The following is a 112,693-nucleotide window of genomic DNA, read 5'->3' as shown; positions in this document are numbered from 1 at the left end:
TGCCGGGTGATCGGCATTGCCGGTGGCGCGGCCAAATGCGCGCGCCTGCTGGCGGATTTCGGCCTGGATGCAGCGATCGATTACAAGGGGGAGGATGTCGCCACGCGTCTGGCGCACCTCGCGCCGGAAGGGATTGACGTCTATTTCGATTGCGTCGGCGGGCCGATGCTCGATGCGGTCCTGCCCAATATGGCGCTCTATGGCCGCATCGCTATCTGCGGCCTGATCGCGACTTACGACCGGGAGGAGCGGATCGGGCCGAGCCAGTTCGACCTGATCCTGATGAAGCGCCTGACCGTCGCAGGTTTCTTCTCGCCGGACTTCTACGGACGCGGCGAGGCGATCAACCGGTTGACCCGGCCCTGGCTGGACAGTGGACGCGTCAGCATGGCCTTCGACGTCACCCATGGTGTCGAAAACACGCTGGTCGCCTATGCGAAAATGTTCACCGGGGCCAATTTCGGCAAGACGATGGTGAAGCTGGCGGAATAAAGCCCGTTCAATGATCTGACCGAGTATCTTATGCTACCGCGCGGTCATGCCGCCGTCGATCACCAGTTCCGATCCGGTCATGAAGCTCGCAGCGGGGGAGGCGAGATAGGCTATGCCGGTCGCGATTTCCTCCGGCGCGCCCATCCGCCCCATCGCATGACCGGCGGACACGGTGCTGCGCGCCGTCGCTTCGTCGGGGAACAGGCCGGCCTCGACATAGCGGGCGTAGATCGTGTCCATCATCCCGGTATCGATGCCGCCAGGGTGCACGCTGTTGACGCGGATCGGCAGGCCCAGCATCGCATATTCGGCCGCCGCGCTCTTCGTGAACAGCTTCACCGCCCCCTTGCTGGCGCAATAGGTTGCCATATAGGCCGCGCCTTTCAGCCCGCCGACTGACGACAGGTTGATGATCGATGCGCCGCCCGTGCGGGTCTTTCCGCTGGCGGCGAGCAAGGGCTGTGTCGCCTTCGTGCCCAGGAACACACCTTCGACATTGATCGCCATGCAGCGGCGAAACTCGGCGAGGCTGCTGTCGGCGATCGCATTGGTCACCGAAATGCCTGCATTGTTGACCAGAATGTCGAGCCGCCCATAAGTCCCGTCGATGAACCCGACGACCTCCGCCCACCCATCCTCGCTGGTTACGTCCAGCGGGCGATAGGCCGCGGCACCGGCAATATCCGCGGTCGCGGCAAGATCGGTCGCGATGACGGTGGCACCCGCCTCTGCCAGAGCGGCGCAGGTTGCCCGGCCGATACCGCCAGTGGCGCCCGTCACGAGGGCGAGCGTGCCTTCAAGGGAAAATGCGTTCATGGTCGTCGGCTTTCTGTTCGGGAAAAAGGGGGGGTCAGCGCGCGGTCCATCCGCCGTCTACCACGACTTCACTGCCCGTCATGTAGCTGGCGTCGTCACTGGCGAGGAAGGCGACGACCTTGCCGATCTCGACCGGCTGGGCCAGCCGCTTGACCGGCGTCGTCTGCGCCATGGCCGCGATGAGCTGCTGCGGCGTGAGCGTGCCGTCGCGTTCCGACCAGCGTTGCATGCCCTTGTGCAGCAGCGGCGTCTCGACAAAGCCGGGATGCACGCTGTTGACGCGGATCGGCACGCCCGCATCGGCAAACTCCAGCGCGTTGGACTTGGTGAACAGCCGCACCGCGCCTTTCGACGCGTTGTAGGCGGAAACCTCGCCCATGCCGACGATTCCCATGATCGAGCTGATGTTGACGATGCTGGAGCCGTAGGGCGTGCTGGCGCCGCCCTTTGCCAGCAATGGCTGGAACGTCTTGGTGCCCAGAAACACGCTGTCGACGTTGATCGCCATCAGCCGCCGCCAGTCCGCAAGGTCGAGATCCTGCACCTTGCCGGTAAGGTCCGCGCCGACATTGTTCACGAGAATATCGAGATGGCCATAGGCCGCCTCCACTTCCGCCCTTGCCGCCTGCCACTGCGCCTCGTCGGTGGCATCGAGCCGCAGGTAGCGGGCTTGCGCCATCGTCGCCATGGCGCTCGCCACATCCGCACTGTCCGCCGCATCAAGATCGGTCACGAACGTATGCGCGCCGTCCGCATCCAGGCATTGCGCGATCGCCAGGCCAATGCCCCGCAAGGCGCCGGATACCAGCGCAATCCTGCCATCCAGCCGTCCCGCCATGGTCGTCATCCTCCCGATCATCGTCGGCCGACCATGCACATGCGGGTGCCTCCACGGGAACCTGCCGATTGTGAGAGGGTGACTCCCGCGCGCGGGGAGCGCACCTGAAAGACCGGAGGGCTGCGGGAAGGCAGCCACCGCGCCACTGGGAGGATGCAATGGACAGTGCCCGTTACCGGCAGATAACCGAGATGGTAGACGCCCTGTACGCCGCCACGGCTGCGGGTGACTGGGCGACGGTCGATGCGCTGCTGACCGACGATTTCCGCATTCTGGAGGCGGACAACATGCCCTATCCCGGGGAATATAAGGGGAAGGGCGCATTGCAGGAACTCTACACGAAGGTGTTCGCCTTCTGGGAAGACCCGTCGCTGGAGCGGCACGACCTTGCCATTTCGGAAACGAACGCGATCGTGATGCTGACGATGCATGCGACCTCGCGCCACAATGGGGAACGGCTGGCGATGCCGATGTGCGAAGTGATGCATGTGCGGGGCGACAGGTTCAGCGGCATCACGCCTTATTATTTCGACACCGCCGCCATTGCCCGCGCGACGGGGACGCTGCGCCCATAAAGCTCCTCCCCTGCAAGGGGAGGGGGACCGCCGCGCAGCGGTGGTGGAGGGGTGTTACCCTAGCACGAGAGTGACACCCCTTCGTTAAGCTTCGCCTGCCACCTCCCCTTCCAGGGGAGGAACGGGATCCTTTAATTTGTTATGGCCAAACCCAGTCGGCACCCCAATTTCCAAAAGAGGCACGAACAATGGCAGATTTAAACGGCAAGGTGGCGCTGGTCACTGGCGGGACATCCGGGATTGGCCGCGCGACCGTCGAACGGCTGGCGCGCGATGGCGCGACGCTGCTGTTTACCGGATCGAACGCGGAGGCCGCCCGCAGCGTGACCGATGCAACCGGTGCCCGTTTCCTGAAAAGTCGGGTCGAGAACCCCGATGACTGGGCCGCGATCGAGGCGACCGTGCGCGCCGATTACGGTCGCCTCGACATCATGTTCGCCAATGCGGGGGTAGAGAGCGGCGACGGCAGTATCGAGTCGATCGATCTTGCCGCCTGGGACAAGATCCTATCGGTCAACCTGACCGGCGTTATGCTGACCGTGAAAAGCGCCGTCAGGCTGATGCGCGCCAACCCCGGCGGCCCGACGGGTTCGATTATCATCAACTCGTCGATGTCCGCGCATCGCGCCATGGGCAATTTCGTCGCCTATTCGACGACCAAGACGGCGGTGCTGGCGCTGTGCAAATCCGTGGCGCTGCATTGTGCGACGGAAGGGACGCAGATCCGCTGCAACGCGATCCTCCCCGGCGTCGTGGAAACCGACATGATCCGCGGTGTGATCGACCGGTCGCCCGATCCGGCAGCGGCGCGCGGCATGTTCGAAGGCATGGCGCCGATGAAGCGCATGGCGCAGGTCGGCGAAGTCGCCGCGCTCGTCGCTTTTCTCGCGTCCGAGGACGCAGCCTTCATATCGGGTTCGGAATATCTGATCGACGGCGCAACACTGGCCGGCGCGCAGGGCGTCTGACAGCCGCAAAAGATCCGCGACAAGATCGATTTCGCCGAGATGCGCGGCGGGGACTTGCATTCCCCCGCATGGCGCTCCGTCGATCGCAATAACCGACGTGCTACGGCCGCAAGGTTCACCGTTTCACGCGCATCTTGCAGACCATCGCACAGTCTGCGCTGTGATTTGTATGTGTTTTACTGTTTCGACACAACAAAGAACAAGCCGCACCGCGCCTACAGACACGCCTCCAGGAACGGCTGGTCGAAACCGAAGCCGCGGGCTTTTTCCAGCGTATAGGGACGCAGGCCCATCGAGCGATATTCGCCGATGATCTTTCCGTTCTCGTCCTCGGAGATATATTCGAACTTGAACAACTCCTGCGTGACGATGACATCGCCTTCCATGCCGATCACTTCGGTGACGTTGGTGACGCGCCGTGAACCGTCGCGCAGGCGCTTGACCTGAACGATCAGATCGACCGAGTCGGCGATCTGCTTTGAAATCGCTTCCTTGGGGATCTTGATGTCGCCCATTAGGATCATGTTTTCCATACGGCCCAGGCACTCGCGCGGGCTGTTGGAGTGGAGCGTACACATGGAGCCGTCATGGCCGGTGTTCATCGCCGCCAACAGATCGAAACATTCCGCCCCGCGGATTTCGCCCAGGATGATTCGGTCCGGCCGCATACGCAGGGCGTTCTTGACGAGATCGCCGATCGTGATCGCGCCTTGCCCTTCCAGGTTGGCGGGACGTGTTTCGAGCGGGAGCCAGTGCGGCTGTTGCAGCCGCAGTTCGGCCGCGTCCTCGATCGTCAGCACGCGCTCGCCCGGATCGATCATCTTCGAAAGGGCATTGAGCATCGTCGTCTTGCCTGAACCCGTGCCGCCCGAAATGACGATGTTGAAACGGCATGCGCCCGCGATCTTGAGCGCGGTGCACATCTTCTGGTCCATCGCGCCCCATTGGGCGAGATTGTCGAGCGTGATCGGCTTGGCGGAAAACTTGCGGATGGAGATCGCCGTGCCCTTGAGGCTCAGCGGTGGCACGATCACGTTAACGCGCGAGCCGTCCGGCAGGCGGGCGTCGGCCAGCGGCGTCGTCTGGTCGACACGGCGGCCGACCTTGTTCACGATCCGCTGCGCGATCTGGAACAGATGTTCCTCGTCACGGAACTGGATCGGCGCGATCTGCAGCTTGCCCTTCTTTTCGATATAGGTCTGGAGCGGGCCGTTGACCATGATGTCGGTGATGTCGGGATCGTTCAGCAGCTCTTCCAGCGGGCCAAGGCCGAGCAATTCGTCGACCAGCACCTTTTCCAGCGCGAACTGTTCGCGGCGGTTGAGTGTCAGCTTCAGCTCCGCCAGCACTTCCATGATGATCGGGCGAAACTCTTCGGCCAGCTCGTCCTTGGACAGCGTCGCCGCCGCTTCGGGGTCGACGCGTTCGAGCAGGCGCGGCAGCACCTGTTCCTTGATCTTGTGGACTGAAGCCTCGAACCCCTGTGGGCCTTCCGGCGCAATATGTTCGCTGTTCGACCGGTCCGACAGGCGCGACATGGCCTCGGCATGGCGCTGCTGGCTGGGCGATGCGGCGGACAGCGGATCGGCGCTGGGGGCGAGCGCGGCGGGTTCGACGGGGGGGAACTGCTCGCCGCCGCGCACATCCTTCTCGCGCGCCGGGCTGCTGCCCTGCTGCATCGGGCGGGCTACGCCAAAGCCGGGCTTGCCGCCGCCAGGTCCGCTTTTCCGTCCAAATGCGCTCATGATATTCCCGCAAGCAATGAGGTGCCGAATGTTCGTGCGGCCACCCCAACAAATGATGGCTGATCAAGGTGAATAGGCGGGAAACTTTGACAAAAACCTAATGTCTGGTCGCGCGGCCGCCTGATGCGGGGGAACGATCACGCAATCTGCGCCCGACGTTACCCTTCATTAACCAATTTTGCCCAAGGTGAATCCGCGCCCGTCCGCAGGGGAGGGGCACAAGACAATCAGGAAGCCGAATGGCGGATCGCATTGCCCTGTCGCTGGTCATTCCCGTGCTGAACGAGCAGGAATCGCTGTCGCTGTTCCTCAATCGCGCGCGGCCTGCCGTGCAGAGCGCGCTGGCGCTGATCGGCCCCGATGCACGGGCCGAATATCTGTTCGTCGATGATGGCAGCAGCGATCGGACGCGGGATATTCTGGCGATCCTCGCGCGGATGAATGCGGATGTCCGTTATGTCGCGCTCTCCCGCAATTTCGGCAAGGAAGCGGCGCTAGCCGCCGGCATCAGCCGTGCGCGTGGCGATGCGGTCATCCCCATCGACGTCGATTTGCAGGATCCGCCGGAAGTCATCGAAGCGATGGTACGGCTCTGGCTGGGCGGTGCGCAGGTCGTCAATGCCCGTCGCATCGACCGGTCCAGCGACAGCCGGTTCAAGCGGTGGAGCGCGCATGTCTTCTATCGCATCCTCAATCGCCTCGCCGATTATCCGATCCCGGAAAATGTCGGCGACTTCCGGCTGCTCGACCGACAGGCCGTCGATGCGGTCAAGCAACTGAGCGAACAGGCGCGGTTCAACAAGGGGCTTTTTTCCTGGGTCGGCTTTCGCGTCGCCACCGTCGACTATGAGCGCGAGGCGCGCGAGGCGGGGCAGACCAAATGGCGGCTGCGCAAGCTGTGGGGGCTGGCGCTCGATGGCGTCACATCCTCGACCACCATGCCGCTGCGCATCTGGTCCTATCTGGGCGGGCTGATCGCGATGCTCGCGTTCGGCTACGCCGTCGCGCTGGTCGTCAAGACGCTGGTCACAGGGGCCGACACGCCCGGCTATGCCTCCATCATGGTTGCAGTGCTGATGCTCGGCGGCCTCAATCTGATGAGCCTTGGCATCATTGGCGAATATCTGGGCCGGGTTGCGCAGGAAGTGCGCAACCGCCCGCTCTATGTAGTGGCGGAGGACGTGGGGGCGGACGAAAGCGCCGCCGTCGCGGTCCCCGCTACCGACACTGATCTTCCGGGGGACGACCAATGGATCGCGCAGCCTATTCGAGCATGAGCGCGCAGGAGGCGGACCACTGGTGGTTCGTCGCCCGCCGCGCCATCATTTCCCATCTGATCGAGCGGCATGTGCCGCTGGGTGACGATGCCCGCATATTGGAGGCGGGCTGCGGCACCGGCGGCAATCTCTCGCTGCTGGCGGGCTATGGCAGGCTCGATGCGTTCGAATATGATGCCGACGCCCGTGCGCTGGCCGCCGGGCACGGCATCGGCACCATCGCGGGCGGCGCGCTGCCGCATGACATCGGCTTTGGCGATACGGACTATGACATGATTGCCTTGCTCGACGTGCTGGAGCATATCGACGACGACCGCGCCTCGCTCGCTGCGCTCGGCGGCCGTCTGAAGACGGACGGGCGATTGCTGCTGACGGTGCCTGCGGTACCATGGCTCTGGTCGGATCATGATGCGTTGCATCACCACAAGCGGCGCTACACGCGCGAGAGCCTTCAGGTCGTGGCGCAGGACGCCGGGATGCAGGTGCAGGCAATCGGCTATTTCAACAGCCTGCTGTTCCCGCTCGCGGTGATGCAGCGGATCGCGCATCAGGTGACGCGCAGCAAGGCGGCGCTGGATGCGCGCCCGTCCGCGCCGGTCAATGCGATGCTGAAAGGGATATTCGCGGCGGAACGGCATCTGGTCGACCATATCCGCTTTCCGATCGGCCTTTCGCTTTACGCGGTGCTCAGCCGGTAGAGCGCCTGTACCAATCCCCTCGCCAGCACTGCTCCGGCTCCACCGCACTGGCACGGGCCGGAGCATGCGGTCGCACCCATGCAGGCATATCCGGCAAGGGCGCGAGATAGGAACCTTTGGGGAAAGCCGCGAAGCTCTGGTCCCAGGCCTTCCAGAAGGTGCAGCGCACTTCGGGCGCGGGCGGTTGCGTCAGCGCGCGGCGGATTTCATGCGCGCCGGTCACGCTGCCGATCACCAGCGCCAGCAGCAGCCACAAGCGGATCGGCGCGGGTGCACCCTGATCGCCCGGCGCCACGGCATCGGCAACCATCACCGCCAGAATGGTAAGCGCCGGGACGGACGCGCGCATCATGAAGTCGATCGACCAGCCGATCTGGACGAACGGCATCAGCAGCAGGCAGGCGATGATGACGAGAAATGTCGGCAGGCCGAAGCGTCCGGTGCGGGCGACAAGGGCAAGCGGCACCAGATAGGGCGCAGTCTCGAACAGCTGGAAGACGATGTAGCGCAGCCCCCCCGGCGCGAACAGGCGAATGCCTACATCGTCACCCGCTGCACCCAGATAGAGCAGGCCCGGCACGCATAGCAGGCTGGAGAGCGCGGGCAGGGCGATGTCGCTGAGGCGCAGGCGACGGCGGATCAGCGTCTCGATCCCCGCCAGCGCAACAAAGGGCAGGGTGCCCAGCAGGCCGAAGGGCGACCAGAGCAGGGTGAGCGGCAGGATCGCGAGAAAGACGCTGAGCGGGATGCGCCCCGTGCGCCAGAGCAGAAACAGCAGCGCGCCGATCCACGCCGTCATCGCATGATGTGGCACCCAGAAGGCCAGGGTGAGCGTGGAGGAATATTGGATCTGCGCCCAGTTCTCCAGATGATCGGCAAGGCCGCCATGAACGAACAATGCGCCTGCTGCGTCGAGACCGCTGAACGCGAGGAACACGCCCAGCGCCCATAGCCGTGCGCGGGTGCCGGCAAACAGACGGGATGCCATCGCCAGCAGCATCCCCAGCAAGGCGCTGTTTTGGAACAGCAGGGCGATGTCGCCCGCGCGTGACCCCCACGCCTTGAAGGCAAGGGCGGGCAGGAAGAACATGCCGATCGGCGCGCGCAGCACATCGGGCATAGGGCGCGATGTGTAGACGAACGGCCACGGGTTGATCCCCATGTCGCGCAGCACGGCATAGCGCACCTGCCAGTCGATATTGGCATAGAGGAACCGGCCCTGCCCGCCGAGCAGCATCAGCACGAAGGCAACGACAAAGCCGACGACCAATATGCGGATGGAGACGCCGCTGTCCAGGGCGGCAGGCACCAGCCGCACGATCCCGACGCATAGCGCCACCACGCCGCTCACCCCCAGCGCATAGGCCCACCAAGGCGCGATATCGAGGAACCGCCACAGCAAAAGCTGCGTGCCGCCGAGCCAGACGGCAAGCGCGGCGAGGAGCCAGCCTAGCGGAATGGCGCGGGGGCTGTCGGCGGTGATGCGTGGTGACGGCGTGATGACGTGGTTCCCCCTGCCAAGCGGTCATAAGGCGTGATTGCGGAGGCGTCGAGTTACGATAGCCCCCACGTTCCCCGGCTTTCGCCGGGGAACGGCTGGGGCGCGGTATGAAAGCTGAAAACCGTTCGCCCTGAGCTTGTCGAAGGGTTCTCCTGAACGAAGTGAAGGGACTTCGCCTTTGGCTCAGTCTTGCCCCCCTTCGACTGCCCGCCTGCGGCAGGCGCTCAGGACAGACTTCGACAGGCTCAGGGCGAACGGAGGGGGATATCTCCGGTGTAACGGTAAACATACAAAGGGCCGCCTTCCGGTATCGAAAGGCGGCCCTTTATGGTCGTCGGCTTATGTGTCGGGGAATATTATCCCGCGCGTTCGGCGAGGACCGTGAGGCCCTGTTCGGTCACTTCGGCAAAGCCGCCGACGACGTCGATCGTTTCGGGCGCAGCACCAGCGCTGGCGAACACCTGCAACGCGCCGTCGCGGACGGTGGACATGAACGGCGCATGGCCCTCCAGCACACCGAAATCGCCTTCGCTGCCGGGCACGACAACCATGTAGACGTCCTCCGAACGAACGAGCTTTTCCGGTGTCACGAGTTCAAAATGTAGGGGCATTTCATGCTTCTCCCCCCTCCCCTTTAGGGGAGGGGCCGGGGGTGGGGGCAGTCAGGATGGTTGCGCTTAGCCCCCACCCCAACCCCTCCCCTGAAGGGGAGGGGCTATTCAAGCCTTACGCCGCTTCCGCTGCCAGCTTCTTGCCCTTTTCGATGGCTTCGTCGATGCCGCCGACCATGTAGAAGGCCGCTTCGGGCAGGTGGTCATACTCGCCGTCCACGACCGCCTTGAACGACTTCACGGTGTCCTCGATCTGCACGAACTTGCCGGGGATGCCGGTGAATACTTCGGCGACGTGGAAGGGCTGGCTGAGGAAACGCTGGATCTTGCGGGCGCGGGCGACCGTGATCTTGTCCTCTTCCGACAGCTCGTCCATGCCCAGAATGGCGATGATGTCCTGAAGCGACTTGTACTTCTGGAGCGTCTCCTGAACACGGCGGGCGGTTTCGTAATGCTCCTGGCCGACGACGGCGGGCGACAGCACGCGGCTGGTGGAGTCGAGCGGATCGACTGCCGGATAGATGCCCAGTTCCGAAATTGCGCGGTTGAGAACGGTCGTCGCGTCAAGATGCGCGAAGGACGTCGCCGGGGCCGGATCGGTCAAATCGTCGGCAGGCACGTAGATCGCCTGCACCGAAGTGATCGACCCCTTGTTGGTGGAGGTAATGCGCTCCTGCAATGCGCCCATGTCGGTGGACAGGGTCGGCTGATAGCCCACCGCCGAAGGAATACGGCCGAGCAGCGCCGACACTTCCGAACCCGCTTGCGTGAAGCGGAAGATGTTGTCGACGAAGAACAGCACGTCCTGCCCTTCCTGATCACGGAAATATTCCGCGATGGTGAGGCCGGAGAGGGCGACGCGCGCACGGGCGCCCGGCGGCTCGTTCATCTGGCCGAACACCAGTGCCACCTTTGAGCCTTCGGGTGTCGGATTGCCGTCGGCATCCTTGGCGATGACGCCAGCGTCCAGGAACTCGTGATAGAGATCATTGCCTTCGCGGGTCCGCTCACCCACGCCTGCGAACACGGAGGTGCCGCCATGGCCCTTCGCGATGTTGTTGATGAGTTCCTGAATGAGAACCGTCTTGCCGACGCCCGCGCCGCCGAACAGGCCGATCTTGCCGCCCTTCGCATAAGGCGCGAGCAAGTCGATCACCTTGATGCCGGTCGCCAGGATCGCGGTTTCGGTGGACTGGTCCACGAACTCGGGGGCCTTGGCATGGATCGGCGCGCGGCTGGCGGCGTTCACCGGGCCACGATCGTCGATCGGATCGCCCACGACGTTCAGGATGCGGCCCAGCGTCTGCGGGCCGACCGGCACCGAAATCTGCGCGCCGGTGTCCGTCACTTCCTGACCGCGCGTCAGCCCTTCCGTAGCGTCCATCGCGATCGTGCGGACGGTGTTCTCGCCCAGATGCTGCGCGACTTCCAGAACAAGGCGCTGGCCGTTGTTGCTGGTTTCCAGCGCGTTCAGAATGGCGGGCAGCGCATCGGGAAAGGTCACGTCGACGACAGCGCCGATGACCTGCGAAATGCGGCCTACATTATTGGTGGTTGCCATGGTTCGTTTCCTTGCCTTCGGGTCTTTTTAGAGCGCCTCTGCGCCCGCGATGATTTCGATCAGTTCCGTCGTGATCGCGGCCTGGCGGCTGCGGTTGTACTGGATGGTCAGGTTGTTGATGAGGTCGCCGGCGTTGCGCGTGGCGTTATCCATCGCGGTCATCGACGCGCCCTGTTCCGACGCCATGTTTTCCAGCAGCGCCTTGAACAGCTGGATCGTCATGTTGCGGGGGAGCAGATCCTCAAGGATCGTCGCTTCATCCGGCTCATATTCGACCGCTGCGTTGCTGGCGGCGGGGGCGTCGGCGGGGATTGCGACGGGGATCAGTTGCTGCTCGGTCGGGATCTGCGCGAGCGCGGACTTGAACGTCGAGTAGAACAGATGCGCCACGTCGAACTTGCCCGCGAAGAACATGGCACTGATGTCCTGCGCGATCGCCTGCGCCTGTTCGTAGCCGGGGGCCTTCGCGCCGGTCGTGTCATACTGACCCACGATCATGCCGGGGAAGGTGCGGTTGATGACCGGGCGACCCTTGCGCCCGATCAGATAGAATTGCACCGTCTTGCCCTCGGCGATCAGGAAGCGGGCCTTCAGCACCGCTGCTTTCACGATATTGGCATTGAACGCACCGGCCAGACCGCGGTCGGAATTGGCGACGACCAGCAGATGCACGTCGTCCTTGCCCGTCCCGGCCAGCAGCTTGGGCGCGCTTTCGCTGGCCGATACCTTGGACGCCAGCGTGGCGACGATGCGTTCCAGACGCACGTTATAGGGGCGCGCGGCTTCGGCGGCGGCCTGCGCCTTGCGCAGCTTCGCCGCGGCGACCATCTGCTTGGCCTTGGTGATCTTCTGGGTCGATTTGACCGAGGCGATCCGCCCTTTGAGTTCTTTCAGACTTGCCATGACGAACCTTGTGGTTCGTCACCCCGACGCAAGCCGGGATGACGGATTACTTTTACGCGAACGATTTGCCGAAGCTGTCGAGCGCAGCCTTCAGCTTGCCCTTGCTGTCGTCCGACAGGTCCTTGCTGCTGCGGATTTCGCCAAGCAGGTCGGCATGATCATGCCGCAGGAACGACAGCATCGCTTCCTCGTAACGGTTGACGTCGGACACGGCGATGCCATCCAGATAGCCGTTGGTGCCCGCGAAGATCGACGCGGTCTGCTCTTCGAACGGCAGGGGCGAGAACTGGGGCTGCTTGAGCAGCTCGGTCAGGCGCGCGCCACGGTTCAGCAGCTTCTGCGTCGAGGCGTCGAGGTCCGAGCCGAACTGCGCGAAGGCGGCCATTTCGCGATATTGCGCCAGCTCCAGCTTGATCGAGCCGGACACCTTCTTCATCGCCTTGGTCTGCGCGGCGGAACCAACGCGCGAGACCGAAAGGCCGACGTTGATCGCCGGGCGGATGCCCTGATAGAAGAGGTTGGTTTCGAGGAAGATCTGGCCATCGGTGATCGAAATCACGTTGGTCGGAATGTAGGCGGACACGTCACCGGCCTGCGTCTCGATGATCGGCAGGGCGGTCAGCGAACCGGAGCCGTTGTCGCTGTTCATCTTCGCCGCGCGCTCCAGCAGGCGGCTGTGGAGATAGAAGACGTCGCCCGGATAGGCTTCGCGGCCCGGAGGACGACGTAGCAGCAGCGACATCTGGCGATAGGCCACGGCCTGCTTGGACAGATCGTCGTACACGATCAGTGCGTGCATGCCGTTGTCGCGGAAATATTCGCCCATGGTCACACCGGTATAGGGCGCGAGATACTGGAGCGGTGCGGGTTCCGAAGCGGTCGCGGCGATGACGATGGAATATTCCATCGCGCCGTTTTCTTCGAGCTGGCGCACGATCTGCGCGACGGTGGACCGCTTCTGGCCGACCGCGACATAGATGCAATAGAGCTTCTTGCTTTCATCGTCGCCTGCGTTGACGCCCTTCTGATTGATGAAGGTGTCGATCGCCACGGCGGTCTTGCCGGTCTGGCGGTCGCCGATGATGAGTTCGCGCTGGCCACGGCCGACGGGAACGAGCGTGTCGATCGCCTTCAGGCCGGTCTGCACCGGTTCATGCACGGATGTGCGCGGGATGATGCCCGGCGCTTTCTTTTCCACGCGCATGCGCTGATCGGAAACGATCGGTCCCTTGCCGTCGATCGGGTTGCCAAGGCCATCGACCACGCGGCCGAGCAGACCCTTGCCCACGGGCACGTCCACGATCGTGCCGGTGCGCTTGACGACGTCGCCTTCCTTGATCTCGCTGTCCGACCCGAAGATCACGACGCCGACATTGTCCGCTTCCAGGTTCAGGGCCATGCCCTGCACGCCGTTGGCGAAGGCGACCATTTCACCGGCCTGCACATTGTCGAGGCCGTGAATGCGGGCGATGCCGTCCCCCACGCTCAGCACGGTGCCCACTTCGGACACCTGGGCTTGCGTGCCGAAGCTGGCGATCTGGTCCTTGATGACCTTGGAGATTTCTGCGGCGTTGATATCCATGACTTAACCTTTCATCGGACCCTTGCGGGTCTTTAGCCCTTCATTGCGTGGGCGAGACTATTCAAACGGGTACGGATGGAACTGTCGATCATCTGGCTGCCGATCTTCACGACCAGTCCGCCCAGGATCGCGGGATCGACCCTTGCATCAACCGCGACATCGCGACCAACGCGGGCCTTGAGGCTCTGCTTGAGCGCGCTCATCTGCGTATCGTCGAGCGCATAGGCCGAAACGACTTCGGCGCGCGCTTCGCCCCGGTGATTCGACAGCAGCGTTTCATAAGCGCGGATGACGGCGGGCAACTGACCGAGGCGACGGTTCTGCGCCAGCACGCCCAGGAAATTGGCGGTCAGCGGATCGAGACCCATCGACTGCGCCACGGCAGCGACGGCCTTCGTCGCGGCGTCGCGACCCACCAGCGGGCTGACGATCAATGCCTTGAACTCGCCCGATTCGGCGACAGCCTTTTTCAACGCCGCCAGGCTTTCGCCTACCGCATCCAGCGCCTTGCCGTCGCGCGCCAGTTCGAACAGGGCCACGGCATAGCGTCCGCTGAGGCTCGCCTGAATGCTGCCACTCGTCTCCACGCTGTGAAAGTCCTCCGCTGTGCAATGGCGCTCATGCCAAGAAGGGGAGGTGGTTGCCCCACCCCCCTGATGTGCGCGCCGGTTAGCAGGAGGGGTGTAAGGATGCAAGACGCCACGGGCGATTAGGTGGCAACGGGTCGCGCCGCCAATATCGCGGCCAATGATGGGCTTGTCCGCCACGGGCACCTGCATGATCGCTGCGGCATTTCGCAGGCGCGCAGTCGGCAAAGGTTAACGTCTTCATGACAGTAATATGACGGTTTTGTGTCACTTATTGCTGCACTGGCGGCGCGCGATCGCCGCCCGCGTTAACCATTTTTTATGGCGCGATGGCGCATAGGCCGTGCAACAAAAAATCATTGCGGTCGAGTGTTCCTGTATGACGTCCTGGCTTCAGCATGCGCATCGTTTCCTTCGCGGTGAAGGCCGGTCGCTTGGCAATCATGTGCGGATCGTGGTGGCGATCCTGGTGGCGCTGCTCCTGTTCCTCACGCTCTCGGTCTTCGGGGCCTCGATCGTCAACCAGAACGGGCTGTCGCGGCTCGTCGAAAACCGCCTCGTGCCGATCAGCACTCTGCAACATGCGATGAACGGCTATGGTCAGGCGCTGGTGATCGCGAACAAAGTGCAAAGCGGCAACATGACGCCGCAGGGCGGCGCGAGCGCCGTCGATTCGCTCCAGGGTGAAATCGCCGCAGACTGGGTCAGCCTTGCCGAAGCGGCACCGGAAAAGGCCGGCGGCATCGCCTGGACCGACATGGCGGACGAACGCGCGCGCGCCGACGCTGCGCTGGTACAGCTTGCGCGCCTTTTGCAGGCAGGGGATGCCGATGCACTCGATTTCTTCCTGTCCGGCACTTTCTACACGCAGGTCGGGCCGCTGCTGATGAATGCGGAACTGTATATCCGCGGCCTGCGCGATCTTGCCAATGCGGAACGGGACGGGCTGCGCATCGGCGGGGTGCTGACCCAGGGGGCGATGGCCATGATCATGATCTTCGGTCTGATCGGCGGCTATGCCACGTTGCGGATCGCCAATCGGCGGATCGTGGAGCCGCTGGGCCAGATTGCCGCCTATACCGCCAGCACCGCGATGGATGAGGAAGCCGACGTGCCCGGCGCGGATCGCAGCGACGAAATCGGTGACATTGCCCGCGCGATCGGGATTGCCGCCACACGGGCGCGGGAAGCGCGGCAGGCGGCGATCGCGCGCCATGCCGCCGAAGCCAATCTGCGCCACATGGAACATGCCGCGTCCGAAGCGGCGATTGCCCGCGCCAGTCTGCTGGACGGCCTGTTCGCACGCTTCGGTGCGGAACTGTCGCATCTGGTCGACGGGCTGGCGGCAGCGGCAGCCTCCATGCGGGCCATGGCCGAACAGATGACGCAGACGTCCGCCTCGTCCGAAATCATGGCGTCGCGCGCGGCGCAGGATGTCGAGGCGATCGCGCAGACCATGGGACAGATGGAAGCCGCCACCGGCACCTTGCGCGCCATTATCCGCGACGTCGACGCCAGCGTCGATTCGGCGCGCGTGCAGGCGAGCAGCGTTCATGCGCAGAGCCAGCACAACCGCACCTACGCGCATGATCTGCGCACCCTTGTGCAGGACATCGGCGGCGCGCTCGACCAGATTACGGGCATCGCGCAGCAGACCAACATGCTGGCGCTCAATGCCGGAATAGAGGCGAGCCGGGCTGGTGACGCCGGACGCGGCTTTGCCGTGGTGGCGCAGGAAGTGAAGGCACTCGCCCGACAGACGCAGGCCGTCGCCGGTGAAATCGGCCAGCAACTGCATCGGATCGCCGCGACCAGCGACGAGGTGCTCGAGAGTGTGTCGCTCGTCGAGCGGATGGCCGCCGGGCTGGATGGTAACGCTGACCGGATCAGCGAAGCCGTCGCCACGCAAAGTGCCTCCAGCCGGGAAATCGTGGCCGCGATGGACGATGTGCGGCGCGGATCACGCGACGCGGCGGGCGGCATGGCCGACTTGCAGAATCAGGCGAGCGACGTCCGCGCGGCCGCACACAGCCTGCTCGCCACGGCCGACGATATCGCCCGCAAGGCCCATCGGCTGCGCGACGAGTTCACGGCCTTGTCAGGCGAAGTGCGCGCGGCCGCCTAAGGCGCGGCAATGCCTTTCCCGCATTGATAAACGAGCCGCTCATTGGGTTGCAGGGGCAGGAGTGCGCGCAGATCGTTCTGCATGCGCGCCAGCCCGGCCAAGGCTGATGCATCGCTCGTGCAGGCCCCTGCGTCGGTGCGGGCGCGAATGGCGCGGGCGCGCTCGAGCGTGTCGGCATCGACCAGATAGCGTTCGCTGCGCAGCGCCCCGGTAGCGGGATCGAACCGTGTGACGGTAATCGCGGCATCGTCGGGCGCGCTGGCTACCTCGATCCACTCTTCGCCTTCCCGTCGATATTGCCGTTTGCCGTTTGCGCAGCCCGTCGCCGTCCAGTTGAGCGGCACGTCGGTCGTTGGTGACACGGTAATGCGGCTGCGTCCTTCATCGATGCGGCACAGATTGTCGCCGGTCGCGTCATAGCCGATCGTCTGGATCGTGGTGACCGCGCCGCTTTCCACGCCGGTCCGCGCGACGCGATCCTCGATGCCGGAAAAGCTGGGGCGGAGCAGGAAAATCGCCAGCGCGCCAACCAGCAGCGCACCACCGCCGATGCCGAACCACAATGTCGGCTTTTGCTTGCCCTGCGTGTAATTGAGACCCGCGGCCCCGGCTGCCAGCACCGCCAGCGCCAGCAGGACGGCGGCCAGCGCCATCATGTTTTCCCGCGCGGCAATAATGTCCTGTTCGGCCGCTTCGCGCGCCTTCGCCAGCGCCGCCGCCTGCGCCTCGCTGCTCGCGCGCGTGGCGGCATCCTGTTTCGCGGCGAGCGCCGCCACGCGCTGCGCCTCGGCCTCGTCGATATCGGCGAGCGAGCGACAGGGCGCCGACGTGCGCAGGAACGTGACCCCCGCCTGCCGCAGGAAAGAGGCGATCTCACGGTTGGAGACGGCAAAGCCGAACTCCGCATCATTGCCGTCCGAAATCGAACCGAAGCTGTTGAGGCCAAGCACCCGGCCGCAATCGTCGACGAGTGGCCCGCCGCTGTTGCCCGACGCCAGGGGGGCCGTGTGCAGCAGCGTATCGAAGGCCTTGCCCGACCGGCCTGAGGAAATGTTGCCGCCGGTCTTCACCGCGATCATCGGCTCCACCATGTCCTTCAGGCCCAGACCCTGCGCGCGATCGACCGTGCCGGGATAGCCAATCGCCGTCACATGCTGTCCATCGGCGATCGCTCCGGCGTAAAAGCTGCCCGGCGGCAAGCGCCCGTCCTCCATCTGGATCAACGCCAGGTCATTGCCCGGCGAGTAAGCGATGATCCGCCCGCCATAGCTTTTCTTGCCTTCGGACGGCACGATGCCGATCACGATGTCCTTTTCGTCGCGCGCCAGCTCTACGACATGGGCGTTGGTCAACACTTTGTCGGGTGCGACGACAAGCCCGCTGCCATGGCCCACGAAATAGGCCTGTGCGCCGTTGCTGGCGACGAGTGCGACGCGCACCACGCTGCGTGCCGCGGCGGTCAGGTCCATCTGGTCCGCGCGCGCGGTGGCGGCAAAGCCGGTCAGGATAAGGATGGCGGCAATGCGGCGCAGCAGGGATGTCATAGGCCGCGATACATATGGCCAATAGCTGCAAAGGGAAATGGGAAAGCACGGCCGGAATATCGTCGCAAGTATCGGGAAGATAGCATTTGGCGCAGCATTTATGCCCAGGGCTCAACGTTACAGAGCAGGAATGGCATAATGACATACCGTATCACAGGTTTGCACCCTTCCATCGTACTGCCTTACCGCGGGTTGGACGATTTGGCGCTTCGGACGTTCGGTGCTTGCAGGATAATCGCTGATAATACGCCGGGCTATCCATGCCGTATCACTCTTGAAGATGCGCAGCCCGGCGAACCGCTGATATTGTTTCACCATCTCAGCCATGATGTTTCTACGCCGTTCCGCAACAGTTTCGCCATTTTCGCGCGCGAACATGCGGACCGGGCAGCCGAATGGCACGATGCCATACCGCCTGTTATGCAGATCAGGACATTGGGACTGAAAGGCTATGACGCGCAGGGCATGATGATAGACGCGCGGCTCTCATCAGCTGGGGAAGCGGATAGCTCCATCCGTGTGCTTTTCGCCAATCCTGCCATTGCCTATATTCATGCCCATAATGCTGCGCCGGGATGTTTCGCTGCGGCTATATTGCGTGATGAGCCCGCCATCAGACCGATTTCTTCACCCTCTTCATGATTGCCAGCCGCTCCTGATCGGTCATGATACTCCATCGTCCGATCTCGTCGAGCGTCCGCCCGCAGCCCAGGCATATATGTCCCCGCGCATCAAGCGTGCAGACTTTCGTGCAGGGGGAAGGGATCGTCATCGGGGTGCGATAGCGGCTTGCACAATGCTGTCAATCCGGGCCTTTCGGACATATTTTCAGCATTTATCTGGCGTCGCAGATCGGGCAATAAGGCGGAAGCAGCGGGGAGTGGGCGCAATGAAGATGCGGCAGGTCGGGGCTATGCTGGCAGTCGTGATCGCAATGTGGCTGTGCGGCGCACCGGCGCATGCCGCTTGGAACGAGGCGCGTTCCCGGCATTTCATCGTCTACAGCGACGGATCGGCGAAGCAGTTGCAGACCTTCACCGCACGGCTGGAGAAGTTCGATTTTCTGCTGCGCAAGCTCACCGACACGCTGGACGATGAGCCGGGTGCCCCGGTCGTCGTCTACACTTTGCCCAATGCCGGGTCCGTCGCGCGGCTGACGGGGCGCGACAATCTTGCGGGCTATTACCGGCAGACCCAGCGCAACGGCTATGCCGTGGTCGGGCGGGAGCGCAAGGACGGGCAGTTCGATCTGGGCGCGGAGGAAATCTTCTTCCACGAATATGCCCATCATTTCATGCTGCACTATTTCCCCGTGGCCTATCCCGCCTGGTATGTCGAAGGGTTCGCGGAGTTCTATTCGGTCATCAAGTTCAAGCCCGATGATACGATCGAGTTCGGCTATCCGCCCCTGTACCGGGCCTATGGGCTGGTCAGCATGCAGCCGCTGCCGGTCGCGCAACTGTTCGCCGGGCAGACGGAACGGATGAACGCCATGACGGTCGACCGCTTCTACGGCACGGCATGGCTGCTGACGCACATGTTCCGGTACAAGACCGCGCGTGGCGACGAGTTTCACAAATATCTGGAAGAAACAGTTGCCGGCAAAGGCAAGGATGCCGAAAGCTATTTCGCGGGCGGGTTCAAGGCGCTGGACAAGGAATTGCGCGCTTACATGACCTCGCGCATGTCGATCAGCCGGATGACGCCGCGGGAGGTGCCGGACTTCCCCGTCACAGTGGCGCCGGTGGAACCGGGGCAGGCCGCGATGATGATGCTGACGTTGCGCAGCATGCAGCCGATGGACAGCGACGGCCTTGCCCGTCTGGCACAGGAAATACGCGCTACCGCCGCGCAACATCCCCAGAGCAGCTATGCACAGACATTGCTCGCTGAAGTCGAACAGGCTGCCGGACAGCCTGACGCCGCGCTCGCGGCTGCGGACCGGGCGATTGCACTCGATCCCAAAAACGCCCGCGCCTTTGGCACCAAGGCCGATATTCTGCTCGATCGCGCGGCGGGAACCGACGATGCCGCCAAATGGCGCGCGGCGCTGACGGCGATCGTGCAGGGGAACAAGGCCGATACCGAGGATGCCGTCCCGCTGTTCCAATTCTATCGCTATCACCAGATGCGCGGCGGAACCATGCCGCAGATCGCCTATGACGGGCTGAACAAGGCGTTCGCGCTGGTCCCGCAACACAGCGGCTATCGCTTCACGCTCGCCATGTCCTATGCCGACCGCAAGAAGTTCGCTGTTGCTGCGCGGCTGCTCGACCCCATTGCCTTTTCACCGCATGCTTCGCCCGCGCGCGACGGGGCGCTGCGCTTGCGCGAGGCGCTGTTGCGGGCGGAAACGACGGGCAGGCTGGAGCAGCCGATCGACATCGAGACGGTGCGACTGGAGGAGTAGCGGCCGGGAACAGTGCAGCGCCGCGCGCGGCTAGAGGAAATTATAGGGGTCTATGTCCACCATGACCCGTGTTCCCGATTTCCAGACGATAGCATCCAGCCATTCCCGGATCACGCTTTGCACGTCGAGCTGCCGGGTCGCATGCACCAGCAGCCGATGGCGATGTCGCCCGCGCAGCACGGCGAGCGGGGCGGGGGCGGGGCCATAGACGCGCATACCCTCGGCATCCGGGGCGCTTCGCCCGATCAGCTTCGCGACATCCTGCGCTTCGGCCGGATCGTCGCTCGAAACGATGATCGCGGCGAACCGGCCGAAGGGTGGGGCATGGGCGTGGCGACGGCTGGCGGTCTCGGTCGCGTAGAACGCTTCCGCATCGCCGCTGATGAGCGCCTTGATGACGGGCGCTTCGGGCATGCGCGTCTGGATGAAGACGCGGCCCGGCTTCACCCCGCGCCCGGCCCGCCCCGATACCTGCACGATCTGCTGAAAAGTCCGTTCGGACGCGCGCAGATCACCCCCTTCCAGCCCCAGATCCGCGTCGATCACCCCGACCAACGTCAGATTGGGAAAGTGATAGCCCTTGGTGACGAGTTGCGTCCCGACGATGATGTCGACGGCTCCGCCTTCGACGCTTTTCACGAAATCGGCGGCGCGTACCGGGGAGGACAGCGTGTCCGACGTGGCGATGGCGGTACGCGCCGTTGGCCACAGCATCGCCACCTCATCGGCAATCCGCTCAACGCCGGGACCGCAGGGGACCAGCGCGTCCTCGCTCTTGCAGTCGGGGCAGGCCTTCGGCACCGGGATCACATGGCCGCAATGGTGGCAGGCAAGTCGTCGGGTCAGCCGATGTTCGACCATCCAGGCGGTGCAGTTGGGGCATTGGAAACGATAGCCGCAATGGCGGCACAGAGTCAGCGGCGCATAGCCCCGCCGGTTGAGAAACAGCAGCGCCTGCTCCCCCTTTGCCATCGTCTCGTCGATCGCATCGACCAGCAGCGGCGCGATCCAGCGTCCGCGCTCGGGTGGATGGGTAAGCAGGTTGAGCCCGATGATCTCCGGCATTTCCGAGCCGCCATAGCGCGCAGGCAGCCTGATTTCGGTGTAACGCCCCAGCTCGACCTGATGCCGTGTCTCGATCGCGGGGGTCGCCGAGGCCAGAATGACCGGGCATTTTTCCATCAGCCCGCGCATCACGGCCACGTCACGGGCATGATAATGTACGCCATCCTCCTGCTTGAAGCTCGTTTCATGCGCTTCATCGACCACGATCAGGCCCAGTTGCGGATAGGGCAGAAACAGGGCGGATCGCGCGCCGACGACGACCTTCGCCTGGCCGGACGCGATGGCGCGCCAGGCCCGCCGCCGCTCCGACTGCCGCAGGCCGCTGTGCCAGGCGACCGGTACTACGCCGAAACGCCGGGTAAAGCGGTCGAGAAACGGTTCCGTCAGCGCAATTTCGGGAAGGAGCACCAGCGTCTGTCGCCCGTCGCGCAGGGCGCAGGCGACTGCCTCGAAGTAAACTTCGGTCTTGCCCGATCCGGTCACGCCGTCGAGCACGAACGGCCGGAAATCGCGCGCCGTGACGGCTGCTGTCATCTGTTGCGCTGCGGCGCTTTGCGCGTCCGACAGAGCGGGCAGATGATAGTCGGGATCAGGTTCGGGAAAAGGTGTGTCGGTGCTGACTTCGACGGCCTCGAACGCGCCGCTCTTTACCAGGCCGCGCATGACCGCGTCGGACACACCGCCGATCGCCGCGAGTTCGCGTATCAGCCCCTGCCGGTCGCCGATCCGCTCCAGCGCCTGCGCGCGCGGGCCGGTCAGCCGATCGGGCACATGGCCGGTCGCCCGATACTCGATCGTCGTGCGCGCGCCCTCCAGCGCGCTGTGCGAAGCAAGCGCCATGCGCAGCACTGCGGCTGGCGGCGCCATATAATAGTCTGCGGTCCATTCGATAAGGCGGCGCAGGGGCGCTGGGATCGGCGGCGCATCCATGACGGAAAGGAGCGGGCGCAGACGGTTGTCGCCGACCGGTTCGACATCGGGGAAGCGGTCGTCCTCCCACACAACGCCGACCAGCTGGCGCGGGCCGAGCGGGGCAACGACAATGCTGCCGGGTTCCACCGCCATCCCCTGCGGCACGCGATAGTCGAGCGGGCCGAGCGCGGCATTGAGAATAAGGACGCGGGCGCGAGTCATGATCTGCGCCCTACCCCAAGGGGGTTTGCGCGCCTATAGCGACGCCATCGAATCACCGTGCCGAAAGGGGCAACTGCCATGAAGTTCTTCGTCGACACCGCCGACACTGCCGAAATCCGCGATCTTGCCGCCACCGGCCTGCTTGACGGGGTGACGACCAACCCGTCGCTGATCGCCAAATCGGGCCGCAAGTTCCTTGAAGTGGTCGAGGAAATCTGCGGCATCGTCGAAGGGCCGGTTTCCGCCGAAGTGGTCGCGCTCGACCATGAAACGATGATGAAGGAAGCCGCCGTCCTGCGGAAGATCGCCGACAATGTCTGCATCAAGGTGCCGTTGACGATCGATGGCCTGAAAACCTGCAAGGCGCTGTCCGACGATGGCGTGATGGTCAACGTGACGCTGTGCTTTTCCGCCAATCAGGCCTTGCTGGCGGCCAAAGCCGGGGCGGCGTTCATTTCTCCCTTCGTCGGCCGGCATGACGACAACGGCTTCGATGGCATGGCGCTGATCCAGGACATCCGCCTGATCTACGACAATTACGCCTTCGACACCGAAATCCTGGTCGCGTCCGTACGCCATCCGATTCATGTGCTGGAAAGCGCGCGGATCGGCGCCGACGTGATGACCGCGCCGCCCGCCGTCATCAAATCGCTGTTCAATCATGTGCTGACGGACAAGGGCATCGCCGGTTTCATGGCCGACTGGGCCAAGACGGGGCAGAGCATACTCTAGGCACGATTGTCATTGCCGCGGCAGGGCAACCGGTCACGGCGCTCTCCATGCGCGTCATCCTGAACTTGTTTCAGGATCCATTAGCTCTGACTTGGGGGCGTCATTGACGCATTCGAGCCAATGGATGCTGAAACAAGTTCAGCATGACGAAGTACATTAGAAACAGATTTCCGATCGAACGCCTTACTCCCCGAACCCTTTCGGTGCGGGATCGACGACCGAGAAGCTGCCTGCGTTGACCTGGCTGACTTCCAGCGCGCGTTCGGCGATTCCGGTGCGGCCGAAGCGGAAGGCGCCGTCGATCCCCGCAAAGCCGCCCGCATCGGCCAGCCGCCGGGCGGGAAAGGCAGTGCCCACTTTCCAGTCCTGCGCGATCCGCACGGTCAGCAGCACGGCGTCATAGCCGAGCGACGACAGGCGGAACGGCGTCGTGCCGAAGCGGGCGCGATAGCGCGTCGCAAGTTGCCCGTAGAGACCGTCCGAAACGCTTGCGAACCATGCGCCGCGCAGCGCGGGCGATCCGGCGATGGCGCTTTCGGTATTCCATAATTCGGTGCCGAGCAGTTGTGCGCGCGCGCCCTTCACGCTCTTGCGCAGGACCGGCGCGGCCTGAAGCGCGATCCGGCCGCCATCGGCGATCAGCACCGCGTCATAGGGTGACGCCGCATCCAGTTTCCTGACCGCAGCGGTGATCGATGCGGGCGCGCGATCGAACGGCTGCATGGAGACGACGGTGCCCCCTGCGCCCTCGACGGCCCGCAGCAGCGATGTGCCCGCCCGTTCGCCATAGGTGCCGCGCGGCACCAGCGCGGCAAAGCGGCTCATGCCCTTGCTGCGCGCGAAGGTCACGACTCGCTCGATCGATTGCGTCGGGCTGTACCCCATCAGATAGACGCCATTGCCCGCGACGCTGGTGTCGTTGGAAAAGCTGATGACGGGCACGCCCGCCTTCTGCGCGATCGGACCGACAATCCGGGCATCCTCGGCCATCAGCGGCCCCAGGATCAGACGGTTGCCTTCGGCCAGCGCGCGGGCCGTGGCGGCGGCGGCACCGGCGCCCGTGTCATAGGTCGTGATGCGGACCTTTTCCGCTTTCGTGTCCAGCAGGGCAAGCGTCGTGGCATTGGCGATCGACTGGCCGACGCCGGCATTCGCGCCGGTCATCGGCACGAGCAGGGCGACGCGATGCCGCTGGCTATCGCTGGGCAGGCCCGGTTCGACCGGGCGCGGCTCCACAGGGTCGGCCGGACCGGCAGGACCGCCCGGCTGCGTGCCGCGCGGCACGATCGTCTGGCACCCCGCCACCGTCAGCGCGGAGATAGCGAACGCGATTCGCGCGCCGCGTTTGGCCGCTGGCAATATGCCTGCTTGCGGTCCGGCATCCCTCTCTGTCATCTGGCACCCTTATGGAAACGGACAATCATGACTCTGTCAGCGCGGAGACCCCGCTGGAGCCCGGCCTATATATCGTGGCCGGGCCGATCGGCAACCTTGGAGACCTGACCCCGCGCGCTGCCGAAATATTGCGCCGCGCCGATGTGATCGCGGTGGAAGATACCCGGGTGAGCGCGAAACTGCTGCGGGTTGCCGGGGCGGATACACCGATGGTCCCTTATCATGACCACAGCAACGAGAGCCTGCGTTTGCGACTGGTCGAGCGTATGGCGGGGGAAGCCGTTGCCTTGCTGTCCGACGCGGGAACGCCGCTGATCTCCGATCCGGGATACAAGCTGGTGCGTGACGCGCGGGCAGCGGGCCGGTTCGTCACCAGCCTGCCGGGGCCGAGCGCGGCGATTGCGGCTCTGACATTGAGCGGCCTGCCGACCGACCGCTTCCTTTTCATGGGCTTTCTGCCATCGAAGGCCAAGGCGCGGGACGACGCGCTGCGCGAAGTGACGGGACTGCGCGCCACGCTGGTCTTCTATGAAAGCGGCGCGCGTCTGGCGGAGAGCCTCGCCGCCATGGCTGCTGCGCTGGGCGACAGGGACGCGGCGGTGGTGCGCGAAATCAGCAAGCGGTTCGAGGAAACGGCGACCGGCACGCTGTCCGCACTGGCTGCGCGCTATGGCGATGCGCCGCCCAGGGGCGAGATTGTCGTGGTCATTGGCCCGCCCGGCGAAGCCCCCGCCGCCAGTCAGGACGATGCCGACGCCGCGCTGATCGCCGCGATGGCGCATTTACCAGTGTCAAAGGCGGCAGGCGAGGTAGCCAAGGCGCTAAGAATGGACCGCCGCGCGCTCTACGCGCGCGCCATGGAACTGAAAGGATGAAGAAGCCCGATGCGGCCAGACTTGCCGCCGAGAAACGCGGGCGGCAGGCGGAGCGCCTGTGCGGATGGTGGCTGCGGCTCAAGGGCTGGCAGATCATCGGGCGGCGGGTACGCACACCGCTGGGAGAAATCGATCTGATCGCGCGCAAGCCCGGTATCGTCGCCTTCGTCGAAGTGAAGGCGCGCGGCCGCGCAGCCGAACTGGATTTCGCGATCGACGAACGCCGACTTGCGCGGGTGGCTGCGGCAGCGGAAATCCTGGCCGCCACCTACTGCCAGCCGGGCGATGACATGCGAATTGATGTGATGCTCCTTGCGCCGGGCCGTCCGCCGCGCCATCTGACCAACGTCTGGCATGGGGGTTAATCAGATATTCCCCCGTTCGGGCTGAGCGAAGTCGAAGCCTTCGCCTGAACGAAGTGAAGGCACCTCGCTACGCTCGGCATGGCCCTTCGACAGGCTCAGGGCGAACGGAAGGAAAGAATAGCGCATGTCTCTCAATGTCGCCGTGCAGATGGACCCGATGGAGTCGATAAAGATCGGCGGGGATTCGACTTTTCATATCATGCTGGCAGCGCAGGCGCGGGGCCACCGCCTGTTCCACTATCTCGCGCCCGACCTCACCATGCGCGACGGCCGGGTGATCGCCCAGGCGCGCCCGGTCGAGGTGCGCAAGCAGGAAGGCGATCATTTCACCTTCGGTGAACCGGTGCGGATCGATCTTGGCCGGGACGTGGACGTCGTGCTGATGCGGCAGGACCCGCCGTTCGATCTGTCCTACATCACGGCGACGCATCTGCTGGAGCGGATCCAGGGTGAAACGCTGGTGGTCAACGATCCCGCCGCGGTGCGCAACGCGCCCGAAAAGATATTCGTGCTCGATTACGCGCGCTTCATGCCGCCGACGATGATTACGCGCAGCCTGGCCGAAACCCGTGCCTTTCTGGCGGAACATGGCGAGATCGTCGTCAAGCCGCTTTACGGCAACGCCGGGACGGCGGTGTTCCATGTCGGCGGCAGCGGGGCCAATTTGTCGGCGCTGGTGGAACTCTTCAACGCCTCATGGGTCGAACCTTTCATGGTACAGGCCTTCATTCCCGGCGTGGCGAGCGGCGACAAGCGGATCGTGCTGATCGACGGCGAAGTCGCCGGCGCGGTGAACCGGATTCCAGGCAAGGGCGAAATCCGTTCCAACCTTGCCGTCGGCGGTTCGGCGGCGAAGACCGAGCTGACCGCACGCGAGCGAGAGATTTGCGCGGCGATGGGGCCGGAATTGAAAAAGCGCGGACTGCTGTTCGTCGGCATCGACGTGATCGGCGGGGAATGGCTGACCGAGATTAACGTCACGTCGCCGACTGGTATCGTTTCGATCGACGCTTTCGACGGGACCGATACGGGCGGCATGATCTGGAACGCCATCGACGCGCGGCTCGCGGCGCGGGCTTAGATCACCCCTCATGGTCTTGGATCGATTTCCTCCTCTCCTTTGGGAGAGGGCAGCGAGACTTGGGACCCCGGCCTTCGCCGGGGTGCCTAGTCGCAGCGGGAGAGGGGTTGCACGCTTTCGATGGGTTCCAGCCCCTCTCCAAGTTCCGGTAAGCCTTCGGCTAACCTCCACTATCCTCTCCCACTGGAGAGGATGAGGATATGACCAATTGGGTTCTCCACCTCATTGACGCGGGCGGCTATTGGGGCATATTTGTCCTGATGGTGCTCGAAAATGTGTTTCCGCCGATCCCGTCGGAACTGATCATGGGCATCGGTGGCATCCGCGTCGGGCAGGGGCGTCTGGACATGGTGCCGCTGCTGATGGCAGGCACGGCTGGAACCACAATGGGCAATTATGTGTGGTATCTGATTGGCTGGAAACTGGGCTTCACCCGGCTGAAGCCGCTGATCGACAGGTTCGGCCGCTGGGCGACTCTGGAATGGCGGGATGTCGAGGCGCTCAATCGGCTGTTCGCACGGCGCGGTCAGGCCATCGTGTTCGTGTTTCGCTTCATGCCCGCGCTGCGCACGATGGTGTCTCTGCCCGCAGGGCTGTTCCGCATGGGCCATGTCCGCTTCCTTTTGTGGACGGCGGCGGGCGCGCTGATCTGGAATGTGATTCTGGCCTATGCGGGCTTTGTGCTGGGAGCGAACTTCAAGGAGATCGATCGCTATATCGGCCCGGCGGCGACCGCGACGGTGGCGTTGGCGATCGCGTTCTACATCTATCGGCTGATTACCTGGAGACCGTCCAGCCAAACCGATTAGGCGCGGGGATGCGCATTGCGATAGACGTCAAGCAGATGGGCCGCATCGACCTGCGTGTAAACCTGCGTCGAGGACAGGCTGGCATGGCCGAGAAGTTCCTGAAGCGCGCGCAAGTCCGCACCGCGGCCGAGCAGATGCGTCGCGAAGCTGTGGCGTAGAGCATGGGGCGTGGTGCGCGCTGACAGGCCCAGCTGGCCGCGCGCATTCTGCACGGCGCGACGGATCAACGCGGGCGATAGCGGCCCGCCGCGCGCGCCGCGAAACAAGGCTTCGCCCGGCATTGCAGGATAGGGGCATAGCGCCAGATAAGCGTCGATAGCCTCGCGCACCTGCGGCAGGAGCGGAACGATCCGGGTCTTGTTGCGCTTGCCCGTTACGCGCAGTGTCGGCTGCAGTGGCAAGACATCGCCGGTGAGCGCCATCGCCTCGCCGATGCGCAGCCCTGCGCCGTAGAGCAGCAACAGCACCGCCCAGTCGCGCGCGCCAATCCACCCTTCGCGCGCGTCATCGGCCACCGTCTGCGCCAGAGCAACCACATCGTCGGGATTGACAGGGCGAGGGACACCACGCTTCACCCGTGGCCCTTTCAGCACCGGCACCATCGCATCCGCGCCGCCGACAAAGCGCAGGAACCCGCGGATGGCCGACAGGTCGCGCGCGGTGGTGAGATTGCCGATTCCGTCGGTGCCACGGCGCTGCGCCAGGAAACTGCGAATATCGGCCGACGTCAGCCGCGTCAGCGCATCGCGGGTGACGGCGGCACCTTCATGCGCCACAAGGAAAGCCACCAGCCGCTCGGCCGTGGCGACATAGGCGCGTATCGTATGTACCGACCGTCGCCGGTCCTGCGCCAGATACGCCCGCCAGTCTTCGATCAGGGATTGGGCAGCGGTCATGCCCGGCCGCTATAGCATGATCTGCGGCAGGATGGCATCGAGCAGCAGCATGCCGGTTGGCAACACCCGCAATTGCGATCCCTCCACCGCGATGAAGCCCATCGCCGATAGCCGCGCTATCGCAGCATCATCCACGAGTGCCCCATGTGTCACGCCGGACAAAGCGGCAATGGCGGCCAGATCGACGCCTTCGCGCAAGCGCAGGCCCATCAGCAGCGCCTCTGTCGCACGATCGCGCGGCGACAAGGCTTCCTCGCTTTTCAGCCCGTGGCCGTTGCGCCCCACGGCATCCATCCAGTTTTCCGGTTTGCGGTGACGCTGGGTGGCCATTCCGCGGCGCCGTCCATGTGCACCCGGACCGATCCCCACATAGTCGCCATAGCGCCAGTAGGTCAGATTATGGCGGCTTTCCTGGCCTGGCTGAGCATGGTTGCTGATCTCATAAGCGGGCAGGCCGGCCGCGCCCGTCATCGCCTGCGTCACTTCATAGAGGGTTGCGCCGTGATCGGGATCGGCGGGTGTGAAATGGCCCTGTCGCACCAGAGTTTCAAAACGGGTGCCGGGTTCGATCGTCAGTTGATAGAGCGAAAGATGCCCGGTGCCGAAGCGAAGCGCCTGCGCCAGTTCCGATTCCCAGTGTGCCGCGCTTTGACCAGGGAGGGCATAGATGAGGTCAAACGTCACCCGGTCGAACACCGCCTGCGCCATGTCGAGCGCCGCAAGCCCTTCGCTTACGTCGTGGGCACGGCCCAGAAAGCGCAGGGCGGCATCGTCCAGCGCCTGCAAACCCAGCGAGACACGGTTGACACCCGCTGCCGCCAGATCCGCAAAACGCGCCGCCTCGACCGAACTGGGATTGGCTTCCAGCGTGATCTCGATGTCGGGGGCGAACTCCCACTGTCGTGCCGCACCGGCGATCAGCGCGGCTGCAATGCGCGGCGGCATCAGCGAAGGCGTGCCGCCGCCGAAGAACATCGAACCCAGCCGGCGCGTCGGCGTGACGGCGGCTTCATGCGCCATATCCGCCAGTAGGGCCGCCTGCCATGCGGCCTCGTCGATATGTTCGCGCACATGGCTGTTGAAGTCGCAATAGGGGCATTTGGAAACGCAGAACGGCCAGTGGATATACAGCGCCAGATCGGCGGTTAGGCTGTTGTTCAGGGTCAGCGCGGCAGAAGGAGACGACATAAGAGGGTCTCTATGCGGATTTTGGGGTGGTGGCTACTCGGGCTTGCGATGGTGCCTGCTGTCGTGCCGAGCATGGCGGGGGCGCAGACGCGGCGGCAATCCAATATCCGTTCGGTCTGGAAAGAGCCGGAGCGTGCGCGCCCGCGCGGCGAACGCCTGTTGCGGGCCGTGATGCTGGATGTGCACAATGAGGAACGCGTGGCCATCGGCATGGCCCCGGTGACATGGGACGCCACTCTCGCCGCGCAGGCGCTGGTCTATGCGCGGGAACTTGCGCGCCTGCGCCGGTTTCAGCACAGCGCGAAAGCCAGCCGTCCGACGCCGCAGGGCGAAAATCTGTGGATGGGGTCGCGCGGTGCCTTCACCTACGAAGAAATGAGCGAGGCGTGGACGCGCGAGAAACGCTATTACCGTGCGCGCCCCGTCCCTGATTTCAGCAGCACCGGCGACTGGCGCGACGTCGGCCATTACACGCAAATGGTCTGGCACAACACGACAGCGATCGGTTGCGCGGTCGCATCGAACGACCGCGACGACTATCTGGTGTGCCGCTATTCCCCGCCCGGCAACGTCTATGGAAGGACGATCTACGGGGCGGAGAAATAGCAGCCTGCCCTCATGTCCAGTCGAACGGCAGCGGCGCTTCGCGGAAGGCGAAGCGGTCGAGATGGTTGGCGACCACGCCTTTCATTCGCTCCACGGTTTCGGCGTCCTCCGCCTCGATCGTGACCAGCAGACTGTCGGGCTGGGCCGTCATCGTCGCGACGGCATTGGGGAAAGTGACGGTGCCTTTCTCGGCAGTGAACTCGACCGTCAGCTTGTGGCTCCAGTGCTTGCAGAGTTGCTGGAGATATTTGCTGCCGCTTTCGGTCGGCACGGTGGCGCTGCTGCTGGCCATTATTTCAGCCTTTCGATCTTGCTGGCGGCTTCATCGATCAGCGCCGCCACGTTCAATATCGTGTCTGCGTCCGCCGCATCACTGCTCAGCCGGTTGTGCAAAGCCATTTTCAGATTGTCCATTGCCCGGCGGATCGGTGCGCCGTCGGTGCGTTCGGCGCGCTTGGCGAGCATATCGAGCCGCCCGAGCGCATCGAGCGTCTCGTTGCGCTTTTCCTCCAGCAGCGTGATACCGGCATCGGTGATGCCGAACAGCTTGCGCGCGCTTTCGCCCGGCTGCTCGACGATCATTTCCATGTCGGCGAGCAGGGTGAGCATCGGGTAGACGACGCCGGGGCTGGGGGCGTAGGCACCGTTGGACAGGCCCTCGATCGCGCGGATCAAGTCATAGCCGTGGCGCGGGCTTTCGGCGATCAGATGCAGGAGAATGAGTTTGAGTTCGCCTGCGTCAAAGAGGCGACGGCGCCCGCCGCGATGACCCATCGGGTTGCCGTCGTCGCGCCCGCCGAAGCGGCCACCTGGCCGACCGCCGCCGAAAGAAGAGCGTCCCCCGGAGGCGGCCATGGGGCCACCGCGCGCGGTACGAAGGGAATGGAGTGTAGAGAATCGCATCATGGTTCCTTAAAGAGCGTTTCGATGCACTCAAGATATATCTGAAAGAAAAACAGTCAAGATATATCGTGAAATAATTCGTTGATGGCGCCCGTCGGCCCGGTCATACATGGTTTCCCTGCGCAAGCAGGGGTCCAAGGATCGGGATGCTATCGCTTGTGGCCCTGGACCCTTGCTTGCGCAGGGGAACGGAATACACCTGCTCAACGGGTCTCAATTTTCCTCATCGTCACCCCAGCCTTCGTCGGGGCGATGGCGATATGAAAACGGCGGCGATCCCCTGGATCACCGCCGTCTGCCTGTCTCGTGCAAATCAGGGCAGGCTTACTCCACCGCCTTGGCCACTCCCACGAACGCTGGCCGCAGCAGCCGGTCCTTGATCCGGTATCCCGCCTGCATTTCCTGCACGACCGTGCCGGGTGCGGCATCGGCAGACGGGATTTCGACCATGGCCTGATGCAGATTGGGATCGAGCGGCTGGCCCATCGCCTCGATCTTCTCGATGCCGTTCTTGCGGAACACGCTGTCCAGTTCGCGGCCGGTCGCTTCAAGGCCGACGACCAGCCCCTTCATCTTCTCGTCCTCCCGCAACTCCGCCGGAATCGCCGCGAGCGCCCGCGCCAGATTATCGGCGATCGTCAGCATGTCGCGCGCAAAGCCGGTCGCGGCATAGGCACGCGCGTCGACCAGTTCCTTTTCCAGCCGACGTCGCACATTCTGTGTTTCGGCGTGGGCATAGAGCACGTCCTGCCGTGCGACCGCCAGTTCTTCCTCCAGCGCGGCGATGCGCGAATCGCTCGGCGCGCTCTCGCCTGTTTCGGTCATGACCGGCGCGGCATCGGCGGCAGTATCGTTGCTGTTTTCGTCCATCATGCGTTCGGTATCAGTCTCGCTCATCTCATCAATCTCGACAGGGTCTGTGCCGTGAAATCCACCATGGGTATCACGCGCGCATAGTTCAAGCGGGTAGGGCCGATCACCCCGACCACGCCGACGACACGGCCATCGCCCGCGCGATAGGGCGCGGCTATGACCGAAGAACCGGACAGGGAAAAGAGCTTGTTTTCCGATCCGATGAAGATTTTGGTCGCGCTGCCTGCCAGCGCGCTTTCGAGCAGGCGCGATATTTCCTGCTTGCCTTCCAGCTCGTCCAGCAATTGCCGCACCCGTTCCAGATCGGCAGAAGCATTGTCATCGATCAGGTTCGCCTGTCCCCGCACGATCAGCACCGGGCGGTCGCTGATGTCGGTGGACCAGATGGCAAGACCCCGATCGACGAGTTCGCGCGCCGCGCCGTCCAGCGCCCGGCGGTCCGCCGCCAGTTCGTGCGCCAGCCGGTCCTGCGCCTGACGCAGCGTCAGGCCCGACAGCCGGTTGGAGAGATAGTTGGCCGCTTCAGTCAGCATGGAGGGTGTCACGCCCGGCGGTAGGTCAAGCACCCGATTTTCCACCGTACCGTCCTGCGCCACCAGGATCGCCAGCGCCTGTCCCTCGTTCAGCGCGACGAAGCCGAACTGGCGCAGAACTGGCTCGCGTTTTGGCACCATGACGATACCGGCACAGGCGGACAGGCCCGAAAGGGCCAGCGTGGCGGCGGACAGAGCATCCTCGATCGGCCCGCCTTCGGTCACCTGCATCTCGATGGCGCGGCGTTCCTCCGGCGACGGCTCGGCTGCCTGCATCATACCGTCGACGAACAGACGCAGCCCCGTTTCGGTCGGCATCCGCCCGGCGGACGTGTGGGGCGCGGCGAGCAGGCCCATTTCCTCCAAGTCCTGCATCACATTGCGGATGGAGGCGGGCGAGAGGTTCAGCGTCGCCAGCCGGGCTATGGTCCGGCTCGCGACGGGCGTTCCGGTGCCGAGATAATTTTCCACGACCAGGCGAAAGACATCGCGCGCGCGGTCCGTCATTTCGGTGATGGGAGCAGTCGTCATCGCCCTTATGTAAGCTGCATCGGGCTGTCGCTCAATGCTATCGCCCCAGCCGCGCCGAAAGCGCCAGCATGGCCGCGCCCAGCCCGGCCAGCCCTGCGCCCCGCCATGCCCAGGGGCGCATGTCGATCATGAAGCTTTCCGCAGGCCATTTCACATAGCCGGTTCCCTGGCCGACCCACAGCAGACCCATCAGCAGGAACGCCATGCCAAAGACGCGCAGCAGGCGGGGCAGGATCGTCGGCTTCATGATCGCGCTTTCCCTGTATTGCTGCCCGGGGTTATCATCGGTTCGATATCGAGCATCCGTGGAACGGCGGCAATGGCGGCGCGCAGCCGCGCATTTTGCGGATCGTGGCAACCGCCATAATAGTCGATCTGGGTGCGTGGCTGATCGCGCCATGTCCAGCGAATCTGATAGGACGGCATGTCGGTTGCCATGCGGCGGCAATCGGCATCGCCCGCCCCGATCCGCTTTTCCGTGCCTGTCGCAGGCCGGAAGGGTGCCAGGCTGTCGCGCAGTCGGCGATATTGCTGCGGCGTCACCGTGAAGCGGGTCTCGCCGGGAACCGACGTATGCTTTTCCGGAACGAGGACACCCGATCCATCCGGTTCCACGGTCACGCTGTAGACGGGGCACGCACCCATGCAGCGCCCGGCAGCGAAACGGATGGTTTCACCCTGCATGGCCACTGGCGACGGTGCTGGCGTGGTGGCGCACCCCGCCAGCGCGCCCGTCAGCGTCATGATGATGAATGCCGCCTGAAATCCCTGCATGCCTGCCTCTCGTCATGTCCGGCGCCGGATCGCCGCCCTTGCCACCCCTCTAGCGTCTTTTGGTCGCGTGGTGCACTTTTCTGTTCACCATGCTGGTCAGCAGCAACGCCTGACGCTAAGCCCCGCGTCAACGCTTTTTGAGGAGTCTTTGTTCATGCGCCCATCCGGCCGCACCCCCGATCAGATGCGGGCCATTACCATGGAGCCTGCCTTCACAATCCATGCCGAAGGGGCCTGCCTCGTCAGTTTCGGCAATACCCGCGTGCTGTGCACGGCCTCGGTCGAGGAGAAGGTGCCGCCCTTCCTGCGCGGCAAGGGCGAAGGCTGGGTGACGGCGGAATATGGCATGTTGCCACGGGCCACGCATACGCGCGGATCGCGGGAAGCGGCCAAGGGCAAGCAGTCGGGTCGGACACAGGAAATCCAACGTCTTATCGGTCGTTCCTTGCGCGCTGTGGTCGATCTCAAGAAACTGGGCGAGCGGCAGATCACGCTCGATTGCGATGTTATCCAGGCCGACGGCGGCACCCGCACTGCCTCTATCTCCGGCGCATGGGTGGCGTTGCGTATCGCGGTCGACGGGCTGATGGCGAAGGGCCTGCTGAAGGAAGATCCGATCGTACAGAAGGTCGCGGCGATCAGCTGCGGCACCCACAAGGGCACGCCGGTGCTCGATCTCGACTATATCGAAGATTCGAGCGCGGAGGCGGACGCCAATTTCGTTCTGACCGGCGACAGCAAGCTCGCCGAAGTGCAGGCGACAGCCGAAGGAGCGACGTTCGACGAGGAGGAACTGCTGCGTTTACTGCGTCTTGCGCGGATAGGTTGCAACGAAATCTTCAAGGCGCAGGACGCGGCTGTTTCGGGGGCGACCAGCCGGTGAGTGACTTTATCGCCGATGATCCCAACGGCCCGCAGGCCATTCGCAAGCTGCTGCCCGGCAAGCTGGTCATCGCCAGCCACAATCCCGGCAAGGTCCGGGAAATCCGGGCGTTGCTTGGTCCCTATGGCGTTGAACCGATTTCGGCGGCGGACCTCGATCTGCCCGAGCCGGAGGAAACCGGCACCACCTTCATCGCCAATGCCGAACTGAAGGCGATGCAGGCGGCGGACCTTTCGGGGTTGCCGGCCCTGTCCGACGACAGTGGCCTGTGCGTCGATGCGCTGCTGGGCGATCCGGGCATCTTTTCGGCGCGATGGGCGGGACCGGCCAAGGATTTCGATCTGGCGATGGCGTCGGTCTGGCAAAAAGTCGAGGCCGCCGGGCCCGGCGCCAGCCGTTCCGCCCATTTCGTCTGCGCACTGGCGCTGGCATGGCCCGACGGACATGTCGAGGCGTTCGAGGGGCGCGTCGATGGAACGCTGGTCTGGCCGCCGCGCGGGGGCAATGGCTTTGGCTATGACGCGATGTTCCAGCCTCTCGGCCATGCGATCAGCTTCGGCGAAATGGACCCCGAAGCGAAACATGCGATGAGCCACCGGGCAGATGCCTTCGCGAAGCTTGTGGCGGCGGTTTTCTAGCCAAGGTTTTCGCTTGTTCTGCTGACCATCGTCAGCGCATCAGCGCAGCAATCCTCACTCGGCTTCACAATCCCCCGTCCGCTTGCCTGACAGGTCGTGCGTCGTGCGCAGAACCGCTTTGCCGCCAACGGTCTGGGTCATGCTCACGCCCAGGGTTAGGCTGTCGGCTTTGTAATTGCCTTCCACGACCAACTCGGATGTGCCGGCCCCAGCCTTGCAGGCCAGGGTAGCGATGAAGCGGCCCTTGCGAATACTGGCGTCGGTGTAAGAGCAATCCGTGCCTTCCCGTCCCGCCAACGCGTCGGCGTCCGGGCGTCCTTCCGTATCCACCTTGAGGCACAGTTTCGCTTCGCTGTTGCTGCCGACCATGCGGGCATAGTCCTCTGCTGTGGTCGTGGGCGTGTTGTAGCCCGTCTGCGTCCGCTTGAATGTCCAGGCGCCGGATTGCAGGATGACTGGTGCTGGTTCCGGCTTTGGTTGCGGCGCCGGTTCCGCATTGCATCCCGCCAGTGCCATCGTCAGCAAGGCCGTCAACCGATATCGCCGCATAGCCGTCTTCTCCCCTGTGTCAGGATTGCATCCCGTGAAACAGATGCTCTACCTGCGCATCGGACAAGGCAAGCCCCATGTGCTGCGCCAGCACAGCCCGATACTCGCCTGGCGAGGCGATGGTGCGATGGCGGCTTTCGCCACCGCCATGTTCGGAAAGCTGCCTGTCGACCAGCGAGACGAAGCCGTTTTCGGTCACGCGGCTCGCGATGGCCAGCGTGGTGAAGCGGGTTCCGGGGCGTGTCGATGTCCAGTGATTGGAAAGTTCCAGATCGACGCTCTCCACCGAATCGAGAGTAAAACTATATTGCCGCTGCCAGTCGCGGGTCGGCATGCTGCGACCGTCGGTGGGGCCTGAGTCGCCCGCGCGCTCCAGCATCCATGCGCGGTCGTCCAGCCGGATCAGCCGGTGGGCGGTGCCATCAGGCGCGCTGTGCGCCGCCCCGTCGTCAAGTAGCATCGGCGGCGAAAAGCTGCCGCCAAAGCCTGCGTCCGCAATCCATGCCCGACCATCGATCGTGACGAGATTGAACGTGTGCGTCAGCGGTGGCGTCGTTTCCGCCATCAGCCACACGCGCGCGAGCAGCGGGCGGGTCGTAAAGCCGAGCGCGCGGAGCGCGTCAAGAAAAAGACTGTTCTGTTCGAAACAATAGCCGCCGCGACGCCCCGTCACCAGCTTGGCAAATATCGAAGCGGGATCGATATGGATGCCGACGCCCAGGGGAATGTCGAGATTCTCGAACGGAATGGCCAGCCGATGCGCGCGATGCACCGCTGCCAGCCCGGCGGCATCGGCAGCCGGTGCATAAGGCAAAGCGATGCGTTCGAGATAGGCAGGCAGATCGAAAGGCTGGATCAATCGGCCGGTCCATATTTGAACGCGGCGAGCTTGTTGCCTTCGGGATCACGGAAATAGGCCGCATAGAATGCCATATCTCCTTCTTCGCCACGCAGGCCGGGCGGGCCTTCGCAACTCCCGCCCAGTTCGAGCGCCCGCGCATGGACCGCATCGACAAGCGCCCGGCTGTCCAGTTGCACGGCGACCATATTGCCATTGCCCTGAGTCGCGGCCGCGCCGTCGAAGGGATGCGTAATGACGAAGCCCGGTTCCGTCATGGACCGGCCATACATGGTGAAGCCGCCCAGTTCCTCGCCAAACTCCATGATGCGCGATGCGCCGATCATGCCGAGCAGGCTGTCGTAGAACTGTCGCGCCGCCGCGATGTCATTGGTTCCGATAGTGACATAGCCGATCATCGTTCGTCTCCCACAGTGCCCGCGATCAGCCCGAAATCTTGGCGTCGGTTCCGCTTCCTTCCGGGCAGGCACCGATGCGCTTCCCGCTGGTCTTCATTTTCATCTGCATGGCCATGCCGTTTGGCATGCCGGTCAGTTCGGTCTCCATCGCCATGGCATAGCTCGCCGGAAGATAGGTGCCGTTCATCGTCATTTTCATCGTCGCCTTGGGATTGTCGGGCGGGCTGCATGTCATCGCGCCTTTAATGGTGCCACCGGCCATCCGCATGTCGCTATAGGTGCATTTCGCGTCCTTCTGCGCGGCGAGGAAATCCGCGCCCGGATTGGCCGCCTGCTCCGGCGTCACGCAATGCTTCACCGTATTCTTCTGGCCGATCATCTGCTTCATCGCCTCGGCAGGCATGCCTTCGGGCACGCCCGTCATCTTCACATCGACGATTTCCTGGGTCGCTTCCCATTCGCCCGGCTCCAGCTTCACGGAATCCATGGCGTCGGCAACCTGCTTGGCGCTCATCGGGCCAGTGGCGGCCTGTTCCGCGCCTTTGTCGCATCCGGCCAGCATCAACGCCGCGCAGCCCATCACGATCACCGTTTTCATCGTGGCACTCTCCCGTCTGCGCGCGCAGTTGTTGCGCGGGCCTGTCGGGCAGACCATATCAGTGCGCGATGGCTATTCAAATCCGAACCTCGCTCGCCGAACCCGAAACCGGGAAGGACTTTGTGCCGCACCGCCCCGCGCGCCCGGAAAAAAGCGAAGGCGGCAGGCCGTTTACGCTGGTGTCCGATTATGAACCCGCGGGGGACCAGCCGACGGCGATCGCGGAGCTGGTTTCATCGGCGCGCGCGGGTGAGCGGGACCAGGTACTGCTGGGCGTCACCGGTTCCGGCAAGACTTTCACCATGGCCAAGGTAATCGAGGCGGTGCAGCGCCCCGCGCTGATCCTTGCGCCCAACAAGATTCTCGCTGCGCAGCTTTACGGCGAGTTCAAAAGCTTCTTCCCGGACAACGCCGTCGAATATTTCGTCAGCTATTATGATTATTACCAGCCCGAAGCCTATGTTCCGCGCTCGGACACCTACATCGAGAAAGAAAGCTCGGTCAACGAAAGCATCGACCGCATGCGCCATTCGGCGACGCGGGCGCTGCTGGAGCGGGACGATGTCATCATCGTGGCGTCGGTATCCTGCCTCTATGGCATCGGTTCGGTCGAGACCTATTCGGCGATGACCTTCGCCATGAAGAAAGGCGAAGGCGCCGACCAGCGCGAGATCATCCGCAAGCTGGTCGCCTTGCAATACAAGCGCAACGACATGGGTTTTGCACGCGGCAATTTTCGCGTGAAGGGCGACAATCTGGAAATCTTCCCCAGCCATTATGAGGATACCGCCTGGCGCATCAGCTTCTTTGGCGACGAGATCGAGGAAATCGCCGAGTTCGATCCGCTGAGCGGCAAGCGCGTCGCGACGCTCGATTATGTGAAGGTGTTTCCCAACAGCCATCACGTCACACCGGGGCCGACGCTCAAGCAGGCGATGGAAGCGATCCGGTTCGAACTGGCCGAGCGGCTGAAGGAACTGATTGCCGAGGGCAAGCTGCTGGAGGCACAGCGGCTGGAACAGCGCACCCATTTCGATCTGGAAATGATCGCGGCGACCGGAAGCTGTGCGGGAATCGAGAATTATTCGCGCTTCCTCACCGGTCGCCTGCCGGGCGAGCCGCCGCCGACATTGTTCGAGTATCTGCCCGAAAACGCAATCCTGTTCGTCGATGAAAGCCACCAGACCGTGCCGCAGATCGGCGCGATGGCGCGGGGCGACCACCGGCGGAAGATCACGCTGGCCGAATATGGCTTCCGCCTGCCAAGCTGCATCGACAATCGGCCGCTGCGTTTCAACGAATGGGACGCGATGCGACCGCAGACGGTCAGCGTCTCCGCCACGCCCGGCAACTGGGAAATGGAACAGACCGGCGGCGTGTTCAGCGAACAAGTGATCCGTCCCACTGGCCTCATCGACCCGCCGGTCGAGATAAAGCCGGTCGAAGATCAGGTGGACGACCTTATCAACGAAGCGCGCAAGACGGCAGCGGCGGGCTATCGCACCCTCGTCACCACGCTTACCAAGCGTATGGCGGAGGATTTGACCGAGTTCATGCACGAGGCGGGAATCAAGGTCCGCTACATGCACTCGGATGTCGAGACGCTGGAGCGTATCGAGCTGATCCGCGACCTGCGGCTGGGCGTCTATGACGTGCTGGTCGGCATCAACCTGCTGCGCGAGGGGCTGGATATTCCCGAATGCGGGCTGGTGGGCATATTGGACGCCGACAAGGAAGGCTTCCTCCGCTCCGAAACCTCGCTGATCCAGACGATCGGGCGTGCCGCGCGCAATGTAGACGGGCGGGTGATCCTCTATGCCGATCGCATCACCGGCAGCATGGAACGCGCGCTCAACGAAACCAACCGGCGGCGCGAAAAGCAGGAAGCCTATAACCGCGAACATGGCATCACGCCGACCACGATCAAGCGCAACATAGGCGACATCATCGCCCATGTCTCGAACAAGGACAGTGTGCTGGTGGATACCGGCGACGCCGATCGCCCGCACATGGTTGGCCACAATCTGCGCGCCTACATAGAGGATCTGGAAAAGAAGATGCGCGCCGCCGCCGCAGACCTGGAGTTCGAGGAAGCCGGCCGCATCCGCGACGAAATCCGCAAGCTGGAAGCGGAGGAACTGGGGCTGCCCGCCGATCAGCAGGTCGCCGCGCCTAGGGGAAGGGCGAGCGAGGGGAAGCCGGGCACGCGAAAGATGCGGTACGGGAAAGTGCAGCGGAAGATGGGGCGGTAGGTCGATTTACTAATGATACTGCGTTCGTCGCCTGGTTCGTAATCACAACATTTCAATTATTTATCGTTCTGAATAAATCAAGATTACATGGCCGCTGTTCATGGTGACCTATCTTTTCGCACTCGCCTATGCCGCAGCGGGCATTACATTCTGGACCCACGATCCAGTGTGTTTATTAGACGCGTTGGACATTTTCCAACGAGGTAGCCGTGGTCAAGCCAGCCAAACTGTTCCAGCGCCTGCTTCAAGGCAGCCGCAACTTATCGTTCCGAGATTTTCAGCATCTGCTGGAAGCGTTCGGTTTTCGGCTTGTTCGCGTCAGCGGCAGTCATCATGTCTATGCGCAACACGGTCTCGACCGCCCGCTCATCATCCAGCCCAACGGCAAGGACGCCAAGACCTATCAGATCGAGCAATTCCTTGATATGGTCGAAGCCTACGGCCTAAGCATGGACGAGTGATGGACCATCATTATCATATCAATGTGTTCTGGTCGAAAGAGGACAAGGTGTGGATTGCGGATGTCCCCGATCTCAAGCCATGTTCGGCCCATGGGGCTACCCCTGTGGAAGCCATTGCGGAGGCTCAGGTAGCTATCGGCCTTTGGCTTGATTACGCGCGAGAGAAGGGTTTCCCGATTCCAGAGCCGCGCTACCGCCCTGCGATCTACGCCGCCTGAACCCGCTATCGCTCGGCCCGGCGATTAGCGGTTGAGGCCGGTCGCCTGCTCGGCCATAGCCGTTGCTATGCGCTTGTCCTTCGTCCCGCTCGTTCCCGTCGTGATGCTTGCCGCCTGTGTCGCGCCGCCGCGTGATGTGCCGGTGCCGCAGCCCGCGCCCACGCCGCCTCCGGCCCCTGCGCCTGCCCCACAGCCGCCTGTCTCGGCCGACTGGCGTGACTGGCCCATGACATCTGGCGCATGGCGTTACGCGCAGAACGGTGCGGATAGCGAAGCGGCGTTCGGTCAGGCTGCTGCCGCGCCGCTTGTGACGGTTCGATGCGAGCGGGGCGCACGACGCATTCTTATCGTCATGCCCGGCGCACCCGCCGCAGCGCAGGTGACTGTGCGTACCAGCTTCGGTGCAGCCAGCTGGCCAATGCAGCCGCTGTCGCCGGGTGGCGCATTCGGCACCATACGCCCGGCGAGTGATCCTGTGCTGGATCAGATTGCCTTCAGCCGAGGCCGTTTCATGGTGCAGGTTTCCGGCATGGCACCGCTGGTGTTGCCGCCCTGGGCAGAAGTGACGCGCGTGATCGAGGATTGCCGGGACTAAAGTGGTGCGCGGCGACGCGGCGCGAGCGCACAAGTATGATTCGAAAAAAGATTATTACAAGCCTTGATCGTCACCCATGATTGATTCACAACGGCTGTGTCGCCGATCAAGGCTGTTGCCCCACCCGGCACGCACTGTTTCAACATAGCGAAAGGAGGTGATCCGATGTCTCATGGTTCAGCAATGGGGTCGGTCAAGTCCATTCGGGGAACGCGCCGCTGAGCGACGCCGCTGCGTCGATTGTGCCCCTCGGGCCGCGCGCTTGAAACACCTTCCCAAGCCGCGATTTCGATGTGCGCAATAGCGCGATTCACGTTTCCCCTGGGCGGCGCTTCCGGCCGCTGACCATGCAAATGACGGGCCGTCGGGCATGACCCGGCGGCCCCTCTCATGCGTGTCGTTCCGGCTTACAATCGCTTTGAGAAAGGGTGCCATCCATGCGCATATCCGTCCCCTTGTTCATCCTGTGGGCGGCATGCGCAATTCCGCTTCGTGCGCAGGCTATCGAGGAGGAGACGATCGCGAGCTTGACGCAAGGCATGGCGGCAGGTCGTATCACCAGCACCAGCGCCGTCGATGCCTATCTGGCGCGTATCGCGGCGATGGACCGGGCGGGGCCGCGTCTCAACAGCATCATCGCACTCAATCCCGATGCGCGGGGCGAGGCGCAGGCGCGCGATGCGGAGCGCAAGGCGGGCAGGCTGCGCGGGCCGCTGCATGGCGTACCGATCCTCATCAAGGACAATGTCGAGGTGCGCGGGATGCCGACCACGGCCGGATCGCTGGCACTTGCCCGCAATAATCCGGGCCGGGATGCCCCGCTCGTCGCGGCGCTGCGGGCGCAGGGGGCCGTCATCCTCGGCAAGACCAACCTGTCGGAATGGGCGAACATCCGCTCCAGCCGGTCGCTCAGCGGATGGAGCGCAATCGGCGGCCTCACACGCAATCCCTATGCGCTCGATCGCACGACCTGCGGCTCGTCGAGCGGATCGGGGGCAGCGATTGCTGCGGGATTTGCGGCGGCAGCGGTGGGGACCGAGACAGACGGGTCGATCATCTGCCCCAGTTCGATGACGGGTCTCGTCGGCCTGAAACCGACCCTCGGTCTCATTCCCCGAACGCATGTCGTGCCGATCAGCCACAGCCAGGATACCGCCGGACCGATGGCGCGCAGTGTGCGCGACGCAGCAATGCTCTTTTCGGCGATGATCGCCGTTGATCCTGCCGATCCTGCGACGCGTGACGCCAGCCGTTACAAAAAGGACTATGCTGCCGCGCTCGATCCGGCCCGGATCAGAGGCATGCGGATCGGTATCGTCCGGATCGGCGCACAGCCTGAATGGCGCGCCCGGTTCGATGCGGCCCTGGCCACGCTGAAGGCCGCGGGCGCCGAACTCGTGGAGATCAAGCCGACCCCGGCCGAGGGCATGGGCGACGCCGAGGGCATAGTGCTCTATACCGAACTCAAGGCCGACCTTGCGGCCTATCTCGCCACCACGCGCGCCGATCAGGTGCTGGACCGAACGCTGTCCGACCTGATCGAATTCAATGATCGCGAAGCGGCGCGGGAAATGCCGCTGTTCGGGCAGGACACGTTCATGGAGGCAGAGGCGACGAAGGGGCTGGACGATCCTGCCTATCTGGCAGCGCGGCAGACGTCTCTGCGGCTGGCGGGCAAGGACGGCATCGACCGGATGCTGGCGGAGAACCGGATCGAAATGATCGTGATGCCCAGCTATGGTCCGGCATGGCCATCGGATACGGCCTGGGGCGATCAGTATGAAGGGCCGGGTGGATCGACCGGCCGCGCGGCGATTGCAGGCTATCCGCATCTGACCGTGCCCATGGGGCTGGTGCGCGGGCTGCCGGTCGGCCTGTCGTTCATCGGCACCGCGCATGACGACCAGAAGCTGCTCGACATCGGCTATGCCTATGAGCAGGCGGCCCGGATCCGTATCAAGCCTGATTTTCGCCCGACCGTCGACAGCGGCCCGGAACTGGAAGGCGCTATCGCGACGCGCTGAACCGGCGCACGAAACTCGCTTGCCACAGCATCAGGCAGGGGACGACGCCTAGCTCCATGCCGAGACCCAGCAGATGCCCGGTGGACGGCGTTCCCACCGCGATCAGCGACCATAGCCGCGCCAGTCCGCCGATCACGACGAACGCGCCCAGCATCCTGAATCGTTCGCCTTTCGCCTCGATCGCCGGGACGCAGGTGCAAAAGGCAAGGCCCACGCCGAAGAAGATGCCGCTCATGTACCGGAAATGGCTGTCGAGATCGGCGGGTGCCGCATCGACGCCACGCAGCCAGCCCGGTCCAGCAATAATTCCCATGCCGCCGGTCACGACGGGCACGACGCAGGCGAGCGCCACGACGGCCTGCAACAGGCGCTTTTCGCCGGTTAGGGCCGTCACGTTTCTTCCGCTTCGGCCTGATGGTACAGGACCTCATTGCGAATGTGGATGGTGCGCGCCGCCAGCCGGATTTCCACGATGAACGTGATGAAGGCGGCGGCCTGCAACAACATCGCCATGATGAACAGCACGGCGATCGGCGTCCCCATATGCGCGTCGAACAGCTCTGCGGCAAACAGGAGAATGACGACAAGGCAGACCGCCGCGCCGCTCGCCACGGTCAGGAATATGGCGGTGTTGACCACGGTCATGCGACGGTCGAGCTTGCGGATTTCCGCGACCATACGGTCATGCTCGCGCCCGCGCGTCTCCAGCACCGCCTGTTCCACGAAGCGCGCACGGTCGACGACGCGCGCCAGCCGCCCGGTACAGACATTGAGAAACGCGCCGATACCTGCCAGCAGGAATACGGGCGCAAGCGCCAGCTGGATCGTCTGCGCGACCTGGGAAACCTGGGGCAGGGGAATCATCGACGCAGCTGACCTTTGGCTGGGGTTTGGACGAAATCCGTAAAGCACGGGAACGCCCGTGGCGAGGCGTTCCCGTGCCTTATTGACCGGTGCGCGATCAGGTCCTGACCGATCAGCGCCAGCCGCTGCGCGCTCAGATCGCCGCCTTGCTGGTCGGTGTGTTGACGCCCATGCTTTGCAGATAGCGTTTCACGTTGCGCGCCGCCTGCCGCAGCCTTTGTTCGTTCTCGACCATGGCGATACGGACATAGCCTTCGCCATCCTCGCCATAGCCCACGCCCGGCGCCACCGCGACCTTCGCGTGCGTCAACAGCTGCTTGGAAAACTCCAGGCTGCCCATGTCCTTGAGCGCCGGGGGCAGTGGTGCCCAGGCGAACATGGAGGCGCGGGGTGCAGGGATCTCCCATCCTGCCCGGCTGAAGCTTTCGACCAATATATCGCGGCGCTTGTGGTAGAGTTCCCGGTTCTTTTCCACAATGTCCTGCGGCCCGTTGAGCGCGGCGCAGGCCGCCGCCTGCACGGGTGTGAACGCGCCATAATCGAGATAGGATTTGACGCGGGTCAAAGCGGCAATGAGATGCGGATTGCCGACCGCAAAGCCAATACGCCACCCTGCCATCGAATAGGTCTTGCTGAGTGACGTGAACTCCACTGCCACGTCCTTGGCGCCGGGCACCTGCAGGATCGAAGGCGTGGGATTGCCGTCATAATAGAGTTCGGAATAGGCAAGATCGCTCAGCACCCAGACCTTGTTTTCCTTAGCCCAAGCAACCAGCCGTTCGTAGAAAGCAAGATCGACCGTTTCCGCCGTCGGATTACTGGGATAGCCGCACACAAGGATCGACGGGCGGGGCACGGTGAACGCCATCGCCCGGTCGAGCGCGCGCCAGTAATTCTCATCCGGCGTGGTCGGCACCGAGCGGATCGTCGCTCCCGCGATGATGAAGCCGAAGGTGTGGATCGGATAGCTGGGGTTGGGGGCGAGCACCACGTCGCCCGGCGCCGTGATCGCGGTGGCGAGGCTGGAGAGCCCCTCTTTCGATCCCATCGTCACCACGACTTCGGTATCGGGGTTCAATTCCACGCCGAAGCGGCGCGCATAATAATTGGCCTGCGCCCTGCGCAACCCGGGTATCCCCTTGGACGCCGAATAGCCGTGCGCGTCGGGCTTTTGCGCCACTTCCACCAGCTTTGCGATCACATGGTCGGGCGGGGGCAGATCGGGATTGCCCATGCCCAGATCGATAATGTCCTCACCCGCCGCGCGCGCCGCCGCCCGCATCGCGTTCACTTCGGCGATGACATAGGGGGGAAGGCGTTTGATGCGGTAGAACTCTTCAGACATGGATCGATACTTTCGTCAATTTCTGGCGCTGCGGCCTTGTGTATGCTCCGTAGAGGATGGCAGAGTGCCCTTCGGTCCGGTCTTGGACACAGGCCATATAGACCGAGCCGACGCGGCTGGCCAGAACAACTGGCCGCAACAGGCGCGCGGGTTTTCGCGCAGGAGAGCATGATGGGCAACACAGGCACGAAAAGCCGGACGAAGGCTATGGGAAAGGCGCAACAGCAGGGCAAGGTTCCGCCACCGGAGCAAGATGCCCCGCAGCAGCCCTCGTACGGACATGGTGTCCGGGATGCGTCGCCCGAGCCGACTATCGATCCTGTGATCGAGCCGGTTATCGAGGCGGCACAGACGCTGATCCCGACGCTCGATCAGATGCAGCAGTGGACGCACAGCATCGGCCGCGCGCAACAGATGATGCTGGAACATGCGACACGCCAGATGGCGCATGGCCAGCCAGCCTTCGATGCCGCCGCCCTCGCCAAGGCGCAGGGCGATTATGTCGAGGAAGGCATAGCCCTGTGGCAAAGGTTTCTCGACGGGTCGGGATGGCTGAAGGAGACGCCCGATCCCGTGCCTGCCGAAAGCCCGGCTGCGCGCAAGGACCGCCGCTTTGCCGACCCGGCGTGGCAGAAGCATCCGTTTTTCGACCTGATGAAGCAAGGCTATCTGCTGACATCGGATTATCTGACACGGCTGTCCGACAGTGTCGACGGCATCGACCCCAAGCAGAAGGCGCAATTGCGCTTTGCCACGGCGAGTATCGTGGACGCGCTGTCACCCAGCAATTTCCCGATGACGAACCCGACGGTCCTGGAAAAGACGATCGAAAGCGGGGGTGAGAACCTCATCAAGGGCTTTCAGTTCATGCTGGCGGACCTCGACAAGGGGCAGTTGTCGCACACGGACGGCAGCCATTTCGAGGTTGGCCGTAATATCGCGGCGACGCCGGGCAAGGTCATTCACGAAGCGCCGCTCTATCAGCTCATCCATTATGCCCCGACGACCGAAACGGTGCTGGAAACGCCGCTGGTCATATTCCCGCCGTGGATCAACCGCTTCTACATCCTCGACCTCGCGCCGGAAAAAAGCTTCGTCAAATGGGCCGTGGATCATGGGATCAGCGTGTTCATGGTTTCGTGGAAGTCCGCCGACGAAAGCATGAAGGACGTGACGTGGGACGACTATATCCTGCGCGGGCAGATCGACGCGATCGATACGGTACGGGGTCTGCTCGACGTGCCCAGCGTCCACACCATCGGCTATTGCGTGGCGGGGACGACGCTGGCGGCGACGCTTGCGCTGCTGGCGGCACGAGGCGAGGCGGATAAGGTCGCCAGCGCGACGTTCTTCACCGCGCAGGTCGATTTTTCCGAAGCGGGCGACCTGACGTTATTCGTCGACGACGACCAGCTTGCTATGATCGACCGTCTGACGACATCAGGTGTGCTGGACGGGCGCTATATGGCGGCGACCTTCAACCTGCTGCGCGGACGCGACCTCATCTGGAACTATGTCGTCAACAACTACATGATGGGGCAGGATTACAAGCCTTTCGACCTGCTTTACTGGAACGGCGATACCACCAACCTGCCCGCAAAGTGGCACCGCGCCTATCTGCGGGACCTCTATCGCGACAACAAGCTGGTGCAGGCCGGGGCGATCAGCATCGACGGGACGCCGATCGACCTTTCGCGAATCACGACGCCCAGCTACATTCAGGCGGGGAAGGAAGATCATATTGCGCCGCCGCGCAGCGTGTGGAAGCTGGTCGAGCATTTCAAAGGGCCGCGCCGTTTCCTGCTGGCCGGATCGGGGCATATCGCGGGCGTCGTCAATCCGCCCGTGGCCCGCAAATATCAATATTGGACATGCGACGATGCCGTCGCCACGCTGGACGCATTCATCGAACAGGCGCAGGAAACGCCGGGTAGCTGGTGGCCGGATTGGCGTCAGTGGCTCGACAGCCTGAGCGCGGCACAGGTGCCTGCGCAAGGCGCGCGTATCCCTGGCGAGGGACGGCTGCCCGCAATCGAGGACGCGCCTGGACGTTACGTCCGCGCGCGCTGAAGGCCGATGATTTCCCTTTTGTTACAGCCATATGATATTTTTGCTGCACTGCACAAAAGTTCTTGATTTCCGGCCCGGCAAGCATTATTGTGCATCGCAGCAATGATGGAGGTCGATATGGCCGATACACCGAAAAAGATGGCAACGCCGCGCAAGGCACCCGTCAGCGGCGGCAAGGGCGTGGCCCTTACGGCGCGCGAAGCATTGAAAGCTGCCGATCTTGCGACGACCAAGCCTGCGCCGAAGCCGAAGGCTGCGGTTGAACGCAAGGCTCCGGCAAAGGCAGCGCCCGTGGCCGCTGCGCCGGAGAAGAAGGCGACGACCGCCAAGCCGGTCGTCGCAGAACCTGCACGCGTTGCACCGCCGATCACGGTCGCCGAACCCGAAGTCGTCAAGAAGCCGGAACCGGTGGTTGTGCAGGAGCCGGTGATCGAAACCGTGCATCAGACCGAAGAAGCCGAAGTTGTGACCAGCCCGTTGAACGAAACCATGCCGCAGGTGGACGATACCATCAAAGTGGCAATCGCAGAAGGAAAGACGACCATGAACGACGTGATCGAAAACACCAAGAAGTACACCGAAGAAGCCAAGACCCGTTTCCAGTCGGCCTTTGCCGAAATGAACGAAAAGGCGAAGGTCAGCGTCGAGAAGTCGACCAAGACGATGGAAGAAATGACCGAGCTGGCCAAGGGCAATGTCGAAGCCATGGTCGAATCGGGCAAGATCGCGGCCAAGGGCATGGAAGCCATGGGCCAGGAAGCCGCTGAATACAGCCGCCTGACCTTCGAAAAGGCCAGCGCGATGATGAAGAGCCTGGCCGCCGTCAAGTCGCCGACCGAGTTCTTCCAGCTCCAGACCGAAATGCTCTCGAGCGCGTTCGACGCCTTCGCCAAGGAAAGCGCGAAGAACAGCGAAGCGATGATCAAGCTGGCCGGCGACGTTGCCCAGCCGCTCAGCAGCCGCATGTCGGTGATGAGCGAGAAGGTCAAGTCGCTCGCCGCCTGAAGGCATTGAGCGATACGGGTGCCCCGCGCACCTGAAGTATCGCGCCTGAAGTCTTCGATGGCCGCTTCCCATAAGGGAGGCGGCCATTTTGCTTTGCAGTGCATGACAGGACGTTCGCGCCGTCGTGCTCCCCCGCGGCCGCCCGCGCACGGCTTCGCCACCCGAACATCCGTGGCAATCGCGACAAACGCCGCATACAGCCTCTTGCGTCCCGCGCCGCAGATGCCATATTCTGAGCGGACATGAACAGCTTCACAACAGAGTTTCGGGACGCCCCGCGCATGAGCGACGAGGGCAAGGACGATGAAGGCGGCACCGGCACGACGGGGCCAGGCGTCGGTATCGCCACTCGCACTCGTACGCGCACCAAAAAGCCCTCGCTTTACAAGGTGCTGATGCTGAACGACGATTATACGCCCATGGAGTTCGTCGTCCATGTGCTCCAGCGGTTCTTCAAGATGGACATGGAGGAAGCCACGCGGGTGATGTTGCACGTTCACCAACGCGGCGTCGGCGTATGCGGCATTTTCAGTTATGAAGTGGCCGAAACGAAGGTGAACCAGGTAATGGACTTCGCGCGCCAGAACCAGCACCCGCTCCAGTGTACGCTGGAGAAGGCATAAGATCAGGCGATCATGGCGGCGCTGTTCGGGACGCCGCAGTAGACCCAGGCTTCAGTCGAACAGCTCTTCCAGAAAGCTTTTCTTGCGCTTGCGGCGATAGTCGCCCTCATAATGCGGGCGATAGCCCTCCACCTGATGCGGCACGACCGGCGGCACTCGATCGGGACGAAAACTCGGCTGCGCTTGTGGCGCCCTAGCGGGCGCTTCCGCTTGGTTACTGCGCTCGATGATCTTGTCCAGTTCCCCGCGATCAAGCCATACGCCCCGGCACTGCGGGCAATAGTCGATCTCCACACCCTGCCGCTCCGACATCGCAAGGCCGGTGTGGCAGATGGGGCAGAGCATGGCGGAAACGCTTTCGGGACTACGCAAAGATCAACACTCCATCATGATGCCAGCCTATGTCTGCCCTTGATCGGCCGACGCAACAGCGGGCACCTCGCCATTCTGGTCCTGTTGATGATCGTCATCGCGCCACGGCTTTTCAAGACGCAGCTTGGCAAGGCCTGCTATTTCGTCGGAAAGCGCACGACCGCCATCGGTGCCTCGTTGGTCAGCGGGGTGATCGTCCAGCGTATCTGTCGCTTGCCCGCGACCGTGGCAGCGCCGTCTTCCTGATTTTGGCTCACGATGTCGGCGTCGGTCGTGAGCGTGAACGTGCCGTCGAGATATTTGCCCATGTCGTCCGCTCCGCTGCCCATGCCGCTTTTCCGGCTGGCCGAACCATTCGCATAGCCCGGTGCCTTCACGCGCACCCGGTCGTCGCCGCGCAGTTCGATCGCAATGAAAGGGAAGACGAATTCCGCATCGACATTGAACGGAAAGACGAAACCATGGTCGAGCGTTCCGTCGATGACATAATCGATCAGATATTTGTTCCGACCGGCATAGTTGACCGAGCGAAACCCTTTTTCCCGGCGAAGAGCGGCGACGATCGCGTCGATCTTGCGCCGCTTCGTCGCGGCATCGGCTTTGTCATCGGCTTCGGGATCGACGTCGCTGAAATCCTCGCCCGCCTTCTGGTCGTCGGCTTTGCCATCGTCTTTCTCGGCCTGCCAGGCGATGTTCTGAAGGGTCGCCTCCTCGTCCTCCGTTACCGGGGCATCGTCATCGCCTGTACCGCCTTCCTTAAAGCCCTTGCCGATGTCGGACGGGTCGCTGGCAATCACCTCGCCCTTGTAGGCGAAGGTAAAGCTGCGGTCGGCGCGGATGTCCAATGTCGATTCGAACGTGCCTGGCGTCAGCAGGCAGGCGGACAGAAGCAGCGCCATTCCAAGCCCCAGGGCCGCGCGCGTTAAAGCCATCATCGTTCTGCTCCTGGTTTTGCGTGCTCAGCCGATCGCCGCAGCATAGAGCGCAATGGCGGCCGCGTTGGACACATTGAGCGATTCCATCCGCGGGCTGATCGGCAGCTTTGCCAATATGTCGCAATGCGCCATGCTGTTGTGGCGCAGCCCTTCGCCTTCGGCACCCAGCACCATGGCGACGCGCGATTCGCCGATCGCCTTGTCCAGCGTCAGTTCCGCTTCCCCGTCCAGGCCGATGCGCCAGTAATTGGCTTCGGCGATTTCATCGAGCGCACGCGCCAAGTTGACGACGCGCACCCAGGGCACGATTTCGAGCGCGCCCGATGCAGCCCGCGCAAGCACGCCGGTTTCCGCAGGCGAATGCCGGTCCTGCGTCACGATGCCGAGCGCATCGAACGCCGCGGCAGAGCGCAGGATCGCGCCGACATTGTGCGGGTCTGTCACCTGATCGAGCACGAGGATCGGCCGCTTGTCATCACGCCCATCCTCCAGGATGTCGCCCAGCCAGATATCGTCGAGCGGCTCGACTTCCGCCACAATGCCCTGATGCGGCGCGTCATGCGGAACCATGCGGCCAAGGTCGGCCACGTCGGCGTAGACGATCGGCAGCACGGGGGGCAGTTCCAGCGCGGTCAGAGCCTCACGCGTACCCCATATCTTGCGCACGATGCGGTTCTCGTTGGCCAGCGCCGCAATGACGGCGTGGCGGCCATAAAAGCGGGGAAATCCCCCCTTCGGCTTTCCGGTGCGATGTCCTCTTTTCATGGCGCGTTCTTTTCACGGGAAGCATTGACAGGCAAGCCTCCTTTCGTCATTGAGCGCCCCTCCGGTGGCAACACGGCCTGTTTCGCGCAGCCGCAACGCCCGATGGACAGGTGGCCGAGTGGTTAAAGGCAGCAGACTGTAAATCTGCCCGGGTTTCCCGTACGCTGGTTCGAATCCAGCCCTGTCCACCATTCTTCGATACAGCAGCAGGTTGCCAAAATGGTTGGCGCAGCGCATTGCATGACGGCGGCGCCTTGCTGCGCCCGGCGAAGAAGTCCCCGCGCTGCGGAACACCCCTGCGCCGGATTTGCACAGATTCAGGCGCTGATGATACCGACGACCGATCGGCGACCACCGGTGCTTGCCTGGCACGATGGTGTCGCGCTCAGGTCGGCCAATGGACGTCGACAAGCGTGCGGCTTGGCGACGCCGCATGCAATTACTGCCGCTGTGCCGTCGGTGATCCGCCAGGCAGGACCAGCCGCCCGTCGCAACAACGCACGATCAGGGGGCGGGCATCATTCCAAGCAGGGGATCGAGAAAGAAGTCCGACAGCAGCGGGTTGCCTGGCTTGACATCATAGACCGACAGGTCGCCTTTGCCTGAACCGATCAGCACTTCGTCGTCGATGAAGAAATTGCCGGTACATTCGCGGGCATTCTGCGTGAGCACGATATAGGCGGCATCGGCGACGATCTCCGGTGTGCGAGCATGATCGAGCATCTGCGCATCCCCGATCTCGTGGGAAACGGCGGCCGTGGCGATGGCGGTACGCGGCCAGATGGCGTTACTGGCGATGCCCCGATCGCGAAACTCCTCTGCCCAGCCCAGGATGAACAGGCTCATCGTATATTTGGAAATGGCATAGGGCGCATAGTTTTTGAACCATTTGCCTTCCGTCAATATCGGTGGCGCGATGGCGATGATATGCGGGTTTTCCGCCTTGAGTAAATGCGGCAGGCAGGCGCGGGTCACGGCATAGGTGCCACGCCCGTTGATTTGATGCATCAGGTCGTAGCGTTTCACTTCGGTTGCCAGCGTGTCCGTCAGCCGTACCGAGCTGGCGTTGTTGACGACGATGTCGATGCCGCCGAACCGTTCCACGCCCTGCGCCACGGCTGCTTCCACGGCTTTGTCATCGCGAATGTCGAGCGCGAGGGGCAAGCACTGGCCGCCCGCTGCCTCTATCTCCCGTGCGGCGGTGTGAATCGTGCCGGGAAGGGTGGGATGCGGATCGGCGGTCTTTGCGGCGATGATGATGTTGGCGCCATCGCGCGCGGCCCTGATGGCGATGGCGAGGCCGATGCCCCGGCTGCCGCCGGACATGAACAATGTCTTCCCTTTGAGCGTCATGACTGAATGTCCCTGAAATGGTCGTTGATGAAGTCGCATATTTCCAAGATGGCGCGATCGGCCTCGGGCAGCATGCCAAGAAAGGCGTGCCAGACGTGGAACATGCCGTCCCATGTGCTTATCCTTACGGGTCCGCCGAACGATCTGGCGCGCCCGGCAAGCGCCGTCGCATCGTCGAACAATATTTCGTCGGTGCCGACCTGGATCAGCAGTGGCGGCAGGCCGGACAGGTCCGCCAGAAGCGGCGAGGCCAACGGATGCGTGGCCGCTGTACCCGAAAGATACAGCTCGGCCGCGCACTTGAGGCCATCCAGCGTGAGCATGGGATCGCTGTCGGCGCGCCGGACATGACTATCATGCGCCAGTGTGAGATCGACCCAGGGACTGATGCACACGATCGCGCGCGGTAACGGGATGCCGCTGTCGCGCGCCAGGATGAAGCCAGCCAAAGCTGCGCCGGCACCCGCGGAATCGCCGACGACGATATACGCGCCACCTTCCGCCGCCATTGCCTCAAAGCCGGTGGCAACGTCCTGTGCAGCGGCGGGGAAGGGATGCTCCGGCGCGAGCCGATAATTCAGCATCGTGACGATCGACTGCGTACCGGCGACGAGCGCATGACCCATCGGCCGGTGGGATGTCGCCGACCCGGAGATATAGGCGCCACCATGCACATAGAGTATCTTGCGCGCGGTGCGCGAACCCGGCCCGGTGAGGCGATCGGCAGTGAGGCCGTTGCCCAGGTCGATGCTTGCGCGACTGGATCCCGCAGGCTCCGGGCGTGATGCACCGAAATCATCCATGGATTGGCGACGTTGTATGAGGTCGCCAAGGCCCGCGCGACGGCTGCGCAACTGATCCCTTATGGCTTCGAGCGCAGACATCAGGTTGCAATCGACGCCACGGCAGAAATCTCCACCAGCAGCGACGGATGCGCAAAGGCGCTGACTTCGAGCATCGTGCTGCTCGGATAAGGCGCGGTAAGCAGCTCCTTCCGCACGGCGTTGACGATCGGCGCATCGGCCATCGACCGGACATAGACGACCAGCGAAACCAGATCGGCCATCGTACCACCCGCCGCTTCCACGATGATGCGGATGTTTTCCATCGTCTGACGGGTCTGGGATTCGATGCCGCCATCGCCCACCGGCTGATAGTCGGCCGCGACGCCAACTTGCCCGGCAATGAAAAGCAGGCGACCATCCGCCCAGCTAGCGTTTGAATAAGCGGACATAGGCGGGGGCGCGCCGACGGGATTGAACGACTTTTCCATTTCAGGTTCCTTCTTCCAAATCATAAACGAGGACGCGGTGCGCCACGGAAAACTCCGCCAGTAGCGCGATTGCCGCTTCGCTATCCGCCGCATCGACACGCACGCTGGCGACGGCGCCTCTGCCGGGGACCTCTTCGGCATGCACTTCCGCCGCTATACCAGCCTCCGACAAGGCCTGGCGAAAGGCCGCTTCGATCGCGCGGTGGCGCAACGGCAGCTTGTATATCTTGCCGACGGCCGTCATCGGCATTTGCGCTATGATGCTTATCTCCACCGGCACCGCTGCACGTTCGGATATGGTCGCGCGCGCATGATCGAGCAGCGATTGCGGGGTTGGCGAAGCGTTCGGCTTAAGAGTAACAACGGCGACAGGCAATTCGCCGGCATATCTGTCCGGGCGGCCTATCGCGGCCGCCAGCATCACATCGGGATGTTGCGCGAGTGCATCCTCGATCGTTGCAGGGTCGATATTGTGACCGCCGCGGATGATGATATCCTTCGCCCTGCCTGTCAGCCACAGATAGCCGTCTTCATCCAAACGGCCAAGATCGCCGGTATCGAACCAGCCTTCAGCATTCAGCGGGGGCGTGGCGCTTTCCCGATATCCCTTGAAGATATGCGGACCGGACAGCAGCACCGAGCCGGTCTCGCCCGCCGGCATCTCCGTTCTGCCGCCATCGCGGCTTATGCGCAGCCCGGTATAGGCGAGGCGGATACCCACCGATCCCGCCCGCTTTTCCCCTTCCAGCGGATTGCCCGTGGTAACGCAACTGCTTTCGGTGAGGCCATAGCCCTCGGCGATCGCCACACCCGTCAGCGCTTCAAAACGGCGCAGCACTTCGGGCGGCAGCGGCGCAGCGCCGCTGATCGCATGGCGCAGAGACCCTATATCGTTACCGGCCGGATCGACGTTCACCAACGCGGCATATACTGTTGGCACGGCACTCAGCGCATAAGGGCGAAAGCGTTCGACGAGTTTCCAGAGCGAAGGCACGATGGCCGGATCGCGATAGCCGCGCGGCGTCAACAGGACGACCGTCTGTCCATAGAGAAACGGACTGAGACCCGTTATCATTGCGCCGTTGACGTGAAACAGCGGCAGGCCACAGAAGATACTCTCACCCGCCGCCGCCGTTGTCCCAGCCCCGAGGAGCCAGGCCATGCAAGACAGATTGCCATGCGTCAGGCAGGCGAGTTTCGGCACGCCGGTTGTCCCGCCCGTATGAAAATAGGCTGCAACATCCTGGGCGTCGATCTGTCTGCCGCTGTCCAAACCATCGGACGAATAGCGTTCGGCTTGCTCCAGCAATATGACCGGTACCGATATGTCCGGTTGCAGTCTTGCGACTTCTTCCGGCGTACTGCCGACCAGAACGACAGCGCGCAGTGACGGCAGTAAGCGCGAAACGCCCGCGATCTTTTCCCACATGCCCGGATCACGGGACGGCGATTCGACGACGAGTATGCGCGCCTGCGCTGCATCGGCGATCGACGCGATCTGATCGGCGGCGAGGAATGGATTGATCGGACAGACAATGCCAGCCGCCTGCGCACCCCACAACACGACATGCGTGTCGATCAGATTGGGGAGCAGGAAAGCGATGCCGTCATCGCTGTTCGCGCCGAGGGCGTGGAAAAGATTGGCCGCCTGCGTGACGCGCGCGAAAAGCGCACAAAAGCTAATGCGGTCGACCAGGTCGCCGGTTGCATCCCGCAGCGAAAGCAGGGCATCCCGATCCCCGAACAGCCCGGCGGCATGGGCCAGCACGGCATAGGTCGTTGTGCAGGGCAAGCGCTGCGCAAGCGGCAGGATTTCAAATGCTTCCACATCGGCGACGGTCCGCAACGGGCCGCAGGGCTGCGCGGCGAGCGGCACATGGGGGAGCGCGTTCACTGTGGTTTGCCGATCATGAGCAGCAGCACCACGAGCGTCAGCACGCCGATGACCAGCGCCCAGCGATTCCACTGCGCATCAAGCCGCGTCAGAGCCTCACGCTCTGTCGGGGCGGCGGGGCGATCTTTTGATGATTGGCTCTGCGCATATATCGCCTTTTGCAGCGGCATGAGACGCGCGCCGAAAGCGATGCCCGACAAGCCGAAAAGCACCAGCGACGCGCCGAGCCAAAGGCTTTGCAACGGGTTCATGCCGCTGGCCCAGATCATCCAGAAGCCGCTGCCCAGGATGCTGACGATCATCACCGGCGTCAGCCAGGTATCGGCAAAGACAAACTTTCCGAACAGCAGCCTGGCCGATGCCGGAAAAACCTGTTTGCGCCAATATGCGTGGGCGACGAGGTCGGACGCCATGCCGCCTGCAAACAGCGTCGATGCAACGACATGCACCATGCGCGCCGCTTCATAAATTCCGATGTTTTCGAGCATATCCGTTCCTCTCCCGGCCGTTCCTTGCGGGCCTGTATGACCGATCGTCATTGGATATACAACGTAAAATATATGTTGTATATTTTTTAATTGCGGTTCATGAATCGGAAACAACAAGAGGGGCGGCAGTCCGACTCGGCCGGTCGCCGCAATGCGAAGGGGTGGTGCGAAATGATGGGATTTTCACGAAAGGCACGGGTTTTCAGCAGCATCGGTGCGATCGCCACGGTTCTCGTATCGGGCGTCGCATGCGCGCAGGGTCCGGCAGCAGCCGACCCACAAGCGGGTGCTACCCTTGATGAGATCGTCGTCACCGCGCAAATGCGATCGGAAAATGTGCAAGATGTGCCCGCCGCGATCAGCGTTGTCAGCGGCGATGTGCTGGCCAGTTCCGCCGTGGTGACGTCGACCGAAATCTTTCAGCTCGTTCCCAACCTGACGGTAAACAAGACGTTCGACCTGTCCAACCCGCGCATCTATCTTCGCGGCGTCGGGTCGAGCGATTTCAACGCCAATTCGGCCAATCCCATCGGCGTTTATGTCGACGAAGTGTACATCAGCGATTCAAGTGCGCTGCAATTCCAGTTGTTCGATACCGAACGCGTCGAAGTGCTGCGCGGGCCACAGGGGACGCTGTACGGACGCAACACGACCGCGGGGGCGATCAACTATATCTCGCGCCAGCCGTCCTCGGACACCAATGGCTATCTCAGCGCCCGTTATGGTAATTTCGACGAGTTCAGCTTGCAGGGCGCCGTTGGCCTGCCCATCACCGACAGCCTGTCGGTCCGGGTCGCCGCCAACCACTACGAACGCGACAATTACATGTTCAACAGCGTGACGAACGCCCGCACCAAAGGTGCGCGGTCCGATTCCGGGCGGATCATGGTCCATTATGAAGGGGCCAATAACTTCACGATCGATGCAAATGTGCATGCCGGCGAAGGACAGATCGGACAGTTTGCACAGCATCGCGGCGTAGCCAGCACCGCCAGCGGGGGCGCATGCACGGCCTCTGCCGCACTTGCCGGCCAATGTGTCGATTTCCTCGGCTATCGCGATACCGATGGCGATCCGTTCCGTGCCGCTTTCGACCGCAGCGGCGTCGAGAAAGTCACGTCTTACGGCGGCTATCTGAAGGTAGGGGTTGACCTGGGCTTTGCGCGCCTGCTGTCGATCACCGCTTATGACGATATCAAGCGGCGCACGGGAATAGACAATGACGTTTCCCCGGCGAACACTTTCACGATCAACTACGCCAATGATTCCGAGCAGTTTACGCAGGAACTGCGCCTGACGTCTCCGGGCGGGCAGCGGCTGAACTGGATTGCGGGTGCCTATTTCTATGATTTCCGCATAAAGGCGGACAATGATTTCGACGTCTTTCGCGCACTGCGTCCGGTTTTCGGTTTCAACCCGCAGCCTGCCCCCGGCCAGCCGCTCGTAGCGTTCGTCACGCAGGATTATGCACAGCGGACTCGCGCCTATGCTGTGTTCGCGCGCGGCGACTATGCGTTTACCGATGCTCTGAAGCTGACCCTTGGGATCCGTTACACGAAGGAAAGGGCGCGCTTCGTCGAAAATCTCGCGTTTACCGAACCGCAATTCGCCATCCCGCTGTTCGTGAATGAGAAACGGCGTTTCAGCGACTCCAACATCTCCGGCAATATCTCGCTCGACTATCAGGTGACGGACGACGCGCTGCTTTATGCGAGCGTCGCTCGCGGATTCAAAAGCGGCGGCTTCAACGGCGGTGTGGTGTTCAACCCCCGGCAGCTTGACCCTTATGACTCAGAAACGCTGACGAGCTACGAACTGGGGCTGAAATCCGATCTGTTCGGCAAGCGCCTGCGCTTCAACCTGTCGGGTTTCTATTATGCGTATCAGGACCTGCAGCTGTTCACGCTGGTCAACAACAACAATGTGCCGACATCCATTCTCGACAACGCCGGACGGGCGAGGGTTTATGGCGTTGAAGCCGAATTGACGGCGCGTCCCGTGACCGGACTGACGATCGGCGCATCGCTCGGCCTGCTTGCGACCAAACTGACCGAGTTCATCACCACCGGCGGCGTCGACTTTACCGACAACAAGCTGCCCGGTGCGCCGTCGATGACGGCCAATGTCAGCGTCGCCTATTCCATTCCCGTCACCGGAAGCCACGCGCTGACCTTGCGTGCGGACAGTTCCTATCGCGGTTCGAGCTTTTACACGGTCGCCAACCTGGAACGGCTGCGCCAGAAAAGCCGCATTCTCAGCAACGCCCGCATAGAGTTCGGCCCGGACAGCAATACGGGCTGGCAGATCGCTCTCTATGCGCGCAACATTTTCAGAAAGAAGTACGAAGTCGCGATCCAGGACTTCTCCGACTTCGGCTTCGATTATGTCGTGCCCGGCGATCCTCGGACTTATGGCGCCGAACTTCTTTTCAAATTCTGACCCACAGGAGCGGTTATGATCCAGGATATTTTCGTCATCAACCCGACGGTGCATGCCTATAATCTGTCCGACGATAATTTGCAGCCCAACCGGTTCGCGCCTGCATTTCGCGACACGCTGTGGCATCTGCATTCCAACTGGAATCCGCCGCACCTGCGTATGTCGCAGGAAGCCTATTTCACAAGCTGGTCAACAGACACGCTGGTCAAGACACTGTTTCTTGAAAGCGATGTCGATATCGCCTGTCACCAGAATCTGCGGCTGGATTCCTGGTTCAAGGATGGCCTGGCTTCGCACGAGAAGAATGTCGACCTCGCGACCCGCTTTCCCAACCGTGTCCTGACTTATGTCGGCGTAGATCCGATGGACGACACGGACAGTGCGATTGCCGACATGGAAGCACAGATGAAGGAACTGCCGAACTCCGTGGGACTGAAGCTCTACCCAGATCGGGTCAATCCGCTTCAGAGCTGGCGCATGGACGATCCCGAAGTGGCGTTCCCGATCTTCGCGGCCGCACGCGATTTGGGCATAAAGACTGTCGCGGTGCACAAAGCCGTCTGCAACGGTCCTGTGCCGATCAATGCCTACAAGGTCGACGACGTCTTCGGCGCCGCAATTGAATTTCCCGAACTGAACTTCGAAATCGTCCATGCGGGCATGGCCTTTGTTGAGGAGACATGTCAGGCGATTGCGCAGCTTCCCAATGTCTATGCCAATCTCGAGATCACGACGTTGCTGCTGCATCTCGCGCCCGGCATGTTCGAGGAGGTCCTCGCCAAGTTCTTCCTGTGGGCTGGTCCTGCAAAGATCGTCTATTCCGATGGCAGCATCTTCTGTCATTCGCAGGGGATTTTGGAGCATTTCATGGCGTTCGATTTCTCCGACGAGTATAAGGCGCGCTATGGCCTGCCCACGTTGACGCACGAGATGAAGGCGATGATTTTGGGCGAGAATTATGCGCGCCTTGCCGGGCTTGACATTCCCACGCTCAAGGCAGGCATCGAGAATGACGCTTTTGAAGTCGCCAAGCGGGAGAATGGCCTGGCCGAGCCCTATAGCCACTGGCGTGCGGAAGCGGCTCTGAAACAGGGGGTTGCGGCATGACGCAGGATTTGCACGAAAGGGTCGGGCAAGCCCTCAACCAGGTCTATGATCCATGCAGCGTCGCTTCCAACGCGCCGCTCGGGCTGATCGATATGGGGCTGGTCCGGCATTGGAGCGTCGATGCCTCGGGGCGTGTCGACGTCACGCTTTGCACCACAGGCCCCGGCTGCATGATGGCGGGCAACATCATGCGCGCGGCGGTCGAGCAGCTGGAGCAGGAGCCGGGCGTTACACATGTCGCACTCGCCTTCGATACGGCGTTTCAGTGGACACCCGATGCCATGTCGCACGATGGAGCGATCCGCATCGCCGCAGCGCGCGCGCGCGCGACGCCGAACCCGCCGCTGCGTTACCAGCAACACGCGTCGGGATAAGCGATGGGACGCGAAAAACTCAAGGACGAGGATTTGATCGAAGCGCGGGCGATGATTTGCCAGGCTTCGCTCAAGCTTTTCGCCGCCAGCGGCTATGATGCGGTGACAATGCGCGCGATCGCGGCCGAACTGGGCTGGAGCGCGATGACCACCTATCGCTATTTTCCGAACAAGCAGAGCATATTCGAAGCCGTTCGGGAGGCCGCGCTGATCCGTTTGTCGGACGCTGTGGCAGACGCGACCCGCGATTGTACCAATCCGGTAGAGCGGCTCCGGTCCAGCTTCGTCGCTTACGCCGCGTTCGCGATCGACAATCCGAACGAATATGCGCTCGCCTTCGAAGTGTACGAACAGGAAATGGCGGCGTTTCCGCTATCGACGACCGATACGCTGCGATCCTGGCAGATTTCCTACGATGCCGCGCAAGAGGCTTATGCCGCGGGCCTGATGACGCAAGACCCCAATCTGGCGGTGCATCTCCTCTGGGCGGGTGTGCATGGCATAATCGAGCTGTCGTCGGCCAGGCGGCTCATTTTCGGCATAGCGCGGGACGAGCTGATCACACCGATGATCGATACGTTGCTGTCGTCCTTCACCGTTCCGTCTGTTTAACGGAGTTCACCCATGCTTTTCACCATTCTGCTGATTATCCACCTCCTGTGCTGGGCATTGTATCTGGGCGGCATGGCATCGGACGTCACGACGAAGATCCTGTTCGACAAATGGCGCACACCGGCCTTGATGGCGCGCATGTATCAGAAGTTCCAGTTCACAGATGTCTGGGTGACGCAGTTCCAGGTCGCTTTGCTGTTCTTCTCCGGCGTTGCGATCTTCTTCATGCTGGATGTGCCGTTTCTGGGTAATATTCCGCTGGCGGCGGGGCTTGTCCTGTTCATCGTATCGGGCGTGCTGTTCTATACAAGGCTGCTGCCGGTGCAGGGCCGTATCGAGAAAACGACCGCCGCCGCGGCGCATCTGTCGGACGCTGATTATGATTGGGACAAGCACGCCCGCGACGACAAGGAATGGCTCAGTTGCGCCAATCCGGTGGTGCTGACGTCTTTCGCCGCTTTCATCCTGGAAGTCTATGCAGCAGGCCAAAGCAGCCTGATCCAGAATGCCGTCACAGCGACTCTGTAAGCCATAGCGCGCAGGACGGTTTGCTGCGCCTCTATCCGGTCTCGGCCGCAAAGGTGATTTTCTGACGGATGTGTTCCGGCCGACTGGCCGGGCGCTCTCCAGCCATGGCCAATCCGGTGCCTACTTTCTTCCCTGCCGACCCGGTCGGCGTTGTAGCGAGATCAATGATGACCCCCAGAAATGCCGTGATTGCAGGCTACGCACGTTCGCCGTTCCATCTTGCCGGGAAGGGCGCGCTGGCCCGAGTGCGGCCGGACGATCTGGCTGCGCAAGTGATTGCCGGACTGATCCGAAACACGGGCGTCGACCCGCGGGATGTAGAGGACGTCATACTCGGCTGCGCTTTCCCTGAAGGCGAGCAGGGGATGAATGTCGCACGACTGGTCACGCTGATCGCGGACCTTCCGCTCAGCATCGGCGCGATGACGGTAAACCGTTTCTGCGGCTCGTCCATGAGCGCCGTGCATATGGCGGTAGGACAAATCGCAATCGGTGCGGGTGATGTCTATCTGTGCGGCGGTGTCGAGAGCATGAGCCGGATACCGCTGGCGGGCTTCAATCCCTTGCCTAACCCCGCGCTGATGAAAGCCCGCCCCGGTGCCTATATGGGTATGGGCGACACTGCCGAAAATGTCGCGACGCAATTTCATGTCGATCGTGCGACCCAAGAGGCGTTCGCCGTTGCAAGCCATCGGAAGGCCGGGGTCGCCCGATCCGAAGGCCGGTTCACGGACGAGATCATTCCTGTCCAGACCCGCAACGGTACTGTCGATCAGGATGGAACGATCCGCCCCGAAACGACGGCCGACATCCTCGCGCAGCTCAAGCCGGCATTTGCCGCTAACGGCAGCGTGACCGCGGGTACATCCTCTCCTTTGACGGACGGCGCATCGGCGGTGCTGATGACCAGCGAAGACTATGCAAGGGCACATGGCCTGCCGATCCTCGGCCGTATCAGAAGCGTCGCGGTAGCGGGCTGCGCACCGGAAATCATGGGCATCGGCCCGGTATCCGCGACACGCAAGCTGCTGGAACGGGCAGGGCTGTCGATTGACGATGTGGATGTCATCGAGCTCAACGAAGCCTTCGCCAGTCAGGCGATAGCCTGCGCCAACGAACTGGGGCTGGATGCCGCGAAGATCAACATGGACGGCGGTGCGCTGGCGCTGGGGCATCCTTTGGGTGCGACAGGCGCACGGATTGTCGGGAAAGCGGCGTCGCTGCTGCAACGGCAGGGGGCGCGCTATGCCGTCGCAACGCAATGCGTCGGTGGTGGACAGGGCATCGCCACGCTGATTGAGGCGATCTGACGATGACCGGCATCAACAAAGTCTGCGTCATCGGCGCCGGCACGATGGGGGCGGGCATCGCCGCACAGGTTGCCAATGCCGGTGTTCCGGTCCTGCTGCTCGACAGAGCGGCGGACAACGGCGAAAACCGCAACGCCATTGCCCAGGCCGCGATAGCCAGCATGCTCAAGGCGTCGCCTTCCCCGTTCATGACGGCCGCGTCGGCGAAAATGGTCGAAGCAGGCAATATCGAGGACGATCTGGCGCGGATTGCCGAATGCGACTGGATCGTCGAAGCCGTTACCGAGCGTATCGATGTCAAGCAGGCGCTCTACGCCCGGATCGACAGTCTGCATGTGCCGGGCTCAGCCATTTCGTCCAATACATCGACTATTCCGCTCGCCCGGTTGATCGAGGGACGGTCTGACTCATTCGCCACCGCTTTCCTGATTACACATTTCTTCAATCCGCCGCGCCATATGCGCCTGATGGAGCTTGTGGCGGGGCCGCGCACCCAACCCGCTGTGGCCGCGCGTGTCGAAAACTTCATCGACCGGCAGCTGGGAAAATCCGTCGTCCGCGCGAAAGACAGTCCGGGCTTCATAGCCAACCGTATCGGTGCCTTCTGGCTGCTGACGGCCGTCAACGCCGCCTTGGATCTCGATATAACAATCGAGGAAGCCGATGCGATCGGCGGACGCCCGATGGGCATCCCTGCGACCGGGATATTCGGCTTGCTCGATCTGATCGGAATCGATCTCCTGCCCCTTCTACGAGACAGCATGCAGGCCCTGTTGCCGCCATCGGATCCCTTTCATGCGGCCATTCGCCCTTTGCCGATTATCGAAACGATGTTGGCCGCAGGAACCATCGGCAAGAAAAGCAAAGGGGGCTTCTATCGCATCAACCGTGAAAAAGGGAAAAGCCGCGAGGCGATCGACCTGACCACGGGCCTGTATCGCGCCGCTATCAAGCCTGGCCCGGTAGCGGCCGACTTGCGCAGCCTGATCGCTGGCCGCGACAAGCAGGGCGCTTTTGCCTGGGCGGTGCTTGGACAAACGCTGGCTTATGCCGCGAGTCTGGTTCCGGAAGCGGCGGACGACATCGTCGCGATCGACCGGGCGATGAAGCTTGGTTACAACTGGAAATACGGACCATTCGAGCTCATCGACCGTATCGGCCCGGCCAGCTTCACCGCGCGGCTCCATGCCGAAGGCGCGCATGTGCCTGCCTTTCTGGCCGCTGCGGGCGATCGTCGTTTCTACCAGGGCGTAGATGATGAACTTCGCCATTTTGGCATAGATGGCACCTATCACACCATCGCCCGGCCCGACGGCATGCTGTCGCTGGAAGACGTAAAGCGCACGTCGCGCCCGCTTTTGCAGAATGCGGCAGCGACATTGTGGGATATCGGCGACGGCATCGCCTGTTTTGAGTTTACATCGAAGGTCAACGCAATCGATATGGCGACCCTGGCGCTGCTCGATCAGTCGATCACGCTGGTTGCCGAACGCATGAAGGCCATCGTCATCTATAGCGACGCTGCGAACTTTTCCGCCGGTGCCAATCTCGATACCGCCGTGAAAGCGATCGATGCCGGTGACTGGGATGCGATCGAACACCTTCTGGGGGAAGGCCAGAGAGTGTTCAAAGCGATGAAATATGCGCCTTTCCCTGTAGTGGGCGCGCCCGCCGGGCTTGCCCTGGGCGGCGCATGCGAGTTGCTGTTGCATGCCGATGCCATCCAGGCCCATGCCGAAACCTATATTGGTCTGGTGGAATGCGGCGTGGGCATCATTCCGGGCTGGGGCGGGTGCGGGGAGTTGCTGCATCGGTGGACGGCATTTGGCGATTTGCCCCGAGGACCGCTGCCGGTCGTGGCTCGCGCGTTCGAAATCATTAGCACCGCCACGGTATCCAAATCGGCGGCCCACGCGCGCGAGTTGCGTTTTCTTGCGCCGAGTGACGGCATAACGATGAACCGTGATCGCCTGCTGTTCGATGCGAAGGCAAAGGCGATCGCACTTGTCGAGAACTATGCCGCTCCCCTCCCGCCGACGTTCCGACTGCCGGGACCGAGTGGCCATTGCGCGCTGACAATGGCAGCCGAGGGATTCCACCGACGCGGCATGGCCACGGATTATGATCTGGTGGTTTCCGATGCGTTGTCGCAGGTCATTACCGGAGGCGAGAAAGACATCATGGACGTCATCAGCGAAACCGACATGCTGGCGCTGGAGCGTCGCAGCTTCATGCAGCGGGTGCGCGATCCCCGCACCAGAATGCGGATCGCGGCCATGCTCGAAACCGGAAAGCCTGTGAGAAACTGACTGGGGAGCGATCGCGCGGGGATGCCGTCGGCAGCGGCACCGCGCGATCGCCGGTCAGGACAGAACCACGCGCTCCCTTGTACGCGCGTTGCACGCGGCATCCTCGCGCAGCAGATCATCGACGATTTCGGCAACCGTCTGGATAGCGCGCGTGTGGCCAACGCCATGCCCTGCGCCCCAGATCGTTTTCCATGCCTTGCTGTCGCCATGCACGTTGGAAAAATCTATCTTCTTCTTCTGGTCGAGCTTTTCCGCGTCAAATCCCGCACGCTCCAGGCTCTCGCGAATCCAGTTGGACGCGACGCCGGTCACCGCATGGGTGGTCACGATGTCCTGCATCGTCGCGCGCACGAGCATCTCGCGATTGTCATCGGATACCAGGCTTTCCCGCGCTGCGATGAAACGCGTGCCCATATAGGCAAAATCCGCCCCCAGTTCACGCGCGGCGCGAATGCCGCGCGCACTGCCGATGGCGCCGCCCAATATCAATGGCCCGTCCCAGAACCGCCGCACTTCCTCGACGAAGGCAAACGGGCTGTACTGCCCCGTATGTCCACCGGCACCGCAGGCGACCAGGACGAGACCGTCGGCACCGGCATCGATGGCCTTGCGCGCCTGATCGGGCGTGACGACATCGCTGAACACCGCGCCGCCATAGGCATGAACCCGATCCAGTGGACGTTTGGGGCTGCCCAGTGCCGTCACGACGATCTGCGGCTTGTACTGGCAGATGATGTCGAGTTCCGCATCGAAACGTTCATAGCTTTGATGCACGAGCATGTTGATCGCCCACATGCCCGATCGCCCGGCGGCCGATAGCTCCCGCTCGATCCGCGACAGCCAGTTGGCGAGCCCTTCGATCGTGCGCGCGTTGGACGCGGGAAAAACCCCGATAATGCCTGCTTTCGCCGCAGCAATGACGAGATCCGGGCCGGAAATGAGGAACATCGGCGCGACGAATACCGGCAACCGCAAACGCACTTTCAGACTGTCTATCGACGGGCGGTCAGCCACGCGCCGCCGCCATATCGAGCGCGACATCGACGATCATGTCCTCCTGTCCGCCGACCATGCGCCTGCGGCCCAGTTCGACCAGGATTTCGCGCGTATCGACGCCATAATCGGCGCTCGCCTTTTCGGCATGGCGCAGGAAGCTCGAATAGACACCGGCATAGCCAAGGCTCAACGTCTCGCGATCCACGCGTACCGGCCTGTCCTGCAGCGGGCGTACCAGTTCCTCCGCTGCATCCATCAGCTTGTAGAGATCGCAGCCATGCAGCCATCCCTTGCGCTCCGCTGCGGCGATGAACACTTCGAGTGGCGCATTGCCCGCGCCCGCACCCATGCCTGCCAAACTCGCGTCAATGCGGATCGCGCCGGCCTGTACCCCGACGATCGAATTGGCGACGCCCAGCGACAGATTGTGGTGCGCGTGGATCCCGCGTTGGGTTTCGGGCTTGAGCACCCTGTCATAGGCCTCGCAGCGGGCGCGATAGGCTTCCATATCCATGGCACCGCCACTGTCGGTCACATAGACGCAATGCGCGCCATAGTCTTCCATCAGCTTCGCCTGCGCGGCGAGCGCGTCGGGCGCGATCATATGGCTCATCATCAGAAATCCCGAGACGTCCATACCCAGATCACGCGCGGCGGCTATATGCTGGCGGGAAACGTCCGCTTCGGTGCAATGCGTGGCCACCCGCACCGATCGTACACCCAGCCGATACGCCTGTTTCAGTTCCGCAATCGTGCCGATTCCGGGAATGAGGAGTGTCGTCAGCACGCTATGGTCGAGCACATCGGCAACGGCCTCGATCCATTCCCAATCGGTGTGCGCGCCAAAGCCGTAATTGAACGACGATCCGTTCAGTCCGTCGCCATGCGCCACTTCGATCGCATCGACATGCGCGGCATCGAGCGCCCTGGCGATCGCCTGTACATGATCGATGCCATATTGATGGCGTATCGCATGCATCCCGTCGCGCAGGGTAACGTCCTGGATGTAGAGTTTGGTGGTGGTGGGATCGAAGGCCATTATGCCGCCACTTTCTGCAAGCGACGCACGGCCATCTTTTCTGCTGTCCGCAGCGCGGCCGACGTCATGATATCGAGATTCCCGGCGTAGGCGGGCAGATAATCGGCGGCGCCTTCCACTTCGAGAAATACGCTGGTCTTGATGCCTTCGAACGTCCCGAAGCCGGGAATGTGAACGGGGTTGTTCGCCCCAAAGCGTTCAAATTGCACTTTCTGTTTCAGCCGATAGCCCGGTACATAGGTATTGACCCGCGCTACCATCGCTTCGATGGCCGCGCCGATCGCCGCTTCATCTGCGCCGGACGATAGTGTGAAAACGGTATCGCGCATCAGCATCGGCGGCTCGGCGGGATTGAGGATGATAATCGCCTTGCCAAGGGCCGCGCCACCGACTCGTTCGATCGCCAGGCGCGTCGTTTCGGTAAACTCGTCGATATTGGCGCGCGTGCCGGGACCGGCCGACTTCGACGCGATCGACGCCACGATTTCGGCATAATGCACCGTCGCGACCGAAGCGACCGCCGCCACCACCGGGATGGTCGCTTGCCCGCCGCATGTCACCATGTTGACGTCCGGGGCGTCGAGATGCGCGTCACCATTCACCACCGGTATGACATAAGGCCCGGTCGCGGCAGGGGTCAGGTCGACCATCGCTTTCCCGGCGCTGGTCACTATCTCGCTGTGATGCCCGTGCGCGCCAGCCGACGTCGCATCAAATACAATCCCAATGTCCGGCCAGATGGGCAAGGCTTGCAGGCCTTCGATACCTTCGGCTGTGGTCGCAACGCCTAGCCTCTTCGCACATGCCAGCCCGTCGGACTGCGGATCAATGCCGACGAGTGCGCCCATTTCCAGACAGTCGGAATGATGGATGATCTTCATCATCAGATCGGTGCCGATATTGCCCGATCCGATGATTGCGGCCTTGATCCGCCCTGCCATCAGATATTCTCCCCATAGTGAAATTGTGCTGATCCCAGCCCGCCAATTTTTGCTTCGATGCGCGTTCCGGGCGTCAAGGAGACCATCGGTCCCAATGCGCCGGTCAGTAGGATGTCGCCCGCACGCAGCGGTTCGCCCAGCGCAGACAGTGTGCGCGCCAGCCAGGCGGCTGCGTTGAGCGGATGCCCAAGACAGGCAGCCCCTGCGCCTAGCGATGCAAGGACGCCATCGACTTCCAGCACCATGCCGCAAGTATAAAGATCGAGGCCGCCTAATGATTTCCTGTCGTTACCCAGCACGAAGAAGGCCGATGATCCGTTGTCGGCTACCGTATCGGCGAAGCTGATTTTCCAGTCGGCAATGCGGCTGTCGACAATTTCGATGGCGGCTATGGCATGATCGGTTGCCGCCGCGACGGTTTGCGGCGTTGCCTGCGGATCGTCGATGTCGCGGGCCAGCACCAATGCCACTTCGGCCTCGGCTTTGGGTTGAAGGGTCTTGCCGGTCGCCAGCACGCTGCCGTGCGGGATTGCCATGTCGGCAAACAGCGTGCCGAAATCTGGCTGTGCCACACCAAGCTGCGCCTGCACGGCCTGCGCCGTCAGCCCTATCTTGCGGCCGACGATCCGTCGACCGGACGCTTGCCAGAATTGCGTGTTGATCGACTGTACCGCATAGGCCCCTGCCGCATCGGTCGGATCAAGCCCGTCACGCAGCGGATCAATCGCCCCGGCGCTGTAAGCCTCGCGCAGGCGCCGTGCGAGGATTTGATGGTCGGCCGTCACGCTGCCGCCTCAGGCAGGGATCGGCGCGGTGGACGCTGGAAGATATGCCCCCATGCCGAATTGGTGGCATGCGTTACCACGTGCCAACTCTCCTCATCGACTTCCAGGCCACCCCAGCCATATTCCAGATCGAACCCGGAGGGTGTCCGAGGATAGAAGGACAGCATGTCGTCGTTGGAATGTCTGCCCAGCGTGAAGGACAAATGAACATCCGCATCAAGGCAGCGATGCAGCGCCCGGCCGACCTCGTCGATGGAGGTGACCTCGACCATCAGATGCACGATCTTTTTGGGGATCGGGACCGGTGCCAGCGCCAGGGAATGGTGACGCCCGTTACAGCGCATGAAGCTCAGTTCGAGGGGACGACCCGGAACGATTTCGGTATGGATATGATCGGTCAGCCGGAAACCCAGTATATCCAGGAAAAAGGCCATCATGCTTGCCTTGTCGCGGCAACTCAGGACGATATGGCCAAGCCCCTGACGGCCTGTCTTGAATGCGGCGCCCGTCGGACTGATGAAGGGGCGCTCGGTTCGCTGCAACGGCCCATAGAACGCTTCGTGGCGATTGCCTTCGGGGTCGGCAAAATGGATCAGGTCGGCAACGCAGCGATCCGCCCTGTCATCCGCCGTACCCGCCGCGACCGCGATGCCGAGTGCGTCAAGTCGCGCCGACAAAGCCGCAAGCGCAGCCGCGTCGCGCACTTCCCATCCGACCGAGGCCATGTCGTCGCGGGGCCCTTCGATCAGCCGTATGCGCCACGCATATTGATCCATGCGCAGATCAATCCCGCCGTCGTCGCGCGCCGTCGCCTGAAGGCCCAGTATGTCCGTCGCAAAAACACGCCAAAGCGCAATGTCCGACACTTCCAGAATGATGTAGCTCAGGGCTTCGATCTCGCTGCGCATCACGAAGCCGCGCCCAGGTGACGCCGTGCCAGCGCGATAAACGCCTCCGCGCGTTCCGACTGCACCCAGTGTCCGCATTTGCCGAACATGTGCAGTTCGGCGTTGGGCATTGCATGGGCCAGCTTCACGCCCATCTCGACCGGGATCACCTTGTCCTCGCGTCCGTGCAATATCAGTGTGGGATGGGCAATCTGCCTGACAAGATGTTCCGGCATCCCCGAAAGTGGCGTGTCACCGTCTTCGGCCGGCTGGACGAGCAATTTGCGCAGCCCTTCCTGCGCACCGGGAATAAGGCTCGCCTGATAGCGATCCTCGACAAGCTCGTCGGTGATGATCGCAGGATCATAAGGAAAGTGCAGCATTGTTGCCCGCATGACATCGCGATCCGGCGTATAGTCCCACGCCGCGCGCAGGCCGGGTGTCATCATGAAGGCATCGCATGGCGTTCCCATCAGCACCAGGCGATCGAACCGATCGGGAAAACGGGATGCCGCGGCTAGCGACAGCGAACCGCCAAAGCTGTTCCCGACCAGACTGGCCCTCTTGATATCCAGGGCATCCATGAACGCTATCAGATGCCGGACCCACAGCTTTATGTCGTAATGCAGGTCGGGGTTGCGCTGCGTAAATCCGAAACCGGCCATATCCGGGGCCAGCACACGGAAATCTTCGGCCAGGCGCGGAAGCACCCGCTTCCAGTTCGTCCAGCCTGAAACGCCGGGGCCGGAACCGTGCAGCAGAATGACCGGATCGCCTACTCCCGCCTCATGATAGTTGGTGTCGAGATCAAGCGCGCGGACGCTTTTTCCTTTTCCGGTCTGCACAGTATCGATCATCACGCCATTTCCAAATCTCTGCGTGTATCTTCATGCCTTTTTCTGTACGCTCATGTCAATACGCTACCGTATGTTTTTGCGAATTGGCGTGATTGCTCTAAGCCGCTATGGGAAGCAGATTGAGGAGTGCACATGGCAACACGGCGATCACGATCGAACGAAACGGGTCCGCTCGATATTTCGGCCTGGACCGAAGCGGCGCTGAACCTGCTCGCAATGCAGGGCATTGATGGCGTGCGCGTCGAGTTGCTCGCCAAACAGCTCAATGTCACGAAAGGCAGCTTCTACTGGCATTTCAAGGACCGGGATGCCCTGTACGAAACCATGCTGGACCATTGGCGCAGGCAGGCGACCTTGCAGCTCATCGAGCGGCTCGAACGCGATGGGGCGTCGCCCGAGTTGCGGTTGCGCCGCCTGTTGCGTCTTCCGGTTGCAGGACGACGATCACGTCATGGTGCCGATGTTGAGCTGGCTGTCAGGCTGTGGGGCCGTCGCGACACCCGCGCCCGCGCGGCGTTGGAGGAAGTCGATCAGCTTCGCTTGCGCTATATCGAGGGGCTGCTTGCCGGATGCGGCGTCCCTGAGCATGAGACGGCTGCGCGAGCTGTGATCGCCTATTCGTACATGCGTGTCGCGCCGACTCTTCTGCAAGATGCGGCCGAGACAGCCATCGATTTGTGCGAAAGGATTCTGATCGGTGCGCCACAACTGACAGCTGCATAGGGCGCTGTTCGGGATTATATGGAGAGCGTGAGGCCACCATCCGATGCCATCATGGCACCGGTAACATAGGCGCTTTCCGACGACGCGGCCAGCAAGACATAGAGCGCGCTATGCTCGTCAGGCTGCGAAACGCGGCCCAGTGGCATGTGGGACGCCATGATGGCCATGCGATCCGCATCGCCGTTCATCGTGCGATCCCGCTGGCCTAGCGCCGCGGGACCGGACAGTGCCGTATCGGTGGCGCCAGGGGCCACACCATTGACCCGTACATCCGGCGCAAACTCTTTTGCCAGTTGCATGACCAGCCCGCGCAACGCGAACTTGGACGCGGTATACAAGGCACCGCCGCCGCCCGCGCGGAAGCAGGCATTGGAACCGGTAACGATCATGCTGCCATGTGTTTCCCGCAGGGCCGCGATAGCCGCGCGTGCACCGAACAGCGCACCCAGCAGGTTGACGCCGAAAATCTCCTGAAACGCGTGTTGCAGCGCATCGGGCGACTGCTTCTCGACACGTTTGTGAAAATCCCACAGACCGGCATTCGCCACATAGGTATCGAGACCGCCAAAGGTGGCGATCGCTGCGCCTACCGCCCGTTCCGCAGTATCATAATGCGCGACATCGCCGATTACGACATGTGCGCCTTCCGCCTCCAATGCTGCCCGGTCCGTTTCCTTGCGGATGACCGCTATGACCTGTGCCCCCTCGGCCAGATAGCGGCGGACGACGGCGCGGCCGATGCCCGAGCCTGCGCCGGTAACGATGGCCCGATTGCCCAAAAGCCGTCCCATCAGAAAAAGGCCGACAGGTTTTTGGTCAGCAGCACCGATTGCGGCAGCAGTATCAGCCGCCGGGCTATCTGAAAGCCACCGTCAACAGCGCGCAGCAGATCGCGTCGTCGCCCGCACAACGTCGCTTCATCATGTTCGGCGCGGTTGCGGTACTGGATGAAGCACGAATGCACTTCATATTCGCCTTTAACCTTCGTTGCGAATGCCTCGACATTGGTAATGACGTAGACATGGCGCGTCGGCGGATCTTCGGTCCAGACGAGATTGGACGTGAGCCGCCCAATCCGCATTGCGATATCCACTTTGCGCTCATCGAACAGCGCCATGTTTTCGGGGCAAAGCTCGGGCCGCTTGTCCCGACGAAAACGGTTCTCCCTCAACGGCATCCAATAAAATAAATCATCGGCCAGCAGATCATACCATTGGGAATATCGTTCCTCGTCAAGCAAACGTGCTTCCAGATGATAGAAGCGTTCGATTCGAAGCAGCAGGGCATCATCGACAATTGTTCCCTGACCCGACATGGCGAGCAAATGGCGGGCCGCGTCCCGCGCCTGAGCCGAACTGATTGTCGGGTAGGTCGCATAATCGGGCTTACCGGTCAGAGTTGCACTCATTCCGCTGCCTCGGCCAAATGCCTCACCGGTGCTGTCTGCGGTGCAAGCGAGATATCCGCCCATCGCTCCGCGTCCATCATCTCCGCCCAGCGTTTGTAGAACAGTCGCTGGTTGGCATCGGACAGCTGTCCCGCAGATGCCGAGCCCGGCAAGCCGGCCACAGTATTTTCTCCGTCCGGCGCCATGGCATAGCACAGGCGCTGGTGGCGCGTGACCCAGCCTGCGTTCGCCGTAGTGGAATGTTCCCAGTTTTCGCCATCGTCCATTTCCAGCAGGCCGGACGGCGAAAAGGTCCGCATCGACCCCCGGCGAAAGCGATCCTTGATGTCATCCGGCATCGCTTTGGGTACCAGCGTCCAGGAATGGATTTCGGTCTTGAGCGGCCCCTTGGGCTGAAAGGTGCGGAAGGTGAAATAGCCCGGCAGGAAGGAGAAGTTCGGGAAAATGGTAGCGGATGCGACCGACCCCCACATGTCGGCGCGAAACTTGCCCAGCCGCGCAATGATCGCTTCGTGCCGCGACCGCATGTAGCGCAAAAGGTCGCGATCGCCCATTGTCGCTGCATTGCCGAGAAAACTGTCGTTGAACTCCCAGCCGTGGCCATTCACGGACACCTGGTAGCTGCCTTCGTTCTCCACCTTCACGCCGCCATGCCGCCCCAGCGTCGGCTCCGACCCGCCCAGATGCGTCCATAAGGCGTGATAGATATCCCCCACGAAATTGTCGGCCGGAAACTTCCAGTTGCAACGCATCACCGATCGCGTCGCACCGCCGGGCAGAAACTCGGTGCCGCCTTCCTCCGCATCGAGCACGGCATCGAGATACCAGCGGAAATCGCCCAGCCAGTCGCCGAGCGATGGCGCCTCTTCATCGAACGTCGCAAAAACCAGGCCTTTATAGGCTTCGACGCGCGCGCGCTTCAGGCCCCAGTCCTCCATCCGAAAACCGGGTGTCGACTTGTACAGCCCCATTTTGGGCATTTTCTTGAGCGCGCCATCGAGCCCAAAGGCCCAGCCGTGATAGTTGCAGGTGAACTGACGCCCAGTGCCGCTATCGGCAAAGCAGACGCGGTTGCCGCGGTGTGGGCAGGAATTGAGAAAGACGTTGATCGCGCCAGCGTCGCCGCGCGCAACGACTACTGAATCTTCCCCCATGTAGGTGGTCACGAAATCGCCGGGACTTTCGACCTGACTCTCATGGGCGACGAACAGCCAGCTGCGCGCGAAAACATGGCTCAATTCGCGTTCATAGATTGCCTGGTCCCAGAAAATCCGGCGATCGAGGGTGCCGAAGTCTGCATCGATATACTGGGCCATAGTCATATGCTGGCATCCGTTGTTGCTTTACATACGGTACCGTATGGTATTTCTGTGATCCTGTCCAGTGCTAACGTCGGCCAAGCACCCGGGACGGTGCCGGGCGACTGTCGCTGCACCGGACAGGCGACATATCGTGGCTTCGCAATCGAGATCACTGCGGTCATGCTGCCTAACATTGCCATTCAGTTACTGGCGGCGCCGTACTGTACGGGCTATGCGGTCCCTGATTTCGGGCAAGCAGGCGCGAAGGCAGCATGGCCGCGGCCGCGGTATATGATGCCTGCGGCTGCTTGCGCTTTTCTCCTCGCGCTGTTCGAAGTGACCCGTTAACTCATGGCGCAAGACAAAAGGGTGCTGACAGATGGTCGATGTTTTGGGTGAGGGCGCTAACTATACCAATTCGGTGCAACTCAATGGCAATCCGGCCGTGCGGCTGCTGGGGAATGGCGCCACGTTCATAAACACTGATCGCGGTCGTGTTCTGGGGACTTCCGGCAGTGCTGCTGTCATTGAGATCGTGGGAACCGGCGGTACGATTTTCAATCAGTCGGGTGCGGTCATCAGTACGACAAGCGGAGGCAGCTACGCGGTTGCCATCCAAGGCGGCCCCGGCGACGATCTCATTGTGAATGGGGGCGCAATTGTCGGCGAAGTACATCTGGGTAGCGGCGCCGACACGATCGATATTCTGCTGCAATCGAACATTCATCAGCTACTGCCGACCGGCATGTACGGAGGGAGCGGAGACGATACACTCATCCTCAGAGGCGGCGTTTCTGTTCTCTATATGAACGGCACGTCCAGCTTAGACAGTTTCGAAAAACTGGTCATCGACATGCCGTTCGACACTGTAAACGGCAGCGGGAACAATCTGGTCGGCCTGTCGGGCTTTTCGAGTGTCGAGGCAAGAGCAGATGCCTATGTCAACTTCGTGAGCAGCGTAAACGCAGACGCTACAATCACCATGCTTTCGGGTGGATCGGTCGGCATCAGCAATGGTTCCGTCTTCGAGTCGTTGATCGGGTCAGGGATGAATGATTTCGTCAGCCTGACGTCCACTGGCCAGGTGACCGGCAGCATCGATCTTGCAATTGGCGACGACACGCTCTTTTTGTCCTTTCTCAGCAGCAGTTCCGTTCAACCTGCGGCGGTGTATGGCGGTTCGGGCGTCGATACTCTATTGCTGGCGACCAGCGGCACCGTCGATCTCGATCTGGGCGGATTTTTTGGATTTGAAAAGGTCAATGGTGCGTCCAACCCTTCGTTTCACGACATTACAATTCGCAATGCCGACAATCTGCAGGCCATAGAAATCACAGATCGGGACCGTTTCGATCTCATCGGTAGCTATTCGCCCGATGCGTTTGTGAACGGCGTCGCCGGGCACGTCTATATCTCGGCGGATTCCGAAGTGGGGCGATACGGCTTTAGCCGCGTACCTGGATTTGAAACCGACTTCAACGCGCAACAGCAGGCACTGATCCAGACTAATACGACAGTCATAAATGACGGTGTTATTCGCGGTGACGTGCAAATGTATTATGGAGATGATGTCTACGATGGGTCTGCCGGTCGGACGGGTGGGACCATATCAGGCTATGCGGGCAACGACATCCTGAAAGGTGGTGACGAAAACAACGTAATCGAAGGCGGTTATGGGGCAGACGACCTTTATGGCAATGGCGGTGACGATAGGCTGATCGGCGGCGACGGCAGCGACATTCTGGATGGTGGCAGCGGCAGTGACATTCTGTTGGGTGGGGCCGGTGACGATCACGTCTTTTTCGATGTGACGGATGTTGCCGCAAATGTTTCAGGCGGTAGCGGAAATGACGTGCTGGTCATTCGCAATTCTTCAGCTCCTGTAAGTTTCGATCTGGGCATGCATGGTTTTGAGGCGGCACAGCGGATCGTGGACGATCTCGCGGGCAATGACTGGAGTCAGATCGAGGACATCTACACTGCTCAATGGCAACTCACCCAGCAAAGTGTCATTTATGACAATGGCAGCAAGTTGATCGTGGAATTCGATGTCACCAATACAAGCGCCACGCAACAGACCTGGAGTGTTTTCGACGGCCAGTCACGGCTGGACAGCGTCGATCAGTATTTTGACGACGGCACGCGGACGTTCATTAACCTCGACCAGGGTAATGCGAGTTTCGTGTCTCAGGACTGGTTTACATTTGATGCGCAAGGGCGTCTGAGTGCTCACGACGTGCAATATGACAATGGTAGTCGCACGTTTGTGAACATCGACGAAAACAATAGCCAGAGTTGGGCTCAAGCATGGTTCAGTTACGACAGTCAGGGTCGTTTAGACACGCAGGACGTGATTTACGATGACGGTAGCCGCATCTTCTACAACTATGATCAGGATAGCACCCAACCGTTCACGCTATCGGCCTATCTCTACGATGCTGCCGGAAACGCATATCAGCAGATAATCGTGCGAGACAACGGAACGACCGATTATATCGTTCTTTGAAAGTAGCACCGGTCTTTATGTCTGAACGTCACGTCCATTGCAATTCCCCCGCTATGGGACTTACGATATCGCATAGCTGACGGGTCGTCGGCCCGCTTGCGCTTACCAATTGGTGTAAGACCCGTCCTTGCGCTGCAACGTCTTGATCGGCGCATAGCGTTCCGCATAGTCGCCAAGCAGTTCGAGCTTGGCGAAGTCCACGTCGCAGCCGATGCCGGGGCGATCGTTGATTTCCAGCCTGCCGTTGCGGAAATCATAGCTGTTGTTGAGATAGGGCCAGACGCGTCGTCCGCCGCCGCTCATTTCCATCAGCGCGGGCGTCGATGTCGCGGCGACGCAATGCACGAGCGTCGCCGTCGCGATCGGGCCGGTAAAGTGGGGGATGAGACCGATATTGTGCGCCTCGCACATTGCCGCGATCTTCATGAACTCGGTCACGCCGCCGACATTGGGGATGGTGACGCGGCCATAATCGATCAGGTCTTTTTCGATCAGCGCCGTCCAGTCCCATTTGTTCCCCAGCACCTCGCCCACCGCGATCGGCACCTTCACCTGACTGCGGATCAGCGCATAGGTCTGGAGATTATCGCTGCGCACCAGATCCTCGACGAAATAGGGGCGGAGCGGCGCGATCATGTCAGCCAGGGCAATGGCATCATTCTGGTCATATTCGCCGTGGAAGTCGATCGCCCAGCCACCGTCGCGGCCGCAGCCTTCGCGCACTTCGCGGCAGATGGCGGCCATCCGCGGCACTTGCGCGAACCGGTCGAAGGTAATGTCCTGGCCCGGATCGTGAATGCGATAGCTGTGGAAGCCCGCCTCCATGCAGGCGCGTGCGCGCTCGCCATGGCTGGCCTTGGGCTGGTTCGGAATGGAAAAGCCGGTCGCGTAGCATTCGACATGGTCGCGCGATCGCCCGCCCAGCAATTGATAGAGCGGCACGCCCAGCGCCTTTGCCTTGATGTCCCACAAGGCGATGTCGAGTGCACCCAGCGCATGCGTCTTTTCGCGCCCGGCAGGATAGAAATAGCCCCGGTGCATGATCTGCCACAGCCGCTCCGTGCGGAACGGGTCCTCGCCGATCAATTGCCCGGCAAGCTGTTCCATCACATCGGGCGCGCCACCTTCGCCGACACCCGTTAGGCCTGCGTCGGTCTCGATCTGGACGATATGCGTGCTTTGGTTGAATGTCGGCTGCCGGACGTTTGGGCGACCTGCGGCGTCAGTCGGCGTCCGGTAGAAGCGGATGCGCGTGATCTTCGCCTTGGGGAGTGCTGCCAGTGCAGACGGGACGGCAAGCATCGCGCCTGTCAGCGCCGCAGCGCCGGTCATGAATTGCCGTCGGTCCAAACCCGCTCTCCTGTCCATTCGTCTTGTCGTTTCGTATGATGATGCGCCGCGCCTTTCGCCATGCAAACCCCCTGGATGGGCGATCGCTCAACAGGTGAACGACAAGGCTGTGTTCTGGTTAGTGCGTCCAGACGGGCGGGGCGATCCGTTCCACCTTGCCGACGATGACGATGTAGGAGAGCGCCCCGACCAGTGCGACGCAGCCTATGAAGGCCAGCGCACCGTGGAACGATCCGGTCTGCTGGACGATGAGGCCGATGACGATCGGGGTAATGATCCCGGCCAGTTGCGTGCAGAAATTGAACACGCCGCCGGTCAGCCCGACCAGGCTGGCCGGTGCCACTTCGGAAATGAGAGTCCAGCCCAGATTTGCCATGCCCTGCCCGAAAAAGGCAATGGAAAGAACCGCGATGACCAGCGCATTGCTGTCCAGCCCGGCGGCCAGGATGATGGTGCTCGACAGCATCAGCCCGGCCACGACCGGAAACTTCCGCCCGATGCTGAGCGAAGCTGTGCGGCGCACCAGCCAGTCGGAAATCTGGCCGCCCGCAAGCACACCGATCGAGGCAGCGATGAACGGCAAGGTCGCGTAGAAGCCGACGCTGATCCAGCTCATCTTGCGTTCCACCGCGAGATAGGTCGGAAACCAGGTGAGGAAGAAGATGAGCGTGGAATTGGTCGCGAACTGGCCCAGCGACGCACCGAACACCTGACGCCGGGTGATGAGCCAGCGGACGTTGCGCCAGCTAAAGGGCAAGCTGGCACCGCTCGATACGACGCCGCCGTCGGCTGCGATCAGGTCCAGCTCCGCCTGCGTGACTGACGGGTGTCGAGACGGGTCACGATACAACCGCAGCCACACGAAGCCGAGCACGACCCCGATGCCCCCGACGATGAAGAACAGCGCCCGCCAGCCGAAGGTCGCCACGGTCCAGAATAGCAACGGAGACATGAAGGCGATGCCGACATACTGCCCGACGGCATAGACGCTGTTGGCTCGCGCGCGCTCGCGTTGGGGAAACCAGCTTACCAGCACGCGGCTGTTCGCGGGGAAGCAGGGTGCTTCCGCCGCGCCCAGGCACAGGCGCGTGACAAGCAGCGACCACAGGCCGAACGCCGCGCCCTGGAGCGCCGTGAACAGCGACCACAAGGTGACGGACAGGAAATAGGTGGTCCGTACGCCCAGCCGGTCGAGCACGATGCCGCCGGGGACCTGCGCAATCGCATAGCTCCATGAAAAGACGGAAAAGACGACGCCGAGCGTCGCGGGATCAAGGCCGAGGTCGGCAGTCATTGCGGGTGCCGCGATGCTCAGCAAGGTCCGGTCGAGATAGTTGAGAGTCGTGAGCACGGCGATCAGGCCGAGCATGCGATAGCGCACGGGCATGCTGCGTGGGCGGCCTTGGCCATGCGCGTCGCTTCCCACTTCTTCGCTCTCCCGCCTATCGTTGTCCGGCGCCGCCAGTCGGCTGCGTGATGGCTGATTGTGACAGGGAAGGAGACACGATGACAACGGCCAAGCCGACGCGATGACAGCCGTGCTGTTATCCTGTGAGAGATGTACGCAACGCCAAACCCGACTATCAAATGCCCTCAGATCGCCGGAATAACTATTTATTATCAATATCTTGTTTATATGTACTCATCATATCCATATTGTATACATCATCGATCCGGCCCTCATAGGTTGAGAGTGTGAAGGGACGCAAAATTGACTAACCCCCCGGCATCCCGGATTTATCAGGCATAGCGTTGCCACGTCTGGCGAGCAGGATCCGAACGCGGACCGGCCCGGCGAGAGCGACGCAAGGAGATGGACCATCGATCCCGATGGCCAAATGGGGAGGATCTTATGCGTATCTCGATTGATCCAATGCGTATGCTGACATTATTGCGCTGCGGCGTGGCCGTACCTGCGCTCATGGTATCGGCAACGGCCCTGGCACAGGTCGATACCAGTGCCAGCGTGACGCCGGAGGAACAGGGCGTCGTCGAGGACGAGGCGATGACACGCGACATCATCGTCACCGGCAGCAGCATTCGCGGCGTTCCGCCTACCGGCTCCAATCTCATTCAGTTGGGTGCCGAAGATGTCGTGAACACCGGGTCGGCCACGGTGCAGGAACTGCTGGCGAACGTGCCGCAGCTCGGTACGTTCAACCAGGCCCCGCGGCCCGATCAGCGGTCCAACGGCATTCTGTCCACCGCGCCCAATATCCGCGGACTGGGGCAGGCGCAGACGCTGGTCCTCATCAATGGCCACCGTCTCGTCGGCACCGGGCATCTCCAGAACATCGCCGATCCGTCGATCGTCCCGCCTTCGATCCTCCAGCGGGTAGAGATCGTGGCCGACGGCGCGTCGTCGGTCTACGGGTCGGATGGCATCGCGGGCGTCGTCAACCTCATCACCCGTCGGGATTTCGACGGCGCAACGGCGTCGTTCCGCTACGGTGTCGGCGACGATTATAATCTGATGAACACCAACGCCGTCATCGGGACCAAGTGGGAAACCGGTGGTATCGTCGCCTCGGTCGAATATTCCAAGACGAGCCGCCTGCGCGGCACCGACCGCGATTTCGCCACCAACGATTTCCGTGCGGTCGGCGGGCAGGACAATCGCTCGCAGAACACCTGCGTTCCGGCATCCTTCCGCCTGCAGAACGCCAACGGCGCGCCCGCCGGCGATTACATCGAGTTTGGCACCGGCAACCGCAATGTGCGTTGCGACAATGCCCGGTTCCTTGACCTTTATCCGCGTCAGGAGCGGCTGAGTTTCTTCGCTGCGGGCCATCAGGACGTGACACCGGATATCGAGCTGTTCTTCGACGCGTTTCATTCGAAGACCAACCAGGATGCGTTCCGCGATCCCGTCGGCGCGAGCGGCACGATAACCCGGTCCAACCCGTTCTTCCCCTCGGCGCAGGTCGCGCCGACGGTGAATGCGGTGACGGCCTATTACAATGTCCCTGCTGTCACCGGCGTACCCATCAAGGACGTGCAGGCGATCGAAGTCTATGGCGGTACCATTGGCGCGGACGTTACCCTGTCGACGTTCAAGTGGACGACCTACCTCACCGGATCGCACAGCACGACGGACCTGAGCGAAGGCAGCTTCGACCCGCGCGTCAATTCCTCGGCACTGGCAGGCACGACGCTTGCCACGGCGCTCGATCCGTTCAGCGGCCGCACGAGCGACGCCGTGAAAGTGGGCCTTGCCAATTACGAGCAGTTCTTCGGATCGCGGCAGTGGCTTTGGGAAATCAACAGCAAGATCGACGGCCCGCTGTTCAACCTGCCGGGCGGTGAAGTGAAGATCGCGCTGGGCGGCGTCTATCGCAAGGAGTTCTACGACGGCAAGAATACGCTCAGCCGTATCGGCTTTGAGGAAAATCTGGGCCAGCAGATCGGCCGCCGCACCGTCTATTCGGGCTTCGGCGAATTGTTCATCCCGATTTTCGGAGACGAGAATGCGATGGGCGGGTTCCGCCGCCTCGATGTGTCGCTTTCGGCACGCTATGACAATTACAGCGATTTCGGCAGCACCTTCAATCCGAAGGTCGGCGTCAACTGGGAACCGATCGACGGCTTCACCCTGCGCGGCAGCTATGGCACGTCCTTCCATGCTCCGGCCCTGCCTGACCTGTTCGGTCCCGACACGCGGGCCGGCTATGGCACCGGTGGTCTGACGCCCGCAGGGGTTACCCCGATCCGCACGGGCAACATCTTCATTGCCGGCGGCAATCCCAATCTGGACGCGGAAGAAGCGACGACATGGTCGCTCGGCCTTGATCTGGCGCCCCCGGCGCTGCCCGGCTTCAAGGCGAGCGCGACCTATTACAACATCAACTTCACCGGGCGCATCGCCTTCCCGGAATCGCGCTTCTTCTATGTCTTGCCGGAGTTCAACCAGTTCTTCATCGACAACATCTCCTGCTCCAACGGTCAACCTTATGGATCGGGTGGCACGGGCTGTACGTCGCTGCCGATCGACCCGCAGACGGTGTTCAACACCATCCAGGGCCTGCGGCTCCAGAACTTCCCATCGGCGGTCAACACCGCCGCGGACATTCCGCCGGTGTACATCATCACCATCCTGCGCCGCGCCAACCTGGCCGTCATCGACACCTCGGGTATTGACGTGGACATGAGCTATCGCTGGAACATGGGATCGACGGCGATGGGCGTGCAGGTACAGGCAAACCGTGTGCTGAATTACGACCAGACCGCCATTCCCGGCGCGCCCAAGGTCGATCAGTTCCCGTTCGGCCAGGCCAAGTTCCGCGCACGCGGTTCGTTGTCCGCCAAGACCGGCGGGTTCACGGCAATTGCCAACGTCAACTTCAACGACAAATATCGCTCGCAATATGTTGCGGTGACGGGGACGACGTCGGTCCAGTCGGTCGAGACGGTCGATGCCTATACCACGGTCGATCTGCACTTCGGGTTCGAGTTGGGCGGCAGCGGCCTTGCCAAGGGCATGGAGTTCACGCTGGACGTCGATAACGCGTTCGACGCCGATCCGCCCCGCATTCGCTCGGGCAACGGCATCGGTGTCGGCAACGTTCTGGGCCGGGTCGTAACGGTCGGGATCCGCAAGGCTTTCTAGACGCACGGCACCGCGTTCGGAATGTCGGGGGGGCGGGGCGCGTGGCCGGATTGGCACGCGCCCCGTTGCGTCGGTATGAAGGTTCAACAATCAAGGGTTGCGCAGGATCATGAAGCTGTTTTCGGGGCTGCATTTGTCGATCGGGCACATAATGCTGTGCGTTGCGGCGGCCATCGCGGGCGTGTCCGTGGCGGTGGGGCAGAACGGTACGCCCACGTCCGGCGCCGCAGCGGTGGCCCCAGTCAGTGATCCTGTCATCGCGGCACAATTCGAGGAGACATGCGCAGGCTGTCACGGCTCCGGCGGGCGCAGCGGGGACCGTGCACCGGCGCTGGCCAACAGCGCGAAGCTGCGCGCGATGAGCGACGCCGGGATCGCCGCGATCATCCGCAACGGCGCAGGCGGCATGCCTGCGTTCGGCTTCGACGATAAGCAACTGGCCAGTTACGTCGCGCTCATCCGGTCCTGGAATGTGGTGGCCGCCGTCACCGCCACCGATGCGCAGGTGGCGGCCGGCGAAGCCTTTTTCTTCGGCAAGGGGCAGTGCGCCGACTGTCACATGGTGCGCGGGCGTGGCGGCAGCAACGGCCCGGACCTGACGTTTATCGGCGCGACCTCCACGCCTGACGACATGGGCCGGATGCTGGACAATCCCACTGCGCTGATGGGCAGCCGTACCACCGCGTCCTGCCCCGGCTGGGCCTTTTGCCCCGATATGCAGTGGACGATCGTCAACGTGCGGATGCGCGATGGAACGACGCTGCGCGGCTTTGCCCGGAACGAGGCCGAGAACAGCCTGCAATTGCAGACGCTGGACGGCAGGCTGCGGTCGATCGAGGCCGGCGAATATATCGACTACAGCCGGGAAACGACATCCTATATGCCCGCGCTGAAGGCAAGTGCGGAGGAGCGGCGTGATGTCATCGCTTATATGGCGAGCCTCAAGACGCAGCGGCTGGGACCGGTCACCGACGCGACCGTGCCGCCGCCGACTGCTGCCGACAAGGCGGCGGTGCTGACCCCGGTCAGGGGCGAGTGGCCATCCTACAACGGCTTGCCGAGCGGCAACCGGCACAGCGCGCTGGCGCAGATCACCAGCCGCAACGTCGATCGCCTGCGCCTTTCATGGATGTTCTCGCCCGGCGGGGTGGGGCTGGAAACGACGCCGGTGGTCGTCGATGGCGTGATGTATGTCACCGGCGCCAAGCAGGTCTGTGCCCTCGACGCGCGCAACGGCCGCAGTTTCTGGTGCGCGGGGCGGACGGCGCGCCAGCCGGTGCCTGCGGGCGGCATCGCCGAAACACCGCGCGCCGCACCTGCGGGCGTTGCCCTCCAGCCGGTCGGCCCGGCGACGGCGGCGCGCCCTTCGGCAGGGGTGGCGAGCGGCAACGGACCTAATCGCGGCGTTGCAGTGGTCGGCGACCGGGTGATCTTCACTTCGGACGATGCCTATCTCATCTGCATCAACCGTCTGACCGGCGGGGTGATGTGGACCGTGCCGCTGACCGATCCGGCTTATGGCGGCCGCTACTATGCGACACCGGCCCCGCTGGTGATCGGCGATCTGGTGGTGTCGGGCGTGTCGGGCGGCGATTCCCCGACGCGCGGCTTCCTGGCGGCGTTCGACGTGACGACCGGCAAGCTTGCCTGGCGGTTCTGGACAGTGCCCGCGCCCGGCGACCCCGCTGCTGCGACATGGCAGGGGCCGGACATGGCGACCGGGGGCGCAGCGACGTGGATGACGGGATCCTATGACAAGGACAGCAACACGGTGTTCTGGGGCGTGGGCAATCCCTATCCCTCGACCGACGGCAGCGGCCGGCTGGGCGACAATCTCTACGCCAATTCGGTGATCGCGCTCGACGGCGCGACGGGCAAGCTGCGCTGGCATTATCAGTTCACGCCGCATGACGTGCACGACTGGGATGCGACGGCCCCGATGGTGCTGGTCGACGACGTCTATCAGGGCAAGCGTCGCAAGCTGCTGATGCAGGCCAATCGCAACGGCTTTTTCTATGTGCTGGACAGGACCAATGGCCAGTTCCTGTTCGCCAAACCCTTTGTGGAGAAGATGAACTGGGCCAGCGGCATCGACGCCAGTGGCCGCCCGATCCTTGTCCCCGGGCGGGAACCCAATGCGGAAGGCGTGTTCGCCTGTCCGGCAGTACGCGGCGCGACCAACTGGTATTCGACGGCGTACAATCCTGACACCCGCCTGTTCTACGTGATGGCGGCGGAGGATTGCGGCATTTTCCGTACGCGCGGGCGCATCTACGGCGCCAATGTGGACGTCAAGAATCCAGGTCGCCGCTATGTGCGCGCGCTGAACCCGGAAACCGGCGCGATCGTTTGGGAAAAGGCGCTGACCGGATCGCATGAGGCCAATTACAGCGGCGTGCTATCCACCGCCGGTGGCCTGCTCTTCCATGGCGAGACGGCCGGGGGATTTGCCGCCGTGGACGCGAAGACGGGCAAGACGCTTTGGACGGTGCCGACCAACGATGCTTGGCGCGCCTCGCCGATGACCTATATGGTGAAGGACCGCCAATATGTTGCGGTGGCAGCGGGATCGAACATCCTGTCGTTCGCGCTGCCTGCGCAGGACTGAGGCGGGTCATGGCCGACGATGCCGCTTTCGCCCTGTCACGCCGCAGCCTGCTGGCGGGGGGCGCAGCGACGATCGCGGGTGCGGCGCCGGTGATGGCGCAGACGCGCGCGCGCGCGACACCGATGGTCGATACGCATATCCATCTGTTCGATCCGACGCGGCCGCAGGGGGCACCCTATCGCGGACCGAAGACGGCGGTGTCCTATGCCACGGGCGCGTCCCCGGCGCTCTATCGCCAGGTGATGCGGCGGCATCCGGTGGTGGCGGCGATCCATGTCGATGCCAGCCCCTGGGTGGAAGACAATCTATGGGCTTTGCAACAGGCGGCGCGTGACCCGATCATGGTCGGCGTGATCGGCAATTTCCGTATCGAGGCCCCGGATTTCGCGGAGATATTCACGCGGCATGCAAAGGATCCGCTGCTGCGCGGCCTGCGGTATGGCAATCTGTGGCGCTATGACATCGTGGCGCAGGCGCGCCAGTCCGTGTTCATCGACGGGCTGAAGCGCGTGGCCGATGCCGATCTCGTGCTCGACACCGCCAATCCGCGCCTTGATCTGCTTCAGGCGGTAGTGCGCATCAGCGATGCGGTGCCGCACCTGCGGGTCGTGATCGATCATCTGTGCAAGTTCGATCCCGCACCGGCCGAGATGGCCGCCTATGACGGCGTGCTGCGGGAGATGGCCGCGCGCCCCAATCTGTTTGTCAAGCTCTCCTCCAGCCTGCATGCGGGGCATGTCAGCCCCCGCATGATCGATCACAAGGCGCGCCTCGACCAGTTGTTCGAGACATTCGGCGCGGGCAGGGTGCTGTTTGCCAGCGACTGGCCCAATGTCGAAGGGGATGGGCCAGTCGATGTGGCGATCGCTATCGTGCAGGACTATTTCGCCCTGAAAAGCGCCGAGGACCGCCGCCGTTTCTTCTGGGGCAATGCGATACAGGCCTATAAATGGGCACCGCGCACAGCGGCGCAGCGCGCCCTATTCGGGTGACGACGGGCTATTGCCCGAGCTCGTAGAAAGCGAGCGACGCCGCCCTGATCTGCGGCACCAGCAGCCGGTTGCGCTTCGCATCCCAGCCGATGGCGGCGGGAACGGCGATGTCCTGCGCCACGACCTCCGCCTTGCCTGTGGGCGGTACGCGATAGACATTGTGGCCATCCTGGCTGGCAACCAGCAGACTGCCGTCGGGCAGGGGGATGATCCCGTCTATGCGCCCCGTCGGCAAGGTCCGTTCGCGCAGGACCCGGCCCTTGCCATCGCGGAACACCAGATTGACGCCGCGCCCGCCATGAACCACCGTCCCATCGGCCAGCAGGGCGATGCCGTTTACCCGCTCCAGCGCGTCGTCGCGTTTCACAAAAGCGGAGACTCGCCCGCGCCTGTCGACTTTCCAGATAGCGCCGGGGCGGTCGTCGCTGCCGCTGTCGCTGATATACATCGTGCCATCGTCGGCGACCGTCAGGTCGTTGAGGCGCACGGCGTCGGGAATGTCGATACTGCCGCGCGGCGCGCCCGATGCCCGATCGAAGCGATGCACCGTCCTGGGATCGACGACATAGAGGCTGTCGCCCTTGATGAACAAACCCAGCGGCTGGACCAGCGTCACGCCGTTGCGGCCCCCTTCGATCCATTTGAGTTGCAGCACGCTGCCGTCGGGTGAGACGCGCGAGATAAATCCGTCATTCCCTTCGCCGGGCGGACCCTGATTGGCGACGAAGTAGCTGTCCGTGCGATCATCGTAGCGGACGCATTCGGACCCCATGAAGCCCACTTCGCTCAGCAATTTGCTGTAAGGCCGCGCAGTGGGCGCGGGTGCCGTCTGCGCGATGGCAGGAGCAGGTGCGGCAACGGCGAGCAGCAGGGCGATCGACAGGCAGCGGATCATAGCAATTTCCTCGACGCATCGACTTTGAGTGATAGCAGCGCACCAACCATCGCCAGCCCGGAGATGACGAAAAAGGCGCTTTCCCATCCACTTTGCGCCACAATATAGCCCGTTGCAACGGCCGCGATCGCGCCCGCCAGATTGCCGAAGGTGTTCATCACCGCCGAGACCGATCCGGCATATTCGCCGCCGATGTCGAGCGGTATCGCCCAGGCGACGCCAACGACCAGTTCGAGGCCGAACACCGCAAGGCCGAACCAGGCGATTGCCGCAATCGGATCGGCATTGGTCGCGGCAAGCGGCACGGCAACGGCCGCTACGATGAAACCGACGCATATGATGAGGCGGCGGGCGAAGGTAATCCGCCCGGTGCGGCGCAGGACCGTATCGGACAGCCACCCTCCGGCCAGATCGCCCGCCACCCCGGCCAGCAGCGGAATGCTCGCGGCGATCCCCATGGCCTTCAACTCAAGGCCGCGCGCGTCCGACAGATAGGTCGGAAACCATTGCAGGAAGGTGACGATGCCCCAGCCGTAGCAGAAGTACATCACCGAAAGCAGCCATATCTGCGGCGCGGACAGGATAATCCGCCAGGGAACGGAGCCGGGTTTGCCCTTGCCCGACTGGCCGATCGCGTCCTCGATTAGCGCGCGTTCGGCAGCATTGACGCCAGGGTGTTCGGCAGGCGAATTGCGATAGAAGAACCACCAGAGCGCGGCCCAGCCCAGCCCGACCAGCGCAAAGACCAGAAAGGGCGCGCGCCAGCCGAAACTGGCGATCATATACACCACGATCAGCGGTGTGATGGCGCCGCCCATCCGCGATCCCGCATGCGTCAGCCCCTGCGCCCAGCCGCGTTCGGCGGGCAGCATCCAGCGCGACAGCGATCGTGTGGCGATGGGAAAGGCACCCGCTTCCCCCATGCCGAAGAGAAAGCGGCATACGATGATCGACCCCGCGGACCAGGTGAGCGCGGTAGCGGCCGTGAACGCCGACCACCAGGTCACGACCGCTGTCAGCGCGGCGCGCGGACCGAACCGGTCGCCCAGCCAGCCGCCGGGTATCTGGAACAGTGCATAGCTGATCTGGAAAGCGCCCAATATCCAGCCCATCGTTTCCTTGCTGAGCGAGAACTCTGCCTGAATGGACGGTGCCGCCGTCGAAATCACGACGCGATCCATATAGGTAATCATGTACGCCAGCACTGTCAGCCACAGGACGCTGTGCCGTACGCGGGTGGGGCGGGCCGCCGGACTATCCGCCGGGGCGGTTGACGTTATGTCGCCGCCGGTCATCCGCATTGTCCCACGCAGGCGCACCTGCGGCGTGTCAAGGCCGCAGGCCGGGCGAAAATGGCCGCGTCGATGGTCATCATTATGCTAGCCTTGGTCATGGTCAGTGCGGCTGGCGGCCGGGCAGTCCGATGCTGCGCGCCTTCCCGCTGCGCAGCAACGGCGCTTCCGTGCCGACGGCGGGCAGGCGGAACGGCGAAGGGCCGCTTGTCCGGTATATCTGCGCGCCGATCGCCCGCGCCGCCATCGCCAGCGCGTCGCGCACTTCGGACAGCCGGGCTTCCGTCATCCGATCGGCCGAATCGGAAGAGGAAATGGCGGCAACCGTTCGCCCGCTGCTGTCGATCACGGGCACCGCGACACAACGCAGGTCGTTCGCAATCTCGCAATTGTCGATGGCCCATCCACGCCGCCGCACCAGCGCGATCTCGTCGCGGAAGGCATGGGCGTCGGTAATGGTATTGGGCGTCAGCGCGATCAGCTCGCCTTCGACCAGAAACGCTTCCAATTCATGCGCGGGCAGAGCGGCGAGCAGAACCTTGCCAAGGCCCGAGCAATAAGCCTCAAGCTGCGTGCCGACGCGGGTGTGGACAAGGAACCGCTCGTTGGTGCCTGCCTTGGCGACATATGTGACCATGCCGTCCTCCAGCACGCCCATATGGACGATGAGGTCGAGTTCCGCCGCCAGATCCTCCAATATCGTGTTGGCGGCGTCCCGCAGCAGGCGCTCATGGGCGACATAGCGCGACAGCGAAACCAGCAGCATGCCGGGACCATAGCGGCCGCGATCGTCGCGGATGACCGCGCCGATCTCCAGCAGCGTCTGGATCAGCCGGTATCCCGACGCTTCGGGCAATTGCGCCCGGCGGCTGAGTTCGGCACTGGTCAGCCATTCGTTCGGCTCCTGAAAGGCTCTCAGCATCTTGAAGGCCTTCTGCACCGACTTGTTTCTGGGTGTCGCCATCATCCGTCTCCCGTCACATCCTTGTCGCCCCGCTTGTCCCGCCGGGGTCGCCCTCAGGTTGAAAATCGAACCCGGCTGACCCAGCCGACGTCGTCGCACATGTACATAAAGCCGTTGTGCAGCTTTGCCCCGTGAATGACCGGCGATCCTTCCGGCAGGTTCACGCGCTCCAGTATGACACCGGTTGCCGCATCATGCAGGAAAAAAGCGTTGTAGTTGGAATCGGAGCACCACAGGCGGTCCTTGGCGGCATCCACCCAGGTCATGTCATGGGGCCGGTCGCCTGCGGTGGGAAAGCTGTTTTCGACCTGCCAGCTTGTCTTGTCGATCGCGAAGATGGCGCGGGCGGGCGGCACATTGACGAACAGCAGATTGTTCTTGGGCAGGATGCAGTGTGCGCCGGTTCCGGCCGGGCCTTCGGTCGCCGTCAGTTCCTGTTCGCCTGCGCCGCGTCGTCCCGAAGGGCGCGGTCCCGAAGGCGCAGGGGCGGGATAGGCGGGTTGCAGCGGCGTGCGCTGGCCCTTCACATCGCCCTTCATCGAATAGATCTGCCCCGCGCCGGGCGTGCTATACTTGCGCATCGCCTTGCCGGTCGCCGGATCGCAGGCGACGATGAGGCGGTTGTACGTCGATCCGATCCACATGATGCCCTGTTCGTCGAGACAGATGCCGCTTGCGCGCAGCACGCCTTCGCAGCGCACCTCGCGAATGAGCTTGCCGGTATCGATGTCGATCAGCGTCGCCTGATTTTCGTCGATCTGGTGGATGATCCACAGCCCTTCCGGCGACACCCACATGCCGTTGGGACCATAATAAGGCGACTTGTAGAGCACCTCGACCTTGCCGGTCGTGCGGGTCTTGACCTTCGTGATGTCCGGCGCGGCAGCGCGCGTCATGGCGGGAAAGGCGCTCAGTGCCGCCAGACCGGCGATGCCGCCCAGCATGTGGCGGCGATGCATGTTCATGGTGTCCATTATCCTCATCCCTCTACTGTCATGCAGTCATTGTCTGGCCTGTGGGCCAGCCTGCCTTTGCAGGTCGAGCGCGACGTCGACGATCATGTCTTCCTGTCCGCCGACCATCTTTCGGCGGCCGAGTTCGATCAATATGTCGCGGGTGTCGATGCCATAGTCGGCAGATGCCCGTTCGGCGTGCCGCAGAAAGCTGGAATAGACGCCCGCAAACCCAAGGCTGAGCGTCTCGCGATCGACCTGCACGGGGCGATCCTGCAACGGGCGGACGAGAGTCTCGGCCGCGTCCATCAGCTTGAACAGGTCGCAGCCGTGCCGCCAGCCCTTGCGCTCGATCGCGGCGATGAACACTTCGAGCGGGGCATTGCCCGCGCCCGCGCCCATGCCCGCCAGGCTGGCATCGACCCGGATCGCGCCCGCCTGCACCCCGACGATCGAATTGGCGACGCCCAGCGACAGATTGTGATGGGCATGGATGCCGCGCTCGGTCTCCGGCTTGAGGACCCGGTCATAGGCTTCCAGACGGGCGCGATAGCCGTCCATGTCGAGCGCGCCGCCGCTGTCGGTCACATACACGCAATGCGCGCCATAGCTTTCCATGAGCTTGGCCTGCTGCGCCAGAGCGTCGGGATCGCTCATATGGCTCATCATCAGAAAACCCGACACATCCATGCCCAGATCGCGCGCGGCCGCAATATGCTGGCGGGATATGTCGGCTTCCGTGCAATGCGTGGCCACACGGACAGACCGCACGCCCAGCGCATAGGCATGCCGCAACTGTTCGATGGTGCCGATCCCGGGGATCAGCAGCGTCGTCAGCCGTGCATGCTGCATCACGTCGGCTGCCGCCTCGATCCATTCCCAGTCGGTATGCGCGCCAAAGCCATAGTTGAAGCTGGAGCCGTTCAAGCCGTCGCCATGGGACACTTCGATAGCGTCGACTTTGGCGTCGTCCAGCGCGCGGGCGATGGCCTGGACATGATCGATGCCATATTGATGGCGGATGGCGTGCATCCCATCGCGCAGGGTGACGTCCTGCACGAAGATTTTCGTCGTCACGGGGTCGAAGGCGGTCATGCGGCTAGCCCCCCCATGCGACGTTCCATGATCCGCTCGGCCGTGCGCAGTCCCGCCGACGTCATGATATCCAGATTGCCGGCATAGGCGGGCAGATAATGCGCGGCACCTTCCACCTCCAGATAGACCGACGCCTTGGTGCCTTCGAACAGGCCATATCCGGGGATATGCGCGGGATTGTTGGAGCCGAACCGCTCGAACTGGACCGGCTGTTTCAGGCGATAGCCCGGCACATAGCTCCGCACCCGCTCCACCATGGTCTCGACCGCCGCCTCGATCACGCTTTCGTCGGCACCGGATGACAGAGTGAACACGGTGTCGCGCATGATCATTGGCGGTTCGGCCGGATTGAGGATGATGATGGCTTTGCCTCTGGCCGCGCCGCCGACGTCCTCGATCCCGCGCGAGGTCGTTTCGGTGAACTCGTCGATGTTCGCGCGGGTGCCGGGCCCTGCCGATTTCGACGCGATCGAGGCGACGATTTCAGCGTAATGCACGGTCGCGACCGAAGATACCGCCGCCACGATCGGAATGGTGGCCTGGCCGCCGCACGTCACCATGTTGACGTTGGTGGCGTCGATATGCGCGTCGCCGTTGACCACCGGTATGACATAGGGGCCGATTGCGGCAGGCGTCAGGTCGATCATCAGCTTGCCCGCCGCCTGGGCCAGCGCATCATGATGGCGGTGCGCCCCGGCCGATGTGGCGTCGAATATGACAGCGATTTCGGGCCAGACGGGCAGGCGCGTCAGCCCTTCCATCCCCTCGTGCGTGGTCGCGACGCCCATGCGCTGCGCACGCTTCAGGCCGTCGGATTCGGCGTCTATGCCGACGAACGCGCCCATTTCCAGAATGTCCGACGTGCGCATGATCTTGATCATCAGGTCGGTGCCGATATTCCCCGACCCGATGATGGCGACTTTCGCTTTTGGCCGTTCCTCGCTCATGTCCGTTTTCTCATCATGCGTTTCCCCCCGGCGCCATGCCAGTGCGTGGCCTGCTCATCGGGGCAGGCGATAGGCGACCAGTTCCCCCGGCTCGCCGGGAGAGGTCATGGCGATCACGACATATTGCTGACCATCGACCGAATAGGTCATGGGTGATCCGGTGGCACGCTTGGCCATGCGGACGCGGCCCACCTGCGCGCCGGTGCGTTTGTCATAGGCCTTCAGCCACGCGCCCTTGCTGCCGTCTTCCGCCGTGGTGACCGTGCCTTCCCCGGCGATGATCAACGTGCGGGTGACCAGCGTACCGACCTTGCCGAAACTGCCGGTCGTCGGGATGGTCAGCCCCTTGAGCGCGGGATTGTTGCGGACGTCATCGGGCGTTTCGCCATGCGGCACCTGCCACAGCATCGATCCCTTGTTCAGGTCCAGCGCGGTGATGCGGCCATAAGGCGGCTTGAGCAGTGGCAGGCCCTGGACGGTCAGCCGGTTGGGTCGTCGTGCCGTCTCTCCGGGCGGCGGGATCAGCCCCGGCACCATCGCCTGGTCAGTTACTTTGGGATCGGCAGGCCGGTTAGCAAATGCGCCAAATGCGGAGTTCGAGAAAATGTAGAGAATGTTGCTTTCGGGATCGAGCGCGCCGCCCGGCCATTGGCCCGCCCCATCGCCATAAGGCGCAACGATCGATGCGCGTGGCCGGGGATAGCGGCTGAAGGTCGCGGGCGTGAACAGCGGGCCGATGCGGTAATCCTGGATCAGCTTTTCGGCTTCGGCGCGCAGTTCCGGCGTAAAATCAATAAGGTCGTCCACCGTGACGCCCTGCCGGTCGAAGGCGGGCGGCTTTGTGACATGCGGCTGGGTGGGCGAATACCATTCCGTCGGCACGTCGCCGATCGGCACCTTGCGCTCCGGGATCGGCCATACCGGCTTCCCCGTTTCGCGATCGAACACATAGACCCAGGCCTGCTTGCTGGGTTGGGCGACGGCCTTGATCTTGCGGCCGTTGACGGTGATGTCGGCCAGGATCGACGCGCAGGGAATGTCGAAATCCCAGATGCCGTGATGCACGAGCTGAAAATGCCAGCGCCGTTCCCCGGTGTTCGCGTCCAGCGCGACGAGGCTTTCGCCGAACAGGCCAGCGCCAGGCCGCGACCCGCCATACCAGTCGCCTGTCGGCAGTTCGATGCCGACATAGACCAGCCCCAATTCCGGGTCGGCGCTCATCTGCGCCCAGCTTCCCGCGTTGCCGGTGTAGACTTCCGATCCATTGAGCCAGGTCTCGTGACCGAACTCGCCCTTTTGCGGAATGGTGTTGAATATCCAGAGGCGCTTGCCGCTGCGCGCGTCATAGCCGCGAATGGCGCCCTTGATATGCTTCTTCATCGGCGTGGAGGAGGGCAGATGCGCCGCACCCACCACGATCACGTCGCCGACCACGAGCGGCGTGGCGTGCAAACCGATGTCGGCGGTATCCAGATCGATGTCGGCATCCTGGCCAAGCTGCGTCTTGAGATCGACGACACCGTTGTCACCAAAACCCGGCACAGGGCGTCCGGTCTTCGCGTCGAGCGCGATCATGCGATAGCCCGGCGTCACATAGATGATGCGCTTTTCGGTGCCGTCGCTCCAGTAGCTCAGGCCCCTGCCGCTGCCGGGGCGGGCGGCTTTCTGCCCGCGAATGCCCTCGTCGATATTATATTTCCACAGCATCTCGCCGGTGCGGCTGTCGAGCGCCACGGCCGCGCGCCGCGATCCCGCCGTCAGATACAATATGCCGTCGATCATCAGCGGCGTTGCCTGAAGATTGGGATCGGGCACCGGACCCAGATTGTCGGGGCGGAACCGCCAAGCCACTTCGAGCGTCGAGAAATTGTCAGCCGTGATCTGGTCGAGCGGTGAATAACGGGTGCTCGACAAGGTGCCGCCATAGGTGCGCCATTCGCCCTTGTCGGTTCCTGCGGACAGCGTGACGTCGCCTGGAACCTTCAGTCGCGGCGGTGAACGCAGCCCCGACACCTGACCGAACGCGCGCCCGGTCTGTGCCGCCAGCACCATCGCGATGCCGGTCGTGCACATCTCCCGCCGGGTGAAGCCGTCGCGCATCCTTTGCCCTCTCCCCCGAGACACCGTTGCCCTGTGCTGGGGCGGGTGCTTCCATTTGCAATGACGGGAAAATCCCCGCCGTTGATATGGTCACGAAAGTCCCGTTCGCGGGCGCTGTTGTCAATGCGCCCGCCGCAGGCTCCCTCAAGGAGTGAGATATTTTGTATGCAAGAACATGGATGTTGTATGGCATATGCCACTGTAACGATCGCACGAAGAAGGCCCGGCTGCCTCGCACAGCCGGGCCTTCGTGTCAGGGAACGGGCAAGGGCCGGTCCCTGCTGATGCGGCTGCTACCCCCCAGCCGCCTCGAACTCAGCCGACCGAATATCAGCCGCTGTAATACATGTCATATTCGACGGGCGAAGGTGTCATTTCCCAACGCGCCACTTCGTCCCACTTCAACTCGATGTAGGCTTCGATCTGATCCTTTGTGAACACGTCACCCTTCAGCAGGAAGTCGTGGTCGGCGATCAGGCTGTCCAGCGCCTCACGCAAGGATGCGCAGACGGTGGGCACTTCGGCCAGTTCCTCGGGCGGCAGGTCGTAGAGATTCTTGTCCATCGCTTCACCGGGATGGATCTTGTTCTCGATCCCGTCGAGCCCCGCCATCAGCAGCGCCGAATAGCAGAGATAGGGATTGGCCAGTGCATCGGGGAAGCGGAACTCGACGCGCTTCGCCTTGGCGCCCGCACCATAAGGAATGCGGCAGGAGGCGGAACGGTTGCGCGCCGAATAGGCGAGCAGCACCGGCGCTTCATAGCCCGGCACCAGCCGCTTGTAGCTGTTGGTGCTGGGGTTGGTGAAGGCATTCAGGGCCTTGGCATGCTTGATGACGCCGCCGATGAAATAGAGGCACATGTCGGAGAGACCGGCATAGCCATCGCCCGCGAACAGCGGCTTTTTCTTGTCCCAGATCGAAATATGGGTGTGCATGCCGGAGCCATTGTCTTCCTTGATCGGCTTGGGCATGAACGTGGCCGACTTGCCATAAGCGGCGGCGACGTTCTTCACAACATATTTGTAGATCTGCATGCGGTCGGCCGTGGTCGTCAGCGTGCCGAAGGTCAGGCCAAGCTCATGCTGCGCCGCGGCGACTTCATGATGATGCTTGTCGCACGGCAGGCCCATTTCGAGCATGGTCGACACCATTTCGGCGCGGATATCGGTGCAGGGATCGACCGGCGCGACAGGGAAATAGCCACCCTTGGCGCGCGGACGATGGCCCATGTTGCCGCCGTCGTAATCGCGGCCGGTGTTGGTCGGCAGCTCGATGTCGTCGATCTTGAAGAAGCTGCCGGCATAATCCGTGCCGAACTTCACGTCGTCGAACATGAAGAACTCGGCTTCCGGGCCGATGTACACTGTGTCGCCGAACCCGGCGGCCTTCACATAGGCTTCGGCACGCACCGCAGTCGAGCGCGGATCGCGGGCATACAGCTCGCCGGTGGAAGGCTCCACGATGTTGCAGAACAGGATCATCATGGGCGTCGCGCTGAACGGGTCGAAATAGACTGCGTCCAGATCGGGCTTCAGGATCATGTCGGATTCGTTGATCGCCTTCCAGCCCTCGATCGAGGAGCCGTCGAACATCAGCCCGTCGGTCAACTCATCCTCGCCGATCACGCCCGCGCACATGGTCAGGTGATGCCATGTGCCCTTGGGATCGGTGAAGCGGACATCGACCCATTCGATTTCCTTTTCCGCGATCATGTTCAGAATGTCTTTTGGCTTATTCGCCATCGTTGCTTACCCTTCCGTAAGTGCCCCCGCGGGCAGTGGTTATTCCTATCGCGAGCGATGCCACCCGCGTGAGGTGATGATGTCAGATCGCGTCGTCGTCCCGCTCTCCCGTGCGGATGCGCAGCGCGCTTTCTACGGCATAGACGAATATCTTGCCGTCACCGATACGACCGGTCTGCGCCGCTGCGGCAATCGCTTCGACCACGCGCTGCGCCAGACTGTCCTCTACCACGACTTCCAGCTTCACTTTGGGCAGGAAGTCGACGACATATTCGGCGCCGCGATAGAGTTCGGTATGTCCCTTCTGTCGTCCAAAGCCCTTGGCCTCGGTCACTGTGATGCCGGACACGCCGACTTCGTGCAGCGCTTCCTTGACCTCGTCCAGCTTGAACGGTTTGATGATCGCTTCGATCTTTTTCATCAGGCTTTGTTCCAACCCCTTTTTGGCGACTGCGCAACGAACCCGTCCTTACGCGCCCCCCGCGCGCATGTCGCACTCGTAAACAAACAATTACCGTGCCAATTGCCGAATCGCCGGAACAGCTTCCGCGATGCAGCATGATTTGTCGATAGTGCCATGTTTTCGGGCAAAGGCGACAGTGGATGCCGGATTTTTGGGCAGGGCGCACCTTGGCTAGGCACAGTGTCGCGATAAGGCTATGCCCTCCCGCCTGTCTGGAGTCCTCGGCGCGTGACGAACCTTGTGCATCATGATCTTTCAGCCGATGTCATCGTTGATGGCGCACCGCTGACCACGGCGCTGCTGGCGCTCAACGCCGCGCATGAAGCTGAATTGTCGCCGCTCGACGCGCCGCGTTTGCGACATCTGGTGGCGCAGGCGTTTCTTGCAATGCGGGTGGGAGAGAGCTGCGCGGATGCCGACGCACTGCTGGTCGCGTTCGATCAGGACGCCGACTATGAAAGCCCCAATTTCCTGTGGTTCCGCGATCGGTTCGCGCGCTTCGTCTATGTCGATCGGGTTGTCGTGGCGCAGGCGGCGCAGGGGCGGGGCCATGCGCGCAGCCTCTATGCGGCGCTGTTCCGGGCGGCGCAGGACGCAGGGCATGACCGCGTGGTCTGCGAAATCAACAGCGTTCCGCCCAATCCGGCGTCCGATGCGTTTCACGAACGGCTGGGTTTTGCCGAAATCGGCCGCGCCACCCTGCCCGGCGGCGCGAAACAGGTGCGCTATCTGGAACACCGCATCGCTGAGGCGCGTCAGACGTAGGGCGGCGCGTCCAGTCCGGTCGGGCTTTTCGTGAAGATTTCGCAGCCCGTTTCGGTGATGCCGATCGAATGTTCGAATTGCGCGGACAATGTGCGGTCGCGCGTGACCGCAGTCCAGCCGTCGTCGAGCATCCGGATGTCCGGCTTGCCGATGTTGATCATCGGCTCGATCGTGAAGAACATGCCAGGTTTCAGCTCCGGCCCGGAACCGGGGCGACCCAGATGCACGACTTCGGGGCTGTCGTGGAACACGCGGCCAAGGCCATGGCCACAGAAGTCGCGCACCACCCCATAGCGGTGCCGTTCCGCATGCCGCTGGATCGCATGGCCGATATCGCCGATCCGGTTGCCCGGCCGTGCCTGTTCGATCCCCAGCATCAGGCATTCATAAGTGACTTCGATCAGCCTGCGCGCCTTGATCGGCGCGTCCCCGGCAATGAACATCCGGCTGGTGTCGCCGTGCCAGCCGTCCACCACCGGCGTCACGTCGATGTTGATGATATCGCCGTCCTTCAGCCGATAGTCGCCGGGGATGCCATGACAGATCACATTGTTGATCGAGGTGCAGCAGCTATGCGTGTAACCGCGATAGCCGAGCGTCGCGGGCACGCCGCCACCCTCGATCGTCATGCGCCGCACGATGTCGTCCAGCTCGCCGGTGCTCACGCCCGGCACGACATGCGGCACCAGCGCGTCGAGGATTTCGGCGGCGAGGCGCCCCGCCTTGCGCATGCCCGCAAAGCCCGCTTCGTCATACAGCTTGATCGCCGCGGAGCGGGATACCGGCGCATCGGCCGTGATCGTCATATAATCTGTCATCGCACCATTATAGGCGGGTGCGACGCGATTTGCGAGAGGGCGCTTTGCCCCGCCGCATCGCCGCGCTATGGGCGAGGCATGACCAGCCCCCAACGCATATGGACCGCCGCCCTCGCCATTATCGGCGACGAGATATTGTCCGGGCGGACGCAGGACAGGAACATCGCCCAGATCGCCGCATGGCTGAACGTGCAGGGCATCCGGCTGAAGGAAGTACGGGTCGTGGCGGACGATGAGGCGGCGATCGTCGAGGCCGTCAACGTCCTGCGCGCGCGCAACGACTATCTGTTCACCACCGGCGGCATCGGGCCGACGCATGACGACATCACGGTCGATGCGATCGCTGTGGCGCTGGGCGTGCCGGTGGTCGTGCATCCGCGCGCCCGCGCGGTTCTGGAAGATTATTATGCCGAGCGGGGCGGCCTGACCGAGGCGCGGCTGCGGATGGCGCGGGTGCCTGAAGGCGCGGACCTGATCGAGAACCGCATGTCCGGCGCGCCGGGCATTCGCCATGGCAATATCTTCATCATGGCGGGCGTTCCGCACATCACGGCGGGCATGCTGGAAAGCCTGACCGGAACACTCGAAGGCGGCCTGCCGCTGCTGTCGCGCCAGATCGGCTGCTGGGTGGCGGAAAGCGAAGTCGCCGACTTGCTGCGCGCCACCGAAAAGGCCCATGACGGTTGCCAGATCGGCAGCTATCCCTTTTTCCGCGAAGGGCGCGTCGGCGCGAACTTCGTCGTGCGCTCGACCGATCAGGCCGCGCTCGATGCCTGTGTCGCGGCATTGCGCGATGCGCTGGAGGCGATCGGCCGCCCGGTCACCGATGGCGGCATTTGACGATGATCTGACGCCGACATGAAAAATCCCGGTCGCGTTGGGGCGCAACCGGGATTCTCTCAAACGACGCGACGGTTCAGCGTGCGGCGGTCTGGCTCACACGCGGATCGGACAGCGCGGCCGTCGTCGCCCTGTCGAAACAGCGTTGATAGTCCTTCGTCGGGCGCACGCCGTTCATGCCGGTATAGCCGCACACCGTCTTGGCGGCGAAATTGATGCGCTTGCGCAGCGTCTCGCGGCCTTGCGCCGATCCGAGCTGCAAGTCGTCGATCGCGACCGGCATGGATTTGGTGATATCGCTGCTGACGGCGCTGTAGCTGACCACCAGATCCGTCTCGGCCATCGCGGCCGGGGCGCACAGCAGGGCAGCTGCGGGAAGTACGAACGCAAACAGGCTGCGTCCAGCGGGGGGGAACATAGGCATTGGCATCCTCCTGGCGGGGTCGGTCTTTGACCGATCCCCTTCAAACGCCCCTGAGCTTCGGGGCAGCCGCTAAATGCGCCCATGTCCGATCCTTTTCAAGGGTTTCCGACGCCTCATGGGAGAGAAAAGCGCCCTTTTTCGCGGTGCATCGCAGCATTTTCTTCGCCTTGCCGACAAGGAGCATGGCGGATGCCGGATCATGCTTCGTTGGATAACGACAAGCGGTCAAACAAAGACCCGCATCTCGTGGGGGGATGGACGACATCAAGCAAGGGACGAAAGGCACATAAGGGAGAGGCTCCAAAGCAGAATCGATAACATTCAAAGGGGGCCAGAATGAAAAGATTGGGTCTGATTTCAGGCAGTGCGCTGTGCATTGCCCTTTGCCACGCCGCACCGGCCGTCGCGCAAGACGCAGTGACGCCACAGGCAGCCGCGGAAGAACCTGGTGCCACGATCATCGTCACCGGAACGCGCCGTACCGACCGCACCGTTGCCGAATCGGCCGTGCCGGTCGATGTATTCACCGCCGAAACGCTTTCGCAGCAGGCTTCGGGCGACATGAACAATGTGCTGCGCAACCTTATTCCATCGTTCAACGTCGGCCGGTTCGCCATTGCCGACGGATCGACCTTTGTCCGTCCGCCGACGCTGCGCGGCCTTCCGCCAGACCAGATCCTCGTCCTCGTCAACGGCAAGCGTCGCCATCGCGCCGCGCTGGTGCAGATTGGTGGCGGGGCACTGGCCGCGGGCGCGCAGGGTGTCGATCTTGCCCAGATACCGACCATCGCCATCGGCCAGATCGAAGTGCTGCGCGACGGCGCCGCCGCCCAATATGGTTCGGACGCGATCGCCGGCGTCATCAACTACGGTCTGAAACGCGACAGCAGCGGTTTTGAAGTCAACACCCGCTACGGGCAATATTATGAGGGCGACGGCGAGAATATCCAGATTTCCGCCAATGCCGGTTTCAAGCTGACCGACGCAGGCTTCTTCAATATCAGCGGCGAATATCTCGACAGCAAGCAGACCAGCCGTGGCGTCCAGCGCCCCGGTGCCCTGATCCTTTCGCAGCAGGCAGGCTATGCCGATGTCCGCGATCCCGTGCAGATATGGGGCGATCCGCAGGTGGAGGCGCAGCGCGTCTTCTTCAATTCGGGCATAGAGATTTCGGATCAGGCGGAAATCTACATGTTCGGCAACTACGGCCGGTCGAAGCAGGAAGGCGACTTCAACTATCGCCAGCCGATCTCGGTGACCGGCCCCAATGCGCTGGGAACGGGAACGGCGACGTTTGCGGCCGCAGGCGGCATTTTCGATACGCCGCTCTATCTCGATACGCTGCCGGGCGTTTTCGATTCGCGCGGCAGGCCGGTCTATGACGCGGAAGGCCGCACCGCATCCTTTACCACGCTCTATCCGCAGGGCTTCACGCCGCGCTTCTACGGCAAGGTCGTGGACATCTCGATCGCGGCGGGCATCAAGGGGCAGCTTTCCTTCGGTCTGAACTACGATCTTTCGGCAAGCTATGGCCAGAACCGTATCGGCTATCGCATGACCGAAACGATGAACCCGTCGCTGGGCCTGGCCACGCCGACGGAATTCTACATGGGGTCGCTCGAACAGCGCGAAACCAACTTCAACGCCGACTTCAGCTATGATTTCGACATGGGCCTTGCCAGCCCGCTGACGTTGGCGTTCGGCGGCGAGCATCGGCGCGAAGGCTATATCATCGGCCTTGGCGATCCGGCGTCCTATCAGTCGGGCAGTTTCGCGTCGCAAACCGTGCAGCGCGACAACGGCACGCAATTTGTCGTGACGAAGCAACTGGGGTCCAACGGCTTTCCCGGTTACGGCCCGGATTCGACGGTGGATCAGGCGCGCACCAGCTATGCCTTCTATGGCGAAGTGGATGCCGACGTTGTCGAGGGGCTGAGTCTTTCGGCTGCGCTGCGTCACGAAAACTTCTCCGACTTCGGCAGCACGACCAACTGGAAGGCGACGGGGCGTTATGCCTTTACTGATGCCATCGCCGTACGCGGTGCGGCATCGACCGGCTTCCGCGCGCCGACTCCCGGGCAGCTGTTCACCACGAACGTCGCTACTGCGTTTACCGGGCCGAACCCGATCGAATCGGCTATCTATCCGGTATCCACGGCGGCGGCGCAGGCCTTCGGGGCGACCGCCCTGCAACCTGAAAAGTCGAAAAACCTGTCGGCGGGCTTCGTCCTTACGCCCGCATCGGCCTTCACCCTGACGGTCGACGCCTATCAGATCAAGGTGACCGACCGTATCGGCCTGACCGGCAATATCGAAATCAACACCGAGCAACGCCGTCAGGCCTTGCGCAATGCCGGTGTTGCCAATGCCGAAACGCTGGGCCGGGTGCGCTACTTCACGAACAGCTTCGACACCCGGACGCGCGGTGTTGATGTCGTCGCAAGCTATACGATGACGAGCGGCTGGGGCCGGTTCAACACGACGCTTGCGGGCAATTACAACAAGACGAAGGTGACGCGGGTCGGCACCGTCAACTTCAACCTGCCTGCCGTGACGGGTACACCCGCCGCGGTCGTGCAGACGGCGGTCATCGACGCGGTCCGTGTGGGCAATATCGAGAATCTGAACCCCAAATGGCGTGGCAACCTGACCGAAAACTGGTCGCTTGATGCCTTGTCGATCATGGCCCGCGCCAATTACTTCGGCAAATATACGAGCTTCGCCGCCACGGCCGACGGCGGCAACAAGACGTTCGGGTCCGAATTCACCTTCGATCTCGAAATCGCCTATGAGTTGACCGAAAACATCCGGCTGGCTGTGGGCGCGGAAAACATCTTCGACCAGTATCCCGACAAAAACTACCGGTCGACGGGTCTGGCCAATCAGAACTGGTATCAGTCGACCGGTGGCACCATCGGCGGGTCGGTCTATCCGGACGACTCCCCGCTGGGTTTCAACGGCGGCTTCTGGTATGCCCGCGCGAACTTCAAGTTCTGATCGCGGTGTGACGAACGGGGCGGCGTCCGATGTGGATGCCGCCCCGGACCCACAGCCTGTTTCCATGCCCCATTCCTACTCATGGCGGAACAATGGTCGTTTCTTCTCCGGCAGGCGCGCTCGTTCATCGGCTGGCCGTGCCCGACGATCTTCCCGCGCTGCAAGAACTGGTGGACGCTTCGATCGATGATCTTCAGCGGGCCTTTCTGACGCCGGGGCAGATCGCCGTCAGCCGGGGGTTCATGGGCGTCGATACGCGTCTGGTGGCGGACGGCACCTATTTCATCGTTGCGCGCGGCGATGCGCTGGCCGGATGCGGCGGCTGGAGTCGGCGCGAGACACCCTATGGGCATGATGCGACGCCCGGCCGCAGCGACCGGCTGCTTGATCCGGTGACGGAGCCTGCGCGCATCCGGGCGATGTATACCCATCCCGACCATGCCCGGCAGGGCGTCGGGCGGCTGATCCTTTCATTGTGCGAGGCGGCGGCGCGCGCCGAAGGCTTTCGCACACTCGAACTGTCCTCCACGCTCGCAGGCGCGCCGCTTTATCATGCTTGCGGGTTTGTGGATGTCGCTCGTTTCGAAGATGGTGGCGTTCCGCTTATCACCATGCGGAAGGCCCTATGCACAGACGCTTAGCCGACAGGATAGATGTTTTCATGGTTGAACCGGGGCGCGTGAGCGTCGGAGAGCGTGTCTGATGCCACTGGCTGATTTTTCGCAATGGCTGGTGCCGATCGTCGCGATGCTGGGTGCGGGGCTCGTCGCCGGGTTCGCGGCGGGCATGTTCGGCATCGGCGGCGGCTTTGTCGTCGTGCCTGCGCTGTTCGTCGTGCTGCCGCTGCTGGGTGGCGATCCCGCCCAGCTTGCCCATGTCGCGATCGGCACGTCGCTGGCGACGATTGTCGTCACATCGATCCGGTCGGTTCAGGCGCATGCGCGGCGTGGCGCGGTCGATTTCGATGTGTTGCGAAGCTGGGCACCCTGGATGGTGCTGGGCGTGGGGGGTGGCGTCCTGCTTGCCGACCGGGTGAGCAACCAGGGGCTCGCGCTGATCTTCGGTGGCGGCGTGTTCCTGATGGCGCTCAACTTCCTGATCCCCGTCTTTTCCGGCAAGGTCTACTGGAACGAAATGCCCGGCGGCTATGTTCGTGCGGGGATAGCGGGCGGGCTGGGCGCGTTTTCCTCGCTGCTCGGCATTGGCGGGGGCGTGATCGCCATCATCGTGATGACATTGTGCGGCAAGTCGATCCACCGGGCCATCGCGACGGCAGCGGGCGTCGGCACCCTGATTGCGGTGCCCGGCATGATCGGCTTCATCCTGATCGGGCTTGGCGAGCCTGGCCTGCCCATCGGATCGCTCGGCTTCGTCAACGTGCCCGCGGCGGTTGCGATCACGTCGACGTCGATCATCACCGCGCCTTACGGCGTCGCGATGGCGCACCGGCTCAATCCCCGTGCGCTGAAGATCACGTTCGGCATCTATCTGCTGTTCGTCAGCTATACGATGGTGATGAAAGGGCTGCACGGCTGATCCTGTTTGACGCGGCGGCAGGCCAATGGCTAGAGCCGGGGGACGACACACTCCGGGGAGACCGCCCATGAAGACCAAAGCCGCCGTTGCCGTAGCGCCCAACCGTCCCCTGGAAATCCACGAAGTCGAACTGTCCGGTCCCAAGGCGGGCGAAGTGCTGGTGGAGATCATGGCGACCGGCGTGTGCCACACTGACGCCTACACGCTGGAGGGCAAGGACAGCGAAGGCATTTTTCCGTCGATCCTGGGCCATGAAGGCGCGGGTATCGTGCGCGAAATCGGCCCCGGTGTCACGTCGGTGAAGGTCGGCGATCACGTCATTCCGCTTTACACCCCCGAATGCCGGGAATGCAAAACCTGCCTCAGCCAGAAATCGAACCTGTGCACGTCGATCCGTGCGACGCAGGGACAGGGGTTGATGCCGGACGGCACCAGCCGCTTTTCGCTCGGCGGCGACCAGCTGTATCATTATATGGGCTGCTCCACTTTCTCCAACTTCACCGTCATGCCCGAAATCGCAGTGGCGAAAATCCGTGAGGACGCACCGTTCGATAAGGTGTGCTACATCGGCTGCGGCGTCACCACCGGCGTCGGTGCGGTCATCTGGACGGCGGGGGTGGAGCCGGGCAGCAATGTCGTGGTCTTCGGGCTGGGCGGCATCGGTCTTAACGTCATTCAGGGCGCGAAACTGGTCGGCGCGAACAAGATCATCGGCGTCGACATCAACCCGGCGAAGGCGGAAATGGCCGAGCGGTTCGGCATGACGCATTTCATCAATCCCAAGGATGTCGGGAACGACAAGGTTGTTGCCGCGATCATCGACGCGACCGACGGCGGTGCGGACTACAGCTTCGACTGCACCGGCAACACCGATGTCATGCGCCAGGCGCTGGAATGCTGCCATCGCGGCTGGGGCGAAAGCGTCATCATCGGCGTCGCCGAAGCGGGCAGGGAGATCTCGACCCGACCGTTCCAGCTCGTCACCGGGCGGGTGTGGAAAGGCAGCGCCTTCGGCGGCGCGCGCGGGCGGACCGATGTGCCCAAGATCGTCGACTGGTATATGGATGGGAAGATCAACATCGACGATCTCATCACACACACCATGCCGCTGGACGATATCAATACCGCCTTCGATCTGATGCATGCCGGAGACAGCATCCGCAGCGTGGTGCTCTATTGACCGATGCAGGCGGGGTGACGTGGTGCACACTTGCATCCGTCACCCTGGGATCGCCCGCCAACGGATAATCGTCCGCCGGATATTCCGCGCTGGAAACATTTTATTACTTCTGCATAATGGATGCGACATTCGCCGTCATTAGAGCCAGCTTGGCCGGGGCACAGGCCCCGCCACGCTAGGCAACCGGTGACGAGGATGCAGGACATTGAAAGCGGCGCTGCATGGTCCGATACATGGCAGTATGATTGTGAACGGACCACTGCGGCAATGACGGCACCCACGATATTGATCGTAGAAGACGATCCGGCGTTGCGCACGCTGGTGATGCGTTCGCTCCAGCAAAATGGTTTCAACGTTCGCCCCGCCGGTTCGGCCCCCGAAATGTGGAACATCCTGGCCGAAGTGCCCGTCGATGCGGTGGTGCTCGACATCATGCTGCCCGGAACCCATGGGCTCGATCTGTGCAGGCAGATCCGTCAGCAAAGCGATGTCCCGCTCATCTTCGTCAGCGCCAAGGGTACCGAGGTCGATCGCGTGATCGGGCTGGAACTGGGGGCCGACGACTATCTGGCCAAGCCGTTTGATACGCGCGAGCTGATTGCGCGCATCCGCGCCGTGCTGCGCCGCGGTCGGATGGACCGGCAGCACGAAGGCGCCGGGCGTCGCGAGGCGCGCTTTGATGGCTGGACAGTCAGCTTTCCGCGCCGCGAGGTGCTCTCGCCGGCTGGCGCAGTGATAGACCTGACCGGCGCGGAGTTCGACCTGCTGGTCGCGTTCATCGACAATCCGCAGCGGGTGATCGCGCGGGAGCGGCTGATCGAACTGTCCCGCGCGCGGCTGGGCGATTCCTCCGACCGGAGCGTGGATGTGCTCATCAGCCGCCTGCGCCGCAAGCTGTCGACCGACGGTGGCAAGGCCCCGATCGTGACGGTGCGTGGCATCGGCTATATGTTCAGCGCCGAAGTCGAGCGCGTTTGAAGGCTCTGCTGCATCCTTCGGTCGGCATCGTCGGGCGCATTCTGGCGATCGTGCTGCTGACGATAGTGGTGGAGTTTCTTGCCGGGACGATATTGTACGACCGGGCGAGCGGCTTGCGGGTTCGCGAGGACGAGGCCAATCGCATGGCCGAACATCTGGCGACGTCCGCGCGGGTGATGATCCAGCGCGCGCCAAGCGAGCGCCCGGCGATGGCCAATCGTTTGTCGAGCGCCAATTTCACTGTGCGCTGGCAACGGACGCTTCCCCCGCCTTCACCGATGTCCGCCGACCTGTTCGACATGCGCGACCAGATCGTGGCGCGCGAACCGGTGCTGGCCAATCACGATCTGCGCCTGTACCTCAGCGAGCCGGGACGGCGCACCATCGTGACCGGCAGCTTGCGGTTGGACGATGGCACATGGCTGACGTTCAAGGCGCCGCAACTGGTGCAGGAAGGCAAGTTCCGCTTCGCCTGGATCGCGATGATGATCGGCGTGGCTGTCGCCCTCAGCCTCATTGCGGCGCTGCTGATCCGCGCGACACTACACCCGGTACGACGGCTTTCGATTGCCGCGGCGCGCATCGGCCATGGCGATCAGGAAATCATCCCGGAGACGGGGGTCAGCGAAGTACGCGACCTTATCCGTGCCTTCAACGAAATGCAGGGACGCATCCATTCGCTGATCGCCGATCGTGTCGAGGCGCTGGCGGCGGTCGGGCACGACCTGCGCACACCGCTTGCACGGTTGCAACTGCGTGCGGAAAACATCGACGATCCGCGTCTGCGCGCCGCCATCGCGCATGATGTGCGCGAAATGTCGGCGATGGTGTCATCGCTGCTCGCCTATCTGGGCGGCGACGAGGACCCCGAGACACCGCAGCGGGTCGATATCGCTGTGTTGGCCGCGACGATCATCGATGACATCACCGATGCGGGTGGGGCGGCGGAGTATGTCGGGCCGGATCATCTGACGCATATCGTCCGCCCGGTCGGCTTCAAGCGTGCGTTGCGCAACATCGTCGAAAATGCCGCGAAATACGGAGACAGCCTCGTTCTGATCGTGGAAGATCATGACGACAGCATTGTCCTGCATGTCGATGACGACGGGCCGGGCATCGCCCCGGACCGGTTGCAAGACGTATTGCGGCCGTTCGTCCGGCTGGACGATGCGCGTGGACGCGACACGCAGGGCCTTGGCCTTGGGCTTGCCATCGCCGTACGCGCCGTCGAAATCGAAGGCGGCAGGATCGATCTGGCCAATCGTGCGGAAGGGGGCCTGCGGGTGACGATCACCCTGCCGCGCACGTCCACGCTTCAGCAATAATTTTTCACAAATCTGCTGCGCCACAGCAAACTGCACGGCCTAGCTGTTGCGCATCGCTATTGGGCGGGCGCAGCAGGAAGGAGCCTATTGCCATGAACGAACTGATCGGTCGTGTATTCAATTTCGAAAGCGAGGTTTTCCCGAACCAGAGCGCCCTGTACAACAAGCTGGCGACACAGGGGCAAAGCCCGAAGGCGCTGATGATATCCTGCGCGGATTCGCGCATCGTGCCGGAACACATCATGCAGGCCGATCCCGGCGACCTGTTCGTCTGCCGCAACGCGGGCAACATCGTGCCGCCCTTTTCCCAGGCGACAGGCGGCGTCACGGCAACGGTCGAATATGCGGTGATGGTGCTTGGCGTGCGTGAGATCATTGTTTGCGGCCATTCGGATTGCGGTGCCATGAAGGCGCTGACCAAGGATGGCTCTGTGGATACGATGCCGAGTGTCGCAGCCTGGCTGCGTCACGCATCGGCGGCGCAGAAGGTTGCACGGGAAAGCTATACGGAGCTCGACCACCATGATCTGCTGCGTGCGATCACGCTGGAAAATGTCGTGGCGCAGATAGCGCATTTGCGCACCCATCCGGCGGTTGCGGTCGGCATCGCGCGCGGCGAGATTGCGCTGCACGGCTGGTATGTGGACATTCATGCAGGCCGCGTGCTGGGTCTGGACGGGGAAACCGGCCGCTTCGTGCCTCTGCGCGAAGACCAGCCGCTGCCCGTCGCGTTGCCGCATGCGCAGCGTCTTGCCGCAGATTTCGCCGCGCTCGAAACCGCCTGACCTATCGGCGAGGCTCCGTGCGACAGGATCGTGCGGAGTCTAGCTTCACATTTTCACATCAAATAGCAACATTTCAGACACAAACTGTGTCTTCAGAGGCACGGCATCACGGAAAATGCTGCATTGCGGCATTTTCCGGTTTCCCCGACGGATCACCCGTTTTACCAAGAACGCAGCCGATTCGACTTTCGCACCGCAGAGCCTGACTTTGCCGAGATGCGCGGGCGGTTCGGACGCAGGACGGAACATTTCTTTGGTAAAAGGGGATGTTCATGCGCTATTATCTTGCTTGCGCGGCTATCGGTTTGCTTGCGGCTACGCCCGCCATGGCTCAGGAAGAGCCTGCAAGCCCCATCACTGTGACCGGCAGCGTCGGTCTGGTTTCCGACTATCGCTTCCGTGGCGTGTCGCAAAGCGACGAGCAGCTGGCCATCCAGGGCGGTGCCACCATCTCGCATGAGAGCGGTGCCTATGTCGCATTCTGGGGATCCAACCTGTCGGGCTGGGGCACCTTTGGCGGCGCCAACATGGAACTGGATATCGTCGCCGGCTACAAGCTCCCGATCTCGGGCGGCGCGCTGGACATGGGCGTGACCTGGTACATGTATCCGGGTGGCTTCGACAACACCGACTTCTTTGAGCCTTATGTGAAGCTTTCGGGCACCACGGGTCCGCTCAACCTGCTTGCCGGTGTGGCTTATGCGCCGAAGCAGGAAGCGCTCGGCAACTGGTATCTCAACGGCACCTCCGCGTTCAATGGCGTCTATGACGTGCCGGGCGACAAGAATGACAACCTCTACATCTGGGGCGACGCCTCGACGGGCATTCCCAACACGCCGCTGACGCTCAAGGGCCATATCGGCTATTCCAACGGTAACTCAGGTCTCGGGCCGTTCGCGACCTCGGTCGCTCCCACCGGCGAATATTGGGACTGGCTGGTCGGTGCCGATTTCGTGCTCGGCCCGGTCACGGTCGGCGTGGCCTATGTCGATACCGACATCTCGAAGGGCGAGTCCGCCTATCTCCAGCCCAGCTTCAGCAAGGGCCAGGATGGCGTGGGATCGATTGCCGATTCGACGATCCTCTTCACGCTGACGGCGGCTTTCTGACGGGCCGCACGGCGGACATCTGATCGCACATCAGGGGCGGGGACCGGCCACGGTCTCCGCCCTTTTTGCGTCCGGTCGCGACAGTTTGCGACAATTCAGGGCATCTGCTGACATAGTTGCGGGACATGGCAGTGCCAAAAGGGGTATCAGGACACATGAAGAAAAGGACTGCCCCCCATGAAGAAACTTCTCATTTCGACGGCCCTCGGCGCATTTCTGGTCGGCGGCGGCATTGCCATCGCCCAGCCTGATACCGGTGCGGGCGCATCTGCCATGCGCGGCCCGATGCGCGCAGCGATGATGGCCGACACTAACAAGGACGGCAAACTCACCAAGGCGGAAGTCACCGCTGCGGCGGATCAGGCCTTTGCGAAAATAGATCTGAACAAGGACGGCAAGGTCACGAAGGAAGAGCGCGAGACACTGCGCCAGCAGCGGTTCGACGCGCGCTTCGCGACCATGGATGCCGACAAGAATGGCCAGATCAGCAAGGCCGAGTTCCAGGCAACGCGTGACGCGCGCATGGAAAAGGCTGCGGCATGGCGCGAAGCACGCGCCGAACGTGGCGGTGCCGATGGCCAGCGGATGGGCCGGATGGCGCGCCGTGGCGGCATGATGGGCGGTCGCGGTATGGATGCCGACAAGGATGGCACGATCACACGCGCCGAGTTCATGGCGCGCCCCGTCGCCATGTTCGATCGCGCCGATGCTGACAAGGATGGCACGGTGACGGCGGAGGAAATGAAGGCGGCCCGGCCTGGTCGCGGCATGAAGAGCAAGTGGCGGGACATGGCACCGCCGCCGCCCGCGCAGAACTGATAATTCGGAGCCGGGCGTTTCCTTCCCCCTCCCTACGGCCGCCCGGTTTCGCGCGAAGGGCGAAGGTAGCGCATCGCGCGCAGCCTTCGCCCTTCCTTCTCGCCTCCATGCGTGACACATAATGTCGATGAGCGCCGCATCATGACCGATCGTCCCCATCTTTTGCTTGTCGATGACGAGCGGTCCATTCGTGAGCCGCTGGCGCAATATCTTCAGCGCAACGGCTTCCGCGTGACGGCGGTGGAAAATGCGCGGGAGGCACGCATCCGGCTGACCGCCAATGCGATCGACCTCGTCGTTCTCGACATCATGATGCCGGGCGAGGATGGCCTCAGCCTTTGCCGCCATATTCGCGAAACGAGCGACACGCCGGTCATCCTGCTGACCGCCCGGTCGGAGGAAACCGACCGGATCGTCGGACTGGAAATGGGGGCCGACGATTATGTCCTCAAGCCCTTTTCCCCGCGCGAGCTGGTGGCCCGCATCAAGGTGATCTTTCGCCGCGTCGCGACAGGCGGGCAACGTGTCGCCGCGATCGACGGCGCGAGCTATGCCTTTTCCGGCTGGGTGCTGAAGTCTCAGGAACGGATGCTGGTCGATAGCGAGGGCGTTTCCGTGCCGCTCTCCACCGCCGAATATAATCTGATGCTCGCGTTCGTCACGCGGCCCAACCATGTGCTCAGTCGGGACCAGTTGCTCGACATCACCCAGGGGCGGGAAGCCAACGCCTTTGACCGTGCGATCGACAACCAGATCAGCCGCCTGCGCAAGAAGATCGAGGCTGATCCGAAAAACCCGGCGCTTATCAAGACGGTCTGGGGCGGCGGCTATACGCTGGCGTCGGACGTGCGCAAGCTGTGACTGTCCTGTGAGCCGATCATGAGCGGGGTCGTCCGGCGTCTCATCCCCAAAAGTCTGGCGGGGCAGGTCGTGCTGGTGGTCGCGCTGGCGCTGTTCGTCGCACAGGCGATCAATTTTGCGTTGCTGATGCGCGAACGCAACCGGATGCTGCTGACGGCGGCGACCGCGCCCGCCGTCGCGCGTATCGTCGACAGCCTGGATCGGCGCGACGAAGGCCGGACGCGCCAGCGCGGCGGCATCGCCCGTGTGCGGTTTCAGTCCAGCACGCCGGTGCTGGTCGGCAAGGCGCGGCCCGATGCGGAGCGCCGCGCCGCCGACATATTGCAGGATATCGGCATCACCCCGCTGCGCATTCTGGCCGCCGAGGACGCTGACAATCCGGTGCCGGGCCGCTGGCGTCGCCTGCGCGAGCGCATCGATCCCGAACGGCGTCCGCCGCCGCGCCGCCTGACGCTGGCGGTCGAATATCAGCCGGGACAATGGGTGATCGCGCAGAGCCGCATGACCACCACCATCCCGCGCCTCAACGTCTGGCTCGTCGGTCAGACGCTCATCCTTTATGTGATCGTGCTGCTGCCGCTGCTGCTGATCGGGCGTCGGCTTGCGCGTCCGCTTAAGGATCTGACGGTCACCGCGCGCCAGTTTGCGACCACCGGCACGGCCGATTCGGTCGCAGAGCGAGGGCCGGGCGACGTGCGCGATCTCACGATGGCGTTCAACGCCATGCGCGCGCGGTTGCTCGCCATGCTGGACGAAAAGGACCGGATGCTCGGCGCGATCGGGCATGATCTGCGCACACCGCTCGCATCCCTGCGGGTGCGGACCGAGTCGGTGGAGGATGACGCCGAACGCGCCCGCATGGCCGACACCATCGAGGAAATGAACCGCATGCTGGACGACATATTGTCGCTGGCGCGCGCCGGGCGCAGCAGCGAACCGGTCGTCAAGACGGACCTTGCCGCTCTGGCCGATGCCGTGGTCGAGGATTTCGTCGAGCTGGGGTCGCCAGTCGCGATGATCGATAGTCCGCGCGCTGTCGCCGCAGTGCGCCCGCAGCTTTTGCGCCGGGCATTGCGCAACCTGATCGAAAATGCGGTGGTCTACGGCCATCGCGCGCATGTATCGGTGGTGCCGGGCGATGGCGTGATCCGCCTGTGCGTCTGTGACGAGGGACCGGGCATCGCCGAAGACCGGATGGACGAAATGACGCAGGCGTTCACCCGTCTGGAAGGGTCGCGCAACCGCGAAACCGGCGGGGCAGGGCTTGGCCTTGCGCTCGTCCGTGCGATCATGGCGGAGCACAATGGCCGTCTGGACCTCGCCAATCGCCCCGAAGGCGGTCTGGAAGCGAGCCTGGTCCTTCCCGTTTAGGTTTTGAGGTCCTAAACCTGTTCTCCGGCGAAAGCCGGAGTCCAGAGCAACGCAGTGTCGGTGTGTGAAACGCTGGATCCCCGCTTGCGCCGGGGAACCGGTCTTGCACTGCTATTTGCGGGCTTTCCTCGCGGCATATTTGGCGTCGCGGAGGGCCTTCTGCTCCTCGGGCGTAAGCTGCACCTTTTCCTTCACCACCGGCCGTGCGGCCAGTTCCGCTTCCCGGCGCGCAGCCTTCTCAGCAGCGGCGGCCTCCTGTGCGGCTTTCTTTTCCGCCAGCTTTGCGGCGCGCTTTTCGGC

The 112,693-nt window shown here is 62.8% G+C and carries 110 protein-coding genes and 1 tRNA gene (2 of these 111 cut by a window edge); 50 read left to right on the top strand and 61 right to left on the bottom strand.

The window, feature by feature from the left end; all coding sequences use genetic code 11:
• Positions 1-492 carry the end of an NADP-dependent oxidoreductase gene (locus ENE74_RS01135; RefSeq protein ID WP_127688805.1) on the top strand. 519 nt of this gene lie to the left of the window's left edge, so only the last 492 of its 1,011 coding nucleotides appear in the window; its start codon lies beyond the left edge, outside the window; the stop codon is at positions 490-492.
• 33 nt (positions 493-525) lie between these two features.
• On the opposite strand, the gene ENE74_RS01130 is transcribed toward ENE74_RS01135, so the two are convergent.
• Together ENE74_RS01130 and ENE74_RS01125 are read right to left on the bottom strand one after the other, a co-directional pair.
• A complete protein-coding gene (locus ENE74_RS01130; protein ID WP_127688804.1) occupies positions 526-1,308 on the bottom strand; it encodes an SDR family NAD(P)-dependent oxidoreductase in 783 nt (260 codons plus the stop codon).
• A 34-nt stretch (positions 1,309-1,342) separates the two neighbouring features.
• Positions 1,343-2,146: an SDR family NAD(P)-dependent oxidoreductase gene (locus ENE74_RS01125; RefSeq protein WP_127689505.1), complete on the bottom strand. Its 804-nt coding sequence runs from the start codon at positions 2,144-2,146 to the stop codon at positions 1,343-1,345.
• A 158-nt stretch (positions 2,147-2,304) separates the two neighbouring features.
• Here ENE74_RS01125 and ENE74_RS01120 point away from each other — a divergent pair, with 158 nt between their 5' ends.
• Together ENE74_RS01120 and ENE74_RS01115 are read left to right on the top strand one after the other, a co-directional pair.
• Positions 2,305-2,721 carry a nuclear transport factor 2 family protein gene (locus tag ENE74_RS01120; RefSeq protein WP_127688803.1) on the top strand — a complete coding sequence of 139 codons (417 nt, stop codon included), beginning with the start codon at positions 2,305-2,307 and terminating at the stop codon, positions 2,719-2,721.
• A gap of 188 nt (positions 2,722-2,909) precedes the next feature.
• A complete protein-coding gene (locus ENE74_RS01115) occupies positions 2,910-3,689 on the top strand; it encodes an SDR family NAD(P)-dependent oxidoreductase (RefSeq protein ID WP_127688802.1) in 780 nt (259 codons plus the stop codon).
• 215 nt (positions 3,690-3,904) lie between these two features.
• Here ENE74_RS01115 and ENE74_RS01110 read toward each other — a convergent pair whose 3' ends face one another.
• The gene (locus ENE74_RS01110; protein WP_127688801.1) at positions 3,905-5,434 is read right to left on the bottom strand and encodes a TadA family conjugal transfer-associated ATPase; all 1,530 of its coding nucleotides are present in this window, start codon (positions 5,432-5,434) and stop codon (positions 3,905-3,907) included.
• A 239-nt stretch (positions 5,435-5,673) separates the two neighbouring features.
• Here ENE74_RS01110 and ENE74_RS01105 point away from each other — a divergent pair, with 239 nt between their 5' ends.
• Together ENE74_RS01105 and ENE74_RS01100 are read left to right on the top strand one after the other, a co-directional pair.
• On the top strand, positions 5,674-6,711 hold the full coding sequence (locus tag ENE74_RS01105) for a glycosyltransferase family 2 protein (protein ID WP_127688800.1): 1,038 nt from the start codon (positions 5,674-5,676) through the stop codon (positions 6,709-6,711).
• The gene (locus tag ENE74_RS01100) at positions 6,684-7,409 is read left to right on the top strand and encodes a class I SAM-dependent methyltransferase (RefSeq protein WP_127688799.1); all 726 of its coding nucleotides are present in this window, start codon (positions 6,684-6,686) and stop codon (positions 7,407-7,409) included. Before ENE74_RS01105 ends, ENE74_RS01100 begins: the two co-directional genes overlap by 28 nt.
• Here ENE74_RS01100 and ENE74_RS01095 read toward each other — a convergent pair.
• The 6 genes from ENE74_RS01095 to ENE74_RS01065 form a co-directional block, all read right to left on the bottom strand.
• The gene (locus ENE74_RS01095; protein ID WP_241241771.1) at positions 7,399-8,811 is read right to left on the bottom strand and encodes a hypothetical protein; all 1,413 of its coding nucleotides are present in this window, start codon (positions 8,809-8,811) and stop codon (positions 7,399-7,401) included. The genes ENE74_RS01100 and ENE74_RS01095 overlap by 11 nt on opposite strands.
• Positions 8,812-9,266: 455 nt before the next feature.
• Complete coding sequence (locus ENE74_RS01085) at positions 9,267-9,521, bottom strand: ATP synthase F1 subunit epsilon (RefSeq protein WP_127688797.1); 255 nt, start codon at positions 9,519-9,521, stop codon at positions 9,267-9,269.
• A 115-nt stretch (positions 9,522-9,636) separates the two neighbouring features.
• On the bottom strand, positions 9,637-11,082 hold the full coding sequence (gene atpD, locus ENE74_RS01080; RefSeq protein ID WP_127688796.1) for a F0F1 ATP synthase subunit beta: 1,446 nt from the start codon (positions 11,080-11,082) through the stop codon (positions 9,637-9,639).
• Positions 11,083-11,109: 27 nt separating this feature from the next.
• Positions 11,110-11,985 (bottom strand): F0F1 ATP synthase subunit gamma, encoded by an 876-nt coding sequence (locus ENE74_RS01075; protein ID WP_127688795.1) that lies wholly within the window; start codon positions 11,983-11,985, stop codon positions 11,110-11,112.
• A 52-nt stretch (positions 11,986-12,037) separates the two neighbouring features.
• Positions 12,038-13,567, bottom strand: a complete 1,530-nt coding sequence (gene atpA, locus ENE74_RS01070; RefSeq protein ID WP_127688794.1) for a F0F1 ATP synthase subunit alpha — start codon at positions 13,565-13,567, stop codon at positions 12,038-12,040.
• A gap of 32 nt (positions 13,568-13,599) precedes the next feature.
• A complete protein-coding gene (locus tag ENE74_RS01065; protein WP_127688793.1) occupies positions 13,600-14,154 on the bottom strand; it encodes a F0F1 ATP synthase subunit delta in 555 nt (184 codons plus the stop codon).
• Between the two features lie 379 nt (positions 14,155-14,533).
• Between ENE74_RS01065 and ENE74_RS01060 the strand changes: the two genes are divergently transcribed.
• Entirely contained in the window at positions 14,534-16,279 is a 1,746-nt protein-coding gene (locus ENE74_RS01060) for a methyl-accepting chemotaxis protein (RefSeq protein ID WP_127688792.1), read from the top strand.
• Here ENE74_RS01060 and ENE74_RS01055 read toward each other — a convergent pair.
• Entirely contained in the window at positions 16,276-17,823 is a 1,548-nt protein-coding gene (locus tag ENE74_RS01055) for a S1C family serine protease (RefSeq protein ID WP_127688791.1), read from the bottom strand. The genes ENE74_RS01060 and ENE74_RS01055 overlap by 4 nt on opposite strands.
• 138 nt (positions 17,824-17,961) lie before the next feature.
• On the opposite strand from ENE74_RS01055, the gene ENE74_RS01050 reads away from it, so the two are divergent.
• Positions 17,962-18,465: a DUF1203 domain-containing protein gene (locus tag ENE74_RS01050; RefSeq protein WP_127688790.1), complete on the top strand. Its 504-nt coding sequence runs from the start codon at positions 17,962-17,964 to the stop codon at positions 18,463-18,465.
• On the opposite strand, the gene ENE74_RS01045 is transcribed toward ENE74_RS01050, so the two are convergent.
• The gene (locus ENE74_RS01045; RefSeq protein ID WP_127688789.1) at positions 18,437-18,595 is read right to left on the bottom strand and encodes a DUF1289 domain-containing protein; all 159 of its coding nucleotides are present in this window, start codon (positions 18,593-18,595) and stop codon (positions 18,437-18,439) included. The genes ENE74_RS01050 and ENE74_RS01045 overlap by 29 nt on opposite strands.
• A 117-nt stretch (positions 18,596-18,712) precedes the next feature.
• Between ENE74_RS01045 and ENE74_RS01040 the strand changes: the two genes are divergently transcribed.
• Complete coding sequence (locus ENE74_RS01040) at positions 18,713-20,233, top strand: hypothetical protein (protein WP_241241770.1); 1,521 nt, start codon at positions 18,713-18,715, stop codon at positions 20,231-20,233.
• A 30-nt stretch (positions 20,234-20,263) separates the two neighbouring features.
• Here ENE74_RS01040 and ENE74_RS01035 read toward each other — a convergent pair whose 3' ends face one another.
• The gene (locus ENE74_RS01035) at positions 20,264-22,432 is read right to left on the bottom strand and encodes a primosomal protein N' (protein WP_127688788.1); all 2,169 of its coding nucleotides are present in this window, start codon (positions 22,430-22,432) and stop codon (positions 20,264-20,266) included.
• A gap of 78 nt (positions 22,433-22,510) precedes the next feature.
• Between ENE74_RS01035 and fsa the strand changes: the two genes are divergently transcribed.
• A complete protein-coding gene (gene fsa / locus ENE74_RS01030; protein ID WP_127688787.1) occupies positions 22,511-23,164 on the top strand; it encodes a fructose-6-phosphate aldolase in 654 nt (217 codons plus the stop codon).
• A gap of 183 nt (positions 23,165-23,347) precedes the next feature.
• Here fsa and ENE74_RS01025 read toward each other — a convergent pair whose 3' ends face one another.
• Positions 23,348-24,559 carry a penicillin-binding protein activator gene (locus tag ENE74_RS01025; RefSeq protein WP_127688786.1) on the bottom strand — a complete coding sequence of 404 codons (1,212 nt, stop codon included), beginning with the start codon at positions 24,557-24,559 and terminating at the stop codon, positions 23,348-23,350.
• Positions 24,560-24,570: 11 nt separating this feature from the next.
• Between ENE74_RS01025 and rsmI the strand changes: the two genes are divergently transcribed.
• The 4 genes from rsmI (at position 24,571) to ENE74_RS01005 (ending at position 27,689) form a co-directional block, all read left to right on the top strand.
• A complete protein-coding gene (gene rsmI, locus ENE74_RS01020; protein WP_127688785.1) occupies positions 24,571-25,434 on the top strand; it encodes a 16S rRNA (cytidine(1402)-2'-O)-methyltransferase in 864 nt (287 codons plus the stop codon).
• Positions 25,431-25,799 carry a YraN family protein gene (locus ENE74_RS01015; protein ID WP_127688784.1) on the top strand — a complete coding sequence of 123 codons (369 nt, stop codon included), beginning with the start codon at positions 25,431-25,433 and terminating at the stop codon, positions 25,797-25,799. The genes rsmI and ENE74_RS01015 overlap by 4 nt, the downstream gene beginning before the upstream one ends.
• 124 nt (positions 25,800-25,923) lie before the next feature.
• Positions 25,924-26,880, top strand: coding sequence for a glutathione synthase (gshB, locus tag ENE74_RS01010; RefSeq protein WP_127688783.1), 957 nt, complete (start codon positions 25,924-25,926; stop codon positions 26,878-26,880).
• Positions 26,881-27,080: 200 nt separating this feature from the next.
• The gene (locus ENE74_RS01005; RefSeq protein ID WP_127688782.1) at positions 27,081-27,689 is read left to right on the top strand and encodes a DedA family protein; all 609 of its coding nucleotides are present in this window, start codon (positions 27,081-27,083) and stop codon (positions 27,687-27,689) included.
• On the opposite strand, the gene ENE74_RS01000 is transcribed toward ENE74_RS01005, so the two are convergent.
• Positions 27,686-28,585 carry a tyrosine recombinase XerC gene (locus ENE74_RS01000; RefSeq protein ID WP_127688781.1) on the bottom strand — a complete coding sequence of 300 codons (900 nt, stop codon included), beginning with the start codon at positions 28,583-28,585 and terminating at the stop codon, positions 27,686-27,688. The genes ENE74_RS01005 and ENE74_RS01000 overlap by 4 nt on opposite strands.
• Positions 28,586-28,594: 9 nt before the next feature.
• On the bottom strand, positions 28,595-29,773 hold the full coding sequence (gene hemW, locus ENE74_RS00995; protein WP_127688780.1) for a radical SAM family heme chaperone HemW: 1,179 nt from the start codon (positions 29,771-29,773) through the stop codon (positions 28,595-28,597).
• Positions 29,774-29,785: 12 nt separating this feature from the next.
• Between hemW and ENE74_RS00990 the strand changes: the two genes are divergently transcribed.
• Positions 29,786-30,379, top strand: a complete 594-nt coding sequence (locus ENE74_RS00990) for a CAP domain-containing protein (protein ID WP_127688779.1) — start codon at positions 29,786-29,788, stop codon at positions 30,377-30,379.
• A 10-nt stretch (positions 30,380-30,389) separates the two neighbouring features.
• On the opposite strand, the gene ENE74_RS00985 is transcribed toward ENE74_RS00990, so the two are convergent.
• From ENE74_RS00985 to ENE74_RS00960, 6 genes are all read right to left on the bottom strand, one after another.
• Positions 30,390-30,671: a DUF2218 domain-containing protein gene (locus ENE74_RS00985; protein ID WP_127688778.1), complete on the bottom strand. Its 282-nt coding sequence runs from the start codon at positions 30,669-30,671 to the stop codon at positions 30,390-30,392.
• Positions 30,671-31,234, bottom strand: coding sequence for a PadR family transcriptional regulator (locus ENE74_RS00980; protein WP_241241769.1), 564 nt, complete (start codon positions 31,232-31,234; stop codon positions 30,671-30,673). The genes ENE74_RS00985 and ENE74_RS00980 overlap by 1 nt, the downstream gene beginning before the upstream one ends.
• Before the next feature lie 372 nt (positions 31,235-31,606).
• The gene (gene grpE, locus ENE74_RS00975; RefSeq protein WP_127688777.1) at positions 31,607-32,179 is read right to left on the bottom strand and encodes a nucleotide exchange factor GrpE; all 573 of its coding nucleotides are present in this window, start codon (positions 32,177-32,179) and stop codon (positions 31,607-31,609) included.
• Positions 32,176-33,219 (bottom strand): heat-inducible transcriptional repressor HrcA, encoded by a 1,044-nt coding sequence (hrcA, locus tag ENE74_RS00970; RefSeq protein WP_127688776.1) that lies wholly within the window; start codon positions 33,217-33,219, stop codon positions 32,176-32,178. Before hrcA ends, grpE begins: the two co-directional genes overlap by 4 nt.
• A 37-nt stretch (positions 33,220-33,256) precedes the next feature.
• Positions 33,257-33,466, bottom strand: a complete 210-nt coding sequence (locus ENE74_RS00965; RefSeq protein ID WP_127688775.1) for a hypothetical protein — start codon at positions 33,464-33,466, stop codon at positions 33,257-33,259.
• On the bottom strand, positions 33,463-33,993 hold the full coding sequence (locus ENE74_RS00960; RefSeq protein WP_241241768.1) for a DUF6438 domain-containing protein: 531 nt from the start codon (positions 33,991-33,993) through the stop codon (positions 33,463-33,465). Before ENE74_RS00960 ends, ENE74_RS00965 begins: the two co-directional genes overlap by 4 nt.
• A 154-nt stretch (positions 33,994-34,147) precedes the next feature.
• Here ENE74_RS00960 and rph point away from each other — a divergent pair, with 154 nt between their 5' ends.
• Complete coding sequence (gene rph / locus ENE74_RS00955; protein ID WP_127688774.1) at positions 34,148-34,876, top strand: ribonuclease PH; 729 nt, start codon at positions 34,148-34,150, stop codon at positions 34,874-34,876.
• Positions 34,873-35,514: an RdgB/HAM1 family non-canonical purine NTP pyrophosphatase gene (gene rdgB / locus ENE74_RS00950; RefSeq protein WP_420902552.1), complete on the top strand. Its 642-nt coding sequence runs from the start codon at positions 34,873-34,875 to the stop codon at positions 35,512-35,514. Before rph ends, rdgB begins: the two co-directional genes overlap by 4 nt.
• Before the next feature lie 54 nt (positions 35,515-35,568).
• On the opposite strand, the gene ENE74_RS00945 is transcribed toward rdgB, so the two are convergent.
• Genes ENE74_RS00945 through ENE74_RS00930 form a run of 4 tightly spaced genes read right to left on the bottom strand, consistent with a single transcriptional unit; the run spans position 35,569 to position 37,918 of the window.
• Complete coding sequence (locus ENE74_RS00945) at positions 35,569-36,063, bottom strand: DUF3617 domain-containing protein (RefSeq protein WP_127688773.1); 495 nt, start codon at positions 36,061-36,063, stop codon at positions 35,569-35,571.
• 19 nt (positions 36,064-36,082) lie between these two features.
• A complete protein-coding gene (locus ENE74_RS00940; protein WP_241241767.1) occupies positions 36,083-36,922 on the bottom strand; it encodes an arylamine N-acetyltransferase family protein in 840 nt (279 codons plus the stop codon).
• A complete protein-coding gene (locus ENE74_RS00935; protein ID WP_127688772.1) occupies positions 36,919-37,320 on the bottom strand; it encodes a VOC family protein in 402 nt (133 codons plus the stop codon). The genes ENE74_RS00940 and ENE74_RS00935 overlap by 4 nt, the downstream gene beginning before the upstream one ends.
• A gap of 25 nt (positions 37,321-37,345) precedes the next feature.
• Positions 37,346-37,918: a DUF3617 domain-containing protein gene (locus ENE74_RS00930; protein WP_164847347.1), complete on the bottom strand. Its 573-nt coding sequence runs from the start codon at positions 37,916-37,918 to the stop codon at positions 37,346-37,348.
• Between the two features lie 68 nt (positions 37,919-37,986).
• Here ENE74_RS00930 and uvrB point away from each other — a divergent pair, with 68 nt between their 5' ends.
• The 3 genes from uvrB to ENE74_RS00915 all read left to right on the top strand — a co-directional run bounded on the left by uvrB (position 37,987) and on the right by ENE74_RS00915 (position 40,849).
• Positions 37,987-40,170 carry an excinuclease ABC subunit UvrB gene (uvrB, locus tag ENE74_RS00925; protein WP_127688770.1) on the top strand — a complete coding sequence of 728 codons (2,184 nt, stop codon included), beginning with the start codon at positions 37,987-37,989 and terminating at the stop codon, positions 40,168-40,170.
• Between the two features lie 209 nt (positions 40,171-40,379).
• Positions 40,380-40,631, top strand: a complete 252-nt coding sequence (locus ENE74_RS00920) for a type II toxin-antitoxin system HicA family toxin (RefSeq protein ID WP_127688769.1) — start codon at positions 40,380-40,382, stop codon at positions 40,629-40,631.
• Entirely contained in the window at positions 40,631-40,849 is a 219-nt protein-coding gene (locus ENE74_RS00915; protein ID WP_206517613.1) for a type II toxin-antitoxin system HicB family antitoxin, read from the top strand. The genes ENE74_RS00920 and ENE74_RS00915 overlap by 1 nt, the downstream gene beginning before the upstream one ends.
• 24 nt (positions 40,850-40,873) lie before the next feature.
• On the opposite strand, the gene ENE74_RS18440 is transcribed toward ENE74_RS00915, so the two are convergent.
• Positions 40,874-41,077, bottom strand: a complete 204-nt coding sequence (locus ENE74_RS18440; RefSeq protein WP_241241766.1) for a hypothetical protein — start codon at positions 41,075-41,077, stop codon at positions 40,874-40,876.
• Here ENE74_RS18440 and ENE74_RS00910 point away from each other — a divergent pair.
• Together ENE74_RS00910 and ENE74_RS00905 are read left to right on the top strand one after the other, a co-directional pair.
• The gene (locus ENE74_RS00910) at positions 41,076-41,444 is read left to right on the top strand and encodes a hypothetical protein (protein ID WP_241241765.1); all 369 of its coding nucleotides are present in this window, start codon (positions 41,076-41,078) and stop codon (positions 41,442-41,444) included. The two genes, ENE74_RS18440 and ENE74_RS00910, sit on opposite strands and share 2 nt — an antisense overlap.
• 437 nt (positions 41,445-41,881) lie before the next feature.
• Complete coding sequence (locus ENE74_RS00905) at positions 41,882-43,468, top strand: amidase (RefSeq protein ID WP_127688766.1); 1,587 nt, start codon at positions 41,882-41,884, stop codon at positions 43,466-43,468.
• Here the strand turns inward: ENE74_RS00905 and ENE74_RS00900 are convergent.
• From ENE74_RS00900 to ENE74_RS00890, 3 genes are all read right to left on the bottom strand, one after another.
• Positions 43,452-43,862, bottom strand: a complete 411-nt coding sequence (locus tag ENE74_RS00900; protein WP_127688765.1) for a DUF4345 domain-containing protein — start codon at positions 43,860-43,862, stop codon at positions 43,452-43,454. The genes ENE74_RS00905 and ENE74_RS00900 overlap by 17 nt on opposite strands.
• Positions 43,859-44,332, bottom strand: a complete 474-nt coding sequence (locus ENE74_RS00895) for a DUF2721 domain-containing protein (RefSeq protein ID WP_127688764.1) — start codon at positions 44,330-44,332, stop codon at positions 43,859-43,861. Before ENE74_RS00895 ends, ENE74_RS00900 begins: the two co-directional genes overlap by 4 nt.
• A 133-nt stretch (positions 44,333-44,465) precedes the next feature.
• Positions 44,466-45,677 (bottom strand): LL-diaminopimelate aminotransferase, encoded by a 1,212-nt coding sequence (locus ENE74_RS00890; protein ID WP_127688763.1) that lies wholly within the window; start codon positions 45,675-45,677, stop codon positions 44,466-44,468.
• A 375-nt stretch (positions 45,678-46,052) separates the two neighbouring features.
• Here ENE74_RS00890 and ENE74_RS00885 point away from each other — a divergent pair, with 375 nt between their 5' ends.
• From ENE74_RS00885 to clpS, 3 genes are all read left to right on the top strand, one after another.
• On the top strand, positions 46,053-47,747 hold the full coding sequence (locus tag ENE74_RS00885) for a PHA/PHB synthase family protein (protein WP_127689499.1): 1,695 nt from the start codon (positions 46,053-46,055) through the stop codon (positions 47,745-47,747).
• 117 nt (positions 47,748-47,864) lie between these two features.
• Complete coding sequence (locus tag ENE74_RS00880) at positions 47,865-48,752, top strand: phasin family protein (protein ID WP_127688762.1); 888 nt, start codon at positions 47,865-47,867, stop codon at positions 48,750-48,752.
• A gap of 242 nt (positions 48,753-48,994) precedes the next feature.
• On the top strand, positions 48,995-49,375 hold the full coding sequence (gene clpS, locus ENE74_RS00875) for an ATP-dependent Clp protease adapter ClpS (protein ID WP_420902551.1): 381 nt from the start codon (positions 48,995-48,997) through the stop codon (positions 49,373-49,375).
• A 51-nt stretch (positions 49,376-49,426) separates the two neighbouring features.
• Here the strand turns inward: clpS and ENE74_RS00870 are convergent, their stop codons facing one another.
• From ENE74_RS00870 to rlmB, 3 genes are all read right to left on the bottom strand, one after another.
• Positions 49,427-49,747 carry a TFIIB-type zinc ribbon-containing protein gene (locus tag ENE74_RS00870; RefSeq protein WP_127688761.1) on the bottom strand — a complete coding sequence of 107 codons (321 nt, stop codon included), beginning with the start codon at positions 49,745-49,747 and terminating at the stop codon, positions 49,427-49,429.
• Between the two features lie 137 nt (positions 49,748-49,884).
• Entirely contained in the window at positions 49,885-50,682 is a 798-nt protein-coding gene (locus ENE74_RS00865) for a hypothetical protein (protein WP_127688760.1), read from the bottom strand.
• Positions 50,683-50,706: 24 nt separating this feature from the next.
• On the bottom strand, positions 50,707-51,447 hold the full coding sequence (gene rlmB, locus ENE74_RS00860) for a 23S rRNA (guanosine(2251)-2'-O)-methyltransferase RlmB (RefSeq protein ID WP_127688759.1): 741 nt from the start codon (positions 51,445-51,447) through the stop codon (positions 50,707-50,709).
• 104 nt (positions 51,448-51,551) lie between these two features.
• Between rlmB and ENE74_RS00855 the strand changes: the two genes are divergently transcribed.
• A tRNA-Tyr gene (locus tag ENE74_RS00855) sits at positions 51,552-51,638 on the top strand.
• A gap of 313 nt (positions 51,639-51,951) precedes the next feature.
• Here ENE74_RS00855 and ENE74_RS00850 read toward each other — a convergent pair.
• The 5 genes from ENE74_RS00850 to ENE74_RS00830 are packed head-to-tail and all read right to left on the bottom strand — an operon-like array spanning position 51,952 to position 56,572.
• Complete coding sequence (locus ENE74_RS00850) at positions 51,952-52,800, bottom strand: SDR family oxidoreductase (protein ID WP_127688758.1); 849 nt, start codon at positions 52,798-52,800, stop codon at positions 51,952-51,954.
• Entirely contained in the window at positions 52,797-53,684 is an 888-nt protein-coding gene (locus ENE74_RS00845; RefSeq protein ID WP_127688757.1) for an alpha/beta hydrolase, read from the bottom strand. The genes ENE74_RS00850 and ENE74_RS00845 overlap by 4 nt, the downstream gene beginning before the upstream one ends.
• A complete protein-coding gene (locus ENE74_RS00840; RefSeq protein WP_164847346.1) occupies positions 53,684-54,073 on the bottom strand; it encodes a RidA family protein in 390 nt (129 codons plus the stop codon). Before ENE74_RS00840 ends, ENE74_RS00845 begins: the two co-directional genes overlap by 1 nt.
• 1 nt (position 54,074) lies before the next feature.
• Entirely contained in the window at positions 54,075-55,967 is a 1,893-nt protein-coding gene (locus ENE74_RS00835) for an acyl-CoA synthetase (RefSeq protein WP_164847345.1), read from the bottom strand.
• Positions 55,964-56,572, bottom strand: coding sequence for a DUF2269 family protein (locus tag ENE74_RS00830; protein ID WP_127688754.1), 609 nt, complete (start codon positions 56,570-56,572; stop codon positions 55,964-55,966). The genes ENE74_RS00835 and ENE74_RS00830 overlap by 4 nt, the downstream gene beginning before the upstream one ends.
• Positions 56,573-56,626: 54 nt before the next feature.
• Between ENE74_RS00830 and ENE74_RS00825 the strand changes: the two genes are divergently transcribed.
• The 7 genes from ENE74_RS00825 (at position 56,627) to ENE74_RS00795 (ending at position 65,134) form a co-directional block, all read left to right on the top strand.
• Positions 56,627-58,894, top strand: a complete 2,268-nt coding sequence (locus ENE74_RS00825; RefSeq protein ID WP_164847344.1) for a TonB-dependent receptor — start codon at positions 56,627-56,629, stop codon at positions 58,892-58,894.
• A gap of 15 nt (positions 58,895-58,909) precedes the next feature.
• Positions 58,910-60,001: an amidohydrolase family protein gene (locus tag ENE74_RS00820; protein WP_127688752.1), complete on the top strand. Its 1,092-nt coding sequence runs from the start codon at positions 58,910-58,912 to the stop codon at positions 59,999-60,001.
• Positions 59,998-60,375 (top strand): metal-sulfur cluster assembly factor, encoded by a 378-nt coding sequence (locus ENE74_RS00815; RefSeq protein ID WP_127688751.1) that lies wholly within the window; start codon positions 59,998-60,000, stop codon positions 60,373-60,375. The genes ENE74_RS00820 and ENE74_RS00815 overlap by 4 nt, the downstream gene beginning before the upstream one ends.
• Positions 60,376-60,378: 3 nt before the next feature.
• Positions 60,379-60,987, top strand: a complete 609-nt coding sequence (locus tag ENE74_RS00810) for a TetR/AcrR family transcriptional regulator (protein ID WP_127688750.1) — start codon at positions 60,379-60,381, stop codon at positions 60,985-60,987.
• A gap of 12 nt (positions 60,988-60,999) precedes the next feature.
• Positions 61,000-61,515 (top strand): DUF2269 family protein, encoded by a 516-nt coding sequence (locus tag ENE74_RS00805; protein WP_127688749.1) that lies wholly within the window; start codon positions 61,000-61,002, stop codon positions 61,513-61,515.
• A gap of 164 nt (positions 61,516-61,679) precedes the next feature.
• On the top strand, positions 61,680-62,825 hold the full coding sequence (locus ENE74_RS00800) for a thiolase family protein (RefSeq protein WP_420902550.1): 1,146 nt from the start codon (positions 61,680-61,682) through the stop codon (positions 62,823-62,825).
• Positions 62,826-62,827: 2 nt separating this feature from the next.
• Positions 62,828-65,134: a 3-hydroxyacyl-CoA dehydrogenase/enoyl-CoA hydratase family protein gene (locus ENE74_RS00795; RefSeq protein WP_127688748.1), complete on the top strand. Its 2,307-nt coding sequence runs from the start codon at positions 62,828-62,830 to the stop codon at positions 65,132-65,134.
• A gap of 54 nt (positions 65,135-65,188) precedes the next feature.
• On the opposite strand, the gene ENE74_RS00790 is transcribed toward ENE74_RS00795, so the two are convergent.
• The 6 genes from ENE74_RS00790 to ENE74_RS00765 are packed head-to-tail and all read right to left on the bottom strand — an operon-like array spanning position 65,189 to position 70,639.
• The gene (locus ENE74_RS00790) at positions 65,189-66,148 is read right to left on the bottom strand and encodes an NAD(P)H-dependent flavin oxidoreductase (RefSeq protein WP_241241764.1); all 960 of its coding nucleotides are present in this window, start codon (positions 66,146-66,148) and stop codon (positions 65,189-65,191) included.
• Positions 66,141-67,169, bottom strand: coding sequence for a 4-hydroxy-2-oxovalerate aldolase (gene dmpG / locus ENE74_RS00785; RefSeq protein ID WP_127688746.1), 1,029 nt, complete (start codon positions 67,167-67,169; stop codon positions 66,141-66,143). The genes ENE74_RS00790 and dmpG (ENE74_RS00785) overlap by 8 nt, the downstream gene beginning before the upstream one ends.
• Entirely contained in the window at positions 67,169-68,110 is a 942-nt protein-coding gene (locus ENE74_RS00780; RefSeq protein WP_127688745.1) for an acetaldehyde dehydrogenase (acetylating), read from the bottom strand. The genes dmpG (ENE74_RS00785) and ENE74_RS00780 overlap by 1 nt, the downstream gene beginning before the upstream one ends.
• Complete coding sequence (locus ENE74_RS00775; protein WP_127688744.1) at positions 68,110-68,895, bottom strand: 2-keto-4-pentenoate hydratase; 786 nt, start codon at positions 68,893-68,895, stop codon at positions 68,110-68,112. Before ENE74_RS00775 ends, ENE74_RS00780 begins: the two co-directional genes overlap by 1 nt.
• Positions 68,892-69,803 (bottom strand): VOC family protein, encoded by a 912-nt coding sequence (locus tag ENE74_RS00770; RefSeq protein ID WP_127688743.1) that lies wholly within the window; start codon positions 69,801-69,803, stop codon positions 68,892-68,894. The genes ENE74_RS00775 and ENE74_RS00770 overlap by 4 nt, the downstream gene beginning before the upstream one ends.
• Positions 69,803-70,639, bottom strand: coding sequence for an alpha/beta fold hydrolase (locus ENE74_RS00765; RefSeq protein ID WP_127688742.1), 837 nt, complete (start codon positions 70,637-70,639; stop codon positions 69,803-69,805). The genes ENE74_RS00770 and ENE74_RS00765 overlap by 1 nt, the downstream gene beginning before the upstream one ends.
• A gap of 132 nt (positions 70,640-70,771) precedes the next feature.
• Here ENE74_RS00765 and ENE74_RS00760 point away from each other — a divergent pair, with 132 nt between their 5' ends.
• The gene (locus ENE74_RS00760; RefSeq protein ID WP_127688741.1) at positions 70,772-71,362 is read left to right on the top strand and encodes a TetR/AcrR family transcriptional regulator; all 591 of its coding nucleotides are present in this window, start codon (positions 70,772-70,774) and stop codon (positions 71,360-71,362) included.
• Between the two features lie 14 nt (positions 71,363-71,376).
• On the opposite strand, the gene ENE74_RS00755 is transcribed toward ENE74_RS00760, so the two are convergent.
• From ENE74_RS00755 to ENE74_RS00745, 3 genes are read right to left on the bottom strand one after another with little or no spacing between them, the layout of a single operon-like run.
• A complete protein-coding gene (locus ENE74_RS00755; protein WP_127688740.1) occupies positions 71,377-72,153 on the bottom strand; it encodes an SDR family NAD(P)-dependent oxidoreductase in 777 nt (258 codons plus the stop codon).
• On the bottom strand, positions 72,153-72,770 hold the full coding sequence (locus ENE74_RS00750) for a 3-phenylpropionate/cinnamic acid dioxygenase subunit beta (RefSeq protein ID WP_127688739.1): 618 nt from the start codon (positions 72,768-72,770) through the stop codon (positions 72,153-72,155). Before ENE74_RS00750 ends, ENE74_RS00755 begins: the two co-directional genes overlap by 1 nt.
• A complete protein-coding gene (locus tag ENE74_RS00745) occupies positions 72,767-74,092 on the bottom strand; it encodes an aromatic ring-hydroxylating oxygenase subunit alpha (protein ID WP_127688738.1) in 1,326 nt (441 codons plus the stop codon). Before ENE74_RS00745 ends, ENE74_RS00750 begins: the two co-directional genes overlap by 4 nt.
• Positions 74,093-74,450: 358 nt before the next feature.
• Here ENE74_RS00745 and ENE74_RS18105 point away from each other — a divergent pair, with 358 nt between their 5' ends.
• The gene (locus ENE74_RS18105; RefSeq protein WP_164847343.1) at positions 74,451-76,577 is read left to right on the top strand and encodes a calcium-binding protein; all 2,127 of its coding nucleotides are present in this window, start codon (positions 74,451-74,453) and stop codon (positions 76,575-76,577) included.
• A 102-nt stretch (positions 76,578-76,679) separates the two neighbouring features.
• Here ENE74_RS18105 and ENE74_RS00740 read toward each other — a convergent pair whose 3' ends face one another.
• Together ENE74_RS00740 and ENE74_RS00735 are read right to left on the bottom strand one after the other, a co-directional pair.
• On the bottom strand, positions 76,680-77,909 hold the full coding sequence (locus ENE74_RS00740; RefSeq protein ID WP_206517612.1) for a mandelate racemase/muconate lactonizing enzyme family protein: 1,230 nt from the start codon (positions 77,907-77,909) through the stop codon (positions 76,680-76,682).
• Between the two features lie 136 nt (positions 77,910-78,045).
• Positions 78,046-79,314, bottom strand: a complete 1,269-nt coding sequence (locus tag ENE74_RS00735; RefSeq protein WP_206517611.1) for an MFS transporter — start codon at positions 79,312-79,314, stop codon at positions 78,046-78,048.
• 492 nt (positions 79,315-79,806) lie between these two features.
• On the opposite strand from ENE74_RS00735, the gene ENE74_RS00730 reads away from it, so the two are divergent.
• From ENE74_RS00730 to ENE74_RS00720, 3 genes are all read left to right on the top strand, one after another.
• Positions 79,807-82,533 (top strand): TonB-dependent receptor domain-containing protein, encoded by a 2,727-nt coding sequence (locus tag ENE74_RS00730; protein WP_164847342.1) that lies wholly within the window; start codon positions 79,807-79,809, stop codon positions 82,531-82,533.
• Between the two features lie 109 nt (positions 82,534-82,642).
• Complete coding sequence (locus tag ENE74_RS00725) at positions 82,643-85,141, top strand: outer membrane protein assembly factor BamB family protein (protein ID WP_127688734.1); 2,499 nt, start codon at positions 82,643-82,645, stop codon at positions 85,139-85,141.
• An 8-nt stretch (positions 85,142-85,149) separates the two neighbouring features.
• Positions 85,150-86,133, top strand: coding sequence for an amidohydrolase family protein (locus tag ENE74_RS00720; RefSeq protein WP_127688733.1), 984 nt, complete (start codon positions 85,150-85,152; stop codon positions 86,131-86,133).
• Positions 86,134-86,140: 7 nt separating this feature from the next.
• On the opposite strand, the gene ENE74_RS00715 is transcribed toward ENE74_RS00720, so the two are convergent.
• The 9 genes from ENE74_RS00715 to ENE74_RS00675 form a co-directional block, all read right to left on the bottom strand.
• Entirely contained in the window at positions 86,141-87,028 is an 888-nt protein-coding gene (locus tag ENE74_RS00715) for an SMP-30/gluconolactonase/LRE family protein (RefSeq protein ID WP_127688732.1), read from the bottom strand.
• Complete coding sequence (locus ENE74_RS00710) at positions 87,025-88,329, bottom strand: MFS transporter (RefSeq protein WP_241241763.1); 1,305 nt, start codon at positions 88,327-88,329, stop codon at positions 87,025-87,027. Before ENE74_RS00710 ends, ENE74_RS00715 begins: the two co-directional genes overlap by 4 nt.
• A gap of 94 nt (positions 88,330-88,423) precedes the next feature.
• Entirely contained in the window at positions 88,424-89,284 is an 861-nt protein-coding gene (locus ENE74_RS00705) for an IclR family transcriptional regulator (protein ID WP_164847341.1), read from the bottom strand.
• A gap of 53 nt (positions 89,285-89,337) precedes the next feature.
• On the bottom strand, positions 89,338-90,258 hold the full coding sequence (locus tag ENE74_RS00700; RefSeq protein WP_164847340.1) for an NHL repeat-containing protein: 921 nt from the start codon (positions 90,256-90,258) through the stop codon (positions 89,338-89,340).
• A 27-nt stretch (positions 90,259-90,285) separates the two neighbouring features.
• The gene (gene dmpG, locus ENE74_RS00695) at positions 90,286-91,332 is read right to left on the bottom strand and encodes a 4-hydroxy-2-oxovalerate aldolase (RefSeq protein WP_127688728.1); all 1,047 of its coding nucleotides are present in this window, start codon (positions 91,330-91,332) and stop codon (positions 90,286-90,288) included.
• The gene (locus tag ENE74_RS00690) at positions 91,329-92,279 is read right to left on the bottom strand and encodes an acetaldehyde dehydrogenase (acetylating) (RefSeq protein WP_127688727.1); all 951 of its coding nucleotides are present in this window, start codon (positions 92,277-92,279) and stop codon (positions 91,329-91,331) included. Before ENE74_RS00690 ends, dmpG (ENE74_RS00695) begins: the two co-directional genes overlap by 4 nt.
• Positions 92,280-92,333: 54 nt before the next feature.
• A complete protein-coding gene (locus tag ENE74_RS00685; RefSeq protein ID WP_127688726.1) occupies positions 92,334-94,379 on the bottom strand; it encodes an outer membrane protein assembly factor BamB family protein in 2,046 nt (681 codons plus the stop codon).
• A gap of 330 nt (positions 94,380-94,709) precedes the next feature.
• On the bottom strand, positions 94,710-96,122 hold the full coding sequence (gene glnA / locus ENE74_RS00680) for a type I glutamate--ammonia ligase (protein WP_127688725.1): 1,413 nt from the start codon (positions 96,120-96,122) through the stop codon (positions 94,710-94,712).
• Between the two features lie 82 nt (positions 96,123-96,204).
• Complete coding sequence (locus tag ENE74_RS00675) at positions 96,205-96,543, bottom strand: P-II family nitrogen regulator (RefSeq protein WP_127688724.1); 339 nt, start codon at positions 96,541-96,543, stop codon at positions 96,205-96,207.
• A 270-nt stretch (positions 96,544-96,813) separates the two neighbouring features.
• On the opposite strand from ENE74_RS00675, the gene ENE74_RS00670 reads away from it, so the two are divergent.
• Positions 96,814-97,350 carry a GNAT family N-acetyltransferase gene (locus ENE74_RS00670; protein WP_241241762.1) on the top strand — a complete coding sequence of 179 codons (537 nt, stop codon included), beginning with the start codon at positions 96,814-96,816 and terminating at the stop codon, positions 97,348-97,350.
• On the opposite strand, the gene map is transcribed toward ENE74_RS00670, so the two are convergent.
• Positions 97,341-98,168, bottom strand: a complete 828-nt coding sequence (gene map, locus ENE74_RS00665) for a type I methionyl aminopeptidase (protein WP_127688723.1) — start codon at positions 98,166-98,168, stop codon at positions 97,341-97,343. The genes ENE74_RS00670 and map overlap by 10 nt on opposite strands.
• A gap of 78 nt (positions 98,169-98,246) precedes the next feature.
• Between map and ENE74_RS00660 the strand changes: the two genes are divergently transcribed.
• Positions 98,247-99,008: a competence/damage-inducible protein A gene (locus ENE74_RS00660; protein WP_127688722.1), complete on the top strand. Its 762-nt coding sequence runs from the start codon at positions 98,247-98,249 to the stop codon at positions 99,006-99,008.
• 76 nt (positions 99,009-99,084) lie between these two features.
• Here the strand turns inward: ENE74_RS00660 and ENE74_RS00655 are convergent, their stop codons facing one another.
• Positions 99,085-99,432, bottom strand: coding sequence for a UrcA family protein (locus tag ENE74_RS00655; RefSeq protein ID WP_164847339.1), 348 nt, complete (start codon positions 99,430-99,432; stop codon positions 99,085-99,087).
• Positions 99,433-99,768: 336 nt separating this feature from the next.
• On the opposite strand from ENE74_RS00655, the gene ENE74_RS00650 reads away from it, so the two are divergent.
• The 7 genes from ENE74_RS00650 to ENE74_RS00620 all read left to right on the top strand — a co-directional run bounded on the left by ENE74_RS00650 (position 99,769) and on the right by ENE74_RS00620 (position 108,233).
• Entirely contained in the window at positions 99,769-102,429 is a 2,661-nt protein-coding gene (locus ENE74_RS00650) for a TonB-dependent receptor plug domain-containing protein (RefSeq protein ID WP_127688720.1), read from the top strand.
• 92 nt (positions 102,430-102,521) lie between these two features.
• On the top strand, positions 102,522-103,070 hold the full coding sequence (locus ENE74_RS00645; protein ID WP_127688719.1) for a GNAT family N-acetyltransferase: 549 nt from the start codon (positions 102,522-102,524) through the stop codon (positions 103,068-103,070).
• 61 nt (positions 103,071-103,131) lie between these two features.
• A complete protein-coding gene (locus tag ENE74_RS00640; RefSeq protein ID WP_127688718.1) occupies positions 103,132-103,965 on the top strand; it encodes a sulfite exporter TauE/SafE family protein in 834 nt (277 codons plus the stop codon).
• Between the two features lie 67 nt (positions 103,966-104,032).
• Entirely contained in the window at positions 104,033-105,145 is a 1,113-nt protein-coding gene (locus ENE74_RS00635; RefSeq protein WP_127688717.1) for an S-(hydroxymethyl)glutathione dehydrogenase/class III alcohol dehydrogenase, read from the top strand.
• A gap of 267 nt (positions 105,146-105,412) precedes the next feature.
• The gene (locus tag ENE74_RS00630) at positions 105,413-106,123 is read left to right on the top strand and encodes a response regulator (protein ID WP_127688716.1); all 711 of its coding nucleotides are present in this window, start codon (positions 105,413-105,415) and stop codon (positions 106,121-106,123) included.
• On the top strand, positions 106,120-107,448 hold the full coding sequence (locus ENE74_RS00625) for an ATP-binding protein (protein WP_127688715.1): 1,329 nt from the start codon (positions 106,120-106,122) through the stop codon (positions 107,446-107,448). The genes ENE74_RS00630 and ENE74_RS00625 overlap by 4 nt, the downstream gene beginning before the upstream one ends.
• A gap of 92 nt (positions 107,449-107,540) precedes the next feature.
• Positions 107,541-108,233, top strand: coding sequence for a carbonic anhydrase (locus ENE74_RS00620; RefSeq protein WP_127688714.1), 693 nt, complete (start codon positions 107,541-107,543; stop codon positions 108,231-108,233).
• A gap of 45 nt (positions 108,234-108,278) precedes the next feature.
• Here ENE74_RS00620 and ENE74_RS18100 read toward each other — a convergent pair whose 3' ends face one another.
• Complete coding sequence (locus ENE74_RS18100; RefSeq protein WP_164847338.1) at positions 108,279-108,482, bottom strand: hypothetical protein; 204 nt, start codon at positions 108,480-108,482, stop codon at positions 108,279-108,281.
• Positions 108,483-108,499: 17 nt separating this feature from the next.
• On the opposite strand from ENE74_RS18100, the gene ENE74_RS00615 reads away from it, so the two are divergent.
• The 4 genes from ENE74_RS00615 to ENE74_RS00600 all read left to right on the top strand — a co-directional run bounded on the left by ENE74_RS00615 (position 108,500) and on the right by ENE74_RS00600 (position 112,393).
• Complete coding sequence (locus ENE74_RS00615) at positions 108,500-109,342, top strand: TorF family putative porin (RefSeq protein ID WP_127688713.1); 843 nt, start codon at positions 108,500-108,502, stop codon at positions 109,340-109,342.
• Positions 109,343-109,519: 177 nt separating this feature from the next.
• Positions 109,520-110,161 (top strand): EF-hand domain-containing protein, encoded by a 642-nt coding sequence (locus tag ENE74_RS00610; RefSeq protein ID WP_127688712.1) that lies wholly within the window; start codon positions 109,520-109,522, stop codon positions 110,159-110,161.
• A gap of 141 nt (positions 110,162-110,302) precedes the next feature.
• Entirely contained in the window at positions 110,303-111,022 is a 720-nt protein-coding gene (locus ENE74_RS00605; protein ID WP_127688711.1) for a response regulator, read from the top strand.
• A gap of 18 nt (positions 111,023-111,040) precedes the next feature.
• Entirely contained in the window at positions 111,041-112,393 is a 1,353-nt protein-coding gene (locus ENE74_RS00600; protein WP_127688710.1) for a sensor histidine kinase, read from the top strand.
• Between the two features lie 111 nt (positions 112,394-112,504).
• On the opposite strand, the gene ENE74_RS00595 is transcribed toward ENE74_RS00600, so the two are convergent.
• Positions 112,505-112,693 carry the 3' portion of a DUF6481 family protein gene (locus ENE74_RS00595; protein WP_127688709.1) on the bottom strand. 156 nt of this gene lie beyond the right edge of the window, so the window shows 189 of its 345 coding nt (coding positions 157-345); its start codon lies beyond the right edge, outside the window; the stop codon is at positions 112,505-112,507.

The organism is Sphingobium algorifonticola, assembly GCF_004005485.1.
Classification (GTDB): Bacteria; Pseudomonadota; Alphaproteobacteria; order Sphingomonadales; family Sphingomonadaceae; genus Sphingobium; species Sphingobium algorifonticola.
The sequence above is the reverse complement of the archived record's forward strand: the minus strand, read 5'-3'. Positions and strand labels throughout refer to the sequence as shown.

Coding starts and splice junctions, on each gene's coding strand:
- ENE74_RS01130 (WP_127688804.1), bottom strand. CDS start 1,308: ATGAACGCATTTTCCCTTGAAGGCACGCTCGCCCTCGTGACGGGCGCC.
- ENE74_RS01125 (WP_127689505.1), bottom strand. CDS start 2,146: ATGGCGGGACGGCTGGATGGCAGGATTGCGCTGGTATCCGGCGCCTTG.
- ENE74_RS01120 (WP_127688803.1), top strand. CDS start 2,305: ATGGACAGTGCCCGTTACCGGCAGATAACCGAGATGGTAGACGCCCTG.
- ENE74_RS01115 (WP_127688802.1), top strand. CDS start 2,910: ATGGCAGATTTAAACGGCAAGGTGGCGCTGGTCACTGGCGGGACATCC.
- ENE74_RS01110 (WP_127688801.1), bottom strand. CDS start 5,434: ATGAGCGCATTTGGACGGAAAAGCGGACCTGGCGGCGGCAAGCCCGGC.
- ENE74_RS01105 (WP_127688800.1), top strand. CDS start 5,674: ATGGCGGATCGCATTGCCCTGTCGCTGGTCATTCCCGTGCTGAACGAG.
- ENE74_RS01100 (WP_127688799.1), top strand. CDS start 6,684: ATGGATCGCGCAGCCTATTCGAGCATGAGCGCGCAGGAGGCGGACCAC.
- ENE74_RS01085 (WP_127688797.1), bottom strand. CDS start 9,521: ATGCCCCTACATTTTGAACTCGTGACACCGGAAAAGCTCGTTCGTTCG.
- atpD (WP_127688796.1), bottom strand. CDS start 11,082: ATGGCAACCACCAATAATGTAGGCCGCATTTCGCAGGTCATCGGCGCT.
- ENE74_RS01075 (WP_127688795.1), bottom strand. CDS start 11,985: ATGGCAAGTCTGAAAGAACTCAAAGGGCGGATCGCCTCGGTCAAATCG.
- atpA (WP_127688794.1), bottom strand. CDS start 13,567: ATGGATATCAACGCCGCAGAAATCTCCAAGGTCATCAAGGACCAGATC.
- ENE74_RS01060 (WP_127688792.1), top strand. CDS start 14,534: ATGACGTCCTGGCTTCAGCATGCGCATCGTTTCCTTCGCGGTGAAGGC.
- ENE74_RS01055 (WP_127688791.1), bottom strand. CDS start 17,823: ATGACATCCCTGCTGCGCCGCATTGCCGCCATCCTTATCCTGACCGGC.
- ENE74_RS01050 (WP_127688790.1), top strand. CDS start 17,962: ATGACATACCGTATCACAGGTTTGCACCCTTCCATCGTACTGCCTTAC.
- ENE74_RS01045 (WP_127688789.1), bottom strand. CDS start 18,595: ATGACGATCCCTTCCCCCTGCACGAAAGTCTGCACGCTTGATGCGCGG.
- ENE74_RS01040 (WP_241241770.1), top strand. CDS start 18,713: ATGAAGATGCGGCAGGTCGGGGCTATGCTGGCAGTCGTGATCGCAATG.
- ENE74_RS01035 (WP_127688788.1), bottom strand. CDS start 22,432: ATGACTCGCGCCCGCGTCCTTATTCTCAATGCCGCGCTCGGCCCGCTC.
- fsa (WP_127688787.1), top strand. CDS start 22,511: ATGAAGTTCTTCGTCGACACCGCCGACACTGCCGAAATCCGCGATCTT.
- ENE74_RS01025 (WP_127688786.1), bottom strand. CDS start 24,559: ATGACAGAGAGGGATGCCGGACCGCAAGCAGGCATATTGCCAGCGGCC.
- rsmI (WP_127688785.1), top strand. CDS start 24,571: ATGGAAACGGACAATCATGACTCTGTCAGCGCGGAGACCCCGCTGGAG.
- ENE74_RS01015 (WP_127688784.1), top strand. CDS start 25,431: ATGAAGAAGCCCGATGCGGCCAGACTTGCCGCCGAGAAACGCGGGCGG.
- gshB (WP_127688783.1), top strand. CDS start 25,924: ATGTCTCTCAATGTCGCCGTGCAGATGGACCCGATGGAGTCGATAAAG.
- ENE74_RS01005 (WP_127688782.1), top strand. CDS start 27,081: ATGACCAATTGGGTTCTCCACCTCATTGACGCGGGCGGCTATTGGGGC.
- ENE74_RS01000 (WP_127688781.1), bottom strand. CDS start 28,585: ATGACCGCTGCCCAATCCCTGATCGAAGACTGGCGGGCGTATCTGGCG.
- hemW (WP_127688780.1), bottom strand. CDS start 29,773: ATGTCGTCTCCTTCTGCCGCGCTGACCCTGAACAACAGCCTAACCGCC.
- ENE74_RS00990 (WP_127688779.1), top strand. CDS start 29,786: ATGCGGATTTTGGGGTGGTGGCTACTCGGGCTTGCGATGGTGCCTGCT.
- ENE74_RS00985 (WP_127688778.1), bottom strand. CDS start 30,671: ATGGCCAGCAGCAGCGCCACCGTGCCGACCGAAAGCGGCAGCAAATAT.
- ENE74_RS00980 (WP_241241769.1), bottom strand. CDS start 31,234: ATGGCCGCCTCCGGGGGACGCTCTTCTTTCGGCGGCGGTCGGCCAGGT.
- grpE (WP_127688777.1), bottom strand. CDS start 32,179: ATGAGCGAGACTGATACCGAACGCATGATGGACGAAAACAGCAACGAT.
- hrcA (WP_127688776.1), bottom strand. CDS start 33,219: ATGACGACTGCTCCCATCACCGAAATGACGGACCGCGCGCGCGATGTC.
- ENE74_RS00965 (WP_127688775.1), bottom strand. CDS start 33,466: ATGAAGCCGACGATCCTGCCCCGCCTGCTGCGCGTCTTTGGCATGGCG.
- ENE74_RS00960 (WP_241241768.1), bottom strand. CDS start 33,993: ATGCAGGGATTTCAGGCGGCATTCATCATCATGACGCTGACGGGCGCG.
- rph (WP_127688774.1), top strand. CDS start 34,148: ATGCGCCCATCCGGCCGCACCCCCGATCAGATGCGGGCCATTACCATG.
- ENE74_RS00945 (WP_127688773.1), bottom strand. CDS start 36,063: ATGCGGCGATATCGGTTGACGGCCTTGCTGACGATGGCACTGGCGGGA.
- ENE74_RS00935 (WP_127688772.1), bottom strand. CDS start 37,320: ATGATCGGCTATGTCACTATCGGAACCAATGACATCGCGGCGGCGCGA.
- ENE74_RS00930 (WP_164847347.1), bottom strand. CDS start 37,918: ATGAAAACGGTGATCGTGATGGGCTGCGCGGCGTTGATGCTGGCCGGA.
- uvrB (WP_127688770.1), top strand. CDS start 37,987: ATGGCTATTCAAATCCGAACCTCGCTCGCCGAACCCGAAACCGGGAAG.
- ENE74_RS00915 (WP_206517613.1), top strand. CDS start 40,631: ATGGACCATCATTATCATATCAATGTGTTCTGGTCGAAAGAGGACAAG.
- ENE74_RS00910 (WP_241241765.1), top strand. CDS start 41,076: ATGACATCTGGCGCATGGCGTTACGCGCAGAACGGTGCGGATAGCGAA.
- ENE74_RS18440 (WP_241241766.1), bottom strand. CDS start 41,077: ATGGGCCAGTCACGCCAGTCGGCCGAGACAGGCGGCTGTGGGGCAGGC.
- ENE74_RS00905 (WP_127688766.1), top strand. CDS start 41,882: ATGCGCATATCCGTCCCCTTGTTCATCCTGTGGGCGGCATGCGCAATT.
- ENE74_RS00895 (WP_127688764.1), bottom strand. CDS start 44,332: ATGATTCCCCTGCCCCAGGTTTCCCAGGTCGCGCAGACGATCCAGCTG.
- ENE74_RS00890 (WP_127688763.1), bottom strand. CDS start 45,677: ATGTCTGAAGAGTTCTACCGCATCAAACGCCTTCCCCCCTATGTCATC.
- ENE74_RS00885 (WP_127689499.1), top strand. CDS start 46,053: ATGCAGCAGTGGACGCACAGCATCGGCCGCGCGCAACAGATGATGCTG.
- ENE74_RS00880 (WP_127688762.1), top strand. CDS start 47,865: ATGGCCGATACACCGAAAAAGATGGCAACGCCGCGCAAGGCACCCGTC.
- clpS (WP_420902551.1), top strand. CDS start 48,995: ATGAACAGCTTCACAACAGAGTTTCGGGACGCCCCGCGCATGAGCGAC.
- ENE74_RS00865 (WP_127688760.1), bottom strand. CDS start 50,682: ATGATGGCTTTAACGCGCGCGGCCCTGGGGCTTGGAATGGCGCTGCTT.
- rlmB (WP_127688759.1), bottom strand. CDS start 51,447: ATGAAAAGAGGACATCGCACCGGAAAGCCGAAGGGGGGATTTCCCCGC.
- ENE74_RS00850 (WP_127688758.1), bottom strand. CDS start 52,800: ATGACGCTCAAAGGGAAGACATTGTTCATGTCCGGCGGCAGCCGGGGC.
- ENE74_RS00845 (WP_127688757.1), bottom strand. CDS start 53,684: ATGTCTGCGCTCGAAGCCATAAGGGATCAGTTGCGCAGCCGTCGCGCG.
- ENE74_RS00840 (WP_164847346.1), bottom strand. CDS start 54,073: ATGGAAAAGTCGTTCAATCCCGTCGGCGCGCCCCCGCCTATGTCCGCT.
- ENE74_RS00825 (WP_164847344.1), top strand. CDS start 56,627: ATGATGGGATTTTCACGAAAGGCACGGGTTTTCAGCAGCATCGGTGCG.
- ENE74_RS00820 (WP_127688752.1), top strand. CDS start 58,910: ATGATCCAGGATATTTTCGTCATCAACCCGACGGTGCATGCCTATAAT.
- ENE74_RS00815 (WP_127688751.1), top strand. CDS start 59,998: ATGACGCAGGATTTGCACGAAAGGGTCGGGCAAGCCCTCAACCAGGTC.
- ENE74_RS00810 (WP_127688750.1), top strand. CDS start 60,379: ATGGGACGCGAAAAACTCAAGGACGAGGATTTGATCGAAGCGCGGGCG.
- ENE74_RS00805 (WP_127688749.1), top strand. CDS start 61,000: ATGCTTTTCACCATTCTGCTGATTATCCACCTCCTGTGCTGGGCATTG.
- ENE74_RS00800 (WP_420902550.1), top strand. CDS start 61,680: ATGATGACCCCCAGAAATGCCGTGATTGCAGGCTACGCACGTTCGCCG.
- ENE74_RS00795 (WP_127688748.1), top strand. CDS start 62,828: ATGACCGGCATCAACAAAGTCTGCGTCATCGGCGCCGGCACGATGGGG.
- dmpG (WP_127688746.1), bottom strand. CDS start 67,169: ATGGCCTTCGATCCCACCACCACCAAACTCTACATCCAGGACGTTACC.
- ENE74_RS00780 (WP_127688745.1), bottom strand. CDS start 68,110: ATGGCAGGGCGGATCAAGGCCGCAATCATCGGATCGGGCAATATCGGC.
- ENE74_RS00770 (WP_127688743.1), bottom strand. CDS start 69,803: ATGCGCAGCGAGATCGAAGCCCTGAGCTACATCATTCTGGAAGTGTCG.
- ENE74_RS00765 (WP_127688742.1), bottom strand. CDS start 70,639: ATGATCGATACTGTGCAGACCGGAAAAGGAAAAAGCGTCCGCGCGCTT.
- ENE74_RS00760 (WP_127688741.1), top strand. CDS start 70,772: ATGGCAACACGGCGATCACGATCGAACGAAACGGGTCCGCTCGATATT.
- ENE74_RS00755 (WP_127688740.1), bottom strand. CDS start 72,153: ATGGGACGGCTTTTGGGCAATCGGGCCATCGTTACCGGCGCAGGCTCG.
- ENE74_RS00750 (WP_127688739.1), bottom strand. CDS start 72,770: ATGAGTGCAACTCTGACCGGTAAGCCCGATTATGCGACCTACCCGACA.
- ENE74_RS00745 (WP_127688738.1), bottom strand. CDS start 74,092: ATGACTATGGCCCAGTATATCGATGCAGACTTCGGCACCCTCGATCGC.
- ENE74_RS18105 (WP_164847343.1), top strand. CDS start 74,451: ATGGTCGATGTTTTGGGTGAGGGCGCTAACTATACCAATTCGGTGCAA.
- ENE74_RS00740 (WP_206517612.1), bottom strand. CDS start 77,909: ATGACCGGCGCTGCGGCGCTGACAGGCGCGATGCTTGCCGTCCCGTCT.
- ENE74_RS00735 (WP_206517611.1), bottom strand. CDS start 79,314: ATGCCCGTGCGCTATCGCATGCTCGGCCTGATCGCCGTGCTCACGACT.
- ENE74_RS00730 (WP_164847342.1), top strand. CDS start 79,807: ATGCTGACATTATTGCGCTGCGGCGTGGCCGTACCTGCGCTCATGGTA.
- ENE74_RS00725 (WP_127688734.1), top strand. CDS start 82,643: ATGAAGCTGTTTTCGGGGCTGCATTTGTCGATCGGGCACATAATGCTG.
- ENE74_RS00720 (WP_127688733.1), top strand. CDS start 85,150: ATGGCCGACGATGCCGCTTTCGCCCTGTCACGCCGCAGCCTGCTGGCG.
- ENE74_RS00715 (WP_127688732.1), bottom strand. CDS start 87,028: ATGATCCGCTGCCTGTCGATCGCCCTGCTGCTCGCCGTTGCCGCACCT.
- ENE74_RS00710 (WP_241241763.1), bottom strand. CDS start 88,329: ATGCGGATGACCGGCGGCGACATAACGTCAACCGCCCCGGCGGATAGT.
- ENE74_RS00705 (WP_164847341.1), bottom strand. CDS start 89,284: ATGGCGACACCCAGAAACAAGTCGGTGCAGAAGGCCTTCAAGATGCTG.
- ENE74_RS00700 (WP_164847340.1), bottom strand. CDS start 90,258: ATGGACACCATGAACATGCATCGCCGCCACATGCTGGGCGGCATCGCC.
- dmpG (WP_127688728.1), bottom strand. CDS start 91,332: ATGACCGCCTTCGACCCCGTGACGACGAAAATCTTCGTGCAGGACGTC.
- ENE74_RS00690 (WP_127688727.1), bottom strand. CDS start 92,279: ATGAGCGAGGAACGGCCAAAAGCGAAAGTCGCCATCATCGGGTCGGGG.
- ENE74_RS00685 (WP_127688726.1), bottom strand. CDS start 94,379: ATGCGCGACGGCTTCACCCGGCGGGAGATGTGCACGACCGGCATCGCG.
- glnA (WP_127688725.1), bottom strand. CDS start 96,122: ATGGCGAATAAGCCAAAAGACATTCTGAACATGATCGCGGAAAAGGAA.
- ENE74_RS00675 (WP_127688724.1), bottom strand. CDS start 96,543: ATGAAAAAGATCGAAGCGATCATCAAACCGTTCAAGCTGGACGAGGTC.
- map (WP_127688723.1), bottom strand. CDS start 98,168: ATGACAGATTATATGACGATCACGGCCGATGCGCCGGTATCCCGCTCC.
- ENE74_RS00660 (WP_127688722.1), top strand. CDS start 98,247: ATGACCAGCCCCCAACGCATATGGACCGCCGCCCTCGCCATTATCGGC.
- ENE74_RS00655 (WP_164847339.1), bottom strand. CDS start 99,432: ATGCCTATGTTCCCCCCCGCTGGACGCAGCCTGTTTGCGTTCGTACTT.
- ENE74_RS00650 (WP_127688720.1), top strand. CDS start 99,769: ATGAAAAGATTGGGTCTGATTTCAGGCAGTGCGCTGTGCATTGCCCTT.
- ENE74_RS00645 (WP_127688719.1), top strand. CDS start 102,522: ATGGTCGTTTCTTCTCCGGCAGGCGCGCTCGTTCATCGGCTGGCCGTG.
- ENE74_RS00640 (WP_127688718.1), top strand. CDS start 103,132: ATGCCACTGGCTGATTTTTCGCAATGGCTGGTGCCGATCGTCGCGATG.
- ENE74_RS00635 (WP_127688717.1), top strand. CDS start 104,033: ATGAAGACCAAAGCCGCCGTTGCCGTAGCGCCCAACCGTCCCCTGGAA.
- ENE74_RS00630 (WP_127688716.1), top strand. CDS start 105,413: ATGACGGCACCCACGATATTGATCGTAGAAGACGATCCGGCGTTGCGC.
- ENE74_RS00620 (WP_127688714.1), top strand. CDS start 107,541: ATGAACGAACTGATCGGTCGTGTATTCAATTTCGAAAGCGAGGTTTTC.
- ENE74_RS18100 (WP_164847338.1), bottom strand. CDS start 108,482: ATGTTCCGTCCTGCGTCCGAACCGCCCGCGCATCTCGGCAAAGTCAGG.
- ENE74_RS00615 (WP_127688713.1), top strand. CDS start 108,500: ATGTTCATGCGCTATTATCTTGCTTGCGCGGCTATCGGTTTGCTTGCG.
- ENE74_RS00610 (WP_127688712.1), top strand. CDS start 109,520: ATGAAGAAACTTCTCATTTCGACGGCCCTCGGCGCATTTCTGGTCGGC.
- ENE74_RS00605 (WP_127688711.1), top strand. CDS start 110,303: ATGACCGATCGTCCCCATCTTTTGCTTGTCGATGACGAGCGGTCCATT.
- ENE74_RS00600 (WP_127688710.1), top strand. CDS start 111,041: ATGAGCGGGGTCGTCCGGCGTCTCATCCCCAAAAGTCTGGCGGGGCAG.